Raw genomic sequence first — 115343 nt, 5'->3', positions numbered from 1 at the left:
CACCTGGTCGCGCAGGCTGAGCCGGGTGAGGTCCTGGTCGGTGGTGGTGTCGATGTCGGCCAGCAGCTCCGCGATGGTGGCGTAGTCGTTCTCGCCGACCCAGCCCTCGGGTCCGGACACGCGCGTGCGCGGTCGCGCCTTGCCGCGAGGCCGGGGCGGTCCGAGCAGCGAGCTGAGCCCGCCCGCACCCACGTCCAGGATCTCCTCCAGGTGCCCGACCGCGGCCAGCGAGTCGGGTCGCTCCGGTCGTCGTCGGCCGGACTGCCAGTAGCTCAGCGCGGCGATGCTGACCGCCACGCCCCGCCCCCGCAGCTTGTGCTGGATGCGTTCCAGGCTGAGCCCTTTGGCTCGGATGGCCGTGCGCAATGCGTTCGCGAAGGGGTCGGCCCCCGCGTCGATCCGTCGGGGATCGCGCACCCGCGAATCCGGTCCGACGACTGGCGTAGGCATCTTCGCTCCGTTCTCCCATGGACAAGGCGAGCGACGTTATCGTGCGAAATCGCCGGTGCGGTACAGCCGATCGGGTTTCCCGTCGTGAATTTAACCGAATCGGACGGCAAAATCCCGTCGGCTGTGGAATGTTTGAATTCTCATTAACAGCCGGGCTGTGAAGAGCCCGGTACCGCGTGATGGCGGCACCGCGCTCGGGCGTCCGGCCGCTTCCCGGTACCCGAACAGACCACAACGACCACCACCTGGGGTGACGCAGGGCACATCCGGTTGGTCCGGTGGGTTTTGTACCCCGTCTCGATCGGTGCCGGCAACCGTTCACCGCGAAGAACCGGAAACCGCCTATGCGCAAGCTCACGTTGACCTCCGGGGCGGGTGTTGGGCCGCGATGTCCTCGCTGGTGGCGGCGCTGCCGGCGGGGTCGGCGACCGCCGGTCCGGCGGCGAGCGCCCGGATGTCGCCCGCAAGGGATACATAGTTACCCTGGAGAACTTCTCCGCCAGGTGCCCGGACACGCCCGCTTCTCGTTTCGACAGCGGGGTCGACCGTATTTTCTCCACAGTGTTGAATGGCGCTTCAATCACGTTGTCGGCATCGCCCGCGCCGAGTCCGCCGTGATGCGGTCTCGGTCCGCGGATGAGCGTCGCGGGTTCCCCCGAACCGACACCCCGATGGACGCCCACGGCCCCGGCCCGGTTCGGCACACTGGCAACCCCCGCGCGTGATCCGCGCCGGGGTTCCTCCCCCTGCGAAGGACAGCCGTATGCGCAAGCTCTTACCGGGCCTGGCCGTGGCCGCGCTGACCACCACCCTGCTCGCCGCACCCGCCCACGCCGAGGGCGTCGTCCTGCACGCGGGCTCGCCCACCGCCGTGCCCGGCAGCTACGTCGTCAAGCTCAAGGACGGCGCCGTCCTCCCGGCCGTGGTCGACGGCCGGATCACCCGCACGTTCGCCGGGTTCGGCGGCTTCGCGGTCTCGTTGACCGCCAAGCAGGCCCGCCGGCTCGCCGCCGACCCGGCGGTGGCCTACGTCGAGCAGGACCAGGTCGTGCGCGCCCACACCACGCAGACCGGCGCGCCGTGGGGCCTGGACCGCATCGACCAGCGGTCCACCCCGCTGAGCACCACCTACGACTACACCTCCGTCGGCGCGGGCGTCACCGCGTACGTGATCGACACCGGCATCCGGGTCACGCACACCGAGTTCGCCGGGCGGGCAGTGCACGGCTGGGACGCCGTCGACAACGACTCCGTCGCCCAGGACGACAACGGCCACGGCACGCACGTCGCGGGCATCATCGCCGGCCGCACGTACGGCGTGGCCAAGGGCGTGCGGGTGGCGGGCGTCCGGGTGCTCAACGCCCAGGGCAGCGGCACCATCGCGGGCGTCATCGCGGGCGTGGACTGGGTGGCGCGGAACGCGCAGCGGCCCGCCGTGGCGAACTTCAGCCTCGGCGGCGGCGCGTCGGTCGCGCTGGACGACGCGGTCCGGCGGCTGATCGCCTCGGGCGTCTCCGCGTCCGTCACCGCCGGCGGCAGCAACAGCAACGTCGGCAACACCTCGCCCGCCCGGGTGGTCGAGGCGATCACGTCCGGCGCCACCGGCCAGGCCGACACCAGGGCGTCGTTCTCCAACTACGGGCCGGGCGTGGACCTGTACGCGCCGGGCGTCGGCATCACGTCGGCGTGGCACACGAGCGACACCGCCACCAACACGCTGAGCGGCACGTCCATGGCGACCGCGTTCGTCAGCGGCGTCGCCGTCCGGTACCTCCAGGGCAACGCCGCGGCCACGCCCGCCCAGGTGCACGCCGAGATCGTGCGCGAGGCGACGCCGCTGCCGTGGGGCGGCCGGCTCCTCTACTGGTCGCCCTCGCGGTAGCCGCCCACCCCTCCCCGCAAAGGAGCCCTGCCATGCGCAAGCTGTTGTCCGGCCTGGGCGTCGCCGCCCTCGCCGTCTCGATCCTGACCACCCCGGCCCACGCCGAGGCCGCCGTCCTGCACGCGGACTCGGCGTGGGCCGTGCCCGGCAGCTACGTCGTCAAGCTCAAGGACGACGCCGTCCTCCCGGCCGTGGTCGACGGCCGGGTCACCCGCGCGTTCCCGGCGTTCGGCGGCTTCGCGGTCTCGTTGACCGCGGAGCGGGCGCGCCGGCTCGCCGCCGACCCCGCGGTGGCCTACGTCGAGCAGGACCAGGTCGTGCGCCCGCACACCACCCAGTACAACCCGCCGTTCGGGCTGGACCGGCTCGACCAGCGGTCGCTGCCCCTCGACCGCGCGTACAGCTACACCTCGACCGGTGCGCGGACCAGGGCGTACGTGATCGACACCGGCCTGCGGACCACGCACACCGAGATCGCGGGCCGCACGTGCCCCGGTTATGACGCGGTCGACAACGACGCCGTGCCGCAGGACGACAACGGTCACGGCACGGCCATCGCGTCCCTCATCGCGGGTCGCACGAACGGGGTCGCGAAGCAGGCCCTGGTGTGCGGCGTGCGGGTGTTCGGCGGCAACGGCAGCGGCACGACCGCGACCGTCATCGCGGGCATCGACTGGGTGGCGCGCAACCACGTCAAGCCCGCTTCGGCGAACCTGAGCCTGGGCGGCGGCCCGTCGACCGCGGTGGACGACGCGGTGCGCCGGCTGATCGCCGCGGGCGTGACCGCGTCGGTGACGGCGGGTGGCAGCAACTCCAACGCGGCCAACTTCTCACCCGCCCGGGTGACGGAGGCGATCACGTCCGGTGCGTCGACCAACGCCGACACCCGCGCTTCGTTCTCGAACTACGGCGCGGTGGTCGACGTCTACGCCCACGGGGTGAGCATCACGGTGGCGTGGCACACCGGCGACACCGCCACGAACACGCTCAGCGGCACGTCGCTGTCCACGGCCTACGTCACCGGGGTGACGCTGAGGTTCCTGCAGCTGAACCCGACCGCCACCCCCGCGCAGGTGCACGCCGCGGTGGTCGCCGAGGCGACCCCGCTGACCTGGGGCCGCCTGCTGCACTGGCCGCCGGCCCGGTAGCCCGGTGACCGCCGGCCGGTGATCCGGTGGCCGGTTCGGCGACCTACTGGTCGGCCAGGTGGGCCGAGGGGGCGAGGACGCAGCGCATCACGACCTCGCCCCCGTCCACCTCGCCCGTGTCGGCGAACCCGAACGCCGCGTACAGCCCGCGGGCCACCGCGTTGCCCGGCACCACGCTCAGCACCAGCTCGCCCCGACCCTCCGCGCGCGCCACCTCCGCGATCGCTGCCAGCCCCTTGCGGCCCAGGCCGCGGCCCTGCGCCCGCCGGTCGATCATGAACCGGACGATGTGCAGCACCTCCGGCCGGTCCCGCTCCAGCAGGGTGAATCCCACCAGGTCCGCTCCGCTGAACAGCGCAAGCGGTTGCAACTTCGGGCGGTGGATCCAGGCGTCCGCGATCGACTTGAGGTTCGTCGCGACGAACGACCGCTGCTCCTCGTGCACCTCCAGGCCGGTGACGACCCGGTAGTTGTCCTCGGTGACCGGTTCCAAGCGCATGGCGGGACCGTAGCGCCGACCCGCCGCCCACGCTCCCGGATTATGGGAAGCCGCAGGTCAGGCGGATTGTTGACGGTGCTGGTTTAACTGGCAATTGTTCACACTTCCGGGTTAATGTCCGAGTTGCCTACCTTAGTGACTGTCAGCGAGGGCAAGGTGGCCCAACGTCACCCCCGAGCCCTGCAAAGCTCCTCGGGGTGGGTTGGGGTCACCGTTCGAAGAACGGAATCCGCATGCGACAGTCACGACAGGTCCGGTTCCTGGCCGGCGTCGGTGTGACGGCGCTCGCCGTCACCGCGACGTCCCTGTTGGCCGCCCCGGCGCAGGCCGCCGAGGGCGAGATCCGCGCCGCCGACGCGACCCACAAGGTCCGCGACCACTTCATCGTCAAGCTCAAGGACGGCGTGTCCGCGTCCGCCGAGGGCCTGGCGGGCCAGTACGGCGGCAAGGTCGACACCGTGTTCCGCAGCGCGATCAACGGCTTCACCGTGTCGCTGCCCGAGGCGGCGGCCAAGCGGCTCGCGGCCAACCCGGCCGTCGAGTACGTCGAGCAGGACCAGGTGTTCACCACCCAGGCGACCCAGACCAACCCGCCGTCGTGGGGCCTGGACCGCATCGACCAGCGCAACCTGCCGCTGGACCGGTCCTACAGCTACACCTCGACCGGCGCGGGCGTGAACGTCTACGTCATCGACACCGGCGTGCGGATCAGCCACAGCACGTTCGGCGGCCGGGCGCGCAACGGCTGGGACGCGGTCGACAACGACTCCGTCGCCCAGGACGGCAACGGCCACGGCACGCACGTCGCGGGCACCATCGCGGGCAGCCAGTACGGCGTCGCCAAGGGCGCGACGGTGTACGGCGTGCGCGTGCTGAACAACGCCGGCAGCGGCACCACCGCCGACGTGGTCGAGGGCATCGACTGGGTGACCAACAACCACGTCAAGCCGGCCGTGGCGAACATGAGCCTCGGCGGCGGCGTCTCCACCACCATCGACTCGGCGGTCAGCCGGTCGATCGCGGCGGGCGTCACCTACGCCATCGCGGCGGGCAACAGCAACACCAACGCCTCCAGCTTCTCCCCGGCCCGCGTGGCCGCGGCGATCACCGTCGGCGCCACCACCAACACCGACGCCCGCGCCAGCTACTCGAACTACGGCTCGGTGCTGGACATCTTCGCGCCGGGCTCGTCGATCACCTCGGCGTGGCACACCAGCGACTCGGCCACCAACACCATCAGTGGCACCTCGATGGCGACCCCGCACGTCGCCGGCGCGGCGGCCCGCTACCTGCAGGGCGCCCGCTCGGCGACCCCGGCCCAGGTGGCGAGCTACCTGGTCGGCCAGGCCACCACGAGCAAGGTGACCAGCCCGGGCACCGGTTCCCCGAACCGCCTGCTCTACCTGGCGCCCAGCGCCTGATCCCGCACCACGTGTTCCGGGGCCGTCCCTGACCAGGGGCGGCCCCGGCCGCGTCCCGGGGCTCCCACCTGCGGATCGCGGATTTCCCCGACGTTCGCCCGGCGCCGCCGCGCCCACCCCCGCTGCCGGGGCAAACCTGGTGGCGTCGACCACGGGGCCGTTGGCTAGCCTTGATGACCAGTCGTCAGTCGAGCTACCCCCCAAGGAGAGCAGTTCCCGTGATGCGCACGCACGAGGCCGGGAAGCTCCGCGCCGAGCACGCCGGGCAGTCCGTCACCCTGACCGGGTGGGTGGCCCGCAGGCGCGATCACGGTGGCGTGATCTTCATCGACTTCCGGGACGCCTCGGGGGTGGCGCAGGTCGTCTTCCGCGAGGGCGAGATGGCCGAGCGCGCGCACAAGCTGCGCTCGGAGTTCGTGGTCAAGGTCGTCGGCGACGTGACCCGCCGCCCCGAGGGCAGCGAGAACCCCGACCTGCCCACCGGCGACGTCGAGGTCTACGCCAGCGAGCTGGAAGTCCTCAACGAGGCCGCGCCGCTGCCGTTCCAGCTGGACGAGCACCTGGAGGTCGGCGAGGAGGCGCGGCTGCGCCACCGCTACCTCGACCTGCGCCGCAGCGGCCCGGCCAAGGCCATGCGGCTGCGCAGCGAGGCCAACCGGATCGCCCGCGACGTGCTGCACGCCGAGGACTTCGTCGAGGTCGAGACCCCCACGCTGACCCGCTCCACGCCCGAGGGCGCGCGCGACTTCCTGGTGCCCGCGCGGTTGCGCCCCGGCTCCTGGTACGCGCTGCCGCAGTCGCCGCAGCTGTTCAAGCAGCTGCTCATGGTCGGCGGCCTGGAGCGGTACTACCAGATCGCCCGCTGCTACCGGGACGAGGACTTCCGCGCCGACCGGCAGCCCGAGTTCACCCAGCTCGACATCGAGATGAGCTTCGTCGAGCAGGACGACGTGATCGCGCTCGGCGAGAAGATCGTCTCCGCGCTGTGGCAGGGGCTGGCCGACCACGAGATCGCCCGGCCGTTCCGCCGCATCTCCTACGCCGAGGCGATGGCCAAGTACGGCACCGACAAGCCGGACCTGCGCTTCGACCTCGAACTGACCGAGCTGACCGAGTACTTCAAGGACACCCCGTTCCGGGTGTTCCAGGCGGCGTACGTGGGCGCGGTCGTCATGCCCGGCGGCGCGTCCCAGCCCCGCCGCACGCTCGACGCGTGGCAGGAGTGGGCCAAGCAGCGCGGCGCCAAGGGCTTGGCGTACGTGCTGGTCCAGGAGGACGGCACGCTCGGCGGCCCGGTCGCCAAGAACCTGTCCGACGCCGAGCGCGACGGCCTGGCCAAGGCCGTCGGCGCGAACCCCGGCGACTGCGTGTTCTTCGGCGCGGGCGACCCGGACGGCGCGCGGGCGCTGCTCGGCGCGGCCCGGGTGGAGATCGCGCACCGGGTCGGCCTGGTCGACGAGAACGCCTGGTCGTTCGTCTGGGTGGTCGACTTCCCCATGTTCGAGGCGGTCGACAAGATCGGCGACGACGTCGCGGTCGGCAGCGGCAAGTGGACCGCGCTGCACCACGCGTTCACCTCGCCGACGCCGGAGTGGATCGACCGGTTCGAGGAGGACCCGGGCAACGCCCTGGCCTACGCCTACGACATCGTGTGCAACGGCAACGAGATCGGCGGCGGGTCGATCCGTATCCACCGCGCCGACGTGCAGCAGCGGGCGTTCCAGGTCATGGGCATCTCGCCCGAGGAGGCGCAGGAGAAGTTCGGCTTCCTGCTGGACGCGTTCAAGTACGGCGCGCCGCCGCACGGCGGCATCGCGTTCGGCTGGGACCGGATCGCCATGCTGCTCGGCGGGTACGACTCGATCCGCGAGGTCATCGCGTTCCCGAAGAGCGGCGGCGGCTACGACCCGCTGACCGCCGCGCCCGCGCCGATCACGCCGCAGCAGCGCAAGGAAGCCGGGGTGGACTTCAAGCCCGCCCCGGAGAAGCCGGCGCAGGAGAAGTCCGCCCCGGAGAAGTCGGCGCAGTAGACCGTGCTGCACCTGCGGGCCATCTGCCCGGTCGAGCGCACCGACGCGGTGCTGACCGCGCTGCGCGAGCACGCCGGCGTCACGCACGTCGTGCTGCTGCGCGGCGCGGCGATCGACCCCGCGGGTGACGTGGTCGAGGCCGACGTCGCCAGGGAGGCCACCGACGAGGTGGTGGCCTCCCTGTGCGACCTCGGCCTCGACCACGACGGCGGCGTCACGCTGGAGCAGATCGACACCGCCCTGTCCGACGCCGCCGACCGCGCCGAGGAGAACGCGCCCGGTGACGGCGCGGACGCCGTGGTGTGGGAGGAGCTGCTGGCCCGCACCGGCGAGGAGTCCCGGCTCAACGCCACCTTCCTGTCGTTCCTGGTGATCGCGTGCCTGCTCACGGCGGTCGCCGTGGTGACGGACTCGCCCGTCACGCTGGTCGGCGCGATGGTCGTCGGACCGGAGTTCGGGCCGCTGGCCGCGATCTCCGTCGGCCTGGTGCTGCGGCGCTGGGACCTGGTCCGCCGGGCGGCGCTGGCGCTGGTCGTCGGCTTCCCGGTGGCGGTGGTGCTCACCGCGGCCGGCGCCTGGGTCGGCTCGCGCACCGGGCTGTTCGACCCCGACCTGGCCCTGGCCGGGCACGAGCTCGACTTCGTCTTCCAGGTCGGGCCGTTCTCGTTGATCGTGGCGCTGCTCGCGGGGGCGGCCGGGATGCTGTCGATGACGTCGGCCAAGTCCGCGGCGCTCGTCGGGGTGTTCATCTCGGTCACCACGGTTCCCGCCGCGGGCTACGCCGCGGTCGCCGCCGTTCTCGGCCAGTGGGACATATGCCTCCAGTCGATTGCACAGCTGGCGGTGAACCTGGGCGGCGTGGTGGTGGCTGCGGCGCTGGTCCTGGCGCTGCGCAACCGCAGCGGCCAGGCCCGTGACCTGGGGCGACCCCTCGCCGGCGGTTGACCGGGCCGCGTTTTCCACAAAAGGTGGTAGCCGACGGCCCGTGAGCACTACCGTCACGGTGCCCGGACGGGTTCTGTCAGCCCGGTGGCCACCGGGAGTAGGGTCGGAGGTGATGAGTGTGGAGATCACCGCCGGCCCGCAGGACATCGACGACGCCGCCCCCTCCGAGCTGGACGACGCGGTGGCGGCGGCCGAGTCGGTGCTGAGCGGGAGGTTCGGCGCACCGGTCCGACTGGCCGACCCCGAAGACCTCGGGGGAGCGGGCCGGTCCGTGGTCGCGCGCGTCCGGGTGGCGCACACCCCGTTCTCGCTGCCGCGCACGCTGGTCCTCAAGCGCTACCCGTCACCGGTGGCCGACCGCGACCCGTTCGCGCACGAGGTGGTGAGCCACAAGCTGCTCACCGCGCTGCCGTCCGAGGAACGCCTCACCCCCGAGCTGGTCGCGCAGGACAACGCCAAGCGGCTGGTGGTGCTCGAAGACCTGGGCAAGGCGCCGCGGTTGGCGGACAAGCTGCTCGGCTCCGACGCGCGGGCCGCCGAGCGCGGGCTGCTGTCGTGGGCGCACGCCATGGGCCGGCTGCACGCGACGACCGCCGGGCGGGACGCGGACTTCGACGCGTTGATGCGCCGCCAGGGCAGCCAGTGCTGCGCCGACCCGATCGTGGTGGACGTGCACACGGCGCTGGCCGGGCTGCCCGAGCTGCTGGTTGAATCGTTGGAAGTCGACACGCCCGAGTCCGTGCGCACGTTCGCCGAGCAGGCCGTGCGCGGGTTCGTGACGTCCCGCCGGCGGGCGTTCAGCCCGTCCACGTCGTGCCCGGACAACCACCTGGTGACCAGCAAGGGCGTGCGGTTCCTCGACTTCGAGGGCGGGTGCGTGCGGGACATCGTGTTCGACGCGGCGTGCCTGCGGGTGCCGTTCCCGTCGTGCTGGTGCGCGTACGGGCTGCCCGCCGGGATGTCGGAGGCGATGGTCGCGGCGTGGCGGGCCGAGGTGTCGTCGGTGTGGCCGGACCTGGACGACGACGCGGTGTTCCTGCCCCGGTTGCTGGAGGCCCAGTTGCTGTGGGTGTGGCTGGGCACGTGGCGCGGCCTGCCCGGACTGGACTCGGCGCTGCCGTCCGGCCACCGCCCGCTCGACTCGCCCCCGCGCGTGGTGGTGCTGACGTCGCGGTGGGTGCGGCTGCGGTCCGACGCGCTGGCCGCGGGCGCCAAGCACATCGCCGCGCACGCCGAGGACGTGATCTCGGCGCTGGTGTCGCGCTACGGCGCACGGGCGGCCGAACTGCCGCTGTACCCGGCTTTCCGCTAGCCGACGGCCGCCTGACCGACGACCGGCTGACCGACAGCCGCCTGGTTGACGGCCGGCCGCCGCACCGGGCTTCCGCCCGCGCCCGATCGCGGACCGCCGTCGCACCCCCGGTTTCCCCCAGCGCTCGGTTCGTGGTTCCCGGTTCGTCCCCGGCCCGTCACGTCGCCGCGCGATGGTCTCCGGTGTGGCCAAGACGGTGCGCAGCCTGGTGGTCCTGGGCGACTCGACGACGGTCGGCGTGGGCGATCCCGTGCCCGGCGGCTGGCGCGGTGTCGGCGCGCTCCTCGCGGCCGCGTTCCCGGACGCGCGGTACCTGAACGCCTCGTTCACCGGCGCCCGGGTGTCGTCCGTGCGGCACGAGCAGCTGCCACGGGCGCTTGCCACGAGCCCGGACGCGGCCGTGGTGCTGGTCGGGATGAACGACACCCTGCGGTCCGACTTCGACGCCCGCCGCCTGCACGCCGACCTGGACGCGGTCGTGTCCGCGCTGGTGTCGGCCGGGTCGACCGTCGTCACCGTGCGGTTCCACGACCACAGCCGGGTGTTCCGGCTGCCCGGCCCGCTGCGGCGGGCGCTGCGGGCGCGGATCGGCGAGCTGAACGCGGTCATCGACGCCGTGGTGCGGCGGCACGGCGTCGAGTGCGTCGACCTCGACCTGCTGACCGGCGCCTACGAGGTGGACACCTGGGCGGTGGACCGGCTGCACCCGTCCGAGGTCGGGCACCGGCGGCTGGCGGCGGCGTTCGCGCGGCGGTTGGCGCAGGCGGGCTGCGAGGTGCCGGGCCGGGTGTCGCCGGTCTGCACGGGCGGGCTCGACGTGACGCCGCTGCACCACGTGGCGTGGTTGGTGGTGAAGGGCATCCCGTGGCTGTGGCGGCGCGGGCGTGACCTGGTGCCCTACGCCGCCACGATCGTGTACCGCTCCTGGACGGGCCACCCCGCGCCGACCGCTGCCGCGACCGGCCGTCAGCCGAGCTCGTAGACGGTCACCCCGCCGATCGTCACGGCCTCGTGGTTCGCCGCGACCCACTCGCCGATCTCGTCGCCACCGCGCATCCCGCCACCGCCCGTCCCACCGGTGACGAAGTAGCCGATCCGACCGTCCGCGACGTACTGCCGGAACTCGTCCAACGTCGGCGCGGGGTCGCCGCCGCTCCAGCCGCCGATGCCGATCACGGCCTTGCCGGAGTCCAGGGACAGCTCGGCCGCGCCCTGCGCGCTCACCGTCGCCGCCGCCCACGTCGACGTCGTGCCCCTGAGCAGGTCGACCAGTTCGTCCGACGTCGTCCCCACCCGGCCACCGCCCACGCCGCCCCCGCCCGCGTACGAGGCGGGCCCGGACATCGGGATCGAACCGGAGTGCGGGGTGGCGGCGGTGGCCACGCCGAACGCCGCCGTCGACAACACCGACGTGACCAGCGCAAGCGCGGCCACCCGGCGCACGCCCACCACGATCGCCGTCGCCACCAGCACGGTCAGCACCGCCACCGCCCAGCGCAGCGCGGGCAGCCACTCGCCGAACCGCTGGAGCAGCGCGAACCCCCAGAACCCGGCGGCGGCGACCACCGCCGCGAGCGCCACCCGCACCGGCAGGTGACCGCGACCCCGCCACAGCTCACGGCCCGCGATGGCGACGAGCGCGGCGACGCCCGGCGCGACAGCGACCGTGTAGTACGGGTGCGTGATGCCGCTCATGAAGCTGAACACGACCCCGTTGCCCAGCACCCAGAGACCCCACATGACCAGGGCCGCGCGGGTGCGGTCGGTGCGCGGCAGCCGTCGGGTGAACCACAGCCCGGCCACCAGCCCGACCAGCGCGGCGGGCAGCAGCCAGGAGACCTCGCCGCCCATGCTCGCCCCGAACAGCCGCCCGATGCCGGTCTCGCCGCCGAACCCGAGGTTGCCGCCACCCCCGCCGTCACCACCGCCGCCGCCGCCGAAGATCCGGCCGAGGCCGTTGTAGCCGATCGCCAGCTCCCACAGCGAGTCGTTCGCCGACCCGCCGATGTAGGGCCGCGACCCGGTCGGCCACAGCTCGACCAGCGCGACGAACCACCCGGCGGACACCGCCACCGCCAGCCCCGCGCCGAGCAGGTGCAGCAACCGCCTGCCGAGCGACGTCGGCGCGGCCAGCAGGTAGACCGCGGTGAACGCGGGCAGCACCAGGAACGCCTGGCCCATCTTGGCCAGGAAGGCGAACCCGATCGCCACGCCCGCCAGCGCCAGCCACCAGCCGGACGCCTTCTCCAACGCCCGCACGGTGCAGTACGCGCCCGCCACCATCAGCAGCACCAGCAGCGCGTCGGGCAGGTTGAACCGGAACACCAGCACGGCGACCGGCGTCACGGCGAGGGCCGCGCCGGCCATCAACCCGGCCACCGGGCCGGACGTGCGCTTCACCGTGGCGTGCAGCAGCCAGACGGCCAGCACCCCCTCGACGGCCTGCGGCGCGAGCGCGGTCCAGCTGGAGAACCCGAAGACCCGCGCGAACAACCCGCTCACCCACAGCGCGGCGGGCGGCTTGTCGACGGTGATCGCGCCACCGGCGTCGGACCCGCCGAACAGCCACGCGACCCAGCTCTGCGAGCCCGCCTGGGTGGCCGCCGCGTAGTAGCTGTTGCCCCAGCCGGACGCGGTGATGTCCCACAGGTAGAGCAACGCGGTCCCGGCCAGCAGCACGACGAGCGCGGGCGTGGTCCAGTTCCGGCCCGACCGCGGCGCGGTGTGCGCGGTCTCGGGCGCTGTCATGGTGATCATGGAAGGTGTCCCCGGGGTCGAGTCGGTCATCGGTTGGTGCGGGGCCGGAACACCCAGTTGCGCAGCAGCAGGAACCGCAGCACGGTGGCGAGCAGGTTGGCCCCGACGACGGCGGCCAGCTCGGCCGGACCGCCGGGCGCGGCGACCAGGTGCAGCAGGGCCAGCGAGCCGCTGGTCAGCCCGAGGCCGAGGCCGAACACGAGCAGCCCCTCGAACTGGTGCCGCCCGGCGCCGCGCCGACCGCGCACGCCGAACGTGAACCGGCGGTTGGCCGCGGTGTTGGCGACGGCGGTGACCAGCAGCGCCACCAGGTTCGCGCCCTGCGCGCCGAGGCCGTCGCGCAGCAGCACGAACAGCAGCAGGTAGGCGAGCGTGCTGACCGCGCCGACCGCGCCGAACCGGACCAGCTGCCGGAACAGCCCGGCGGGCACGCCCGGCGTCCGCGGCTCCAGCGGCTCCCTCCCCAGCTGGGCGCGCAGGTCGCCGATCGGGATGCGCCCGGTCACCAGGCCGCGCGCCACCCGGGCGACGCCCTTGAGGTCGGCCACGGCGGTCGGGACGAGGTCCACCCGGCTGTCCGGGTCGTCCACCCAGTCCACCGGCACCTCGTGGATGCGCGCGCCCGCCCGTTCGGCGAGCACCAGCAGCTCGGTGTCGAAGAACCAGCCGGTGTCCTCGACGTGCGGCAGCAGCCGCCGGGCGACGTCGGCGCGGATCGCCTTGAACCCGCACTGCGCGTCGGTGAACCGGGTCGACAGCGCGCCGCGCAGGATCAGGTTGTAGCAGCGGGAGACGAACTCGCGCTTGGGTCCGCGCACCACCCGCGCGCCGCGCGCCAGCCGGCTGCCGATCGCCAGGTCCGAGTGCCCGGAGGTCAACGACGCCACCAGCGGCGCGAGGGCGGCCAGGTCGGTGGACAGGTCGACGTCCATGTACGCCAGCACGGCGGCGTCCGACGCCGACCACACCTCCTTCAGCGCCCGACCGCGCCCCTTCTCGGCCAGGTGCACCGCGACGACGCCGGGCAGCTCGCGGGTCAGCGCGTCGGCGACGGCGCGCGTCCCGTCGGTGCTCGCGTTGTTCGCGATGGTGATCCGGAACGGGTGGGGGAACGTCCGCCTGAGGTCGGCGTGCAGCTCGCGCACGCAGGGCGCGAGGTCGCGCTCCTCGTTGTGCACCGGCACCACCACGTCGAGCACGGTGGTCGTCGTGAGCGTCGCGAAGGTCATGACGCCACCCTCGGGCGCGTCGCTGGGCGGTTCGTGTGTCATCGCTGTGCGTCCGCTGTGAGGTCGTGGACGGTGACGCCGTCGACCTCCGTCGCGCTGAACGCGTCGGCCACCCACTCGGCGATCCGCCGCGCCGCGTCGCTGCCGGTCTCGGCGCGCACCCCGGCTCCGCCGAGGAAGTAGTGGATCCGCCCGCCTCGGACCAGCTCCTGGAACTCCTCCAGCGTGGGCGCGGGATCGGTGCCGTTGAAGCCGCCGACGGCCATCACCGGCTCGCCGCTGCCGAGCTGGTACCCGGCCGCGTTGTTCGACCCGACGGTCGCCGCCGCCCAGGTGAAGCCCTCGCTGTCCCGCAGCAGCGCCACCAGTTCATCGCCCGGTGTTGGAGCGTTGAGCAGACCGCCCATGCCGCCACCGGCGTTCCGCGTGGCGCCGCCCGGTCCCACCAGGACCAGTCCGCCACCGGACCGGTCCTGCGCCGGACCGGCGCTGGGGATCGCGCCGGAGTGCGGTGTCGCGGCCGTGGCGACGGAGTAGGCTCCCGGTCCGAGCAGGGCGCCGACCACGGCGACCGGCACGACCACGGCGGCGGGCGCGGTCGACGCGAGGAACAGGCCCACCGCGCCGACCAGGCCGAGGACCAGCACGACCACCGCCAGCGGGGTGGACCAGTCCAGCAGCAGCAGGTAGCACTGGAGCGCGGTCACGGCCAGCGCGCCGGACAGCGCCGCCGCCGCGGCGGGCTCGTGCCGCTCGCGCCACAGGGCGACCGCGCCGATCCCGATCAACGCCCCGATCGCCGGGGCCAGCGCCACCGTGTAGTACGCGTGGATGATGCCGTTCATGAAGCTGAACACCGCGGCGGTGACGACCAGCCAGCCGCCCCACAGCGCGAGACCGGCCCGTTCCGCGGTCCGCCCGGCCCACCAGCCGGCGACCAGCAGCACCAGCGCGGTCGGCAGCAACCAGGCGATCTGACCGCCCATCTCGTCCCCGAGCAGCCTGCTCCACCCGGCCGTGCCCCAGCCGCCCCCGCCTCCGACGCTGCCGACCTCGTCACCGGTCAACCTGCCGAGCCCGTTGTAGCCCAGCGCCAGCTCCAGCACGCTGTCGGACTGCGAGCCGCCGACGTGGGGCCGCGAGCCGGCGGGCGTCAGCTCCACCGCCAGCACCCACCAGCCGCCGGCGACGACGACCGCGCCCAGCGCGACGGCCAGGTGCCGCGCCTTGCGCAGCAACGGCGCCCGCGCGAACACCAGGTACGTCAGCCCGAACGCGGGCAGCACCAGGAACGCTTGGAGCATTTTGGCCAGGAACGCGAAACCCACCGCCGCGCCGGCCAGCGCCAACCACCGCGCCGACGCCCCCTCGGTGGCCCGGACCACGCAGTACGCGCCCGCCACGAGCAGCAGCACCATCAGCGCGTCCGGGTTGTTGAACCGGAACATCAGCACCGCGACCGGCGTCAGCGCCAGCACCGCGCCCGCGATCAGGCCGGCGGCCTCACCGGCCGTCCGGCGCACGGTGGCGTGGAGGAGCCACACGCTCGCCACGCCCATGAGCGCCTGCGGTACCAGGATGCTCCAGGCGTTGACCCCGAACAGCCGGGCCGACAGCCCCGTCACCCAGGTCGCCGCCGGTGTCTTGTCGACCGTGATCGAGCCCGCCGGGTCGGTCGCGCCGAAGAACCACGCGTGCCAGCTCTCGGCGCCGGCCTGGGCGGCGGCGGAGTAGTAGGCGTTGGCCCACCCCGAGTCACCCAGGCGCCACAGGTAGAGCACCGCCGTCCCGGCCAACAGCACCAGCAGTGGTAGTCGCGCTCGCATGGGGTCGAGCCTGTCGGCGGACCCTGGGCGGCCCTTGTGCCCCGCCTGTGAGCCCGCTGTGCGCGATTGAACCCGCCGTGCGCGATCAGCGCGGCAGGCGGACGGTGAACGCGGTCCGGCCCGGCTCGCTGTCCAGCCGCACGGACCCGTGGTGCGAGGCCACGACGGCGGCCACGATCGACAGCCCGAGCCCGGTGCTCCCGGCCGCCCGCGACCGCGACGTGTCGCCCCGGCTGAACCGCTCGAACACCTCGCGCTGCGACTCGGGCGGGATGCCCGGACCGTCGTCGGTCACCGCCACCTCCACCGCCCGGTCCACAGTGGACAGCGACGTGGTGACGGTCGTGCCCGGCGGCGTGTGCGTGCGCGCGTTCGACAGCAGGTTCGCCAGCACCTGGTGCAGCTTGTGCGCGTCCCCGGTCACCTGGACCGCGTCCGGCGGCAGCGCCAGCCGCCACTCGTGGTCCGGCCCGGCGATCCGGGCGTCGCTGACGGTGTCGACCACCAGCCGCGACAGGTCGACCGGCTCGCGCGCCAGCGGCCGGCCCGCGTCCAGCCGGGCCAGCAGCAGCAGGTCCTCCACCAGCGACGTCATCCGCACCGCCTCGGACTCCACCCGCCGCATCGCGTGCCCGATCCGCGGCGGCACCTCGTCGGACGTGCGCCGGGTCAGCTCGGCGTAGCCGCGGATGGCGGCCAGCGGGGTGCGCAGCTCGTGGCTGGCGTCGGCGACGAACTGCCGGACCCGGGTCTCGCTGGCGTGCCTGGCCTCCAGGGCGCTGCCGACGTGCCCGAGCATCCGGTTCAGCGCCAGGCCGACCTGGCCCACCTCGGTGCCGGGGTCGGCGTACTCGTCGGGCACCCGCTCGGCCAGCGCCACCTCGCCCTGGTGCAGCGGCAGCTCGGCGACCCGGCTCGCGGTCGCGGCCACCCGCTCCAGCGGGCGCAGCGTGCGGCGCACGATCAGCGCGCCCGCCAGGCTCACCGCGATCACCCCGGCCAGGGCCACCCCGGCCAGCACCCACCCCATCCGCCACACCGTGCTGTTCACGTCGGCCAGCGGCATCCCGACGGTCACCACGGCCCCGCTCCGGGTGACCAGCGAGAGGACCCGGTGGTCGCCCAGCCCCTCCAGCGCCGCCGTGCGGGCGCGGGCGTCGGGCGGCACGCCCTCCATCTGCCTGGTGACGTCGACCGACAGCCCCTCCCGGTCGCCGAAGCCCACCGGCTGCCGCTGGGTGTCCACCACGCCGTCGCCGCGCCGGATCAGCGCCAGCGTCCCGGGCGGGAAGCCCGCGTCGCCCAGCGGGCCGGGCCGCGCCGCGTCGGGCAGGGTGTGCGGCGCCCGCTCCACGTCGCGGCCGATCGTGGCCGCCGCCTCCCACAGCTTCCCGTCCACCTGCTCGACCAGCGAGTCCCGCAGCGCGAACCCGGTCGTCACGCCGATGATGGCGCACACCACCGCCAGCAGCACGACCTGGGCCGCCACCAGCTTGGTCCGCAGCGGCCGGCTCCGGGCGCGCGACGCCCGCCGGTCAGGTCGACGGCTTGAGGACATACCCGGCGCCCCGCATCGTGTGGATCATCGGCGCCCGGCCCGCGTCGATCTTCTTGCGCAGGTAGGAGATGTACAGCTCGACGATGTTGGCCTGGCCGCCGAAGTCGTAGTTCCACACCCGGTCAAGGATCTGCGCCTTCGACAGCACCCGCCGGGGGTTGCGCATCAGGTACCGCAGCAGCTCGAACTCGGTCGCGGTGAGGTCGACCGGGGCGCCGCCTCGGCGCACCTCGCGCGTCTCCTCGTCCAGCACGAGGTCGCCGACCACCAGCTCGGCGCCCGCACGCGCCTCGGTCACGCCGGTGCGGCGCAGCAGGCCGCGCAGCCGCAGCACCACCTCTTCCAGGCTGAACGGCTTGGTCACGTAGTCGTCGCCGCCCGCGGTGAGCCCGGCGATCCGGTCCTCCACCGCGTCCTTCGCGGTCAGGAACAGCACGGGCAGCGCCGGCAGGTCGACGCGCAGCCGGCGCAGCACCTCCAGCCCGTCGAAGTCGGGCAGCATCACGTCCAGCACGACCACGTCCGGCTGGAACTCGCGCGCGGTGCGCACGGCGGACGTGCCGTCCAGCGCGGTGCGCACCTCCCACCGCTCCATCCGCAACGCCATGGACATCAGCTCGGCCAAGGTGGACTCGTCGTCGACCACCAGGACACGCACGGGACTGCCGTCCGGGCGGCGGAGCTCAGGGGAGGACCCCGAAGCGGACACTGGGCGCATGCTCCCATCGTGATCCCGGCCCTTGAGCCGGACCTGTGCCGATCCTGTGTACCACCTGTGAACGCCCGCCACCGCTCGTGGCGCACGCACAGCCGCCGCCCAAGGACCGCACAGCCCACGCACAGGCTCCACCGGGACGTTGGTCGCCATGACTACCGAAACCGAGCAGCAACCGACGTGGGGCGAGGAACCGCCGCCGCGGGCCGCCGCCGCGGGACCCGGCTGGAACGGCCGCAAGGCCCTCGCCGCGGTCGCCATCGCCGTGGGCATCGCCGCCGTCGGCGGCGGGGTCATCTACGCGGCGAGCAAACCCGAGGCGGCCCGGGGCGCGATGGGCGGACCCGGCGGCTACGGCGTGCGCGGCGGTCCCGGCGGCGGTCTCGTGATCATGGGTGGGCCGTTCGGCGACGCGCAGCACGGCGAGTTCCAGAACGGCGAGGTCACCGAGGTCGGCGACTCGTCCATCACGGTGAAGAGCACCGACGGGTTCAGCGGGACCTACCGGATCGACGACGACACGCGGGTGAACGGCGGCCAGGGCGACCTGGACGACATCGCCGTCGGCGACGTCGTCAGCGTCATCGCCTCCTCCGGGACCGGCGACGAGCCCACCGCGGACAGCATCACGGAGGGCGACGTGCAGCGCGGCGGACCCCCGCAGCGGGCGGGCGGCGGCCGGCAGGGGACCCCTCCGACCCGGTAGAACTACCGGTATGACCCGATTGGCGCTCTCGGCGCTGCTGGCGACCCTGGCCCTGCTCGGGGCGGCGGCCCCGGCGTCCGCCCACACCGAGCTGGTGTCGAGCGACCCGGCGAGCGGCGCGTCGCTGCCGCAGCGGCCGACGCAGCTCACGCTGACGTTCACCGAACCGGTGCCCGCCGAGAGCGCCACGGTCACCGTCCTGGCCCCCGACGGCAGCGCCTGGCCGCTGGGGGAGGTCACCGCCCGCGGCGCGACGCTGACCGTCGCGCTGCTGGAGACCGGCTCGCCCGCCGGGCAGTACCAGGTGGCCTGGCAGGTCGAGTCGCTGGACGGCGACTTCGTGGACGGCACGTACGCGTTCACCCTGACCGCGCCGCCCCGGCAGCAGGCGCCGGCCGTCACCACGCCCGGCGCGCCACCGGCCGTGACGTCGGCGGAGACCGCGACGGCCACCGCGACCACCACCCCGTCGGTGGCCACCATCACCGAGCCGACCACCGGGACTTCCACCCCGGCGGCCACGTCCTCCTCCTCTTCCGGCGACGACGGCGGCCTGCCGCTGTGGGTGTGGGTCCTGATCGCGGCCGTGGCGGCGCTGGCTGCCGTCACGGTCTTCGTCGGCCTGCGACGACGTGCGAAGGGCGACGACACCGCCGAAAAGGCAGCGGACTAGTCAACCGTCAATGGTTACGGTCTGCCGCATGACCGGATCTCCTCTGCACCGCCGCGCCCTGCTCGCGGGCGGCGCCGCGGGCGTGCTCGCCGTCGCCGGGTTCCACACGGTGGCGCGGGCCGCCCCGGAAGACCGGACTGGGGGACGGCGGTTCACGCTCACCGTCCTCGGCACCACCGACCTGCACGGCAACGTGTTCAACTGGGACTACTTCGCCGACCGCGAGTTCGACGACGCCGCGCACAACGACGTCGGCCTGGCGAAGCTGTCCACACTGGTCAAGGCCGTCCGGCAGGAACGAGGAGCGCACCGGACGCTGCTCATCGACGCGGGCGACACCATCCAGGGCACCCCGCTGGCGTACTACTACGCCAAGGTCGAGCCCATCGGCCGCCGCCGCGTGCACCCGATGGCCACCGCGATGAACGAGCTCGGCTACGACGCCGCCGCGCTCGGCAACCACGAGTTCAACTACGGCATCCCCCTGCTGCGCGCGTTCGAGAAGCAGCTGGACTTCCCGCTGCTCGCGGCGAACGCGGTCGACGCGGCCACCGGCGAGCCCGCGTTCCGCCCGTACGTGATCAAGACCGTGTGGCGGACCGGGGCCGCGCCGCTGCGGGTCGGCGTCCTCGGCCTGACCAACCCGGGCATCGCGATCTGGGACAAGGCGCACGTCGAGGGCCGGATGACGTTCCCCGGCGTGCTGGAGCAGGCCCGCGAGTGGGTGCCGAAGGTGCGCGAGGCGGGCGCGGACCTGGTCGTCGTGGCGGCGCACTCCGGCGCGGACCTGTCGTCGTCGCTGGGCGACCTGCTGCCGTTCCCGGAGAACTGCTCGGCCCTGGTCGCCGAGGAGGTGCCGGGCATCGACGCGATCCTGGTCGGCCACGCGCACACCGAGATCGCGCAGCGGTTCGTCACGAACAAGGCCACCGGCGCGCGGGTGCTGCTGACCGAGCCGCTGTTCTGGGGCAAGCGGCTCAGCCTGATGGAGTTCGACCTGGTCTGGACGCCGGGGCGGGGCTGGCGCAACGAGGCGTCCCGCTCGCAGGTGCTCGACACCACCACCGTGCCCGAGGACCCGGTCATCGTCCGCCGGCTGCGCGACGACCACGACAAGGTGGTCGCCTACGTCAACTCCAGGATCGGCACGTCGAAGGCGGCGATGTCGGCGGCGACCGCCCGCTACGAGGACACCGCCGTGCTCGACTTCGTCAACCGGGTGCAGGGCGAGGCGCTGAAGGCCGACCTGGGCGCGGCGCTGCCCGTGCTGTCGCTGGCGTCGCCGTTCAACAAGGCCGCCGCGATCCCGGCGGGCGACGTGTCGGTGCGGGACGTGGCCGGGCTCTACGTCTACGACAACACCCTGTTCGGCGTCCGCCTCACCGGGGCGCAGCTCAAGGACTACCTGGAGCGCTCGGCGGCGTACTACCAGGCGGTGACCACGCCGGGCCCGCACCGGCCGGACGCGCTGACCAACGCGGGCGGCACGCCCGACTACCTCTACGACGTGGCGGCCGGCCTGGACGCGCCGCTGACCTACGACGTCGACCTGGCCCGGCCGGTCGGGCAGCGGATCACCGGCCTGTCCTACGACGGCGCGCCGGTGGCGGCGGACCAGGCGTTCGCGGTGGCGGTCAACAACTACCGGCAGTCGGGCGGCGGCAACTTCCCGCACGTCGCCACCGCTCCGGTGCTGCACAACCGGCAGCTGGAGATCCGGCAGCTGATCATCGACTGGGTGCGGGAGCGGGGCGAGGTCGACCCGGCGGCGCTGCACCGGGTGGACTGGCGGCTGGTCGTCGGCGGCACCCCGGTGGTGGTCGGGTGAGCGCGGCGGACGGCGCCCTGCCGGACGTGCTCGGGCCGGGGCTGGAGGTGTTGTTCTGCGGCATCAACCCCGGTCTGATGTCGGCCGCCAAGGGGCAGCACTTCGCCCGGCCGGGCAACCGGTTCTGGCCGGCGCTGCACCTGTCCGGCTTCACGCCGCGGCTGCTGCGCCCCGACGAGCAGGACGAGCTGCCGGGCTACGGGCTGGGCATCACGAACCTGGTCGCCCGACCGACGGCGAAGGCCGACGAGCTGACCGCCGAGGAGCTGCGGGCGGGTGGCGCGCGGCTGACCGAGCTGGCCCGCGAGCACCGGCCGAAGGTGGTCGCGGTCGTCGGCGTGACGGCGTACCGGGCCGCGTTCGGGCGCAAGGGCGCGAAGGTCGGCCCGCAGGAGGAGCTGATCGCGTCGGCCCGGCTGTGGGTGCTGCCGAACCCGAGCGGGCTGAACGCGCACTACCGGCTGGCCGACCTGGCCGAGGTGTTCGGCCGGCTGCGGGCGGAGGTCGAGCGGGCGGGCTAGAGGGGGCGGGCTGGAGGGGTCGGTTCAGAGGGCGCGCAGGCCGGCCAGCACCCGTTCCAGCAGGGTGAGGTCCGGCCCGCCGGGAGCGGCGGCGTTGTCGTGCACCGCGACGACGCCCATGCCGATGAGGTCGCCGAGCAGCACCCGCACCACGCCGAGCGGCACCGCCAGCAGCGCGGACACCTCGGCCACCGACCGCGGGTCGGCGCACACCTCCACGATCGACCGCTGCTCGGCCGTGGTGTCGCGCATGGCCACCGCGATGCCGCGCTCCTCCAGCGAGACCAGCGTCTCCAGCCTCAGGTCGTACTCGGACGCCGTGCGGCCGCCGGTCCACGCGTAGGGGCGGACCAGGGGACCGGAGAACTCCTCGACGGCGGGCTCGGGCTCCCGGGCGGCCGGGATGGCCGGGATGGTCGGGGGCTCGGCCCGGAACGGCGCGGTCTCCGCCGGCGGGTCGTCGCGGACCTCCTCCAGGCTGCGGCGCAACGCCGCCGAGCCGAACCGGGCGCCCGTGGCGCCGACCTCGCCGCGCGACCGCCGCTTGCGCGCGGGCTCGGGCGGCGCCGGTTGCTCCCCGTCGAGGTGGCGGCGCAGTGCGGGGGAGCCGAAGCGGGCGCCGGTCGTGCCGACCTCACCGCGCGGGGACCGGCGGCGTCTGCGCTCGCCGCCGGTCGGCTCCGGGTCAGAGCTGCCTGTGCTCACCCTGTGGGAACCTAGACCGAACCCGGTCCGGATGATGTCCGGCGTGTTTCGACTCCGTGCAATCCTCGTTAACCGCCGCACATGCGCGGGCTCTGGGTGCCTGGAGGATGATGTGGCCATGCGCATCCGCGAGGTCGAGATCTCCGACGACATGATCAGGTTGGGCCAGTTCCTCAAGCTGGCGGGCCTGGCGGACAACGGCGCGCACGCCCGGGAACTGGTCGAGTCGGACGAGGTGACGGTGAACGGCAGGCTGGAGACGCGGCGCGGCGCCCAGCTGCACGACGGCGACGTGATCGCCGTCGGCGACGAGAAGGCACGCCTGGTCGCCGGCCGCTGACCCCACCGGCAGCCCACCGCCGGCCCTGCCGCAGTCGGGTCCGGCGAGTGGCGTCCACCACAGGTCGCTCCACCGCACCCGCGCGCTCCAGACGTCCGACCAGCCGATGTCTACCGGCACGACCGCCACCGCCCCCGTTCGCACCGGGGGAGTGGCGCTCGTCACTCCCGGTTGGCCGAACGTTCCCGGAAATACCGCGCGCCGGTCACCCGAAGCGCCCGGCCCGTTGCGCCGAATAGCTCTACCCGGTCTGTGGAAGGGTGATGGCAACCCGCCGCGGTGCGGTCTGCCGCCGACTCCTCCGGAGCACTTTCGAAGAAATTCGAAGCCGTAGTTCCGGCTGCCGCCGAAAACCCCCCTGTAACGCGGGACGCCCCGAACGCGATGGACGTGTCCGCGCGCCTGCGCGACGGTCTCCGGACCACTGTGGAGGCTCACTCCCGGTGCTGTGGCAAGCCTTTTCCGGACACCTCGGCGGTGACCCGAAGTCACCTCGCGAACCGTCTGGGTGTGCGCCGCCCGGTCCGCCGAGGAATGGTCGCCGACGAACTTGTAACGCATCCGGCCAGTGCGACGAATCACCATTTGGCTGGCCGAGGAATCGCCTGCCGCACCATTTGTCGTACACCACGCGGGTCCGTCGGGGATGCCCTGCGAACGTGCACGTCCGAACCGGCCCAACCCCCGGGGAGCACCACGATGAGCGAGCAGGTCCAGCCCACGCGACACAGACCGGTCGCGAGGATGGGCGCCAACCGCACGACCCACCCCACCGTCGGCAGCTGGGAACCCGCCTACCGCTACGGCGTCATCACGGCCGACGTCCTGTGCACGGTCGTGGTCGTCGCGCTGGCGGGCTTCTTCCTGTCCTCCCGCCACGCCTCGTTCGCGCCGCTGCCGCTGATCGCGCTGGAGGCCGTCACGGTCGCGGTGGTCATCGGGTCCCTGTTCCTCAACCGGGTCTGGAACCCCATGGTGCTCGGCCAGGGCGCGGAGGAGTTCCGCCGCCTCGGCCGCGGCCTGTTCAGCTCCGTCGTCGCGCTCGGCCTCGGCGCGCTCGCGGCGGGGCTGCCCGGCGCGCGCCTGTGGGTGTTCGTGGTCGGACCGGCCGTCGCGCTGGTCGCCCTCCCGGTCCGCTACCTGCTCCGCCGCCCGCTGCACCGCGCCCGCGGCGAGGGCCGCTGCCTGCTGCCGGTGCTCGCCGCCGGCAACGTCGACACCGTCACCGACCTGATCGGCCGGACCCGCCGCGCGCCCCACCTGGGCTGGCGCGTGGACGCCGTGTGCACCGTGGACGGTCGCGCCGAGATCGGCGTCGAGCTGGAAGGCGTCCCGGTCGTCGGCCGGTTCGGCGAACTGGCCGAGCAGGTCCGCCGCGGCGGCTACCGGATCGTCGCGGTCACCGCCGACGCCTACTGGACGCCGCGCCGGCTCCAGCAGCTCGCCTGGGACCTGGAGGGCACCGGCGCCGAGATGGTCGTCGCGCCCGCCCTGATGGACTTCGCCGGACCGCGGCTGCACGTCACCGGCGTGCTCGGGATGCCGCTGCTGCGGGTGAGCGAGCCGAAGTTCACCGGCCTCCGCCGGCTGGTCAAGGCGACCGTGGACAAGGTCGGCGCGGCGGCGCTGCTCGCGCTGCTGAGCCCGGTGCTGCTGGCCGTCGCGGTGGCGATCATGGTCGACACCAGGGGCCCGGTGCTCTACCGGCAGCGCCGCGTCGGCAAGGACGGCGCGCCGTTCACCATCGTCAAGTTCCGCACCATGGTCACCAACGCCGACGCGCTGCGCGCCAAGCTCCAGGCGGTGAACGAGGGCGCGGGCGTGCTGTTCAAGATGCGCCACGACCCGCGCGTCACCGCGGTGGGCCGGTTCCTGCGGCGCTACTCGATGGACGAGCTGCCCCAGCTGTTCAACGTGCTCACCGGCACCATGTCGCTGGTCGGCCCCCGGCCGCCGCTGCCGGAGGAGAGCGCCAAGTACGGCCCGGACATGCGCCGCCGGCTGCTGGTGAAGCCCGGTCTGACCGGCCTGTGGCAGGTCTCCGGCCGCAGCGACCTGTCCTGGGACGAGTCGGTGCGGCTCGACCTGCGCTACGTCGAGGAGTGGTCGCTCGCCCTCGACGCGTTGATCCTGTGGAAGACCTTCCGCGCCGTTTTCGGCGGTCAAGGGGCATATTGAGATGAGCAAGGACAACGACCAGCCGATCGGCACCGCCGTCATCGGCGCCGGCTACTGGGGCCCGAACCTGGTGCGCAACGCGCAGGCCACCCCCGGCCTGGAGCTGCGCTACCTGTGCGACCTGGACGTCGAGCGGGCCCGGCGGGTGCTCGGCGACTACTCCTCGGTCCGGGTCTCCGGCTCGCTGGACGACGTGCTCGCCGACCCGGCGGTCGACGCGGTCGCCATCGCCACCCCGGCGGCCACCCACCTGCCGGTCGCGCTGGCGGCGTTGCGGGCGGGCAAGCACGTGCTGGTGGAGAAGCCCCTGGCGGCGAACTACGCGGACGGGCTGGAACTGGTCCGCGAGGCCGAGGCCCGCGGGCTGACGCTGATGCTCGACCACACCTTCGCCTACACCCCCGCCGTGCAGCACCTGCGCGAGCTGGTCCGCGGCGGCGAGGTCGGGACCGTGCAGTACCTCGACTCGGTGCGGGTCAACCTCGGGCTGGTGCAGCCGGACGTGGACGTGTTCTGGGACCTGGCGCCGCACGACCTGTCCATCTTCGACGCGATCCTGCCCGACGGCGTGCGGGTGGCCAGGGTGTCCGCGCACGGCTCGGACCCGATCGGCGCGGGGCGCGCGTGCGTCGGCCACCTGACGCTGGAGCTGTCCGACGGCGTGCTGGCGCACGTGCACGTGAACTGGCTGTCGCCGACCAAGATCCGCACCATGATCGTCGGCGGCTCCCGCCGGATGGTGGTCTGGGACGACCTGAACACCGTGCAGCGCATCTCGGTGCACGACCGGGGCGCGGACCGCGTCGAGGACGACGAGGACCGCCGCCAGGCGATCGTCTCCTACCGGCGCGGCGCCACCGTCGCGCCCGCGCTGCCGGAGAAGGAGGCGCTGCGCGCGATGATGGCCGAGTTCGCCGCCTCGATCACCGAGAAGCGGGCGCCGCTGACCGACGGCTGGTCCGGCCTGCGCGTGCTGGCCACCCTCGAAGCGGCCTCCGCCAGCCTCGCCGCCGACGGCGCGTTCGTCGACGTGCCGCGGGTCGACGGACCCGGGCCGTTCGACGCCGCCTGAGCGGTGGCCGGACCGAGATGATCCCCGTGATGAGGCCGTGGCTCGGCGCGGAGGAGGCCGAGGCCGCCTCCGCCGCCGTGCTGGCCGGCCGGGTCGCGCAGGGGCCGGAGGTCGCCGCGTTCGAGGACGCCTTCGCCCGCCGGGTCGCCGCGCTGCACGCCGTCGCCACGTCCTCGTGCACGACCGCGCTGCACCTCGCGCTGCACCTGCTCGGCGTGCGGCCGGGCGACGAGGTCGTGGTGCCGTCGCTGTCGTTCATCGCCACCGCCAACGCGGTCCGCCAGTGCGGCGCGACGCCGGTGTTCGCCGACGTGGAGCCGGAGACCGGCAACCTGGCCGCGGCGACCGTCGAACCGGTGCTCACCGACCGGACCCGCGCGGTGGTCCCGGTGCACCAGGCCGGGGTGCCCGTCGACGTCGACCCGATCCGCGCGCTGTGCCGCCCGCTCGGCGTCGCGGTGGTGGAGGACGCCGCCTGCGCCGCCGGTTCCACCTACCGGGGCGTGCCGGTCGGCGCGGACGCCGAGGTGGCGGTGTGGTCGTTCCACCCGCGCAAGCCGATCACCACCGGCGAGGGCGGGATGCTCACCACGAACCGCGAGGAGTGGGCGGCGCGGGCCAGGCGGTTGCGCGAGCACGGCACGAGCGTCAGCGCGGCCGAGCGGCACAGCTGCGGCGGCTCGGTGGCCGAGAGCTACCTGGAGCCCGCGTTCAACTACCGGATGACCGACGTCCAGGCCGCCGTCGGCCTGGTCCAGCTGTCCAAACTGGACGCGATCGTGCGGCGGCGGCGCGAGCTGGCGGCCCGCTACCACGAGCTGCTGGCCGACGGGTGGGGCGCCGGCGTGCCGGGCTCGCGCGCGGTGCGCGACCCCGAGCACGGCACGACGAACTACCAGTCGTTCTGGGTGGTGCTGCCCGACGACGCGCCGGTGACGCGGGACGAGGTCCTGGTCCGGCTCGCCGAGCGAGGGGTGTCGGCGCGGCGCGGGATCATGGCCGCCCACCTCGAACCCGCCTACGCGGACCACCCGCGCGTCGACCTGCCGGTGACGGAGTCCTTCACCCGGCGGTCGCTGATCCTCCCGCTCTACCACGACATGACGACCGCGGAGCAGGACACCGTGGTCGACGAGCTGGGGGCGGCGCTGTGGGAGCTGCCGGCGTCGCTCTGAGTGATCAGCCGAGAACTGGTCACGTTGTGCTGTAACACCAGGTGCGGTTCCCCCGACCATCGGAGCAACAGGACTCCGCTGGGCGATGCAGTGCGCACCGGATCACCCGCAGTCACCACCGCTTTGCCCGAGAGGTGATAGACCCATGACCGCCGACCAGAAGCGGGCCAGACCCGTTCTCGCGGTAGCCCTGCTGCGCCTGGCGGTGGTGGTCGCCCTGGCGGCGTCCACCCTGACCGTCGTCGGTCTGCTGCGCGCCCCGGAGGCCACCGCCGCGCCGTGCGACGCCCCGGTGGTCAACAAGGTCGCCTGCGAGAACACCAAGCTGGGCACGCCCGACTGGCAGGTGGGCTACCGCGACGACAGCATCCTGGGCTACACCACCGACATCAGCGCCACCCCCGGCGGCCGGGTCGACTTCAAGATGCTGACCAGCGCGTCGTCCTACTACATCGACATCTACCGGCTCGGCTGGTACGGCGGCGTCGGCGCGCGCTTCCAGGAGCGGATCACCCGAAACACCGCGCAGAACCAGGACCCGTGCCTGCGCGGCACGGACGGCAGCGCGTTGATCGACTGCGGCAACTGGGCGGTGTCGCTGAGCTGGAACGTGCCGCAGACCGCTGTCTCGGGCCTCTACTACGCGCGCACGCACCGCAACGACACCGGCGCGGAGAACGAGATCGTCTTCGTCGTCCGCGACGACAGCAGCACCTCGAAGATCCTGTTCCAGACCTCCGACTCGACCTGGGTGGCCTACAACCGCTACGGCGGCAACAGCCTGTACTTCGGCGACGGCCCCGGTCAGGGCGGCCAGGCGTACAAGGTCAGCTACAACCGCCCATACACCGGCGGCGACGGCGACGACAACTTCATCTTCAACGCCGAGTACCCGATGCTGCGCTTCCTGGAGGCCAACGGGTACGACGTGAGCTACACCACGGACGCCGACTCGGCCCGGCGCGGCCACCTGATCAAGAACCACAAGGTGTTCATGGCCGTCGGCCACGACGAGTACTGGTCCGAGGAGCAGCGGGACAACGTCGAGGCCGCCCGGGACGCGGGCGTGCACATGGCGTTCCTCACCGGCAACGAGATCTTCTGGAAGCACCGGTGGGAGAAGAGCATCGACTCCTCCCAGACCGACTGGCGCACCATCGCCTGCTACAAGGAGACCAAGGGCACCCAGAACGACGGCCTGGCCGACTGGACCGGCACCTGGCGCGACCCCCGCTACCCCGACCAGGACGGCGGCAACCCGGAGAACGCGCTGCTGGGCAACATCTTCACGGTCAACGGGCGGCGCGACGACTCGCTCCAGGTCCCGGCCGCCTACGGCAGGATGCGGCTGTGGCGGCACACGTCGTTGCAGAACATGGCCGCGGGCTCGACCTACACCTTCCAGCCCGGCACGCTCGGCTACGAGTGGAACTCGGTCGAGGACAACGGCTTCCAGCCGGCGGGCGTGGCGCAGTTGTCCCGCACCACCGTGACCATGCCCGACGGCCCGTACGTGCTGCAGAACCACGGCGACCTCTACACCCCGGACACCAAGACCCACGCCATCACCTACTACCGGCACGCGAGCGGCGCGCTGGTGTTCGGCGCGGGCACGGTGCAGTGGGCCTGGGGGGTGGACGACGAGCACGCGTTCCTCACCAACACGCCGACCTCCGACGTGCGGATGAAGCAGGCCACGGTCAACTTCCTGGCCGACATGGGCGTGTCGGCGACCACGCTGCAGATCGGTCTGGTGCAGGCGACCGCGAGCACCGACGCCCAGCCGCCGACCGTCGCGTTCACCTCCGTGCCGCCGCTGTCCACGGTGGGCGCCGCCTACACGTTCTCCGGCACGGTGGCCGACGTCGGCGGCGGCCAGGTCGGCGGCGTCGAGGTGTCCACCGACGGCGGCAACCGCTGGCACCCCGCCGCGTGGCAGGCGGGCCAGGCGTCGTGGAGCTACACCTACACGCCGAGCCTGTCCGGCCCGGCGAGCCTGCGGGTGCGCGCCGTGGACGACTCGGTGAACCTGTCCACGCCCGTCGTGGCGACGCCCGGGGTGAACCCGCGCACCTGCCCGTGCGGCCTGTGGACCAACGCGGACACCCCCGACGTGCCCGACAGCGGTGACGCGTCGCCGCTGGAGCTCGGCGTGAAGTGGGTCGCGAACGGCGACGGCTACGTGCGCGGCGTCAAGTTCTACAAGGGCGCGGGCAACACCGGCACGCACACCGGCACGCTGTGGGACTCGGCCGGCAACCCGATGGCCACCGGCACGTTCACCAACGAGACGGCGGGCGGTTGGCAGACGCTGACGTTCCCGATGCCGGTGCAGGTGTCCGCGGGCACCACCTACGTCGCGTCGTACTTCGCGCCCAACGGCCACTACTCCTACGACCTGGAGTACTTCCTCCAGCAGCCCCGCTACCTCGAACCGCTCACCGGCCTGAAGAACGGCGCGAACGGGACGAACGGGCTGTTCCGGTTCGGCTCCACCGGCTTCCCGACCCAGTCCCACTGGGGCAGCAACTACTGGGTCGACGTGGTGTGGGCGCCGGACCCCGGCCCCGACCAGCGCGCGCCGCTCCAGGTGTCCACCACGCCGGTGGACGGCGAGGGCACGGTCGCGCTCACCCCCGCCGTCTCGGCCACCTACGACGAGGCCGTCGCGCCTGGCTCCGCCCAGTTCACCGTGACCGGGCCGACCGGCGCCGTGTCCGGCTCGCTGGCGCTGTCGAACGAGAACAGGACGGTCACCTTCACGCCGGGCCAGGCGCTCACCCCGAACACGGGGTACGCGGTGGCGCTGCGCGTCGCGGACGCGGCGGGCAACCAGACGCCGCAGTCGACGTGGTCGTTCACCACCGGCGCGAACCGGCCGGCGACGTGCCCGTGCACGGTCTGGGACGACTTCGCCCGACCGGCCGTGTACGCGGCGGGCGACACCACGCCGACCGAGGTCGGCACCAAGGTCCGCTTCAACGGCAAGGGCGAGGTGCTGGGCGTCCGGTTCTTCAAGGGACCGGGCAACACCGGCACGCACACCGGGTCGCTGTGGTCGTCCACCGGCCTGCTGCTGGCCACCGGCACGTTCACCAACGAGACCGCGAGCGGCTGGCAGAAGCTGACGTTCGCCTCGCCGGTCGTCGTGCAGGCGAACACCACCTACGTCGTGTCCTACCACGCGCCGAACGGCCGCTACGCCGTCACCGGCGGCTACTTCGCCGGGACGGGCAAGAACTACGCGGGCATCCGGGCGCTCGCCGACGGCGTCGACGGCGCCAACGGCGTGTACCGCTACGGCGCCGGGGGAGGGTTCCCCACCGCGTCGTACAACGCGACGAACTACTGGGTCGACGTCGTCTACCGCAACGGCCTCAACGGCGACACCACGCCGCCGACCATGACGAACCGCTCGCCCGCGCCGGACGCGACGAACGTCGTCGCCACCGCGCCGGTGACCGCGACGTTCAGCGAGCCGGTCGACCCGGCCAGCGCGCAGGTCTGGCTGACCGACCCGCGCGGCACGCAGCTGACCGGTTCGGTGTCGCTGTCCGGCGACCAGCGGACCGTCACCTGGACGCCGGCCGCCAAGCTCGTGCCGAACACCCGCTACACCGCGCACGTGCTGATCGCCGACGTCAACGGCAACCCGATGCCGGACCCGGTGGCGTGGTCGTTCACCACCGGCCCGGCGGTGATCTGCCCGTGCTCGCTGTTCAGCGCGGCGACCCTGCCGACCATCACCTCCAGCGACGACGTCGGCGCGTTCGAGCTGGGCGTGCGGTTCACCCCGACCGCGGGCGGGCGGATCACCGGCGTCAAGTTCTACAAGGGCGCGGGCAACACCGGCACGCACACCGGCACCCTGTGGTCGCCGAGCGGGCAGCAGCTGGCGACCGGCACGTTCACCGGCGAGACCGCGAGCGGTTGGCAGACGCTGACGTTCGCCGCGCCGGTCTTCGTGTCGGCGGGGCTGACCTACACCGCGTCGTACACGACGACCACCGGCCACTACGCGGTCGACTCCGGGTACTTCAGCGGCCACCCGGTGATCAGCGGGCCGTTGAGCGCGCCCGAGTCGGGCGACGGCGGCAACGGCGTCTTCCGGTCGGGCGCGGGCTACCCGACGAACTCCTACGCGGGCGGCAACTACTGGGTCGACGTCGTGTACCTGCCCAACGAGGACAACACCCCGCCGGCCGTCAACGGGCGCACCCCGCTCGACGGCGCCGGCGAGGTGTCCCGGACCTCGCCGCTGACCGCGGCGTTCGACGAGCCGGTCGACCTCAGCACGGCCCAGTTCACGCTCACCGACTCCGGCGGCGCGAAGGTCGTCGGGACGCTGGCGCTGTCGGCGAACCAGCAGCAGGTGACGTGGACACCGGCCGCGGCCCTGGGCGGCGGCATGACCTACACGGCGAGCCTGCGGGTGGCCGACGTCTACGGGAACCTGATGACCGCTCCGACGACGTGGTCGTTCACCACGACCACCGCCGGGAACTGCCCGTGCTCGCTGTTCAGCGCGGCGACCGTGCCGACGGTGGCGGCGTCCGACGACTCGGGCTCGTACGAGCTGGGCGTGCGGTTCGTGCCGTCGGTGAACGGGTCGGTGACCGGGGTCCGGTTCTACAAGGGCGCGGGCAACACGGGCACGCACACGGGCACCCTGTGGGACGCCTCCGGCAACCCGCTGGCCACCGGCACGTTCACCGGCGAGACCGCGACGGGCTGGCAGACCCTGACCTTCGCCAACCCGGTGCCGGTCACCGCCGGCACCTCCTACATCGCCTCCTACACCGCGCCGAACGGCCACTACTCGGTGGACACGGGCTACTTCACGGGCAACTCGGTGACCAGCCCACCGCTCAGCGCCCCGGCCACCGGCGAGGGCGTCGCCAACGGCGTCTACCGCTCGGGCCCGGGCTTCCCCGAATCCTCCTACGCCGGCAGCAACTACTGGGTCGACGTCACCTTCACCCCCTAACCCCACCCTCTTCGCCCCCACCCCCCAACCCCCACCCCCCACGGCGCCCCGTCCACCCCCCTGGACGGGGCGCCCCCTCATCCGAGAGTCCTACCTCCAGCCCGCGCGTGTCCTACGTTCACGACCACCGTGTCCTACGTTCGGAACACCCGAGTTCAACGCTCAGGACGAGCGACCTGCGGGTTTCAGGGACAGCGGGGTTTCAGGGACAGGGGGACTACGGGGACTGCCGGACTTGCCGGACTACGAAGGCTGAGCGGCCTTGCGGCGCTCGTCGTGGGCGATCCGCAGCAACGCCCCCGTCACGCCGATCATGATGAACACCAGCCCGGTGGCGACGCCGAACCCCAGCAGGTCGAACGTCGCCGACCCGATCCCGCTCGCCAGCACGCCCGCCAGCAGCGCGCTCGCCAGGCTCCGCACCTGCTCGTCCCGGCTGATCACCCGCACCCGGATCGCCGCGAACGCCGCCGCCAGGAACATCCCGATCAGCGCGAACAGCCCCAGGTACCCGTTCTCGATCAACGTCAGCAGGTACTGGTTGTCCAGGATGGTGTACTTCGTCGGCAGGTACGTGCCGAAACCGCGCCCCAGCAACGGGTTCAGGTCGATCTGCTCCGCCGCCGCCTCGTAGTCCGCCGTGCGCGCCTTCACGCTCGGGTCGTCCTCGATGTTGGCGAACATCCCGCGCAGCGTCCCGAACAGCCCCGGCACGACCAGGCTCGCCCCGAGGAAGAACCCGCCGCCGACCACCAGGGCGGTGATCCGCCGCTGCCGCGGCAGCGTGACGACCATGATCACCGCACCGACCGCCATGCCGATGATCGCCGTGCGCGACAACGACGTCAGCGCGCCCAGCGCCACCAGCGCCAGGCACGCCAGCCACCGGACGTGCGGCGTGCCGTCGTCCATCGCCTTGAACACGTAGTGCACGCCCAGCGGCACGGCCATCGCGCACACCAGGCCGAACTCGATCGGGTGGTTCGTGGTGCCGGTCGGCCGGCGGAAGATCGACCTGGCCTCCATCGCCGAGTACCCGTTGTCCTGCACGCGCAGCCCCGGCAGCGACACGTACGAGGCCAGGTCCACCCCCAGCCCGAACTGCACCAGGCCGACGAACGCCACCACCGCCGCGCACCCCAGCAGCAGCCGCAGCACGCCGTCCAGCCGCTCCTTGGTCCGCACGGCGTCGCAGACGAACACCGCCACCGCGATCACCGACGTGATCCGGATGATGCTGCTGTCCGCCACGGTCAGCTCGTCGGTGGGCAACCAGCGCCGGGTCGCCACGCCGTAGGTCGCCAGCTGCGACGCCAGGTACAGCGCCACGGCGGTGCGCACGACGTTGCGCCCCTTGCCCATGCCGACGTTGTCCACCATCTGCCCGGACACCCACAGCACGCCCAGCAGCAACGCCACCAGCAACGCGGGCGGCAGCGTCATCGGCACGAACGACAGCACCAGCCGGGCCGGGATGATCAGCAGCGCCAGCAGGAAGAAGCGCACCAGGGTGGCGCCGTCCGCGCGTCGGCGCACGGGCCGGTCCCGCACGGGCTGCTCGACCACGGTCAGGGTCTGTCCTCATTGGTCGGCCACGCCGGCCTGCCGGAGTTGCCGCGCGGGCCGGGCGCGGCGATCTTCACCGTCTGCTCGCTGGCCGTCGGCTGCGGGCGCCGGACCGGCGGGCCGGGTGGGCGGCGGGGCGCGCCGTTGACCGGCGGACCGGCCTGCGGAGGAGGGCCGGCGGGCTTGGCGACGGGGGCCGGCGGACCACCCTGAGGCGCCGGGGCCTGAGGAGCCGGGGCCGGAGCCGCCGGAGCCGGGGAAGCGGCGGCCTCGCCGTCACCCGCGCCCGAGCGCCCCTCACGCCGACGCCGCAGGTGGTTCAGGATGCTGTCGCCGCCGAACGTCGCCGCCGTCGTCAACAGCATCAGCAGCACGAACGCCGCGCCCGCGTACCGGACCTTCCCGCCGATCTGCGCCTCCGCCGCCGTCGGATTCACGATCACCTGCGAGGTGATGAACGTCGGCTCCGGCGCCTTCAGCTCGGTCTGCTGCTTGTCCAGCTCCTCGGTCGCGAACTCCATCACCTTGGTGACCATCTGCTCGGCGGCCTCCGGCGTGCTGCTGTCGGCGGTCACGAACAGGAACGGCCCGCTCATCCCGCCGCCCGCCGCGGTGAAGTTGTCCGTCGAGTCCTTGTCGATCCCCAGCGACTCCTTGCGGGTCTTCGGGTCGGCCAGGATCTGCGCCAGGATCTGCGCGGTGGTCGTCAGGCTGCCGTCGAACGCCAGCAGCGGGTTGACCTGGACCGCGTCCTCCGGCGACACCTTCTCCTTGAACGTCCCGCCCGCCGCGGGCGAGGTGAGCACCATGACCCCGGACGACTGGTAGCGCGTCGGGATGGACAGGAACACACCGGCGGCGACGGCGACCGCCGTGACCGCCGCGGGCAGGGCGATGTACCACCGCCTGCGCAGCGTTCGCACGGCGCCCCAGAAGTCCATCCGCTCCCCGATCCACGTTTACCCCGCGTGCGTGCGCGCAGGGTCTTGTTACTCTGAAATCGGCCGACTCGCGCCTAGTCGTTACAGGTGGTGATGGACTTGGGCTTCCGGCGCGTGGTGTTCGCCGTCGCGGCCATCGTACTGGTCGTCGGAGCCGCGGTGGTGTACGTGGCGTCGGTAGCGCGCGACCCATCACCCGTCCCGGTCGCTTCGGTCGACGGTGACCTGATGTTCGTGGAGCTGGCCGACGGCCGCGGCCGGGTCGAGCAGGTCCGGCTGGCCGATCCGGCGGCCCGCAGCGCGACCCCGCTGGAGTGCCAGCGGGTGTACCGGGCGGGCGGCACGACGGTGTGCCTGCGGCTGTCCGGCCCGGGTCCGACGTACGCCGCCGAGGTGTCCCGCGACGGCGCGGTGCTGAAGTCCGTGCCGCTGCCCGGCGTGCCGAGCCGGGCCAAGGTGTCGGCCTCCGGCCAGGTGGTCGGCTGGACGTCTTTCGTCACCGGCGACTCCTACTCGGTGCCCGGCGGGTTCTCCACCCGCACCGGCTTCCTGGACCTGCGCACCGGTGAAGCCGTGGAGTCCCTGGAGCACTTCACGGCGACCGTGGAGGGCCGGCCGCACACCGCGCAGGACGTGAACTACTGGGGCCTGACCGTGGCCGCCGACGACCGCACGTTCTACGCGACCCTGGCCTCGGGCGGGTACACCTGGCTGGTGAAGGGCGACCTGGTGGAGCGCCGGGTGGAGTCGCTGCGGCGCGACGCCGAGTGCCCGTCGCTCTCGCCGGACGGCACGAAGGTCGCCTACAAGAAGCGCATCGGCCGGCTGGGCCCGTGGGAGCTGGCCGTGCTGGACCTGGCGACCGGCGAGGAGCGCAGGCTGCCCGGCACGGCCGGCGTCGACGACCAGGCCACCTGGTTGGACGACGACCGGCTCGCGTTCGCCGCCGTGCCGAAGGACGCCCAGCTCGCGTCGATCCACGTGGTGCCCGCCGACGGTTCGGCCGCCGCTGCGCTCCTCATCCCCGACGCGTCCTCGCCGTCGCCCGTCTGAGCCGTTCAGACCGACAGCTCCCGCCTGAGCACCTTCTCCAGCTCGTGCCCGGCCGCGTCCCACGACCGGCCCGACACGCTGGCCGACCCGGCCCGGGCGACCGCGCCGAAGTCCGGCAGCGTCACCACGTCGGACAGCGCGCGGGCCAGGTCGTGCGGCGTCGCCGGGGCGTACCGGACGTGGTCGTTGTCCAGCACGACCCGGTTGTGCTCGGCGTCGTTGACGACCGGCACGCAGCCCGCGGCCAGCATCTCGTGCGGCACGAGCGAGACGTTCGTCATCGACAGCGTCAGGCCCGCGAAGCACCGGTTGTAGATCTCGTTCAGCCGGTCGGGGGTCACCAGTCCGTGGTCGACGTGCCGGGGACCGATCCTGCCGATCTTCTCGCCGTACGTGTGGATCACGACGTCGGGGTGCTTCTCGGCGAACACCTCCAGCGCCAGCAGCCCGACCTCGATCGCCCGCCGGGGCGCCAGCCGGCGCGCGTAGAACACGACGCCGTCGCGCCGCGCGCCCTCGCGCAGGTGGTAGCGGTCGGTGTCGCAGCCGAAGTCGAAGGAGTCGGCCGGCATGCCCGTGTCGGTCCGCAGCTTGTCGGCCAGGAACCGGCCGGCGGTGAAGCCGTGGAACCCCATCCGGTAGGTGTTCTCGGCCAGCGCGGACAGCCCGCCGACCGGGAAGAACCACGGCTCGTAGTCCTGCACGAGGTAGAACCGCCTGCCGGCGCACGGGTCGTTGAACGCCGGGTAGGCCGTCATCCACGCGGTGGCGAACACGGCGTGCGCGTCGGCCATGCCCTCGGTGACGTCGTGCACCGTGCCGCGGAAGCCGGGGTACGCCGCGCGGATCGCCTGCTCGTGGTCGGCCGCGCGGCTGCCGTACACGTCGTACAGGTACAGCCGGCAGGTGTGGCCGACCGACTGCAGGTGCTCGATCAGCCGGAACATCGTGGTGTGCCCGCCGGAGCCGGGCGCGGGCGGCGTGCTGACCCAGTTCACGGTGAGCCGCCCGTCGGCGGGCACGGGCGGCACGACGACCGGTCGCCGGACGCCGATGTCCGCCGCGCGCACGTCCGCCAGCCGCACCGGGAACACCTCGGCGTCCGCGCCGAACCGCCGCGCGGCCCGGCCGAGCGCACGGGCCGCGAGCCGGCTCACGCCCTCCTCGCGCACGATGCGCGAAACCTGGTGCGTCCGCCGCCGCACCTGCTGGACGACCTTCACGCGCTACCCCTTCGACGCAGCAGCCCCAGCACCTCGTGGCGCAGGGGGAACACCACGGCCGCGTACGCCAGCGACGCCAGCGCACCGCCCACCAGCAACCGCAGCAGGGCGCCGTCGACCAGCCACTGCACGGCCGACGCCACCAGGACCATCACGAGCCCGCCGAGCACCGGTCGCGCGACCGCGGCGCCCAGCGCCCGCGCGCGCAGCCCGTAGGGCCGGAACGCGATCAGGTACGCGGGCACGATCACCACGAGCACGACCACGCTCTGCGCCAGCGCGACACCCCGGATGCCGTCCAGGTGCGCGCCCAGCGCCAGCAGCGGGACCAGCGCGACCAACCACACCAGGTGGATGACCAGGATCGCCCGCGACCGACCGGCGCTGGCCAGGTAGTCGTAGCCCAGCTCCAGGGCCACCCGCAGCGCGCCCAGCAGCACCAGCAGGGCCAACGCCTGCGCGGCGGGCGCCCACCGCTCGCCGTAGACCGTGCGCACCAGCGGGTCGGCCAGCGCCGCCAGCAGCACGCACGCGGGCACGGTCACCAGCGCGAGCAGCCGCAGTGCCCGCGCGAACGTCCGCGAGAACAGCTCCGGATCGTCCCTGACCTGCGAGAACGCCGCCAGCGACACGCTGCGCACCGGCTGCGAGAACGCGCCGACCGGCCAGTTCGCCAGGTTGAACGCGAGCAGGTAGAAGCCGAGCGGCACGGTGCCCAGCACGCTGCCGACGATGATGTAGTCGACGTTGAGCACCCCGAACACCAGCAGGCTCGCGCCCGCCAGCGGCAGCCCGAACGCCAGCAGCCCCCGTGCCTGCGCCGGGTCGAAGCCGGGCCGGTAGCGCTGCTCGGTGTAGGCGAACATCACCACAGCGGCGACCACGTTGGTGGCGATCCGCGACCACGCCAGGCTCCACGCGCCGAAGCCGAGCAGCGCGAGCACCACCACGACGGCCGTGCCGACGACGAACGCCGACGTGTCCGCGACGAACTTGTGGTCCTGCCGGAACTCGCGCTGCAACAACGCGCCAGGCACCGCCGACGCGCCCGCGACGACCAGGGACAACGACATCAGCTGGATCACGCCGGTCGCCTGCGGCGTGTCCATCGCCTCGGCGAACCACGGCGCGCCGACCACGCAGACGACGGTCAGCAGGACGCCGGACGCGATCGACAGCGTCGTCACGGTCGGCGCCAGCTCGGCGACCGGCCGGTCGGTGCGCACCAGGGCGACGCTGACGCCCATCTCGCTGACGCTCAGGACGATGTTGAGCACCACCAGCGCGACCGCGAACACGCCGAACTGCTCGGGCGCGATGAGCCGGGCGAGCAGCACGCCCACGCCCACCTGGCTCAGCCGCTGCACCAGGCTGTTGACCGCGCTCCAGCGGATCGCCGAGGTGACCTTGCGCTCCAGCCCCGGCCGCGCCCCGGAGCCGGGCTCCACGTCGGCGGTCACTGGCCCCGCCACTTCCAGACCTGCTTGCCGACCAGGCCGGCGCCGCGCTTGGCCAGGTGGCTGCCGACGAACACCTGCGTCCGGCTGCACAGCCGCGCGCCCAGCGCCCGCCGCCGCCGCAGCGCCCGGTACTCGGGCAGCCGCTCGGTGGCGGGGAACACCTCCCGGGCGAAGGCCACCAGCTCGTCCACCGGGATCTCGGCCAGCTGGTCGCGGTCGTAGGCGCGCACCGCCCGCCACAGCGCGTCCTTGGCGATCGACCGGTTGGCCAGCGCCCGCAGCCGCGGCGGCAGGTCGGGGTGCTCGGCGAAGAACCGGTCGAACACCGCCTGCCGCTGCTCCAGGTCGGCGAACAGCGACGAGAACCGGGTCCGCATCATGCTCTGCTGGTGCACCCGGTAGTACGCGGCGGGCTTGCCGCGCACGTAGCCGATGTCGGACACCGCGGCGATCCGCATCCACATCTCCAGGTCGCCCGCGTGCGGCAGGTCCGGCCGGTAGCCGCCCACCCGCTGCTGCACGGACGTGCGCACCACGGCCTCGGGCGAGGACAGCACGTTCTGCCCGGTCCGGCAGCGCGCCTCGATCCAGTCCACACCGGACCACACGGTGTGCCCGGCCGGCGGTGCGACCACCGACGGCAGGTCGTCGTGGTCGGTGTAATAAACGACACGTCCGTAGACCATGCCGACGTCCGGGTTCGCCTCGAAGACCTCGGCGGCACGGGCCAGCGAGCCCGGCGCCAGCAGGTCGTCGGCGGACAGCAGCACGGTGTAGTCGGCCTTGGCCCACTCCAGCAGGCCCTCGTTGTAGGTGGCGATGTGCCCCTGGTTGACCTCGTGCCTGCGGCCCTCGACCCTCGGGTCCCGGGTCAGCTCGGCGACCACCTCGGGCGTCTCGTCGCTCGACGTGTCGTCGATGATCAGCACCCGCACGTCCACGCCGGGTTGGTCGAGCACGCTCTTGACGCACGCGCGCAGGAACCGTGCGTAGTTGTAGCAGGGGATGACGACGTCGACCGTCGGTAGCGGCGGGGGCTCTGTCACGAACTACTCATCGTGTCCGGCGGCCGATCGTTAACGGCGCGGCCCGGATCCCGATGTACGGGACATACGGGAAGGGGTTCCATGGACCACGTCGTGCTGACGCGATTCAACCTGCCGTCCGTCGGCGCGGAGAGCGTCGTGCGGGCGCGGGAGGGGTGGTTGACCGAACGCGTCGCGCTGTTCGAGCGGTACTGCCTGCCCTCGGTGGCGGCGCAGACCTCGGCGAACTTCCGGTGGCTCATCTACTTCGACCCGGAGAGCCCGCAGTGGCTCAAGGACCGCATCGAGGCGCACGGCGACGCCTACACGCCGGTCTTCCGCACCCAGGTCAGCCGCGAGGAGCTGGTCGAGGACATCGGCGCCCTCTTCCCGGTCCGGGGCGAGGCGCTGATCACCACCAACCTCGACAACGACGACGGCCTGGCGGCGGACTTCGTCGCGCGGCTGCAGGCCGACCGCCCGACCGGCCGCCGGACCGCCCTCTACCTGGCGAACGGCCTGGTCAAGAGCCCGACGGGGCTGTTCTTCCACCACGACCGGGACAACGCGTTCGCCTCGATGCGGGAGAGCTGGGACGCGCCGGTGACGTGCTGGGCCGACTGGCACAACCGGCTGCACCGGCACGCCGAGGTGGTGTCGCTGGGCGGCCCGCCCGCCTGGTTGCAGGTCGTGCACGGCGGGAACGTGAGCAACCGCACGCGCGGCAGGCTGGTCGCGCCCGCGCCCTACCGGCCGCTGTTCGGCGCGGCGCTGGACGACGTGCCCCAGCCCGCCGGCGGGGTGCTCGCCCGTGACCGGTTCGTGGGACATCCCTTGCGGTCGGCCCGGGACGGGGCCAGATACTTGGCCAAGACGACGGCGCTGCGGCTGCTCGGGCCGGGTGGCTTCGAGAAGGCGAAGCAGGTGCTGGCCGCGCGCGGGCGCGTCCGGACGCCCAGGTGAACAGGAGCGCGACCATGGCGCGTGCCGGTGCGTTGCTGGCGGTCCTCGCCCTGACGGCCTGCACGGCCGGGGCGGTGCCGCAGTCGGGGTCGGCGCCCGCGGCCGTCGTCGTGCCGTCGGTCGACTACTACAAGAAGTGGGCGAACGGCCCCAACCCCACCGGCGACCCGGCCGTGTTCCCGATCAACGTCTGGATGCAGGACCCGTCCGGGGTGGAGAACGGCGAGAAGCTGGGCCTGGCCTACCCGAAGATCGGCATCGACTTCGGGATCGGGCTCTGGGAGGACGAGTGGTGGTACCTCCGCCAGGAGGGCCTGCACGAGACCGACTGGCGGGTCTACGTGGACGGCACTCGCGTTGACACGGTGTTGGAGGACGTCCAGCACGCCCGCAACTACGTCGGCTACCTGATCGCCGACGAGCCGGACATGAACAAGGTCTACGGCGACGTGTTCAACCCGGACATGCAGCCCTCGGCGATCCTCAAGGCGTCCGACGCGGTGCGCGCCAAGGACCCGACGCGGCCGACGTACCTGAACTTCAGCCCGTGGATGGGCACGCCGACCGGCGAGATCGGTTACGGCTACGTCGAGAAGTCCTACGAAGAGGACATGCGGACGTACTGCTCGGCGGCGGACATCGCGTCGGCCGACTACTACGGCTGGACGCACCCGGACCGGGGTGACACGGTCGGCGCGTACAGCTACGGGCAGGTCATCGACACCATGCGCAAGTGGTGCGGCCCGGACAAGCCGCTGTACGGGTTCGTGGAGACCGGGCACCCGCACACGCACGGCGAGATCATCGACGCCGACCAGCTGGAGTCGGCCGTCTGGAACACCGTCCTGCACGGCGCGACCGGCATCAACTACTTCGCGCACAGCTTCTACACCGAGGGGCGCGGCGAGTACTCCAGCGTGCTGACCAGGCCGGAGATCACCGCCAGGGTCGTCGCCGTCAACGCCAGGCTGAAGTCGCTGGCGACGGTGCTGAACGCGCCGAACGCGCCGGGCGTGACGGCGCGCAGCGACAACGGCATCCCGGTCGCGGTGCTGCACAAGGCCATGCCGGACGCCCGCTGGGTGCTGGCGCAGACCGACGGCACCAAGCAGCACCCGCGCAGCCTGGCCGCGAAGGTCGAGATCACCGTGCCGGTGGCCTCGGGCACGGCGGTCGTGGTGGACGAGGACCGGACCGTGCCGATCGTGGACGGGAAGATCGTGGACGACTTCGGGCCCTACGGGGTGCACGTCTACCGCTTCTGAGCGGCCCGCGGGCTAACGGCCGGCCCGCGCGGCGCGATGGGCCAGTGCGGTAGTCGAACCCACGGAGGCCGATCGTGCTGCTGAGCCACATCCGGAAGGCGCCGGCGTTGTGCGGCGCGGTCGCGTTAGGGGCGGCGCTGGTGCTCGTGCCGTCGGGGACGGCGGTCGCCGAGCCCCTGCGCGTGCTCGGGTACGTCGCCAACAACGGCGGCGGGGTGTCCGTGCTGGACACCGCCACGAACGCGGTCACCACCACGCTCATCGACTCGACCGGCGACTCGCCCTACGGCGTCGGCGTCGCGTTCGACGGCACGCGCGGGTACGTGACGAACGTCCGCGACGACACGCTGACGGTCATCGACACGCCGACCAACACCGTGGACGCGGCGGTGCCGGTCGGCGACGGGCCCGCCGGTGTCGTGGTCTCGCCGTCCGGCGGGCACGTGTACGTGTCGAACTACGCGGCGGGCACGGTGTCGGTGGTGGACGCGGCGACGTTGACCACGACCGAGACCATCCCGGTCGGCGCGAACGCGGACGGCATCGCGATCAGCCCGGACGGCGCGCGGGTGTACGTGGCGCACGACGTGGTCGGCGCGGGCACCGTCTCGGTGGTGGACACCGCGACGAACACCGAGGTCGCGAACATCCCGACCGGCAGCACGCCGACCGCCGTGGCGGTGACGCCGGACGGCGCGAAGCTCGTGGTGGTCAACAAGTTCTCCAACAACGTGGCCGTGGTCGACACCGCGACCAACGCCGTGATCGGCGCCGTGCCGGTGAGCTTCATCCCGCACGGCGTGGCGATCTCGCCGGACGGCGAGCGCGCCTACGTCACCAACAGCGAGGGCCACAGCCTGTCCGTGGTGGACATCCCCGCGCTGGCGCCGGTCGCGCGGATCCCGGTCGGCAACCGGCCGATCAGCGTCGCGCTCACCCCGGACGGCGCGAAGGCGTACGTGACGAACTTCACCAGCGGCACGGTGTCCGTCGTGGACACGGCGTCGCTGGCGGTGGTCGACACCGTGCCGGTGGGCGTCGACCCGGTCGGCATCGCCATCCACGCCGTGCCGCCGGCGTCGACCGAGCTGGTCGCGGGCCACGCCCAGCTGCAGCTGCGCCTGCTCGGGTTCGCCGCGCGGAGCCTGGACGCCACGCTCACGGAGCGGCACACGGGCAAGCCGGTGGTGGGCAAGGCGGTCGAGTTCCGCACGATCAAGGGCCACCCCCTGTGCACCGCCACCACGAACTCGCTCGGCAAGGCGCAGTGCGACGCGAACGTGCCGCTGCTGGTGGGCCTGGCCACCCTGCTCCAGGGCTACACGGCGAGCTACGCGGGCGACACGGCGCACGGCCGTTCGGTGGCGCACGGCCGGAGCAGCCTCGGCCTGCTCTGACCACCGCCGGACGGCCCGTGCGCGGCCACACCGCACGGGCCGTCCGGCTCGGTCGTCAACGCGGGGGGAGCTCGCCGGGGGCGCCGCGGCCGTTGAGCCACCAGGCCACCGCGACCGCGACCACCAGCGACCCGATCGCCGCGGTCACCGCCGTGCCGAAGGCGGCGAACTGGAGCAGCAGGCCGAACGCCACCGACGACACCAGCCGCGCCAACGCCTGCCCCGTCTGCACCACCGCCAGCCCGGACGCCCGCAGCGACTCCGGCACGAGGGCGCTCACCCGCGCGGACAGCACGCCGTCCGTCGCGGCGTAGAACAAGCCGTGCAGCAGCAGCGCGGCCCCGACGCCGACGTACCCCGTCCCGGGCGCGAGCAGCAGCACGTACACCCCGAGCAGCACCACGTGCCCGCCCAGGAACACCGGCCACCGGCCGACCCGGTCGGCCAGCCGACCCACCGGCGCGGCGCCCACCAGGAACACCAGCGCCGTGCCCAGCGGCAGCAGCGGCAGCAGGTGCAGCGGCGCGTCGGTCGCCTTCTGCACCAGGATGAACACGAACGCGTCCGACAGCGTCGCCAGCCCCAGCACCGCCGCGCCCACGGCCAACCGCCGGTAGCCGGCCTCCCGCAGCAGCGCCAACCCCGCCTTCACCGACGGGCGCGGCCCGGCAGGCGCCGGCCCGCGGTTCTCCCGCACGAACGCCACCAGCACGATCAGCCCCACCGCCGCGAAGCACGCGCTGACCACGAACACCGGACCGGCGACCGTGCCGATGTTGTACAGCAGCAGGAACGTCACCAGCGGCCCGAGCAGCGCGCCCACCGTGTCCATGCCGCGGTGCACCCCGAACGCCGCGCCCAGCCGGTCCGGCGGCGTGGCCAGCGAGATCAGCGCGTCGCGCGGCGCGGTGCGCAGGCCCTTTCCCGCGCGGTCGGCCGCCATGGCCGCGCCGATGCCGAACGCCGACGCGCCGACCACCGGGAAGATGAGCTTGGTCACCGCCGACAGCCCGTAACCGACCGCGGCCACCGCCTTGTGCCGGCGCGTCCGGTCCGAGACGTGCCCGCCGACCAGTCGCAGCACCGCCGTCGCCCCGGTGTACAGCCCGTCCAGCACGCCGAACTGCGCGTAGCCCATGTTGAGCGTGAACAGCAGGTAGACCGGCATGAACGCGGTGACCATCTCGGCCGACACGTCGGTCAGCAGGCTCACCGCGCCCAGCGCGACCACCGTGCCGGGGACCTTGCCCCGGACCCGCTCGCCGGGCCGGACGGACGCTACGTACATGCCCCCGATATCGGTCACACGGGGTAACCGTTACCACTTACGGGTTACCTCGTAACGGGGACCACTCCGAACTCGATGACGCGGGTATGCCCGAGATCCCGTTGGCCCGCGTCCGCGTGGGCGCTGTCGACGTGCAAGCCGTCCGCGAGTCCGGCGTCGCCGACCACGTCACCCGGGCGTGGCGCCGGGGCGAGGGCGGTGCGATCGTCACGGCCAACGTGGACATCGTCCGCGCCGCGACCCGCGACCCCGGCCTCGCCGCGCTGATCGCCGAGTCCGAACTGGTCGTCGCCGACGGGATGCCGGTCGTCTGGGCGGGTCGGCTCGCGGGCGTCCCGGTCCCCGAACGGGTCACCGGCTCGTCGCTGGTGTTCACCCTCGCCGCCGCGGCGGCGCGCGAGGACCGCTCGGTCTACCTGCTCGGCGGCGACCCGGGCGTGCCGGAGAAGGCCGCCGGGGTGCTGTCCGACACCTACCCCGGCCTGCGGGTCGCGGGCACGGACTCGCCGCCGTTCGGGTTCGACGCCTCCGCCGACGCGACCGCCGAGACCGTGGCCAGGGTGGTGGAGGCCAAGCCGGACCTGGTCCTGGTCGGCCTCGGCTTCCCCAAGCAGGAGCGGCTGATCCGGCTGCTGCGCGCGGAACTGCCGCAGACCTGGTTCCTCGGCTGCGGCGCCGGCATCCCGATGGCCGCGGGCGAGTTCAAGCGCGCCTCCGGCGTGGTGCAGAAGCTGGGCGCCGAGTGGCTGCACCGCCTCGCGCTCGAACCGCGCCGACTGGCCAAGCGCTACCTGCGCGACGACCTGCCGTTCGCGTTCCGACTGCTCGGGGGCGCGCTGCGCACCCGGTTCCGCCGCCCGACCGCCGACGGCGTCGGCAACCAGACCGGGGAGTAGAAGTGCCGCTTGCCGTCGTCATCGTGACCTACCACAGCGCCGACGTGGTCGAGGACTGCCTCAAGTCCGTCGCCGTCGCGCTGCGGTCCATCCCGGACAGCCGGGTCGTGGTGGTGGACAACGCCTCCACCGACGACACGCTGGCGATCGTCGCCAGGGTGGCCCCGGACGCCCGGATCGTGGCCCGCCCGACCAACGACGGCTTCGCGGCGGGCGTCAACGCCGGGTTCGCCGCCGCCCCGGACTGCGACGTGCTGGTGCTCAACCCGGACGTCCGGCTCGACCCCGACGCTGTCTCGCTGCTGCGCGCCGCGCTGGCGCTGCCCGGCGCCGGTGTCGCGGTGCCCCGGCTGACCGGCGCCGACGGCGCGCCGCAGCCGTCGCTGCGGCGCGCGCCGAACCCGTTGCGGGCACTGGGCGAAGCGCTGCTCGGCGGCAACCGCGCGGGCCGGTTCGCCGCGCTCGGCGAACTGGTGGTCGACCCGCTGCGCTACGAGACGGCGGGCACGGCGGACTGGGCGACCGGCGCGGCGTGGCTGATCTCCCGCGAGGCGCGCGAAGCGGCCGGCGTGCTGGAGGAGCGGTACTTCCTGTACTCCGAGGAGACCGAGTACATGCTGCGCGTGGGTCGGCGCGGCCACGCCGTCCGCTACGAGCCGCGGGCGCGGGCCGTGCACATCGGCGGCGAGCAGTCGACGTCGGCGGTGCTGTGGTCGATGGCCACCACGAACCGGGTGCGGATGGTCCGCGAGCGCGGCGGCCGGGCGGCCGCGTTCGCCATGTGGTGGGCGGTGCTGCTGAACGAGCTGCTGCGCGCGCCGCGCGGGGCCAAGCACCGCCGGGCCGTCGGCGACCTGCTGCGCTGGCGGCGCTGGCCCGCCCGCCCCGGCGCGGACCGGGACGACGAGCCGGGCTGGGTGTGCTTCTCCGCCCAGGACTGGTGGTACCACAACCGGGCGCACTCGGACTTCCAGCTGATGCGGTCGATGGCCGCGCACCGCCGGGTGCTCGTGGTCAACAGCATCGGCATGCGGATGCCCACCCGCGGCAACAGCACGCACGTCGCCCGGCGCATCCTGCGCAAGCTGCGCAGCGTGGCGAAGTTCGTCCGCCGGCCGATGCCCGACTTCTACGTGATGTCGCCGCTGCCGCTGCCGTTCTACGGCTCGCCGCTGCTGCGCCGGGTCAACGCCGTGCTGGTCCGCGCCCAGGTCCGGCTGGTGGCGCTGTTCCTCGGGCTGCGCACCCCGGTGATCATGGTGACGATCCCGACCGCGTGGGACGTGGTCGCGCCGATGCGCCGGCGGAGCCTGGTGTTCAACCGCTCGGACCGGCACTCGGACTTCCCCGAGGCCGACCGCGCGTCCATCGAGGCGTTGGAGAACCGGCTGCTGGCCAACGCCGACCACGTCGTCTACGTCAGCCACGCCCTGATGGACGAGGAGCTGCCGCGCACCGGCGCGCGGGCCCACTTCCTCGACCACGGCGTGGACGTCGACCACTTCACCGCGCGGCCGGAGCACCGGTGGCCGGACGACGTCCGCTCGATCCCCGGCCCCCGGATCGGCTTCTTCGGCGCGCTGGACGACTTCGTGGTCGACTTCGACCTGCTCGAACGCGTCGCCGTCGAGCTGCCCGAGGCGTCCCTGGTGCTGATCGGCGACGCCACCCACCCGATGGAGCGCTTCGACAAGCACCCCAACGTGCACTGGCTGGGCTTCCGCCCCTACGACCTGATCCCGGCCTACGGCTCGGCGTTCGACGTGGCGATCATGCCCTGGCAGGACAACGACTGGATCAAGCGGTCCAACCCGATCAAGCTGAAGGAGTACCTGGCGCTGGGCCTCCCGGTGGTCAGCACCGACTTCGCCGAGCTGGCCGGCTACACCGACCGGGTCCGCGCGGCGACCAGCCACGCCGCCTTCGTCGACGCCGTCCGCGCCACCCTCGCCGACGGCCCCCTGCTGCCCGCCGGCGCCCTCCGCGCCTCTGTGGAACCCCACTCGTGGCAGGCCCGAACCCGGACGCTGCTGGCCCTGACCACCGCGCGCCGGTCCTGAGGAGCCCTCGAATCCGCGACCGCCGCCGAGGTTGCGTCGCTGTGGTCTGCGCCGCGAACCCCGCCGTCCGACCCGAGCGGGGTGGCCGGCCCAACTAGTGTGGGTGTCGTGCAGCCACTGCCCCCGAACGCCCCGTCGCGGATCGGCGACTACACGCTGCTCGCCGCCCTCGGTCGCGGCGCGATGGGCTCGGTCTACCTGGCCCGCTCCCGCGGCGGCCGGCCGATCGCGGTCAAGGTGGCGCGGCCGGAGCTGGCCGACAACCCGGAGTTCCGCGAGCGCTTCCGCCGCGAGGTGGAGATGGCCCGCGCGGTCGGCGGCTTCTGGACCGCCACCGTGGTCGACGCCGACCCGGACGCCGAGCGGCCGTGGATGGCCACCGAGTACATCCCCGGACCGAGCCTCCAGCAGGCCGTGCAGGACCACGGGCCGCTGCCCGAGCGCGCCGTGCGCCGCCTCGCGGGCGGGCTGTCCGAGGCGCTGGTCGCGATCCACGGCGCGGGCCTCGTGCACCGCGACCTCAAGCCGTCCAACGTGCTGCTGGCCGCCGACGGCCCGCGGGTCATCGACTTCGGCATCGCCCGCGCGCTGGAGCACTCGGCGCTGACCGAGGCGGGCATCGTGTTCGGCACCCCCGGCTACCTCTCGCCGGAGCAGGTCGTCGGTCAGCGGATCACCACCCAGAGCGACGTGTTCGCGCTCGGCTCGGTGCTGGTCTACGCCGCCACCGGCGGTGGTCCGTTCGGCGAGGGCGCGACGTCCGCGCTGGTCTACCGCGTGGTCCACCAGGAGCCGGACCTGTCCCGGGTCCCGCCGGGCCTGGTGCCGCTGATCGTGCCGCTCCTGGTCCGGGAACCGGCGAACCGGCCGACGCCCGGCCGGCTGCTGGAGCTGATCGGCCCGCCGTCCGCCGAGCCGTCCTGGCTGCCCGCGGGCGTGCGCACGATGGTCGAGCAGCGGCACACCGAGCTGAGCAAGCTGCCCGCCAAGCCGCCGACCAGGGTCATGGTGGACGACCCGCCGCCCAAGAAGTCGCCGACGCGCATCGCACCCGCACCCGCACCTGCGCCCACTCCCACACCCACGCCCGCGCCGGTGGCCGTCCGGGCCGACCCCCAGCGCAAGGACATCCGCCCGACCGGCGTCCGGTTCCGCAACTCCCGCGCCGTCGGCCTGGGCTGGGCCGGCGCGAACGTGCTCGCCGCCCTGGTCACCGGCCCGCTGGCCGATCAGCAGCTGGGCGCGCCCGGCGCGGTCCGGCTGGCCGCGTTCATCGCGTTCCTGGCGTTCGCGGTGGCCGCGGTCCGGCTGCTCATCGGGGTCGCCCGCCCGGTGCTCACCCTCGACGTCGGCCCGGACGGCATCACGCTGTCCAACGGCGCCGAGTCGAGCCGCCTGCCGTGGTACGCGATCGCCCGGGTCAAGGTCGAGGCGCACCACGCCCGCCCGTGGCTCGTGGTGTGGCTCGTCGGCGCGGCCAAGCCGCCGAAGACCCTGGGCCGCGGCAGCTTCACCCAGCACAAGGGCGGCCTGCGCGTCTACCCGATCTCGCACGAGCGCTACCGCAAGCGCCGCGACCGCGACGTGGTCGAGCTGCGCTCCGCCCTCGCCTGGTACGGCTCCGCCGCCTACGACCCGCGCTGAGCGGTCAGCGACCGCTGAACGTCGCCCGGCCCGGCCCGTCGGTCAGGAACGACTTCACCGCGCCGCGCAGGTCCTCGGTCTCGAACAGCCCGGCGGCGATCGTGGTGATGTGCGCGTTCGCCTCGGCCACGCCGCCGCTCTCGTAGTGCGCCAGCACCCGCTTGGTCGCCGCGTGCGCCACCGTCGGCCCGGCCGCCAGCGCGAGCGTGAACTCCAGCGCCGCGTCGTCGAAGCCCTCGTCCGGCAGCACCCGGTTCACCACGCCCCACCGCTCCAGGGTGGCCGCGTCGTAGCGCTCGCCGGTCATCACGAGCTCCTTGGCCCGGCCCACGCCCGCCCGCGCGGCCAGCCGCTGCGTGCCGCCCATGGTCGGGGTCAGCCCGACGACCTTCTCCACCAGGCCGAACGTCGCCCGCCGCGCCGCCAGCACGATGTCGCACGCGACCGCCACCTCGAACGCCCAGGTCAGGCACAGCCCGTGGGCGGCGAACACGGTCGGGAACGGCAGCGCGGCCAGCCGCTCGGGCAGCTCCAGCATCTGGTCGAACAGCGCCTTGGCCTGCGCGGGCGTCTTCTGCGCGGCGAACAGCCCCACGTCGACCCCGCCGCTGACCACCTTGCCCTCGAAGCGGACCAGCAGGGCCCGCGCCGGTCTGTCCTCCAGGTCCTCGACCGCCGCCTCCAGCAGGTCCTGCAGCTCGGCGGTGAAGAGGTTCAACGGGGGAGCGTCGACGGTGAGCACGGCCAACCCGACCGCGTCCCGCTCGAGGCGCACCTGTTGCTCAGCCACGGGCCGGGACTTTACACGCGTCCGGAATGGCGAAAACGGCGTGTCCGAATGGCCCAGTGCGGGTGAGAATCCGCCAATGAGTTCCTGGTCCGTTCAGCCCGAACGCCTTGACAGCCCGGTCGCGGCAGCCATCGTCCGCACCTACTTGGCCGACATCATCGGCCGCTACTACGGCCGGCCGGCCACCCGGGCGGAGATCGACCTGGCGATCGCCGAGGACCCGACCGACGACCTGGCCCGGTTCTTCGTCGGCCGGTGGGGCGGTGAGGTGCGAGGGTGCGTCGGCTTCCGGCTGGTCGCGCCCCGAACGGCCGAACTGAAGAGGGTGTTCGTCGCGCCGGCGGCCCGCGGCACCGGTGGGGGAGCGGCGCTGCTCGCGGCGGTGGAGGAGGCCGCTGTCTCACTTGGTGTTGCGGCCATTCGCCTCGACACCCGTACTGACCTGGTCGAAGCGCGGGCGCTGTACGCCAGGCACGGCTACCGTGAGGTGCCCGCGTTCAGCGACGACCGCTATGCGGAGCACTGGTTGGAAAAGCGGCTATAGGAGCCATCGGGTTCCCATATCACTGTTGTGATGTGTCTCACTTGACACTGAATAAACGTCACAGTTGAGTATGTGGCGAAAGTCGGCCGCGGAATGAAATGGGGATCAGTCCAGTGGCTTTCGCCGTTGAGTTGACATTTCGTGATGCGCGCCAGGTGCGGAGATCCATTCATCTCGCGCACCGGGAATATTGGCGTCCGCTGGCCGAGCAGGGCGTGCTCGTCGGGACCGGCCCCTGGGCCGACGGTTCCGGTGTGCTGCTCATCGTTCAGGTGCCCGATGACGCCGCGGCCCGGGACCTGGTGCGCGGTGACCCGTACGTGCGATCGCAGTCGATCGCGGAGGTGCGCATACGCCAGTGGCACGTGCTGCTGGGTGTGCCGGAAGGTGAGCGCGTGCCGGGCATCGTCCGGCCGCGCGACGGGCAGAGCGCCGAGGCGCGCTCGCGCGAGCCGTTGACGCCGCACGAGCACCGGATCGCGCTGATGATGTTGGAGGGGATGACGAACCGGCAGATCGCCGAGCACTTCTCGGTGTCGACCCGGGCCGTCGAGCTCCACATCACCCGCATCTACCGCAAGCTCGACATCGGCAGGCGGGCGCAGCTCGCCGCGGCGATGCCGTGGGGCCAGCGCTCGTACCTGTAAGCGCGCGTACCGGTCGTGACGTGGCGCCGAGGGGACCCCGGTCCCCTCGGCGCCTTCACGCCCGCAGGTCGGCCCGCGACGCCACGCCGAGCTTGCGCAGCACCCGCGCCACGTGCTGCTCGACCGTGCGCGGCGACAGGAACAGCACGTCGGCGATCTCCCGGTTCGTCCGGCCCCCGGCCAGCAGCCGCGCCACGTCCTGCTCGCGCGGCGACAACGCGTTGCCGTACCCGCGCCGCCCGCGCCGCGACGGCGTCACCACCCCCGCGCCGCGCACCAGGTGCCGGCACCGCGCCGCGTCCCGGCTCGCGCCCAGCGCGTCGAACCGCGCCGCGACCTCGCCCAGCGCCACCGCCGCGCCCTCGTCACCGCCGTCCAGCGCCACCAGCGCGATCCGCTCGGACAACGTCGCCGAGCAGTACCGCAACCCGAGGTCGTCGGCCGCCCGCCGGGCCTCCCGCAGCAGGGGCGCGGCGTCGTCCCGGTGGGCGTGCAGCGCGATCAGCGCCCGGCACACCCGCAGCCCCACGTGCGCCAGCGGCGCGTCCCGGTCCACCAGCCCCGCGTCGAACTCCTCCACCAGCTCTGCCGCGTCCTCGACCCGCCCGGCCGCGCAGAACGCGTCCACCGCGGCGGGCGCCAGCTCGCCCAGCCACGCCCACACCCCCTTGCGCCGGGCCAGCGCCAGCCCGCGATCGGCCTCGGCGCACGCCCGCGCCGGGTCGCCGCGCTCGAACCACAGCCTGGTCAGCGCGGCGAACCCGGCCAGCGCCACCGGCGTGATCGAGTTCTCCACCGACCGCACGCCGCTCTCCGCCAGGTGCCGCTCGGCCGCGTCCCAGTCGCCCCGCGCCACCGCCAGGCAGCCCAGCACCAGGCTGATCTCGGCCGCGACCGGCAGCATCTCGCGGTACTCCTCCAGCAGCCGCGTGCCGCGGTCGGCCAACGAGGCCCAGTCGCCGGTGTGCCAGTCCAGGTGGATGCGGGTGGACTGGCCGGTGCCCTCGGTGAACGGCACGCCCGCGCCGACGGTGAGCCGCAGCCCCCGGTCGAGGAAGTCGCGGGCCAGGTCGAAGTGGCCGACCAGGGCGAACGCGTCGGCCAGGTTGCAGTGCGCCCGCGCCAGGTGCCGCCGGACCTCCAGGTCGGTGGCGGTGTCGGGCAACCGGTCCAGCTCGGCCATCACGGTGTGGTCGCCGACGCACATCCGGGTGCCCAGCTGGTTGGCCAGCAGCGCGAACCGCACCTCCTCGTCCTCGCACGACGCGATGAACCCCTCCACCTCGCGCATCCAGCGCAGGTGCTCGGCCAGCGGCGTGGCCCCGACGAACGGCTGCGCCAGCACGGCCCGCGCGCGCATCGCCAGGTCCGGGCGCTCGGCCAGCTCGGCGATGGCGTGCTCGATGGCGCCCCGGCCGTGCTGCGGCCCGTCGAACTGGCGGATCAGCAGGAAGCCGAGGTTCAACCGCACCTCGCCGCGCGCGGCCGTGGACAGCCGGTGGTCGTTGAGCAGGCGTTCCAGCGTGGCCCGCGGGTCGTGCTGGTCGAGCCCGCCGCGGGCGACCCGGCCCAGCTTCACCGCGAGCCGGTCCACGTCGGCGGGCGTGAGGGACGCCTCGTCCAGCAGTCGCTGGTAGAGGTGCGTGGCGGTGGACGGGTCGCCGACCTCCAGCGCCCGGTCGGCGGCGGCCTCGCCGTGCCGCAGCCAGTCGGCGAGCCGCCCGGCGCGCCGGCTGTGCTCGGCCAGCTGCATGAACGGCCGCGGCGCGGCGTGGTCGAGGACGTCGAGCGCGCGCAGGTGCAGCCGTTGCCGCTCGGGGCCGGTGAGCGTGTCGTAGACGGCCTGCTGGGCCAGCGCGTGGCGGAAGCCGTAGCGCACGTCGGGGGTCTCGTGCAGCACGCCGCTGTGCAGCGCGTGGGTGAGCGCGGCCCTCGCCCGCTCGGGCGCGACCGCGCCGACCTCGGCCAGCAGCTGCTCGGTGGCCGGCACGCCGAGCACGGCCGCGGCCTGGGCGATGCGCCGCCCGGTGGCCGGCAACCGGGTCAGGCGCTCGGCCATCGCGTCCCGCAGCAGGGCCGGCGCCTCGACCTCGTCCAGCAGCCGCCAGTCCGGGTGCCGCAGCGCCCGCAGCACCTCCTCGACCACGAACGGGATGCCCGCCGTCCGCTCGTGCAGCCGGGCGGCGAACTCGGCGGGCACCGCGTCCACGTCCAGGATCGCGGCGGTGAGGTCGTGCACCTGGCCGACGTCCAGCGGACCCAGTTCGACCAGCGCCGACGCCACCCCGGCGGGCGGGCGGTAGGCGCTGCCCAGCGGCATGCCGCCGGGCGCGTCCTCGCGGCGGTAGGTGACCAGCGTGGTCAGGTTCGGCGGCGGGTCGGCCATCAGGAAGCGCAGCAGGTGCCGGCAGCCGTCGTCGGCCCAGTGCAGGTCCTCCACCACCAGCAGGACCGGCCCGAGCACGGACAGCAGCTCGCGCACCGCGCGGAACAGGTGGTGCCGCTCGTGCCGCGGGTCGTCCGGGCGTTCGGGCGGGTCGGGCAGGCGGTCGGCGATCTCGGGCAGCAACGGCCGCAACACCCCGGTCACGGGGGTCAGTGACACCCGATCCAGGTAAGCGCCGACGTTGCGCAACGCGTCCAGCACCGCGCCGTACGGGAACGGCTCGCGCAGCGGCTGGCAGAACCCGGTGAGCACGCGCAGCGGTCCCAGCTCGGGCCTGCCGAGCAGTTCGCGCACCAACCGGCTCTTGCCGACCCCGGACTCACCCGCCACCAGCACCACCGACGGCTGGGCCGCCACGGCGGCCAGCAACGCGGCCAGCTCCTCGCCCCGGCCCACCAGGACGGGGGAACTGGTTCGCGGTGGCGTCATGCGCACTCCAGGCAGTCCGGGAGATCGACCGGCCCCTGTATTAGAACCCGAATCGTTCGGTGAAAGTACCCCCGCGCGTTGGGGCTGTTCGGGTGGCGAAGGCGGCGGACGAGTGTGGAACTGCACCGAAAAAGGTTACCGACCGTGCGGTATGTCACAGGATTAGGCGATCCGGGTGACCTCTGCCAATACTCCTTACCGGTCGGTAACGTGAGCGTTTGGAGATCCGTTGATGCGCGAGTTCTTCGTCGGAACCGCCTTGCTCGCCGCGTTCGGCTTGGTCGCGGCCGGCTGCGGCGCGGAGGAGCGGGCGCCGGTCAGGACGGGCCCCGGCGTCACCGACGACACGATCTCGCTCGGCGTGCTGACCGACATGACCGGCCCGTTCTCGGCGACGTCGCTGATCCGGATCAAGGGCTACGAGCTGTTCCTGAGCGAGCTGAACGAGCGCGGCGGCATCTGCGGGCGCAAGGTCGAGCTGGAGCAGGCCGACCACGGCTACGACGTCGACCGGGCGCTGCAGGCGTACTTCGACCTGGAACCGCGGGTGCTCGGGTTCATGGACGTCACCGGCGCGCCGATGACCGAGGCCATCGAGCCGGACCTGATGCAGACCCGGGCCATCGCCGCGCCCGCGTCCTGGTCGGCGGCGCTGCTCGGCAACCCGCACATGATGGTCGTCGGCACCACGTACGACCTCGACGTGATCAACGGCCTGGACCACCTCAAGCGGTCCGGTGTGATCGGTGCGGGCGACACCATCGGGCACGTCCACGTCGACAGCGACTACGGCCTCAACGCCCTGGAGGGCAGCACGTTCGCCGCCGAGCAGTGGGGGATGCGGCTGGTCGCGAAGGCCGTGCCGGAGACCGCCGACGTGGCCGCGCAGGTGGGCGAGCTGAAGGCGGCGGGCGCGAAGGCGGTGTTCCTCAGCACGTCCCCGCAGCAGACAGCCATCGCCGTCGCCACCGCCGAGCGGCTGGGCTGGGACGTGCCGTTCCTGGTCAACGCGGTCGCGTACGACCCGCTGATCCTGGAGTCGCCCGCGGCGGCGGCCGTGGTGGAGCGGGTGCGGGTGGTGTCGCCGATCGCGCCGTTCGCCACCGACCTGCCGGGGCCGCGCGCGGTGGCCGAGGCGTTCAGCCGGAAGTACCCGGACCTGGAGCCGACCGGTTCGGTGGACCACGGCTACGTGATCGGGGTGGCGTTCGCGGCGGTGCTGGAGAAGGCGTGCGCCGAGCGCGACCTGACCCGTGACGGCGTGCTGCGGGCGTTCCAGGACACCAACGAGGTCGACACCGGCAGCCTGACCGGGAAGCTGCGGTTCTCCCTGGTCGGGCGACCGTCGGCGACGCAGTCCTACATCGCCGTGCCGGACCCGTCGACGCCCGGCGGGCTGGCCGTCGTCGCCAACCTGTTCGAGTCGGAGCTGGTCAAGCTCAAGGGCACCCGCGCCAGGTAGTTTCCGCTTCCCGGCGCGGGGAATCCGGTGCGCATGATCGAGGTGCGGTTGGCGATTCCCACGTCGGTGGAGCGAGTGTTCGCGGTGCTGGCGGACGGCTGGTCCTACGCGGGTTGGGTGGTGGGGGCGGCGCACATCCGCGAGGTCGACCCCGGCTGGCCGGGCAGCGGCACCCGGATCCACCACAGCGTCGGCGCGTGGCCGGTGGCGGTGCAGGACGTCACCACGGTCCTGAACGTCGACCCGCCGAACACGCTGGAGCTCGAAGCCCGCCTGTGGCCGTTGGGCGCCGCCCGCATCCGCTTCGACCTGGCCCCCACCCCCGAGGGCTGCGAGGTCACCATGCGCGAGGAAGCCACCAAGGGCCCGCTCGCCCTCCTCCCCGAAGCGGCCCAGACCCTCTTCCTCACCCCCCGCAACCGCGAAACCCTCCACCGCCTCGCCGCCCTCTCCACCCGCAAATAACCGCGAGTCGAACCTCCGCGTCCCGCGAGCGTTCGACTCGCGGGGGTCAGTAGAGGGAGCGGTGGAGGGAGCGGAGGAGGAGGCGGTAGGCGTCGCCGGTCAGGGCGTTGCGGGACAGGGCGGCACGGGCGGCGTTCGCGCCGGCGGCGCCGTGGACGCCACCGCCGGGGTGGGCGGAGGCCGAGGTCAGGTACAGCCGGTCGACGGGGGTGTCGGCGCGGGCCAGGCCGGGGACCGGGCGGAAGACCAGCTGCTGGTGGATGGCGGCGGTGCCCGAGTTGATCGAACCGCCGATCAGGCTGCGGTTGCCGGCCTCCAGGTCCGCCGGACCGTGCACGACGCGCGCCCGGATCAGGTCGCGGAACCCCGGCGCGTGCTGCTCGACCTGCTGCTCCACCCGGTCCGCGCGCCGCCGCACCCGGTCCGCCGACCAGCGCTCACCCCGGGGCACGTGCGTGTAGGCCCAAGCCGTCTCCGTCCCCGCCGGCGACCGGGTCGGGTCCGTCGTCGTCATCTGCCCCATGATCACGAACGGCGTGCGCGGCACCCGGCCGCAGGCGATCTCCGTGCTGGCCATGGCCAACCCGTTGAAGTCACCTCCCAAGTGGACGGTCCCCGCACCCCGGACCCCCTCCGCCGTCCACGGAACCGGCCCGTCCAACGCCCAGTCCACCTTGATCGTCGCGTCGTCCCACTCGAACGCCGCCAGGTCCGACACCAGCCGCGCGGGCAGGTGCTCCGGCCCCACCAGCCCGAGGTACAACGTCGGCGCGGGCACGTCCGCCAGCACCGCCTTCCGCGCCCGCACGAACCCGCCCGCCGCGTCACGGACCCCCAGCGCCCGCCCACCGGCCACCACGACCTGCGACACCGCCCGACCGCACTCCACCACACCGCCCAGCCGCCGCACCAACGCCCGCGTCAGCGCACCGGCCCCGCCCTCGGGCACCGGGTAGCCGACGTCCTGCCCCAGCATCGACAGCAGCCACCCGAACGCCGCCCCGCCCGCCTGGTCCGGCCCGAGGTCGGTGTGCATCGCGTTGCCCGCCAACAACATCGGCGCGCCCTCGCCCGCGAACCGCTCGTCCCCGAACGCCCGCACCGACTGCACGAACGACCGCGCGAACCGCAACGCCTCACCCGGCCCCAGCGCGCCCAACAACCCGGCGCCGGCCCGCACCGGCGGGAACGGCCGCATCAGCGCCTCGATCAACGGCCCCCGGATCCGCTCCCACCGCGCGTACTCCGCCCGCCAGGCGTCACCGTCACCCGCCCCGAACGACTCCACCGACGCCGCCGTCCGGTCGAGGTCCTGCGACAGCACGACCGCCCGGTCGTCCGGCAGCACGTGCGCCAGCACGTCCGGCGCCCGCCGCCACACCAGCCCGTGCCGCTCCAGGCCCAACCCGGTCATCACCGGCGACGCCGCGCCCAGCGGGTAGAACGCGCTGTACAGGTCGTGGTGGAACCCGGGCTCGGTCAGCTCCGCCGTCCGCACCGCGCCGCCGGGCTCGTCGGCGGCCTCCAGCACCAGCACGTCCCACCCGGCGTCGGCCAGCACGTTCGCCGCGACCAACCCGTTGGGGCCCGATCCGATGACCACCGCGTCCACGACATCGCTCAACGCACGTCTCCCTGGCTCTGATGCGCCGGCCGGCCGAAACCCGCTCGGCGCCACCGCTCCACCCGCAGGGGCGCGAGCGGCCCCCACGTCCCACGCCCTTCGGCGACCGCCGCCGCGAACGCGGCCAACGCCGCCCGGGGCTCGTGCTCCGGCTCCCACCCCAACGCGCGCAGCCGACCGCAGTCCATCAGCGCCGCCCGGTCCGCCAACCGCAACCAGCCGGGGTGCATCGGCTGGAGCCCGAGCCGCCACGTCGGCCAGGCCAGCGCCCGCAACGCCGCCAGCGGCACCGGCGCCCTGAACCCGCCGAGCACCGACGCCAGTTCGCGGGCGGGCAGCACCGGGTCGGCGGCGACGTTGAACGCGCCGACCGCGCGCCGCTCCAGGATCAGCCGGATCGCCCGCGCCACGTCCTGCGAGTGCACGACCTGCGCCCGCAGCCCCGGCCACAGCGGCACCGGCAGCCACGGCCGCCCGACCAGCGAGGCGGGCACGAACGGGCTCAGCACCCACCGGCCGATCTCACCGCCCGCGTCCGGCTGCACGACCGCGCACGGCCGCACCACCGCGATCCCGTCCCGACCGACCAGCAGCCGCTCCAGCTCGGCCTTCTGCAGGCTGTACGCGCTGCCGCTCACCCCGCCGCACGGCCACGACTCGTCCACCGGCCGGGCCGAGGGCGTGTAGGCCGCCACCGACGACGCCACCACGACGTGCCGCACACCCGCGCGTTCCGCCGCGCGCAGCACGTGTGCGCTGCCGGTGATGTTCGTGCGCCGCATGTCCGGCTCACCCGACGTGGGCTGGATGGCCCACGCCAGGTGCACCACCGCGTCCGCGCCCTCGAACGCCCGCGCGAGCACGTCCTCGGCGGCCGGCGCGCCGATGTCGCAGCTCACCCACCCGGTCGCGCCCGGCGGGACCCGCCGCGCGACACCGACCACGGTGTGGTCGGTGAGCACGCGGCGCAGGGCCGTCCCCACGTTGCCGCTGGCACCCGTGACGACGACCCTCATGGCCAGCCGGGTACCCCTATCGGCCGCCGCCAAGCCCCGCGCGGCGCAGCGCTTCGGCCATCGCGCCGTTCGCCGGCGGGCGCTCCTGCTGACGGCCACCGCCGCCACCGCCGCCGCGCTTGCCCTGACCACCGCCTTGACCGCCGCGCTGACCACCGCGCTGACCGTCCCGCGGCTGCTGCTCGCGCGGCGGCTTGCGGCCCGGCTCGTCCTCCAGCCGCAGCGTCAACCCGATCCGCTTGCGCGGGATGTCGACCTCCAGCACCTTCACCCGCACCACGTCACCGGACTTCACCACGTCCCGCGGGTCCTTGACGTAGGTGTTGGACAGCGCCGAGATGTGCACCAGGCCGTCCTGGTGCACGCCGACGTCCACGAACGCGCCGAACGCGGCCACGTTCGTCACCACGCCCTCCAGCACCATGCCCGGCTTGAGGTCGGCGATCTTCTCCACGCCCTCGGCGAACGTCGCCGTCTTGAACGCGGGTCGCGGGTCGCGCCCCGGCTTCTCCAGCTCGCGCAGGATGTCGGTGACGGTCGGCAGGCCGAACGTGTCGTCCACGAAGTCGTGCGGGCGCAGCGACTTGAGCACCGCCGTGTTGCCGATCAGCTGCTCCGCGCCCGCGCGCTCCTGCATCCGCCGCACCACCGGGTACGCCTCGGGGTGCACGGAGGACGCGTCCAGCGGGTCGTCGCCGTTCGGGATGCGCAGGAAGCCCGCGCACTGCTCGAACGCCTTCGGGCCGAGCCGCGCCACGTCCTTCAACGCCTTGCGCGAGCGGAACGGCCCGTTGCTGTCGCGGTGCAGCACGATGTTCTCGGCCAGGCCCGCGGTGATGCCGGAGACCCTGGTCAGCAGCGGCACCGACGCCGTGTTCAGGTCGACGCCGACCGCGTTCACGCAGTCCTCGACCACCGCGTCCAGCGAGCGGGACAGCTTCGCCTCGGCCAGGTCGTGCTGGTACTGGCCGACGCCGATCGACTTCGGGTCGATCTTGACCAGCTCGGCCAGCGGGTCCTGCAACCGGCGGGCGATGGACACCGCGCCGCGCAGCGACACGTCCATCCCGGGCAGCTCGGCGGACGCGAACGCCGACGCCGAGTACACCGACGCGCCCGCCTCCGACACCACCGCCTTGGTCAGCTTCAGCTCGGGGTGCCGCTTGAGCAGGTCGGCGGCGAGCTTGTCGGTCTCCCGCGACGCGGTGCCGTTGCCGATCGAGATCAGCTCGACGTCGTGCTTCTCCGCCAGCACCGCCAGCTTGGCGATCGACTCGTCCCACCGGTTCGCGGGCACGTGCGGGTAGATCACGTCGGTGTCGAGGACCTTGCCGGTCGCGTCGACCACGGCCACCTTCACGCCGGTCCGGAAGCCGGGGTCCAGGCCCATCGTGGCGCGGGTGCCCGCCGGCGCGGCCAGCAGCAGGTCGCGCAGGTTGGACGCGAACACCTTCACGGCCTCGTCCTCGGCGAACGCCCGCAGCCGCGACCGCAGGTCGATGCCGAGGTGCACCAGGATGCGGGTGCGCCACGCCCAGCGGACGGTGTCGCTGAGCCAGCGGTCCGCCGGGCGGCCCTGGTCGTCCACGCCGAAGCGGGACGCGATGCGCGCCTCGTAGCCGGTCGGCTCGTCCTCGTCGGCCGGGTCGAACTGGAGGTCCAGCACCTCTTCCTTCTCACCGCGCAGCAGCGCGAGGATGCGGTGCGAGGGCAGCTTGGTGAACGGCTCGGAGAAGTCGAAGTAGTCGGAGAACTTCGCGCCGTCCTCCTCCTTGCCCTCCCGGACCTTGGACGCCAGCAGGCCCTGGCCCCACATGCGCTCCCGCAGCTCGCCGATGAGGTCGCCGTCCTCGCCGAACCGCTCGACCAGGATCGCCCGCGCGCCCTGCAGCGCGGCGGCGACGTCCGCGACCTCCTCGGTCACGTACGCCGCCGCCACCTCCTGCGGGTTCCGGGTCGGGTCGGCCAGCAGGCCGTCGGCCAGCGGCTCCAGGCCCTGCTCGCGCGCGATCTGCGCCTTGGTCCGCCGCTTCGGCTTGTAGGGCAGGTAGAGGTCTTCCAGCCGGGCCTTGGAGTCGGCGGCCAGGATCGAGGCTTCCAGCGCCTCGTCCAGCTTGCCCTGCGACCGGATGGACTCGAGCACAGCCGCGCGCCGCTCCTCCAGCTCCCGGAGGTAGCCCAGCCGCTCCTCCAGCGTGCGCAGCTGGGCGTCGTCCAGCATGCCGGTCGCTTCCTTGCGGTAGCGGGCGATGAACGGAACGGTGGAACCACCGTCGAGCAGGTCGACGGCGGCGCTGACCTGCCCGGCCCGCACACCCAGCTCGTCGGCGATCCTCTGGTGAATGGCTGTGGTCACAGCGAGCCATTGTGCCCTGCCCGCCCGACCACGTCCGGGCACCCCGGCCCAGGCACGGCGCTCTAGCCGTGATCGGACGTCAAGACCTCGATGGAGTGGTACCGGCCGTCGTGGTAGAGCAGTGGCGGCGCGTCCTGGCGCAGGTCGGCCTCCAGCACGCGGGCGCGCACGAGGTGGTGGTCGCCGATCGGGATCAGCGCCTCGACCTCCGCCCGCAGCCACCCGGCGACGTGGTCCAGGACGGGCTCGCCGCCCGGCAGCCGCCGCCACCCGGTCGGCGCGGCGAACCGGTCCAGGCCGCTCGTGGCGAAGCGCCGGGCGAGGTCTTCCTGGTGCGCGCCCAGGAAGTTCACCACGACGCCGCGGGCCTCGCGCACGTGCGGCCAGCAGGAGGAGCCGGTGGAGATGCCGAACGAGACCAGCGGCGGTTCGGCGCACACCGACGTCAGGGAGGTGGCGGTGAACCCGGCGGAACGCCGTCGCGCCCATTCCGCCCTCGCGCGCTTCCCCGATCATCGCGTCACTGGTCGTCGCGTCACTCCCGGTCGGTGGCGGCGTCCGATGTGGACTCGATGCCGGCACCCGGCTCCGCTCCGGCCAAGGGGGCTCAGGATGTGGGAAGCCGCGGGAACCTCTTGCGGACCGGACCCGGCCCCCGCCCGGAATGAGTCCACCGGACGCGGGGGTGGCCGGCTGCGGCTCGTCACCCGGCACCGGGTCGGCTCTCGACCTCCACCCGGGGTGGTCCAGCGCGGTGAGCGCAGGTCCGGGTGGGCGCCGAGCGGGTGGCGGAGGTGGAGGACCCCCGGTCCGCGCGGGCGTCGAGCCGCGACATACTGACCGGTATGACCACACTCGACCACTGGGGCGGGACGAGCCGGCACGTCGACCTCGACGGCCCGGTGCACTACGTCGACTTCGGCGGCGACGGGCCTCCCGTGGTGCTCGTGCACGGTCTGGGCGGGTCGCACCTCAACTGGTGCCTGCTCGCGCCGCACCTGGTCGACCGGCACCGCGTGCTGGCCGTCGACCTGGCCGGGTTCGGGCTCACCCACCCGGAGGGGCGCGCCACGACGGTGCCCGCGAACGCCCGGCTGCTGGACCGGTTCCTGGCCGAGGTCGTCGGCGAGCCGGTGGTGCTCGTCGGCAACTCGATGGGCGGAATGGTCTCGATCCTGCACGCCGCCCGCCGCCCGGCGTCGGTGGACGCGCTGGTCCTGCTCGACCCGGCCCTGCCGCTGCCGCTCGGCGCCCGGCTGGACCCGCAGGTGGCGGCGTCGTTCGCGATGTACGCCGTGCCGGGGCTGGGGCAGTGGTTCCTGGCGAAGTCGCGGGCCGGGGTGTCGACGCGCAGGCAGGTCAAGCGGGTGCTCAACCTGGTGTGCGCCAACGCGAAGTCGGTGCCGGAGGAGATGGTCCTGGCGTCGATGTCGTTGCTGGAGCAGCGCGCCGAGGTGCCGGGGTTGGACGAGGCGTTCCTGGCGGCGGCCCGGTCGGTGGTGTGGACGGGCGCGACCAGCCGCCGGTACTACACGGCGATGAGCCGGGTGCGGGCGCCGGTGTACCTGATGGCGGGGGAGGCGGACCGCCTGGTGCCCCTGGCATCGGCCCGCGCGGCGGCCCGGCGCAACCCGTCGTGGCGGTTCGACGTGCTGGAGGGCGTCGGCCACGTGCCGCAGCTGGAGGTGCCCGAGCTGGTGGCCTCGAAGATCAAGGAGTGGCTGCCGCGCGGGTGAACTGCGCCCACGCGGTGCGGGGGAAGGACAGCACCGGGCCGGCGGGGTGCTTGGAGTCGCGGACGTCGATGGTCGGGGGTGCGAACCGGACCTCGACGCAGGCCGGGTTGTCGGCACTGCGGCTCGACTTGAACCAGCCGCTCCGGCCGGTGCGCTCCTTCACTCAAGCTCCCTGCGTATCTGCCCGATCAGGTCAAGCGATTCCGCTCGGCCGAGGGCGTAACCCAGGGCCTGGTCGTGAGCGAGACTGTACTCGCGCATCCGCATCGGTTGATCGATCAGATCGGTCGACGTGATGGTCTCCTGCCACACCACCTCGGGCAGTCGGCTGCTGGCGAAGCCGAAGATGTAGAAGCTCGAACCACCCAGCGCGTTGTAGTAGTCGGCGGTGAACGGGATGATCCGCACGTCCACCGTGTCCGGCAGTTGGTGGATCTTGTCCGCCAGGTGGCGGAGCTGCCCGACCATCACCTCGCGCCCGCCGACCCGCTGCCTCAGCGCGGACTCGGTGATCAGCGCGGTGAGCCGGAGCGGGTCGTCCTGGTCGTCAAGCCGCTCCTGCCGCTTCATCCGCACCTCGACCCGTCGGTTCGCCTCGGCGAGCCGGATGCTCGGACCGCCGCCGTGCATGACCGCCAGGGCGTACGCCTGGGTCTGCAGCAATCCGCTGATCAGACCGGCGTTGTAGGCGCGGATGCCCTCCGCGCCGTGCTCGAAGCCGAAGTAGCGCAACACATCGGCGCTGAACATGGCCGAGTAGGGGCTCCACCAGGCGCGCCTGCCCGCTGCCTCGCGGAGTTCCTGCAGTTCTTCCAGTTCCAGCTCATCGAAGTCGAGGACGGCGGCGAGTTCGGCCAGCTTGCGGGCATTGATCTTGACCCGGCCGGTCTCGACACCCGACACGAACGACTGCCCGGTGTGGATCGCCTTCGCCGCAGAGGCCGCCGTGATGTCCATGAGTTCACGCCGCTCTCGCAGCCGCAGCCCGAGTTCCCAGCCGGCGACAGTGGGCGATACCGATGCCATGGTGCTCCCGATCGAGTGATGTCTCTTGCTGATATCACCAGCAGCGGTCATCATAGTAGCAGCGAATGTTGGATGGGAGGCGGATATGGGGCGGGCGCAGGTTCACCTGTGGGCGCAGGTGCCGAGTGATGTGTGGATCAACTACGAGATCGAGCCGGGAGGGGGCGCGGTGGTGTTCAAGATCGGTCAGGACGTGGAGCTGTACGTCGATCCACAGGCGTTGACCAAGATCAGTGAGGCGGCGGCCGAGGCGGTCGAGTTGGCGGGTGCGGTGGCGGCCGATCGGCGAAGCGGGTCGCGGGGGTAGCGCAAGCATCGAGACTCGTCGGTACTGGCGGAATGAACCGGCAACCAACATCATGGTGATCCGGGGCACGCTCGATGCGGAGCGGGGGGAGCAACCATGTCGACACTGCCGGACGTCCCACCACTCCACTCGGCCCCGCCCTCGAACCTGGCTCCAGGTCCAGCGCTGCCTGCGGGCTCGGCGTCGACTCGAAGCCCTGCCGCAGCTCCCGCTCCCGATTCAGCCTCGGCACCGGCTCCGAGAACACCGCCGGACTCGGCCTCGCCCACCGATCCGACCACCACCGCGAACCTCACCGCTGCCGCCTCACCGGCCCGCGTGACAGGCGCCCCACCAGCTCTCGCGCCAGGCCGCCCGCCCGGCACTGCTCCGATCGCTGGCCCGCGCGTCGCGCGGGACCCGGTTTCTAGCGCTGCTAGCACTCCTGTCGACACTAGAAGTGCTAGCAGCTCCGGTGTCGATCACGTGCCGATCGCCGAACCCGCGAGCGTGCCGGACTCACCGACTGGGCCCGCGCCCGGCCTGCTCTGGTACCTCACCGAGCCGACCAGGGCCGCCCTGGGCATCGGGCAGTTCGCGGCCACCCGTTCCCTCCTGCGCGGCGCGCCCAGCGGTGACGGGCACACCGTCCTCGTGCTCCCCGGCCTCGGCGCGACCGACGCGGCGACCGCTCCGCTGCGCAAGTTCCTCACCGGCCTGGGCTACGACGTCCACGGTTGGGGCTTGGGGCTGAACATCGGACCTTCTGTCTCAGTCGTGCGGGGCATGCGGGAGTTGCTGCGGGAACTCGCCGTCGGCGGCAAGGTCAGCCTCGTCGGCTGGTCGCTGGGCGGCATCTTCGCCCGCGAACTGGCCCGCGACCACCCCGGCATGGTCCGCCAGGTCATCACCCTCGGCAGCCCGTACGCGATGACCGACCTCCGACAGACCCGGGTGAACCCGGTGTACCGCCTGCTGGCCAGGTTCTACGTCTCCGGCGCCGACATGCCGCCGCCCGAGCACACCCGGCCGCCGTTCCCGGTGCCGTCGACCTCGCTGTACTCGAAGTCGGACGGCATCGTGGCCTGGCAGACGTGCATCTCCACCCCCGGTGAGCGGTGGGAGAACGTCGCGGTCGCCTCCAGCCACCTCGCCTACGGCTACAACGCCGCCGTCCTCTGGGTGATCGCCGACCGCCTCGCCCAACGCCGCAACCGCTGGCGCCCGTTCACCCCGCCGCCGGGCCTGGCCCGCCTGTTCCCGCCCGCCGACCGGTCCACGACACCGGACGCGTGAGACCGGCGGGCCGGGCCGGCTGAGCCCGGAACCCGACCGGTGCGTGCCGCCGGACCGTCCTGCCGGCCGGTGGGAACCTCGGTCCCCGACACTCCTCAGTGGACCATTCCGCAGTGGACCGTTCCGCCTTGTCAACCACCTGACCGCAGTGGTCCAGCAGGTGGGCACGATTGTTCGTGCGCGGGCGAAGTGGCAGGTTTCGCCGCAGCCCGGCTCACCGGCCCGAGCGTCGCCCCCGAGCCACCACCCGGAAGGACCCTCGCCATGAGCGTGTCCGCACGACCGCGCCCACGTGCTCTCGACGAACCGGCGCCGCCGAAGGTCGTAGCCGCCCGCCACCCGTGGCGGTGGGTGGGCATCGTCGTCGTGCTGGTGCTCTCCGCCCAGTTCGTCAGCGGCCTGGTGACCAATCCCGGCTGGGACTGGGCCACGTTCTCCCGCTTCATCACCGCGGACTCGATCCTGAAAGCCGTGCTGGTGACCCTGGAGCTGACGCTCTACGGCACAGTCCTCGGCTTCGCGCTCGGCATCGTGCTCGCCCTGATGAGGTTGTCGCGGAGCAGGTTCCTGGAAGCGGTGAGCTGGACCTACGTCTGGGCTTTCCGCTCGATCCCGCTGATCGTGCAGCTCCTGTTCTGGTTCAACATCTCCTACCTCTACGAGGAACTGCGCTTCGGCATCCCGTTCGGCCCGACGTTCTTCGGCTTCCAGACCAAGGACCTGATCAGCCCCATGGGCGCGGCGGTGCTGGGTCTCGCCCTGCACCAGGCGGCGTACGCGGCGGAGATCGTGCGTTCCGGGGTCATCTCCGTGGACCACGGCCAGCTCGAAGCCGCCGCCGCGCTGGGCATCCCCAGGTCGCGCCAGCTGCGCAGGATCGTGCTGCCGCAGGCGATGCGCTCGATCCTGCCGAACGCCACCAATGAGGTCATCAGCCTCTTCAAGGGCACTTCGGTGGTATCGGTGGTGGCGATCGGCGAGCTCTTCTACCAGGTGCAGGTGATCTACGGCCGCAACGCGCGGGTGGTCGCGCTGCTCATGGTGGCCACCGCCTGGTACGTCGCGCTGACCACCTTGCTGTCGATCGTCCAGCACTACGTCGAGAAGCGCTACGCCAAGGGCACGACCAGGGGTGAGGACGGGTGGAAATGGGCGAGGTGATGGTGGACGTGCGCGGCGTCCACAAGAGTTTCGGCGACAACGAAGTGCTGCGGGGCGTCGACCTGCGGGTGGGGGTGGGTGAGGTGGTGGTCGTGCTCGGGCCGTCCGGCTCGGGCAAGTCGACGCTGCTGCGCACGATCAACCACCTGGAGAAGGCCGATCGCGGTCTGGTCGGCATCGACGGCGACCTGATCGGCTACCGCCGGCGCGGCGGCAAGCTGTACGAGCTGAAGGAGCGCGAAGTGCTCGGACAGCGCGCGGACGTCGGTTTCGTGTTCCAGAACTTCAACTTGTTCCCGCACCTCACGGTGTTGGAGAACATCGTGGAGGCGCCCGTCTCGACCCGGCGGAGGACCGCTGTCGAGGCTCGTGCCCAGGCACGCCGGCTGCTCGACCGGGTCGGGCTGTCCGACAAGGAGGGCGCGTACCCGAGGCGCCTGTCCGGCGGGCAGCAGCAACGCGTCGCCATCGCCCGTGCCCTCGCGCTCGAACCCAAGGTGCTGCTGTTCGACGAACCGACGTCCGCGCTGGACCCGGAGCTGGTGGGCGAGGTGCTGGACGTGATCAAGGACCTGGCGCGCGGCGGCACCACGATGATCGTGGTCACCCACGAGATCGGGTTCGCCCGGGACGTGGCCGACACCATGGTCTTCCTGGACGCCGGTGTCGTGGTCGAGCAGGGCCCGCCCGCGCAGGTGCTGGACGACCCGCGACACCCGCGCACTCGCGCGTTCCTGTCCAAAGTGCTCTGAGAGCTGTGAGGAGAAGTCGTTGTCCATCCTGAAGACCGCCGCCGCGGTCGCCGCCACCCTGTCCCTGGTCGCGTGCGGGAACACCGCCGACGGCGTGCCGACCGAGGACAGGGTGGTCGCGGCGGGCAAGACCGTCAACCTCGGCCCGGACCAGCAGCGCGTCACAGCACCCGAGGTGGACGACATCGCGGCCCGAGTGCCCGAGCGGGTCCGCGCCGACGGTGAGCTGGTCGTCGGCGGCTCGGTCGGCACCGCGCCGCCGCTGCGCTTCTTCGCCACCGACGACAAGACCCCGATCGGGGTCGAGACCGATCTCGCGGTGCTGGTCGCCGGCGTGCTGGGGCTGGAGGCCCGCCTGGAGAGCTCGTCGTGGGAGAACCTGTTCGTCGGCCTGGACAGCGGCGCGTACGAGGTGGGCATCTCCAACATCACGGTGACCGAGGAGCGCAAGGAGAAGTACGACTTCGCCACCTACCGGCTGGACACGCTCGCGTTCGAGGCGAAGAAGGGCGGGTCCTGGCGGGTGACCAAGCCGGAGGACGTGGCGGGGAAGGTCATCTCGGTGGGCTCGGGCACGAACCAGGAGAAGATCCTGGTCGAGTGGAGCCGCGCCAACGAGGCGCGCGGCCTGCCCGCCACGGACATCAAGTACTTCCAGAACACGTCGGACTACTACCTGGCGCTGGAGTCGGGCCGGATCGACGCCCACCTGGGCCCGAACCCGACCGCGGCCTACCACGCCGCCACCTCGGGCAGCACGGAGGTGATCGGCACGTTCTCCGGCGGTGGCGCGATCGCCGGCAAGATCGCGGTCACCTCGAAGAAGGGCGGCGGGCTGGCGGAACCCGTCGCCGAGGCGATCGACCACCTGATCGCGACCGGCAAGTACGCCGAGGTGCTGGACCGGTGGGGGCTCGCGGATGAAGCCGTGCCGCGCAGCGAGGTCAACCCGCCCGGTCTGCCGAGGTCCTGAGCGATCCCGCGAGGGGGACGACCTCGAACGGCGCCGGTGACGTCGGGGTGCTCGGGCCACGACCCGCCCGCTCGTCATCGGCGCCCTGATCGGCAACCCCGCCCGGCCTCCCGCACGTCGAGCGCGGCGCTCGCCCTCCGCGAGGCGGTCCGCCACGCCCTGACCGCGCGGGAGGTCGAAGTGGCGCCCGGCGGCCCCCTGGTGGACGCGGCGCGGCTCGCGCCCCCCGGTGTTCGAGCAGGGCGCCGGGGCGGTGCGGGAAGCGTGGAAACGCCTGTCGCCGGCCGACGTGCCGGTGGCGGCGCCGCCGCTGGTCCCCGTTCGGGCGTGCCGGTGACCGGGGCTCAAGCCACCGATTCGTCCGCGCTGTCGGCCGCGGCGGCGAGGAAGCGCAGGACTTCGCGCGCGACCTCGTCGTTCTGCCGGAAGCTCGGTGCGTTGGTGTTGGGACGGGCGAAGGCGGCATGCGCCTTCCGCGTCGTGTAGGGCCCCACGGCGAAGCGTCGCGCGTGCGGCGTGCCGTCGCCGCCGACCACCCGGCTATCGACCGGGTCGACCAGGACCAGTCCGTCCACATCGGTCACCTCGCCGGCCGCCGCCATCGACGCCAGCAGCGGGTCGGCGGTGTGCGCGAGGGTGTGGACGGGCAGCCGGGCCTCGATCAGGCCCGTCGCGCGGACCACGTGTGACGGGACGCTGGGGCTGCCGGCGAGGAAGACCCCGTCCTCGGTGCGGACCCAGGTGTCCGCACCGAGGAAGCGGACCACGCCCGCCCGGGACAGCGCCAGCAGCTCCTCCAGCCGATCCGGCGGCGGACCGCTCGCGATGGAGCTGAAGAAGCCGTGCCACCAGCCGTCCTCACCGCGCAGGCGACCGCTCGCGGCGAGGATTCCGAACTGGCCGTACACGCCCAGCATCGCGAGGAACGCGCCCAGGTCGGCGCTGAACGCCTGGTCCGAGCGGCGGGCGAGGTCGGCGGCGACGTGGGAGCGCAGGAAGTCCTGGAAATCCTCCGACGACCGGAACCCCAAGCCGTCGATGGGCCGGTCCAGCCGCTCGAAGTCGATGCGGTCCGCCACCGCGGGCACGGCCGCGCGTTCCAGCGCGCGCATGTCCTCGCTGTACCAGTCGAGTTCGGCGAACCGCGCCGAGAACGCCTCCCACGTCGCCCGGACCCGCGACGGGTGCCCGGTGAACAGCTCGCGGTAGTGCCCGAACGCGACCTCCTTGGCCATCAACGGCCACACGTTCCGCCGGAAGTCCAGGCCACCGGGGCGCGCCAGCAGCTCGGCCGCGACGAAGAACCGCGGGGGTTCCGGCGGTGCGCCGCGCAGCCGGTAGCCGGTCTTGGCGTGGTACGGCGTGCCGCGTCGCGAGCCGACGTGCAGCCGGGGCTCACGCCCCGACGGCAGGTAGCGCAACGCGCCGCCGCGACGGGCGAACCGCCCGCCACGCCCCTCGCCCAGCAGCACGGCGAGGTCGACGAACGCCAGGCCCATGCCCCGGACCACGACGTCCGCACCGGCCGGCACCGCGCTCAGGTCGACGTCGGCGGTGTGGGCCGGCGGCAGGTGCACCAGGCCGTGCGCGGCGGCGTGGTCGGCGAACTGCCGGTGCTCGGGCGCGACGGCGGTGTCCAGGTGCCCCAGCGCGAGCACGACCACGTCGGCCACCAGCGGCTCGGCCCGGCCGGCGAGCCAGACCCGTTGCCTGACCTGCGCCGAACCGGTGATCCGCACGACCCTCGTCGGGTGCGCCGTCACCGAGCTGCAGTCCGGCAACGACGACACCGCGACCTCGTGGAACCACTTCAGGTAGGCGCTCTGCACCCGCCTGCTGGGGAACGACGTGGACCTCATCGCCATCAGCTCGCTCCACACCGCGGGATCCGCGGTGGACGGGTCCGGCCCCGTCCACTCCGCCAGCGAAGGTCCGGGGCGAACCGGGCCCGCCATCTCCACCGACGGGTCGGTGAACACCGTGACGTCCTCGGCCATCGAGTTCATCCGCAGCAGCGGTGACTGCTCGTGCCGCCACACCCGGCCCGCGCCGGGCGCGAACGGGTCGACCAGGTGCACCTCCAGCGGCCCGTCGAACAGCTCCGGGGCGTTCGCGCCGAGGCGTTCCAGGATGCCCGATGCCCGAGGCCCGGCGCCCACCAGGACGATGGTGCTCATCGCGTGCGGCGGATTTCGACGCGTCGCACCGCCTGCGGCGGCACGACCCGGTGCGGCACGCGCCCGGTCCCGGCGGCTCCGGGCGACCGCGGCGGCGAGGTGGGGGTGGAAGCGCTCATCGGCTGCTCCGAAGAGGAAGAGGGATCACGGTGGGGTGCCGCGTCCCTCAACGCCGCGCGGTGATCGTAAGCGCGTCCCGACGAGGCGCGTCAAGGCATTCCGGTATCTGGACGGCGATCGGACCTCGTTGACGGTCGTTCCCGCCGCTGCTCAACTGGAGATCGTTCGCAGACTGGTTGATCCCGTTCCGTCGAAGCCCCGCGTCTCCCTCAACGCCGTGCGTCGACGTCCTCCCCTCCTGATGGAAGGTTTTGCCGTGCCTGTTGAGTTCCTGGGGATCGGCGGCACCAACGACGGTTCCGAGACGCACCCGCGCAGCGGCTCGTCGTTCGACAAGGACTACACGCTGCGGTTGGCCCGCGCGCACGAAGAGCACGGCTGGGACCGGGTCCTGTTCGCGTACGGCTCCGGTTCGCCCGAGCCCGCGCAGGTCGCCGCGTACGTCGCCACCAAGCTGGACAGGCTGCAGATCCTGCTGGCCCACCGGCCGAACGTGTCCTACCCGACGTTCGCCGCGAAGACGTTCGCCACGCTGGACCGGATCAGCGACGGTCGGCTGACGGTGCACTTCATCACCGGCGGCACGGACCACGAGCAGCGGCGCGAAGGCGACTACCTCACCAAGGACCAGCGGTACTCGCGCACCGAGGAGTACATCCGAATCGTCAAGCGGGCGTGGACGTCGCGCGAGCCGTTCGACCACGAGGGCGAGCACTACCGGTTCGCCGACTTCGTGAGCGACGTGTTCCCCGTGCAGCAGCCGCGGCCCCTGGTGTCGTTCGGCGGCTCGTCACCGGCCGCGTACCGGGCGGGTGGCGCCGAAGCGGACATCTTCTGCCTGTGGGGCGAACCGCTGGCGGACACGGCCGCGCAGATCGAGTCGGTGCGGCAGGCCGCGCGCGACGCCGGTCGCACCGACGTGCCGCGCATCCAGGTGGCCTTCCGGCCCATCCTCGGCGCGACCGAGGAACTGGCCTGGGAGAAGGCGCACCGCACGGTGGCCGCGATCCGGGAGCGCACCGGTGGCGCGAACCCCCTCACCCGCAGGCACCCCCTGAAGGACCCGGAGAACACCGGCTCGCAGCGGTTGCTGGAGATCGCCGAGCGAGGTGAGCGCTTCGACCGCGCGCTGTGGACGCCGACCGCCGCGGCCACCGGTGGCGCGGGCAACTCCAACGCGCTCGTCGGCACGCCCGAGACGGTGGCGCAGGCGTTGCTGGACTACTACGACCTGGGCGTCGACATCCTGTCCGCCCGCGGGTACGACATGGTCGACGACACGATCGAGTTCGGCAGGCACGTGATCCCGATCGTGCGCGAGGAGGTCGCCAAGCGCGATCGGGAACGCGTCGTCGAGGTCGTGCCGCCGCGTCGTGGGATCGCGGTGGGCGGATGACCGCGGACACGCTGACCGTCATCCGGGTGGGGTGGGACGACCCGGTCACGACGCCGTTGAAGGAGGAGTTGACGCGCGAGTACGTGTCCCGCTACGGCGAGGGGGCGCGGGCGGAGGTGGACCGGTTCGAGCCGGCCGCCTTCGCACCGCCGCACGGCACGCTCGTGCTGCTGGTCGAGGACGGCCGGGCGGTGGCCGGTGGCGCGTTCATGCGGCACGACGAGCGCACCGCCGAGCTGAAGCGGATCTGGACCCACTCGCGGCACCGCAGGCGGGGGCTCGGCCGCCGGGTGCTCGCCGAACTGGAGCACGACGCCGTCGCGTTCGGCTACCGGCGCCTCTACCTGACCACCGGCCCGCGGCAGCCGGAGGCCGCGGGCCTGTACCTGGCCGCGGGCTACCGGCCGCTGTTCGACCTGACCGCCGACCCGCTCACGATCGGACCACTGCCGTTCGAGAAGGACCTGAGGTAGCCCGTGTCCGCGCGGAGGCTGTTGATGCTGATCACGCTGCTCGCCCTGGTGGTGTCGGGGTGAGGCGGTCCGGCGGGTGCGATCGGGCTCGCCGCTCGCGTTCCACGCCGCGGTGAACGGAGTCGTCGCGAACGGCGCCTTCCGGAGCACGACGAGGCGCTTGCGCGGGCGGACCGGGGCACTTCGCCCGCCCCGGTCCGCCCCGCGTGCGGCACCCCGAAGGATCCTCGGCCGCTGACGATGGCGATCCGGTGAACGATCACCCGGATCGCTGCCGGAGTCGGCAACCTCTTCACCTCAAGGCCAGTGCGGCCCGTTGGCTCCCACGGGCATCCCTGACGGAGAGGTGGAGCATGTCCCCTGCACGCAAGATCGCCGCGTCCCTGATCGCGGCCGTCGCGCTCTCGACGCTCGCCACGACCCCCGCCCACGCGGCGACCGACGCGGAACTGGCGTTCCACTGGGCGCCGGTCCACTACCAGGACACCGACTCGTCCGACTACGACGCCGACTACCTGTCCGCTGTGGACTTCGACGGCGAGTGGAACACCCAGAACAACTGGGAGGCGCAGGACGATTCGCTCGCCCGCCTCACCGGCGCCGCGTACTACTCGGTGGTGGAGACCTCGACGCACTGGTTCCTGGTCTACAGCTTCTACCACCCGCGCGACTGGGAGGACTACCCCGATCCGTTCGCGTTGTTCACCCATGAGAATGACATGGAGGGCATGCTCGCCACGGTCCGCAAGGACGGTTCCCCGTTCGGCAAGCTCGAAGCGGTGGTGACGGTCGCGCACAGCGACTTCTACTCGTACGTGCCGGCCGGCAGCACGTTCACGGCGGGTCGGGAGGGCCTGGACGGCACGTTGCGGCTGGACGGCGTCCGGCCGACCACGCGCCAGGAGGCCAAGGGGCACGGCCTGTACGCGTGGAACGGCACGGAGTTCCCGGGCGGCGACGGCGTCGTGTACGTGCCGAGCGCGACCGGCGAGGTGCCGTCCGGCGGCAACGACCGGTCGGTCGGCTACCGGCTGGTGGACACCTTCGCCGCCGGCGGCTTGTGGGCGCAGCGCAACAGCTCCACGACGTTCGCGAGCTGGGGCACGTTCCGCGGTGACAACGGCAAGGACAACGCCGCCAACAGCGCCTGGGGCTGGGACGACGCCAACGACGGCAGCGACCTCCCGCGCGGCGTGCTGGCCACCGACCCGGCCTACCTGGTCTCCGCCTACTTCGCCAACCGCGGCGACTTCAGCCTCACCTACACCCGCAACGCCTACCGCTAACCCGCGAGTCGAACCCCCACGCCCCGCGTGTCCCACGTTCCCGACCCGCGTGTCCTACGTTCGCGCCCTGCGTGTCCTACGTTCAGGACCCCTGAGTTCAACGCTCAGAACGCCGACCGGCCGACCTGAGTGTTGAATTCGGGGGTCGCGAACGTAGGACACGCGGGACGTGGACGTAGGACACGCGGGGCTAAGGTGCGGGGGTGACGGTGCGGGTGGCGGGGGAGTCGGCGGCTCGGGAGTCGGTGGCGCGGGTGGTCACCGAGGTGTTGGCGCCCTGGGTGTTGGTGCTGGGGCTGCCGCTGCTGGTGGCGTGGGAGGCCACCGGGAGCATCGGCGAGGGCCTGCTGTGGGGGTTGGTCGTCGGGGTGACCGGGTCGGTCGTGCCCATGGCCGTGGTCGTGCGCGGCGCGCGGCGGGGGCGGTGGGAGGGGCACCACGTCACGAACCGCGAGGGGCGGCTGGTGCCGCTGCTGGTCGTCGCGGGCTCGCTCGGCGTCGGCATCGCCGCGCTGGTGCTCGGCGGCGCGCCGCGGGCCATGGTGGCGCTGGCCCTGGCGATGTTCCTCAGCCTGCTGCTGTGCCTGGTGGTGACGTTCGTCCTGCCGGTGAACGGCGCGCGCGGTTGGAAGGTCTCCTTCCACGCGGCGGTCGCGGCCGGTGCGGTGGCGATCCTGGCGATCACCTACGGCCCGTGGGTGCTGCTCGCCGCGCCGCTGGTGGCGTTGGTGGCCTGGTCGCGAGTCGTGCTCGGCGACCACACGAAGCCGCAGGTCATCATCGGCTCGGTGATGGGCGCGGTGGTCGGCGGGCTCGCGTTCCACCTGCTGGCGTGAGCGCCCTCACACCGGCCGCCGCGAACTGCGGGCTTACCCTGCGCTGATGACGCTGAGGCTCGACACCGCCGGTCCGGTGGCGACGTTGACCATCGACCGCCCGGCCAAGCGCAACGCCATGAGCTACGACATGTGGTCCGCCCTGCCCGGCCTCATGGCGGAGGTGGCGGACGACGACTCGGTGCGCGTCCTGGTCGTCCGGGGTGGCGAGCACTTCTCGGCGGGCGCGGACATCAGCGAGTTCTCCACCCTCCGCAGGGGCGCGGACGGCGCGGCCCGGTACAGCGAGGCCGTGCACGACGGCGAACGCGCCATCTCCACCCTCGGCAAGCCGACCATCGCCGCGATCACCGGCTTCTGCGTCGGCGGCGGCTGCGAGATCGCCCTGGCCTGCGACCTGCGGGTGGCCGCGGCGGACGCCCGGTTCGGCATCACGCCCGCCAAGCTCGGCATCGTCTACACCGCCACCTCCACCAAGCAGCTGGTCGACGTGGTCGGCCCGGCGTGGGCCAAGCAGATCCTGTTCAGCGGCGAGATCGTCGACGCGGCCACCGCGCTGAGGATCGGCCTGGTCAACGAGGTGCACCCGGCGGACGCGCTGGAGGCGCGGGTCGCGGAACTGGCGGGCACGATCGCCGCGCGGGCGCAGGTCAGCGTTCGCGGCGCGAAGCAGATCGTGAACCGGGTGGCGGACGGTCAGCACGGTGAGGATGACGTCGTGCGCGCGCTGTACGAGGAGGCGGTGCACAGCGCGGAGTACGCGGAGGGCGTGGCGGCGTTCCTGGAGAAGCGCGCGCCCCGGTTCTGACGCGCCCCGGTTCTGATGCGCCCGGTTCTGGTCGGACTGGTTCTGATCGGCTGAGCGCGGGTACTTCGAGCGCATGACCAACCCGCTCGAAGAGGACTCGAACGAGTCAGAACGCATCAACCCCGACCCGCCCCGCTCGCCGGGCACGCCGGAGCCGCCCGACCTCGACGTGGACCCGGAGCAGTTCCTCGAAGAAGGTGAGCGGCGTGGGGAGGGCGAGGAGGACGAGCCGCCCTCCTAGGCACTGGGGAAGCTGCCTCGAAGCCGGGAATTCCGGCGGAGCTGGTTGATCCAGCGGCGCTGGTTCCAATGCCGGTAGGGCCGGCCCCGGAGGGCCGGCCCGTGGCGCGTCAGTCGACGTACTTGTTCGTGTCACCGGGCCACTCGCCGGTGAGCTTGTCGTAGCCGGTCGCGCCACCCCGGTCGATCGCGGCCTTCACCAGGCCGAAGATCGCGCCCTGGATGGACGCCGCCAGCAGCACCTCGCCCCAGCTCCGGTCCTTCTGGGTCGGGGTCGGGGCTTCCTTGGTGCCGGTCATCAGCTTCCAGACCTGGCCGAACAACGCGCTCGCGGCCAGACCGCCGAGCACGCCGAACAGCATGCCGAGCGGGCGGTAGAGGAGCTTGTTCACGTTCACCGCCCCCTCCGCAGGAGCTTCCACAGCACCAGCACGGTCGCCACGACGGCGGCGGCAACGGCGGCCGGGTGCTTGCGCGCCTGCTGAACGCCCTGCTCGACGCGCTGCTGGACGGGCGGCGGGAGGGATTCGACGGCCTGGGTGGCGACCTCGCCCGCCTTCGCGCCGACCTCGCTCGCCTTCGTCCCGACCTGGCCCGCGACGGCGCCGGCCCTCGTCCCGACCTGCTCGGCGACCTCACCGGCCTTGGCGCCCACCTGGCCCGCGACCGCACTGGCCTTGCTGCCGACCTGCTCGGCGACCTCGGTGGCCTTGGCGCCCACCTGGGTGGCCACGGCGCCGGCCTTCTCGCCGATCGCGGCGGCCTTCTCGCCCACAGCGGCGCCTGCGGCGGCGCCCGCCTTGTTGACCTGCTCGCCCGCCTTCCCGGCGGCGTGGCCGACCTTGGCGGTCGTCTTGCCCGCGGCCGCCGACACCGCCGCGTTGGCCCGCGTAGCGGTCTCCTTCACCTGCTCCACCCCTTCGTGCGCCTTGTTCTTCACCCGTCCGGGCACGTCGGCCTTGTGCGCCAGCGCCTCCACGGTGTCGCCCAGCTCCCGCCGGGTCTGCTCGACATCGGCGCGCAGCTCGTCCGGGTCCTTCGGGACGTCCTTGCCGCTCATCGGTGTGCCCTCTCGCTCACGGTGGCGATGTCCTGCTTGACACCCGCAATGGCCTCTTCCGGCACGGGCGGCGTGCCGCGCTCGATCTGCTTGCGCCCGACCAGCGCCAGCACGCCCGCGACGGCGAGCACGGCCACCGCGACCACGAACGCCGCGATCCACGCCGGCATGGCGGTGGCCAGCAGCAGCACCAGGCCCGCGATCACCGTCATCAACCCGAACCAGGCCAGCACGCCCGCGCCGCCCAGCAGCCCGGCCCCCGTGCCCACGCGCTTGCCCTTCGTGCGCAGCTCGGCCGCGGCCAGTCGGATCTCGTCCCGCGCCAGCCTGCTGACCTGCTCGGACAGCCGGTGCACCAGCTCGGCGGTGGACGGCTCCCGATCGGTGACGCGGTGGTCGGCCGCCGGTGTGGCAGCGACGTGACTCATGGCCGTCTCCTCTCTCCAGCTCGTCCCCCGATTACCCACAAACGTGTGGGTGTACGCCCGTTTTTCAGGGGAAACCCGTCGCCCATGGCGCACGCACCGGAGGCACCGACCCAACTGCCCAAGCGGTCCTGGCTGGCCGTCCTCAAGCGGACGGTCAAGGAGTTCAACGACGACAACCTCACCGACTGGGCCGCCGCCCTCACCTACTACGCGGTGCTGTCGCTGTTCCCGGGCCTGCTGCTGCTGGTCTCGCTGCTCGGCCTGCTCGGGCCGAGCGCGACGCAATCCATTGTGGACAGCCTGGACATGCTGGGGCCCGGCGAGGCGAAGGACTTCATCGCGGGCGGCATCGAGAACCTGCAGAAGTCGCAGGCCAGCGGCCTGCTGGCGATCGTCGGCCTGGTGACCGCGCTGTGGTCGGCCTCGGGGTACGTCGGCGCGTTCATGCGCGCCTCGAACTCGATCTACGACGTCGAGGAGGGGCGCCCGTTCTGGAAGGTCATCCCGCTGCGGCTCGGCCTGACCGTCGGGGTGGTGGTGCTGCTGGCGATCACGGCGCTGGGCGTGACGCTCACCGGCGGGGTGGCGCAGTGGCTGGGCGACCTGCTCGGCCTCGGCTCGACGTTCGTCTCCGTGTGGGACATCGCCAAGTGGCCGGTGCTGTTCCTGCTGGCGAGCCTGGCGATCGGCCTGCTGTTCTGGGCCTCGCCGAACGTGCGGCAGCCGAGCTTCCTGTGGATCACGCCGGGCGGCCTGCTGACCGTGGTGGTGTGGGTCGCCGCGTCGCTGGGCTTCGCGTTCTACGTGGCGAACTTCGGCTCGTACAACAAGACCTACGGCTCGCTCGCCGGTGTGATCATCTTCCTGGTCTGGCTGTGGATCTCGAACCTGGCCCTGCTGCTCGGCGCGGAACTGGACGCGGAGCTGGAGCGGGGCCGGCGGATGGCCTCCGGGGAGTCCGCGGGGCAGGACCCGGTGGCCCCGCCCCGCGACACCTCGGCGATGGACTGACCCGCGGCCTCGCGGCCGGGCGGGTCAGCCCTTCTTCTCGGCGACCTGCTTGCGCACGTCCTCCATGTCGACCTTGCGGGCCTGCTCGATCAGGTCCTCCAGGGCGGCGGGCGGCAGAGCGCCGGGCTGCGCGTAGAGCACGACGCCGTCGCGCACGATCATCAGGGTCGGGATCGACCGGATCTCGAACGCCGCGGCGAGCTGCTGCTGCGCCTCGGTGTCGACCTTGCCGAACACGATGTCGGAGTGCTTCTCCGCGGCCTTCTCGTAGGTCGGGGCGAACTGGACGCAGGGCCCGCACCAGCCCGCCCAGAAGTCGACCAGGACCATCTCGGAGCCGCCGACAACCTCGTCGAAGTTCTCCGCGGTCAGCTCCACGGTGGCCATAGGTCCTCCTCGCTGTGGACATGGGGTTGACCCCCCGTGCCCCGATCAACGACTCCACCGCGCCGACAATTCCCTTCAACGAACTGTGGACGCCTTCAACAGAACGTTGTAGCTTTCGGTTCACCCGAAAGCAGGAGGTGTCCCGTGCGCAGGACCGCAGCCCTCGCCCTGTCCCTGTTCGCGCTGGTGGCGTGCGGTTCACCGGCCGAGGAGCCGGCGGCCGGGCCGACCGACGACCTGCCGTCGACGGCGGCCATCGTGGAGGCGGTCGAGAAGGACGACGCGCTGGCCGCGACCCTCCCGGCGGCCGTCGCCCAGGCGGGCAGGCTGCGCGTCGGCTCGAACATCCAGAACCCGCCGAACAACTTCTACGCCGCCGACGGCAAGACCCCGGTCGGTTCGGAGGTCGACCTGGTCAAGGCCGTCGGGGCCAAGCTCGGGCTGACCGTCGAGCACCAGGACATGGCGTTCGGCTCGCTGATCACGAGCCTGCAGGCGGGCCGGATCGACGTGACCATGGCGGCGATGAACGACACCCCGGAGCGGCAGCAGGCGATCGACTTCGTCGACTACTTCACCTCCGGCATCACGATCATGGTGCAGAAGGGCAACCCGGCGGGCGTCAGGAGCCCGGACGACCTGTGCGGCAAGTCCGTCGCGGTCAACCTGGGCTCCAGCCAGGAGACGTACGCGAAGGAGTTCAAGTGCCTCTCCGGCGACCCGATCGCGGTGACGGCCACCGACAGCGACACCCAGAACCAGAACCAGCTGCGCACCGGGCGGGTGACCGCGATCCTGAACGACCTGCCCACCGCGGTGTACGTGGCCAAGACGGCCGGTGACGGCGAGTTCTTCGAGGTGGTCGACCTGGCGCCGATCAACGGCGGCCCGTACGGCATCGGCGTCAACAAGGGCACGCCCGAGTTGACGGCGGCCGTGCAGAAGGCGTTGCAGGCGCTGGTGGACGACGGCACGTACGGGAAGATCCTCGAAGCCTGGGACGTCGAGCAGGGCGCGGTGGCGGAGGTGACCGTCAATGGCCGGTGAGCCCGCAACCGGCGAGCCCGCAACCGGTGCGACCCCGACCGGTGACGACCTCGTCGTGGTGCCGCTGAGGCACTGGGGGAGGTGGGTCGGAGGGGTGGTGATCCTCGCCGTGCTCGGCGCCCTCGGGTGGGCGCTGGCCGGGGCGAAGATCGACTACGCCGCCGTGCCGGGGTTCTTCACCCACGACATCATGCTGCGCGGCCTGGTCAACACGGTCGTGCTGGCGCTGGCGGCGCAGGCGGGCGCGATCGTGCTCGGCGTGCTGATCGCGCTGCTGCGCCGGTCGGCGAACCCGGTCGCCCGCTGGTTCGCCGCCGGCTACGTGTGGCTGTTCCGGGGGCTGCCGGTGCTGCTGCAGATCCTGCTGTGGTTCAACCTGGCCCTGGTCTTCGAGACCATCTCCATCCCGGGGCTGTTCGAGGCGAAGACGAACGTGCTGGTGACGGCGTTCGTGGCGGCCCTGCTCGGCCTGGGTCTCAACGAGAGCGCGTACATGGCCGAGATCGTGCGGGCCGGGCTGAACAGCGTCGACCACGGGCAGGTCGAGGCGGCCAAGGCGATCGGCATGACGCCCGCGACGACGTTGCGCCGGGTGGTGCTGCCGCAGGCCATGCGGGTGATCATCCCGCCGACCGGCAACAACTTCATCAACATGCTCAAGGGCACGTCCATGGCGTCGGTGATCGGCTTCCTGGAGCTGGTCCACGCGGCCAACAACATCGCCTCGCGCAACCTCCAGATCATGGAGACGCTGCTGGCCGCCGCGGCCTGGTACATGGTCGTGGTCAGCGTGGCGAGCGTCGGGCAGCACTTCCTGGAGCGGCACTACGGCAAGGGGGTGGCCCGATGAGCCTCGTGAGGGCTGTCGGGGTGCGGAAGTCGTTCGGGGCGACGGAGGTGCTGAAGGGCGTCGACCTGTCGGTGGACGCCGGGCAGGTGGTGTGCCTGCTCGGGCCGTCCGGTGCGGGCAAGTCGACGTTCCTGCGCTGCGTGAACCACCTGGAGACGATCGACGCCGGTCGGATCTGGGTCGGCGGCCGGCCCGTCGGGTTCGCCTCGCGCGGCGGCCGGCTGTTCGAGCTGCGCGAGCGCGAGGTGGCGCGGCAGCGGCGGGGCGTCGGGATGGTGTTCCAGCGGTTCAACCTGTTCCCGCACCGGACGGCGGTGGAGAACGTCGCGGAAGGACCCGTGCACGTGCTGCGGACGCCGAAGGCGAAGGCGCTGGGCGAGGCGCGGGAGCTGCTGGACCGGGTCGGGCTGGCGGACAAGGCCGACTCCTACCCGCACCAGCTGTCCGGCGGCCAGCAGCAGCGGGTGGCGATCGCGCGAGCGCTGGCGATGCGGCCCGAGCTGATGCTGTTCGACGAGCCCACGTCGGCGCTGGACCCGGAGCTGGTCGGCGAGGTGCTGGACGTGATGGTCGACCTCGCCCGCGACGGGATGACGATGATCGTGGTCACGCACGAGGTCGGGTTCGCCCGGCAGGTGGCCGACTCGGTGGTGTTCATGGTGGACGGCGCGGTGGTCGAGGCCGGGCCGCCGGGCCAGGTGCTGGACAATCCGCGTCAGCAACGCACGCAGCAGTTCCTCGCGAAGGTGCTCTAGGTGGTCATGCGCATCCCGTCGTCCTACCTCGTCCAGTTCCACGAGCCGGAGGGGTACCTGGACTTCGCCCGGTTCGGGCCGCCGTCGTTCGCCGTGGTGGACGCCTCCACGCGGCTCGTGGAGGCGTCGGCGTCGGCCGGTCCGTCCACGGTGGACGACCTGATGCGGCAGGAGCTGCGGGCCAAGGCGGCCGTCGCCCGGCTGTGCCGCGGCGACACCGACCACGTGGCGCTGCTGCCGAACACCAGCACCGGGCTGTTCCAGGCGGCGCTCGGGGTGACCGGCGAGGTGCTGGTGTCGTCGGGGGAGTTCCCGGCGAACACGTACCCGTGGGCGCGGTCGCCGCGGGTGGACGTGTCGTGGCTGCCGCCCGGTCCGGTGACGGCCGACGTCGTGCGGGCGGCGTTGACGCCGGGGACGGTGGCCGTGTCGGTGAGCGCGGTGGACTTCCGGACCGGGTACCGGGCCGACCTGGCGGCGTTGCGGGAGGTGGTCGGCGACCGGTTGCTGGTGGTGGACGGCATCCAGGGCTTCGGCGTGGTGGACGAGCCGTGGGAGGTCGCCGACGTGCTGGTGGTCGGCGGCCAGAAGTGGCTGCGGGCGGGGTGGTCGACCGGCTTCACGACCTTGTCCGACCGGGCGCTGGACCGGCTCGACCCGGTGCTGTCGGGGTGGACGGGGGCGGAGGACCCCGGGCTGTTCGACAACGGCATCCACCCGGTGGGGGAGGGGGCGGCGGGGTGGTCGATCACGAACCTCAGCCCGATCGCGTCGGGGGCGTTGGCGGCGGCGCTGGAGCTGCTGGAGGTGGCGGGGGTCGAGGCCGTCCAGGGGCGGGTCGCCGAGCGGGTGGACGAGTTGGCGGAGGTCGTGCGGTCGGTCGGCGGGGAGGTGGTCTCGGCGGTGGAGCGGCGCGCCGGGATCCTGGCGTTCACGTTGCCCGGTCACCCGTCGTCGGTGGTCGGCGCGGCGCTGGCGGAGGCGGGGGTGGCGGCGACGGTGCGGCCGGAGCACGTCCGGGTGTCACCGCACGCCTCCACCACGGCCGAGACCGTCGCCCGCTTCGCCGCCGCGCTCAGGGAGGTCCGCAAGCCCGCGGCGGTCGTGGTCGCGGAAGCGCCCGCGGTGACGTCCGAGGTGCTGACCGCCCTGGTCCCGACGGTGAACAGCCTGGCCGCGGCGCTGGGGCCGGGCACCGAGGTGGTCCTGCACGACCTCGGCGCGCTGCCGAACTCGATCATCGCCATCGCGGGCGACCTCACCGGCCGCAAGGTCGGCGGCCCGATGACCGACCTGCTGCTCGGCCTGGTCCGCCGCGGCACCACCCAGGACCTCGCGGGGTACGAGACCTACGCCCCGGACGGCCGGGTGATCCACTCGTCCACGGTGTTCCTGCGCGACGCCGAGGGCGTGGCGGTCGGCTGCCTGTGCGTGAACAGCGACCCCGGTCCGGACCGGCGGCCGGAGACGGCGGTGTCGGCCGTCGAAGCCTTCCCGGGTGACGTCGACACGCTGCAACGGCTCCTGGTCGAACGGGCGGTGACGGCGGTCGGGGTGCCGGTGGAGCTGATGAAGAAGGCGCACAAGTCGCAGGTGGTGCGGGTGCTGGACGAGGCCGGCCTGTTCCTGATCCGGGATTCGGTGGACTACCTGGCGGGCGTGCTCGGGGTGACGCGGTACACGATCTACAACTACCTGAACGAGATCAGGGGTTGAGGCGATCCCGTTCGGCGGACGGGCCCACCACCCGTGCGGGTCATCACGATCGACGCCGGTCCTGCGCCAGGCTGATGCCGGGAAGGGGGCCGGTTGGCGTCGTTGGGGGATGTGGCCGCTCAGGTGTCGCAGGCGTGCGACAAGGCGTCGATGCGCCGGGACGCGTTGGGAATCGCGCAAGACCTGGCCGAGGACGCACAGGCCCTCCTCGCCGCCGCATTGGCAGGCTCCGGCGACTCGGACGTAGATGGAGCCGTGACCGACTTCGGTGAAGTGGTCAAGGGCGTGGTGGACCTGTGGACGATCCTCGGATCGGGCATGGACCACGCACAGGCGGTTCTGGGCGCGGTGACGGGTGGAAGTCCACCCCCCGGTCGCTCTGCGAGCCGCACCACCTCCACGACAGCGGCCCTCGAACTGTCCGGACGAATCCGACGGTCTGCCTGTCGTTCCGCCGGAACACGTCGAACAGCTGCGGCGCGAACTACCGCCACCCGTGGTGCCCAACGCCGGGCAGAAGACGCACGGCCGCTGGATCGGCTCGGGCAGCGCCGCTCGGCCGATCACCAGCGGCCGGGACGGTGACGCCGACGACGCCGACGACCGACTGCGCACTATGGGGATGCCGCGAAAATCCGCCAAGACCGGAGACGTGGAGATCAAGCTGGCCGTGCGCATGGCTCGCGAAGGTATCCGACACGTCACCGTCGTGATGAACAACAAGCCGTGCGTCGGCCCGTTCGGCTGTGACACCCTCGTGCCGATCCTGCTCCCCGAAGGGGCCACACTCACCGTGCACGGGATCGACTCCGAAGGGCAGCGGTTCCGCAAGCGATACAGAGGAGGGGCCCGCCCGTGGTGGCGCTAGACGCGTGGTTCGACCAGAAGGCCGATGGGCCCACCACCGTTCACACCTCGGCTGAGTTGGATGCCGTGCTGGACATCGTGACGGGGTGGAACGCGCCCATCACCGTTCAACTCCTCGTCCACGGCGATCCCGGCCACGCGATCCTCGACGTGGGACTGGACGCCAGGACCGGTCGGGGGGTCCTCTACTACTCCGGGCCCGATGCCCCCGACGCCTGCATCAGCAAGGGCGTCGACACCGCCGAGGAACCGCCGCTCTACTACTTCACCGGGTCGGACACCGAATTCCCGGCGGATGCAGAAATCCCATTGGCCGAGGCACGCCGTGCTGCGCACGAATACCTGAGCACCGGGGGCGGGCGGCCGACGGGGATCGACTGGCAACCGAGCTGGCACTAGACGACCGGGCCGGGCCCGCCGTGTGGCGCCAGGCCCGGCCGGTACGTCAACCACCCGCCCCACAGGCAGCTCTGACCAGCATCAACGTCGAATCGACCCGCAGAGAGCGGTCGCGGTTCAGGTGAGTGGGAGCAGGGGCTGGCCGCCTTGGTGGATGGCGTTGTAGGCGATGGTGCAGGCGGTGTTGGCTTCGTGGTCGGTCAGGGTTCGGGTCGGGTGGCGCAGGACCAGGCGCAGCAGGACGTTCTTCTGGTCCGGTCGCGCGCCCAGCCGGGCCACGGCCGCTGCCGGCAGGTCGGACACCGGCGTCTCGCTGAGCACGGTGACCTCTTCGACGAGGTCGCCGACCGCGTCCCGCACTACGTCGTCGATCGTCTCCCCGTCGGCCCCCGCGTCGACCGCCACCGAGATGTCCCGGGTGATCGGCGGGTGCTTGGACACCGGTCGGTACGGCGCGAGGTCGAGCATCTGCGCGGCCACGCGCGGGTCGTCCGAGGACAGCAGGCGGATGTCCGGGATGCCCTTGCGCAGCATCAGGAGGCGGTCGAGGCCGACGCCCAGCGCCAGGCCGTGGACGTGGTCGGGGAGCCCCGCCCGGCGCAGCACGTGCCGGGCGGCCAGGCCGCACTCGGCGACCTCCAGCCAGTGGCCGTCCACCAGCACGTCCACCTGTCGGCCGTCGGTGGTGTACGGGTGCTCCGCGGGCGTGGTGCGGTAGGGCAGGCCGGGGACGGCGGCGGTGATCACCGCGTCGACCAGCTCGTCCAGGTCCGCCCGGTGGTGGGAGATCCGCCACACGTCGAGCTGGTGCGGCGTGCCCGAGTGCACCCGGTCGACGGCGTCGCGGCGGTGGACCACGCCCACGCACGCCAGCGTGACGTCGGTCCAGTCGTCCCGGGCGCCGAGCAGGCGCAACGCCGGCGGCACCATCGCCGTCGCGTGGCTGCGCAGCATGCGGTTCCCGCTGGTGTAGCGCGTGTAGCGGGCGTCGCGGGTGATGGCGTCCGGTGGGTAGCCCAGGGCGGTGTAGTTGTCGTCGACCGAGACCTCCGGGTGGTCGCGCAGCACGCGCGGCTCGCCGGGGAGGGCGTCGACGATCCGTTCTACCAGCAGTTGCACGGCGTGCGGCCCGTACGTGGGGTCGCTGAGGTCGCGAGACATCGCGGGTGGTCCCTTCGGGTAGTTGGAGCGGCTGGGGATCCCCCTGGCCGGTCCGTCACCGGGACACGTGAACTAGCGCACGTCGCTGGCCCCGGCGACCGGGTCTCCCGGCCGGGGGCGGCTGAATCGGCGCGTCACGTTTTCCACGATAGCGGGCGGGTGGCGCATGATGCACGCATGTTGTCGACCAAGGGCGAGGACTTCCGCGCGTTCTGGACCGAGCGCCACCTCTGCACGCTGACCACGGTCCGGGCGGACGGCACGCCGCACGTCGTGCCGGTCGGCGTCACGCTGGACGTGGAGGCGGGGATCGCGCGGGTGATCAGCTCGCGGGGTTCGCACAAGGTCCGCCAGGTCCTGGCGGCGGGGAGCGCGCCGGTCGCGGTCTGCCAGGTGGACGGGCGTCGTTGGTCGACTTTGGAGGGTCGGGCGGTGGTGCGGCAGGAGCCCGAGGCGGTGGCGGACGCGGTGCGGCGCTACGCGGAGCGCTACCGGACGCCTCGGCCGAACCCGGAGCGCGTGGTGATCGAGATCGCCGTCAGCCGGGTCCTGGGGACGGTGTGAGCGTCACGGTCATCGGCATCGGGGCCGACGGGTGGGCCGGCCTGCCGGCGGCGTCGCGGGACGCGGTCGGGGCGTGCGAGGTGCTGATGGGCAGCGCCCGGCAGCTCGACCTGGTCCCCGGCGGGTTCGAGCGGGTGGTGTGGCCGTCGCCGCTGGTGCCCGCCCTGCCGGGGCTGCTGGAGCGGTACGCGGGGCGTCGGGTGGGCGTGCTGGCCAGCGGCGACCCGATGTTCCACGGCATCGGGACGACGTTGGTCCGGCTGCTGGGCGCGCGGCGGGTCCGGGTGGTGCCGCACCCGTCGTCGGTGTCGCTGGCGTGCGCGCGGCTGGGGTGGGCGCTGGACGACGTCGAGGTGGTCAGCCTGGTGGGCAAGCCCGCCGCACTCCTCGTGCCGCACCTGCACCCCGGCCGGCGCGTGCTGGTGCTGGGCGGCGACCCGCGGGAGGTGGCCGCGCTGGCGCCGACCGCGCGGCTGACCGTGCTGGAGCAGCTGGGCGGGCCGGGGGAGAGGGTGCACCACTCGCTCGACGCCGATCCGCTGCACGTCCTCGCGGTGGAGTGCGGGGTGGAGGGGATGTCGCTCGTGCCGGGCCGCCCGGACGACTCCTACGAGCACGACGGCCAGCTGACCAAGCGCGAGGTGCGCGCCGTGACGTTGGCGCTGCTCGCCCCCCGCCCCGGTGAGCTGCTGTGGGACGTCGGCGCGGGCGCGGGCAGTATCGCGGTCGAGTGGTGCCGCGCGCACCCGGGCTGCCGGGCCGTCGCCGTCGAGCAGCACGCCGAGCGCGCGGCGCGCGTCACCCGCAACGCCACGGCGCTGGGCGTGCCGAACGTCCAAGTGGTCGTCGGGTCGTCGCCCGGGGCGCTGGACCTCGAAGCACCCGACGCGGTGTTCATCGGTGGCGGCCTCACCGCCGAAGGCGTGGTCGAGCGGTGCTGGGACGCGCTCAAGCCCGGTGGGCGGTTGGTGGCCAACGCGGTGACGCTGGAGTCCGAGGCCGTGCTGACCCGGTGGCACGGCGAGCTGGGCGGCGACCTGACCCGGTTGGAGGTCAGCCGGGCGACCGCCATCGGCGGCTTCACCGCCTGGCGACCGCAGCTGCCCGTGACCACGTGGGTCGTGACCAAGGAGAGCGCGTGACCGTCCACTTCATCGGCGCCGGGCCCGGCGCGGCCGACCTGCTGACCCTGCGGGCGGCCCGGATCATCGCCGGGTCGCCGGTCTGCCTGTACGCGGGCGCGCTGGTCCCGGTGGAGGTGCTGGAGCACTGCCCGGCCGACGCCCGGCTGGTGGACACCGCGGCCCTCGACCTGGACGAGATCACCGCCGAGCTGGCCGCCGCGCACGCCGCCGGGCGGGACGTGGCGCGGCTGCACTCGGGCGACCCGTCGGTGTTCAGCGCGATGGCCGAGCAGATGCGCAGGCTGGACGCGCTGGGCATCCCGTACGACGTGACGCCGGGCGTGCCCGCGTTCGCCGCCGCGGCGGCGTCGTTGAACCGCGAGCTGACCGTGCCCGGTGTCGGGCAGACCGTCATCCTGACCCGGACGGCCGCCCGCGCCACGCCCATGCCGCCGGGCGAGGACCTGGCGGAGCTGGGGCGGCCCGGCGCCACGATCGTGCTGCACCTGGCCGTGCAGCGGATCGTGGAGGTGGTGGCCGACCTGCTGCCGAACTACGGCGCGGACTGCCCGGTCGCGGTGGTCGCCCGCGCGAGCCGCGACGACGAGCTGGTCCTGCGCGGCACGTTGGCCGACATCGCCGACCAGGTGCGGGCCGCGGGGGTGCAGCGGACCGCGGTCATCGTCGTCGGTCGGGTGCTCACGGCCGAGGGCTTCCCGGACAGCCACCTGTACTCGACCACCCGCAGCCGGTCGTGACGGGTTCAGGCCCGGCCGACGACCGTGCCGCCGCGGTCGATCACGATCACGTCGACGGTAACCGGCGCGCCGCGCAGCACGTCGTCGGCCGTGGCCTTGGCCCGCGCGGCGACCAGGTCGCCCAGCGGCACGTCGGCGGCCTGGCACACCTGCAGCGCGCCGAGCGCCGTGTTCGCCCCGCGCACCGCCGAGGCCACCGCGGGGTCGTCCACCAGGGACGCCAGGAAGCCGAGGTCCACCTGCGAGCGCCCCGAGTGCAGGTCCAGGTGGCCGTCGGCGAGCTTGGACAGCTTGCCGATCCCGCCCGCGACGGTCAGCCGCGGCACGGGGTGGCGGCGCAGGTACTTCAGCACGGCGCCGGCGAAGTCGCCCATGTCCAGCAGCGCGTCCTCGGGCAGGCCGTGCAGGGCCGCCGCGACCTTCTCCGACGTGCTCCCGGTGCACCCGGCCACGTGCTCGTAGCCCTGAGCGCGGGCCACGTCGACGCCGCGCCGGATGCTGTCGATCCACGCCGAGCACGAGTACGGCACGACGATCCCGGTCGTGCCGAGGATGGACAGGCCGCCCAGGATGCCCAACCGGGGGTTCCAGGTCTTGCGGGCCAGCTCCTCGCCGTGCTCGACGGAGACGGTCACGACCACGTCGCCGGCGCCGCCGTGCTCGGCGGCGACCCGCTGGACGTGCTCGCGCATCATCTGCCGGGGCACGGGGTTGACGGCGGGTTCGCCCACCGCCAGCGGCAGGCCGGGCTTGGTCACCGTGCCCACGCCGGGGCCCGCCTCGAACACCACGCCGCTGCCCGGCTCGCCGTGCCGGACCGAGGCCCCGACCAGCGCGCCGTGCGTGACGTCCGGGTCGTCGCCCGCGTCCTTCACGACCGCCGCGAACGCCCGGTCGGCGTCCAGCGCTTCGCGGGCCAGGGCGAACGACGGGGTCTGGCCCTTCGGCAGGGTGATCCGCACCGGGTCGGGGAACTCGCCGGTGAGCAGCGCGGTGTACGCCGCCGTGGTGGCGGCGGTGGCGCAGGCGCCGGTCGTCCAGCCGAAGCGCAGGTTCGTGCTCACGACGTCAGGATGCAACAGCCGTGAGGACCGTGCTGGTGCTGGGTGGCACCGGGGAGGCCCGCGCGCTGGCGGCGGCGCTGACCGGGGTGCGGGTGGTCTCGTCGCTGGCGGGCCGGGTGGCCGACCCGAAGCTGCCCGAGGGCGAGGTCCGCGTCGGCGGCTTCGGCGGCGTGGAGGGGCTGGTGGCCTACCTGCGCGCGGAACGGGTGGGCGCCGTCGTGGACGCCACCCACCCGTTCGCCGACCGCATCACCGCGAACGCCCTCGCCGCCACGACCGCGACCGGCACGCCGTTCCTGGTGCTGCGCCGACCCGGCTGGCCGCCCGAGGACGGCTGGCGGTACGTGGACAGCGTCGCCGAGGCCGCCGCGCTGGTCGCGGGCCGCCGGGCGTTCATCACCACCGGGCGCCAGGAGCTGGCCGCGTTCACCGGCGGGGTCGCCCGCACCGTCGACCCGCCCGACCCGCCGAACCCGCGCGTGGAGCTCCTCCTCGACCGCGGACCGTACACAGTGGACGGCGAGCTGGCGCTCCTGCGCGAGCACCGGATCGAGGTGCTGGTCACCAAGGACAGCGGCGGGCCGATGACGGCGGCCAAGCTGACCGCCGCCCGTCACCTCGGCCTGCCGGTCGTGGTCGTGCGCCGGCCACCGCCACCCCGCGCGCCGCTGGTGGAGACGGTGGCCGAGGCCGTCGACTGGCTCACCCGGGGTAGCGGCGCGGGGTGAACACGGTGCCGCGCGCGCTGACCGTGGTCTGCGACGACCCGATCAGCAGCAGGCACCGCATGTCCACGGTGGACGCGTCCAGCTCGGCCAGCCGCACCACCCGCACGGACTCCTCCGGCCCGCCGACGTCGCGCCCGACGACCACCGGCGTGTCGGGGGACCGGTGTCGCAGCAGCACGTCCCGCGCCTTCTCCACCTGCCACGTGCGGCTGCGCGAGGCCGGGTTGTAGATCGCCAGCACCAGGTCGGCGCCCGCCGCCGCCGCCAACCGCCCCTCGATGACCTCCCACGGCTTGAGCCGGTCCGACAGCGACACCACGCAGTAGTCGTGCCCGAGCGGCGCGCCGACCCGGCTGGCCACCGCGTGCGCGGCGGTCAGCCCCGGCAGCACCCGCACCGGCACACCGGAGAACTGCTCCTCGGTCGCCACCTCCAGCACCGCGCTGGCCATCGCGAACACGCCGGGGTCGCCCGAGGACACCACCGCGACCCGCCGCCCGCGCTTGGCCAGGTCCAGCGCGAACGCCGCCCGCTCGGCCTCCACCTTGTTGTCCGAGGCGTGCCGCCGCTGCCGCGGGTCCACCGGCACCCGGTTCAGGTAGGTCACGTAGCCGACCAGGTCGTCGGCCGCCGCGAGGGCCCGCCGCGCCTCCGGCGTCAGCCACTCCGGACCGGCCGGGCCGAGCCCGACCACGACGACCTCGCCCCCGGTGGTCCCGCCCTCGGCGGTCCTGCGGGGAGCGGGGTCGCTCGGCAGCAGCGCCAGCGAGAAGTACGGCACGTCCTCGGCGTCCACCTCGGACAGCGGCGCGGTGCGCTGACCGCCGGTCGTCGCCCGCTCCACGTACCACGCCTCGTCCAGCCGGCCCGCCCGCGCCAACGCCTCGCGCACCCGCGGGAACGTCCGCCCCAGCTTCACGATCGCCACCGGGTCGCCGCCGCTCAGGTGCTCGACCAGGTCGTCGGTCGACAGCGTGCCCGGCAGCACGGTCAGCACCTCGTCCCGCTCCACCAGCGGCCGGCCGATCACCGCCGCGCCGGCGCTCACCGACGTCACGCCCGGCACCACCTCGGCCTCGTACCGGTGCGCCAACCGCTTGTGCAGGTGCATGTAGGAGCCGTAGAAGAACGGGTCGCCCGCTGCCAGCACGACCACCGTGCGACCGGCGTCCAGGTGCGCGGCCAACCGGGCCGCGCACTCCTCGTAGAACGCGTCGATCTCGCCCTGGTAGTCGTCGGAGTCCTCGGTGGTGACGGGGTAGACCAGCTGCTCCTCGACCTGCCCGGCGCGCAGGTAGGGCGCGGCGATCCGCCGTGCCACGCTGCGGCCGTGGCGGGCGCTGTGGAACACGACCACGTCCGCCTCGCCGATCAGCCGCGCCGCCTTGACGGTCACCAGCTCCGGGTCGCCCGGACCGACACCGACGCCGTACAGCTTGCCCGTCATTCGTCCTCGCTCGCGATCGCGTTGATCGCCGCCGCGGTCATGGCGCTGCCGCCCCGCCGCCCGCGCACGACCAGGTGCTCCAACCCCAGCGCGTTGGCCGCCAGGGCGTCCTTCGACTCGGCCGCGCCGATGAACCCGACCGGCACGCCCAGCACGGCCGCCGGTCGGGGCGCGCCCGCCGCCACCATGTCCAGCAGGTGGAACAACGCGGTCGGCGCGTTGCCGATGGCGACCACCGCGCCGTCCAGCCTGTCGCGCCACAGCTCCAGCGCGGCGGCGCTGCGCGTGTTGCCCATCTCCGCGGCCAGTCCCGGCACCCGCGGGTCGCTCAACGTGCAGACGACCTCGTTGTCGGCCGGCAGCCGACGCCGGGTCACGCCCGCCGCGACCATCTGCGCGTCGCACAGCACCGGCGCGCCCGCCAGCAGGGCGGCACGCGCGTCCCGCACCACGGCCGGCGAGAAGCCGACGTCCCCGACCAGGTCGACCATCCCGCAGGCGTGGATCATGCGCACCACCACCCTGGCCACGTCCTCGGGGAACCGCGCCAGGTCGGCCTCGGCGCGGATGGTGGCGAAGGAGCGGCGGTAGATCTCCGCGCCGTCCTTGACGTAGCTGGTCACCTGATCTCCTCGTACCCGTCGCCGGTCGCGACGAACTCCACCGCGCCACCCGCCGGCCGACCGCACCGCCGGGCGCAGCCCGACCAGTGCGCGCGACCCGGCGCGGTCCGGGTCTCGATCCACCGGGCCGCGTCGGCCCGGACGTCGGCCAGCGACTTCGCGCACCCCGGCCGGCCCGTGCAGGCGCTGACGCCGTGCCACGGCGAGTCCGGCGACGTGAACAAGCCGCCGGCACCGCTCCCGGACGGCAGCACCACGCTCCGCCACGGCGTGAGCCGGACCGGCACGCCGGCGAGCAGCCGCGCGTCCCACCGGCCCAGCGGAACGCCCGCCACGACGGCGGAACCGTGCGTCCCGGGTGCGACGGGCGTCACAGCCGGTTCGATCCGGGCGTCACCCGGAACGCCCAGCGCGGCCGTGATCTTCCGCACACCGCCGTCCACTTCGGACAGCCGCCAGGCGTCGCCGCGCAGTCGCTGGAACAGCTGAGCGGCGGTCACCACGGCCTCGACCGGGTCGGTGACGCGGAGCCCTGAATCGTGTCCCGCCAGGAACAACGCGTCACCGACGAGCCCGATGTCACCCGACAGGCCGCTGACCGCGTGACCCACCGTGACCAGGAAACGCCCTGGCAGGGCCGCCAACCCCGGTTCCGAGCACAGGGCCGCGTCGATCGAGCCGACCAGCGCCTGGTTGTCCTCCAGCGGCGCGGCGACGATGTTCCGCACCCGCTCGTGCGTCATCGAGGGCAGCAGGCCGACGTCGCGCAAGCGTGCGCCGAGTTCCGTTTCCGCACCCGGTGGCAAGCCCCTGATCTGCAGGTTCGCCCGCGAGGTCAGCTCCAGGGACCCGTCGCCCAGCTCCAGCGCGGCGGTCCGCAGCGCGTCCACCTGGACGGCGGTCAACGCGCCGCCGGGCACCCGCACGCGGGCCAGCCCGCCGTCGGCGGCCTGGTGCACGTCGATCGCTCCCGGGCAGGCGTCCGGGCGAACTCGGTCGGTGGGCATGGTCTGGATGCTAACTGCCGTTAGGGTGACCTCCGAACGGCGAAGCAGCAGGAGGAAGCCGGTGGAAATCCGGCGCGGTCCCGCCACTGTGACCGGGGGAGGCCCCGGGAGTCAGGAACTCCGCTCGCCGTAACCCACGACCGGGGCGAGGACCCCCGAGGGATGGAGCCCGCACGTGATCCTGCTGCTGTCGACCTCCGACACGGACCTGCTGTCCGCTCGCGCCAGCACTGCCGACTTCCGCCTGGCCAACCCCGCCCGCACCGCTGTGGACGACCTCCCGGCGCTGGTGGAGGGCGTCGACCTGGTGGTCGTGCGCATCCTCGGCGGTCGCCGGATGTGGGAGGAGGGGCTGGACTGGCTGCTCGCCTCCGGCCTGCCGGTCGTCGTGCTGGGCGGTGAGCAGAACCCGGACGCGCCGCTGATGGAGCTGTCCACCGTGCCCGGCGGCGTCTGCGCGGAGGCGCACGCCTACCTGGCGCACGGCGGCGCGGCCAACCTCGCCCAGCTGCACGACTTCCTGTCCGACACGGTGCTGCTCACCGGCCACGGCTTCGCGCCGCCCGAGCCGACGCCGACCTGGGGCCTGCTGGAGCGCGACGACGCGGGGGAGGGGCCGACCGTCGCGGTGCTGTACTACCGCGCCCACCACGTGGCCGGGAACACGGCGTTCGTGCACGCGCTGTGCGACGCGATCGTGGCCAAGGGCGGTCGCCCGCTGCCGGTCTACTGCGCCTCGCTGCGCGCGGCGGACCCGGGGCTGCTGGCCGAGCTGGGCAAGGCCGACGCCCTGGTGGTCACCGTGCTCGCGGCCGGCGGCACCAAGCCCGCCGCCGCGTCCGCCGGCGGTGACGACGACGCGTGGGACGTGGGCGCGCTGGCCGCGCTCGACGTGCCGATCCTGCAAGCCCTGTGCCTCACCGGCAGCCGGGCTTCGTGGGACGACAACGACGATGGTCTGTCCCCTTTGGACACCGCCACCCAGGTGGCGATCCCCGAGTTCGACGGCCGGATCATCACCGTGCCGTTCTCGTTCAAGGAGGTCGACGAGGACGGCCTCACCGTCTACGTCGCCGACGAGGAGCGGGCGGCGCGGGTCGCGGGCATCGCGGTCCGGCACGGCAGGCTCCGGCACATCCCGCCCGCCGAGCGCCGGATCGCCGTCATGCTCTCGGCGTACCCGACGAAGCACTCCCGGATCGGCAACGCGGTCGGGCTGGACACCCCGGCCAGCGTCGTGCGGCTGCTCGCCGCGATGGCCGAGCGCGGCTACGACATCGGTGACGAGCTGCCCGGCGTGGCCGACCTCGACGGCGACGCGCTGATCCACGCCCTGATCGCGGCCGGCGGCCAGGACGCCGACTGGCTGACCGAGGAGCAGGTGCGCGGCAACCCGGTCCGGCTCCCGGCGGCCCGCTACCGCAAGTGGTACGCCACCCTGCCGGAGGACACCCGGCAGGGAATGGAGCAGCACTGGGGCGCGGCGCCCGGCGACCTGTTCGTGGACCGGTCGGCGGACGCCGACGGCGAGATCGTGCTGGCCGCCCTGCGCTCCGGCAACGTCGTGGTGATGGTGCAGCCGCCGCGCGGCTTCGGCGAGAACCCGATCGCCATCTACCACGACCCCGACCTGCCGCCGAGCCACCACTACCTGGCCGCCTACCGGTGGCTGGAGGACGAGTTCGGCGCCGACGCCGTGGTGCACGTCGGCAAGCACGGCAACCTGGAGTGGCTGCCCGGCAAGACCGTCGGCATGTCGGCGGGCTGCGGCCCGGACGCGGCGCTCGGCGACCTGCCGCTGATCTACCCGTTCCTGGTCAACGACCCGGGCGAGGGCACCCAGGCGAAGCGGCGGGCGCACGCCACCCTGGTCGACCACCTGGTGCCGCCGATGGCCAGGGCCGACAGCTACGGCGACATCGCCCGGCTGGAGCAGCTGCTGGACGAGCACGGCAACATCGCCGCGATGGACCCGGCCAAGCTGCCGGCGATCCGGGCCCAGATCTGGACCCTCATCCAGGCCGCCAAGCTCGACCACGACCTGGGGCTGGACGACCGGCCGCACGACGCCGAGTTCGACGAGCTGATCCTGCACGTCGACGGCTGGCTGTGCGAGGTCAAGGACGTCCAGATCCGCGACGGCCTGCACGTGCTCGGCGCGGCGCCGACCGGGCCGACCCGGGTCAACCTGGTGCTGTCCATCCTGCAGGCCAAGCAGATGTGGGCGGGCCAGGTCGCCGCCCTGCCCGGCCTGCGCGAAGCGCTCGGCCTGGTCGAGACCGGCGGTGGCGGCAACCGGGCCGACACCGACCGGGTCGAGGAGCGGGCCCGCGAACTGGTCCAGGCCATGGAAGACGCCAATTGGGACGTGTCGGCCGCGCGCGGCGTGACCGACGACGAGGACGTGGCGCGAATCCTGGAGTTCGCCGCGGTCGAGGTCGTGCCGAGGCTGGCCCGCACCACGGACGAGCTGACCAACGTGCTGCACGCGCTGGACGGCGGCTACGTCCCGGCCGGTCCCAGCGGCTCGCCGCTGCGCGGCCTGGTCAACGTGCTGCCCACCGGCCGCAACTTCTACTCGGTCGACCCCAAGGCGGTGCCGTCCCGGCTGGCCTGGGAGACCGGGCAGGCCATGGCCGACTCGCTGCTGGAGCGCTACCGGGCCGAGACGGGGGAGTGGCCGCCGTCGGTCGGCCTGTCGGTCTGGGGCACCAGCGCCATGCGCACCGCCGGTGACGACATCGCCGAGGTGCTGGCCCTGATGGGCGTACGCCCTCAGTGGGACGACCAGTCGCGCCGGGTAACCGGTCTGGAACCGATCCCGCTGATCGAGTTGAACCGACCCCGAATCGACGTCACGGTCCGGATCAGCGGCTTCTTCCGGGACGCATTCCCGCACGTAGTGGCACTGCTCGATGACGCGGTGCGACTAGTGGCGAACCTCGACGAGTCGGACGACGACAACTACGTGCGGGCGCACGCCCGAGCCGATCTTGCGCGGCACAACGACCCGCGACGGGCGACAATGCGCATCTTCGGCAGCAAACCGGGCGCATACGGCGCCGGCCTGCTCCCGCTCATCGACAGCCGGAACTGGCGGGACGACGCCGATCTGGCCGAGGTGTACGCGGTGTGGGGCGGCTACGCGTACGGCCGTGAACTCGACGGCGTCGAAGCCCGACCGGCGATGGAGAGCGCCTACAAGCGCATCGCCGTGGCGGCGAAGAACATCGACACCCGGGAACACGACATCGCCGATTCCGACGACTACTTCCAGTACCACGGCGGCATGGTCGCGACCGTCCGCGCGCTGACCGGAAAAGCGCCCGCCGCTTATGTCGGCGACAGCACGCGGCCCGACGCGGTGCGCACCAGGACGTTGCACGAAGAGACGAACCGCATTTTCCGCGCCCGCGTCGTGAATCCGCGGTGGTTGGCCGCGATGCGCAAGCACGGGTACAAGGGCGCGTTCGAGCTCGCCGCCACCGTCGACTACCTGTTCGGCTACGACGCCACCACCGGCGTGGTCGCCGACTGGATGTACGAGCAGTTGGCGGCCAGCTACGTGCTCGACCCGGAGAACCGGGACTTCCTGACCCGGTCCAACCCGTGGGCGCTGCACGGCATCTCCGAACGCCTCCTGGAGGCGGCCGAGCGCGGTATGTGGGAACACCCGGAAGCGGAAACGCTCGAAGCCCTGCGGAAGACCTACCTCGAAACCGAAGGCGATCTGGAAGACGGCCGTTGATCCGGTAATAAGGGGTACCCCTATATTCGGGCGACCCCGGCACGCGGTGGCGGACCCCGCCGACAATGACGATCACTTCGCGGTCCTGAATGGACTCCCGGCGCGCGCCGGCGGGTCGACCTGATCGAGTCGACCCGTCCGCGCGCGCCACCCGGCCGGCCGACTCGTGCCACCCGACCGGACGACTCCGCGCGACACGGCGCGCGACTCGCGGTGGGGTGGTTGACGACTCGCGCGCACATCCGGTGCACACTGGTCGCGGATGAGTGGGTGACGCGACTCGTGAATTCTTCCGACCATCGGCCGGAGGGTGAACCGAGCGTGTCCGACTGGTCTACGAACAGTGCCTGAACGGACCACTGAACACACCGCTAGCAGAATCGGTCCAGCAAGGCAAATGTCGCAACGTCGGTAACAGCGCGGACACGAGAGCTTGACACAACTCCGTGGCGCGAACCACACTCCCCCAAAACCTGGGAGCGCTCCCAGAACGTTCACCGCCGATCAACTGAGGAGTTCTCGTGCGCTACCGTCGAGCAGGCTTGGCCAAAGTCCTGGCCTGCACCGCAGTGCTTGCCACAGTCGCCACGGCCTGTGGCTCGGGAGAGTCCGGCACGTCCGCCGACGGCAAGGTCGAGCTGACCATCGCGACCTTCAACGAGTTCGGCTACGAAGAACTCCTCAAGGAGTACGAGGCCGCCAACCCGAACGTCAAGGTCACGCAGCGCAAGACCGGCCAGGGCGCGCCGCACCACCAGAACCTGTTCACCAAGCTGGGCGCCGGGTCGGGCCTGGCCGACGTCGAGGCCGTCGAAGAGGGCTTCCTCAGCCAGGTCATGGCCAAGTCCGGCCAGTTCGAGAACCTGAAGGAGATCGGCCCGAGCGACGTCCGCGACGACCGCTGGCTGCAGTGGAAGGTCGACGCCGTCACCACCAAGGACGGCAAGCTCATCGGCTACGGCACCGACATCGGCCCGCTGGCCATGTGCTACCGGACCGACATGCTCACGGAAGCCGGCCTGCCGTCCGACCCCGAGGGCGTCAAGGCCCTGTTCGCCACCTGGGACGCGTACTTCGAGGCCGGTGACAAGTACGTCAAGGCGACGGGCAAGCCGTGGTTCGACTCGGCCGCCCAGATCTTCAACCCGATGCACAACCAGGCCCAGACCGGCTACTTCGACCGCGACGACAAGCTCGTGATCGAGACCAACGACGACAAGAAGATCTGGGACCAGGTCACCGCCGCGGTCGCGGGCGGCCAGTCGGCCAAGCTCGCCGCGTGGAGCCCGGAGTGGGAGACCGGCTTCAAGGAGTCGGCCTTCGCCACCAAGACCTGCCCGTCCTGGATGCTGGGCGTCATCGCCGGCAACGCCGGCCCCGACCACAAGGGCAAGTGGGCCGTCACCGCGGCCTTCCCCGGCGGCGGCGGCAACTGGGGCGGCTCGTACCTGACCGTCCCGAAGCAGGGCAAGAACAAGGCCGAGGCCGCCAAGCTGGCCGCGTGGCTGACCGCGCCGGAGCAGCAGATCAAGGCGTTCGAGGCCAAGGGCACCTTCCCCAGCCAGACCCAGGCCCTGATCTCCCCGGAGCTGCTGAACAGCACCAACGAGTACTTCGGCGGCGAGAAGGTCGGCCTGCTGTTCGCGGAGCAGGCGAACAAGGTCGCGGCGGCCCAGTACAAGGGCCCGAAGGACGGCGAGATCCAGGACAACGTGGTTTCCCCGGCACTGACCACGGTCGAGCAGGGCACGTCTCCTGAGGAAGCCTGGAAGACGGTCATCGAGGGAGCCAAGAAGGCTGCCAAGTAATGACGACCGAACTCACGGTCACGCGCGGGCGGGGCGCCGAGCCCCGCCCGCCGCGGCGCGACGACAACGATGACATCGGTTCGGGCAAGCTGAGCTGGCGCTACCGGCTCACCCGCCTGGACGTCAAGTACTCCCCCTACGTCTACATCGCCCCGTTCTTCATCCTGTTCGCGGTGGTGGGCCTGTTCCCGCTGCTGTACACCGCCTACATCTCCCTGTTCGACTGGGAGCTGGGCGCGGACGAGCAGCCGTTCGTCGGGATCGAGAACTACACGGAGCTGCTGGCCGACTCGCAGTTCTGGACCGCGATGGTCAACACGTTCAGCATCTTCGCGATCTCGACGATCCCCCAGGTGATCATCGCGGTGCTGCTGGCCGCGCTGCTGAACACCGCGCTGCGCGGGCGCACCGGCTGGCGGATGGGCGTGCTGCTGCCCTACGTCGCCAGCCTCGTCGCCCTGACCATCATCTTCGGCGACCTGTTCGGCGTGCAGTACGGCTCGGTGAACAACGTCCTGGAGCTGTTCGGCCTGGACCGGATCGACTGGCAGGCCGAGCGCTGGTGGAGCCACGTCGCCATCGCGACCATGGTCAACTGGCGCTGGACGGGCTACAACGCCCTGATCGTGCTGGCCGCCATGCAGGCCATCCCGCGCGACGTCTACGAGGCGGCCTGGGTCGACGGCGCGAGCAAGGTGCGCCAGTTCTTCAGCATCACGCTGCCGATGCTGCGACCCACCCTCATCTTCGTGATCGTCACCTCGACCATCGGCGGCCTCCAGATCTTCACCGAACCGCTGCTGTTCTCGCCGTCGGCGGGCGCCAACGGCGGTGCGAGCCACCAGTACCAGACGGTCGTGCTCTACATGTACCAGTCCGGCTTCCAGAGCCAGGACCTCGGCTACGCCTCGGCGATGGCCTGGATCCTGTTCATCGTCATCATCGCGATCGCGGGGATCAACTTCCTGCTCACCCGCAGGCTCGCGTCCAGTGGGGAGGCGTGATGGCCACCATCACCGATCGCCCGGCGCCGGTCGCCGGTGGGCCGAGGCCCGCCAAGCGGCGGGCCTCGAAGAGGATTTCGCTCTCCGAGCGCCGCCCGAGCTTCGTCGTCTACGGCATCCTGATCGCGTTCATCCTCGGGTCGGCCTTCCCGTTCTACTGGTCGTTCCTGGTGGCCAGCCACGACGACCAGAAGTTCACCGCCGACGCACCCCTGCTGCCCGGCGGCAACTTCTTCCACAACGCGGGCCGCGTGCTCGACACCATCCCGTTCTGGAAGGCGCTGGGCAACAGCATCATCGTCTCCGGCACGGTCACGCTGTCCGTGGTGATCCTGTCGACCCTGGCCGGGTTCGCCTTCGCCAAGCTGCGGTTCAAGGGCCGCGGCCCGCTCATGGTGTTCGTGGTCGCCACGCTCGCCGTGCCCACGCAGCTCGGCATCATCCCGCTCTACATGGCGATGGCCGAGTACGGCTGGTCCGGCACCCTCGGCGCGGTCATCGTGCCGAACCTGGTGACCGCGTTCGGCGTGTTCTGGATGCGCCAGTACATCGCCGACGCCGTGCCGGACGAGCTGATCGAGGCGGCCCGCATGGACGGCTGCAGCATGATCCGCACGTTCTGGCACGTGTGCCTGCCCGCGGTGCGCCCGGCGGCCGCCATGCTCGGCATCTTCACGTTCATGATGTCGTGGAACGACTTCCTCTGGCCGCTGATCGTGCTCAACGCGGACAACCCGACGATGCAGGTCGCCCTGGAGAAGTTGCAGAGCGGCTACTACGTCGACAACTCGCTCGTGCTCGCCGGGACCACCATGGCCACGGTCCCGATTCTGATCGTCTTCCTCGTACTCGGTCGGCAGATCGTCGCCGGGATCATGCAGGGTGCTGTGAAGGGGTAGCTGTGGAGTCGATTTCCTTTCCCGAGGGATTCGTGTGGGGCGCCGCGACCGCGGCGTTCCAGATCGAAGGCGCGACCACCGCGGACGGTCGCACCGCGTCCATCTGGGACACGTTCTGCAAGACGCCGGGCGCGGTCGTCGGCGGTGACACCGGTGACCCCGCCGCCGACCACTACAACCGCGTCGACGAAGACGTCCAGCTGATGGTCGACCTCGGCATTCAGGCCTACCGGTTCTCCACGGCGTGGCCGCGCATCCGCCCCGACGCGGGCCCGGTGAACCAGGCCGGCCTGGACTTCTACTCCCGGCTGGTCGACAAGCTGCTCGAGAACAACATCACCCCGTGGCTGACCCTCTACCACTGGGACCTCCCGCAGACCCTGGAGGACCAGGGCGGTTGGGCCAACCGCGACACCGCGTACCGCTTCGCGGAGTACGCCGAGTCGGTCGTCGGCGCCCTGGGCGACCGGGTGGACAGCTGGACCACGCTCAACGAGCCGTGGTGCTCGTCGCTGCTCAGCTACGCCGCCGGCGTGCACGCGCCCGGCCGCCAGGAGCCGGAGGCCGCCGTCGCGGCCGTGCACCACCTGCTGCTGGCCCACGGTCTGGCCACCGCGGCGATCCGGGAGCAGGCGCCGACCGCCAAGGTCGGCATCACGCTCAACATGTACCCGATCATCCCGGCGAACCCGGAGGACCCGGCCGACGTCGACGCCGCCCGCCGGCTCGACGGCCTGCAGAACCGGATCTTCCTCGACCCGCTGTTCAAGGGCGAGTACCCGGCCGACATCGTGGAGGACCTGGAGCCTTACGGCTTCTCGAAGCACATCCGCGAGAACGACCTGGAGATCATCTCCGCGCCGCTGGACCAGCTGGGCGTCAACTACTACGCCGAGCACTTCGTCAGCGGCACCCCGGAACAGGGGGAGCCGGAAGCACCGGTCCAGACCAACGGGCGTCGCCCGACCGGGTCACCCTGGGTCGGCGCGGAGCACGTCTCGTTCCCGAGCCGCGGCCTGCCGCGCACGGACATGGACTGGGAGGTGCAGCCGGACGGCCTGTTCAAGGTGCTCAAGCGGGTGCACGACGACTACCCCAGCATCCCGCTGTACGTGACCGAGAACGGCGCGGCCTACGTCGACTCCATCAACGACGACGGCTCCATCCACGACCCGGAGCGCCTTGGTTACATCGAGTCGCACCTCAGGGCGGCTCATGCGGCCATCGAGGCGGGTGTGGACCTGCGTGGTTACTTCGCGTGGTCGCTGATGGACAACTTCGAGTGGGCCGAGGGATACGCCAAGCGGTTCGGGATCGTGCATGTCGACTACGAGACCCAGGTGCGGACGCCTAAGATGAGTGCCATGTGGTACTCGCAGGTTGCCCGTGGCAACGCTCTCGCAGCGACGGTCGCTCCGTGACAGATGCCGTTGACCCCCCCAAGGCGCGACGACCCAACACCCGGCTCGAGGAGGTCGCCCGTGCAGCCGGGGTGTCGAAGTCGACCGTCTCCCGGGTGATCAACGGCGAGCCGTACGTCAGCTCCCGGGCGCGCGAGGCCGTGCACCAGGCCATCGGCAAGCTCGGGTACAGCCCCAACCAGGCGGCCCGCACGCTCGCCGGCAGCCGGGCGAACTGCATCGCCCTGGTCGTCTCCGAGCAGGGCAGCCGGGTGCTGGCCGACCCGTTCTTCGCCGGTGTGCTGCGCGGTGTGCACGCCGAGCTCGCGGGCAAGCGGGTCCAGCTCGTCCTCATGATGAGCAAGGAGGGCGACGAGCAGGACCTGGTCAACTACCTCTGCGGCGGCCACGTGGACGGGGTGCTGGTGATCAGCCTGCACGGCCAGGACCCGCTACCCCGCACGCTCGCCGACGCGGGCCTGCCGACCGTCGTCGGCGGCAGGCCCCTTGGCGCCGGTGGCGTGCCCTATGTGGACTCGGACAACTTCAACGGCGCCATGGAGGCGGCCCGCTACCTGGTCTCGCGGGGCCGCAAGCGGATCGCCACCATCGCCGGTCCGCGGGACATGGCGGTCGGCATGGACCGCCTGTCCGGCTGGAAGCGGGGGTTGAGCCAGGCCAGGCTCGACACCGACCTCGTGGCGTACGGCGACTTCACCCCGGAGAGCGGCGCGGTCGCCATGGCCGACCTGCTCAAGCGGGCGCCGGACCTGGACGCGGTGTTCGTCGGCGCGGACATCATGGCGCTGGGCGCGTTGCAGACCCTGCACGCGCACGGCAAGAAGGTGCCCGACGACGTGGCCGTGGTCGGGTTCGACGACCTGATGATCGCCTCCACCGCGGTGCCGCCGCTGACCACGATCCGGCAGGACGTGGAGCAGCTGGGGCGCACGATGACGTGGCGGCTGATGGCGGAGCTGGCCGGCGAGGAGAACCTGCCGCCGTTCCTGCTCCTGCCGACCGCGATGGTCTCCCGTTCGAGCGCCTGACGCCGGACTCGCGGAACCTGTCGGGACCCGGGCCGCGGCCTGGGTCCCGACTCGTTTCGAAGCGATTCGACGTTCCGTTCGACCGGTTCGATGATCACGCTGCGCACTTCACCCGGATAGCTCAGCGCTGACCCTTGCCGTCAACCGATCGGCCTGGCTACGGTCCAACCCTGCCCTATCTGGGAGCGCTCCCAGACAGGCGTCCCGAAGACCTGGGGGGAGGCGGACCACTCTCGCCCACCGCCTCCTCCCACCCGCGCAAAGGAGCGCAGCACGATGGCCCGACGCAGCACCCCCACGGCGGCAGCCGGCCGACCGGCCGCCTCCGGCGCGCGTCCGGGGGAGCGGCGATGAGGCGGCTCCTGGCGCTGACCACCGCGGCCGTCGCCGCCCTGGGCGTCGTGCTGGTGACGGCCGCGGCCAGCCCCGCTTCGCAGCCCACCGCCGCCGCCGCGGTGCCCACCCAGCCGCACAACTGGCGCAACGTCGAGATCGCCGGCGGCGGGTTCGTGCCGGGCATCGTGTTCAGCCCCGCCGAGAAGGACCTCGTCTACGCCCGCACCGACATCGGCGGCGCGTACCGGTGGGACCAGGCCACCGGCCGCTGGCTCCCGCTGCTGGACTGGGTCGGCTGGGACCGGTGGGGCTACAACGGCGTGGCGAGCATCGCCCCGGACCCGGGCAACGCCGACAAGGTCTACGCCGCCGTCGGCATGTACACCAACAGCTGGGACCCGAACAACGGCGCGATCCTGCGCTCGGCGGACCGCGGCCGGACCTGGCAGCGCACCGAGCTGCCGTTCAAGCTCGGCGGCAACATGCCCGGTCGCGGCATGGGGGAGAGGCTGTCGGTCGACCCCAACGACGGCCGGGTGCTGTACTTCGGCGCGCCCAGCGGCAAGGGCCTGTGGCGCAGCGCGGACAGCGGTATCACGTGGTCTCAGGTGGCGAGCTTCCCCAACCCGGGCGACTACGTCGCCGACCCGAACGACCCCAACGGCTACGGCAACGACGTCCAGGGCGTCGTCTGGGTGACCTACGACCCGCGGTCCTCGACGGCGGGCAGCCCCACGAAGACGATCTACGTCGGCGTCGCCGACAAGGAGAACACGGTCTACCGCAGCACGGACGCGGGCGCGACGTGGACCCGGCTGGCCGGTCAGCCCACCGGTTACATCGCGCACAAGGGCGTGCTGGACACCGAGGGCGGCTTCCTCTACCTGGCCACCAGCGACACCGGCGGCCCGTACGACGGCGGCAAGGGCGACGTCTGGAAGCACGACACCGCGACCGGCGCGTGGACCCGGATCAGCCCCGTCCCGTCCGACAGCGCCGACGACTACTTCGGCTACAGCGGCCTGACGATCGACCGGCAGGACCCGGGCACGCTGATGGTCGCCACCCAGATCTCCTGGTGGCCGGACATCATCATCTTCCGCAGCACGGACGGCGGCGCGACGTGGACGCGGGCCTGGGACTTCACCAGCTACCCGAACCGCAGTTTCCGGTACAAGATGGACATCAGCTCCTCGCCGTGGCTGAGCTGGGGCGCGAACCCGCAGCCGCCGGAGGTCACCCCGAAGCTGGGCTGGATGGTCGAGTCGCTGGAGATCGACCCGTTCGACTCCGACCGGATGATGTACGGCACCGGCGCGACCGTCTACGGCACGACGGACCTGACGAAGTGGGACGACGGCGGCCAGATCACGATCAGGCCGACCGCCGCGGGGCTGGAGGAGACCGCGGTGCTCGACCTGATCAGCCCGCCCGCGGGCGCGCCGCTGATCAGCGGTCTGGGCGACATCGGCGGGTTCCGGCACGACGACCTGGCCCGGGTGCCGGCGATGATGTTCCAGCAGCCGAACTTCACCTCGACCACCAGCCTGGACTTCGCCGAGGCGAACCCGTCCGTCGTGGTGCGGTCCGGCAACGTCGACGGCGCGGCGCACGTGGCGTTCTCCACCGACGGCGGCGGCAACTGGTTCGCGGGCGGCGAGCCGGCCGGCGTCACCGGTGGCGGCACGGTCGCGGCGGCGGCCGACGGCAGCCGGTTCGTGTGGAGCCCGGCCGGCGCGGCGGTGCACCACTCGGTCGGCTTCGGCAACTCGTGGGCCCCGTCGTCCGGCATCCCGGCGGGCGCCGTGGTCGAGTCCGACCGGGTGAACCCGCTCAAGTTCTACGGCCTGGCGGGCGGCACGGTCTACGTCAGCACGGACGGCGGCGCGACGTTCACCGCCGGCGCCACCGCCGACGCGACCAAGCTGCACGCGACACCGGGGCACGAGGGCCACGTCTGGCTGGTCGGCGAGGGCGGCCTGTTCCGCTCGACCGACTCGGGCCGGACGGCCGCCGCCCTGGCCGGGGTGACCTCCGGCGTCAACATCGGCTTCGGCAAGCCCGCGTTGGAGAAGACCTACCCCGCGCTGTACGCGGTGCTGACTGTCGAGGGCCGGACCGGCGTCTACCGGTCCGACGACGAGGCCGGGCGCTGGGTCCGCGTCAACGACGACGCCCACCAGTACGGGAACATGGGCGAGGCGATCACCGGCGACCCGCGCGTCTACGGCCGCGTCTACCTGGGCACGAACGGCCGGGGCATCCTCGTCGCCGAGCCGAGCGGCGACCCCGGCAACACGAGTTCCCACACGCACCCCACGGACACGTCGCCGACGGGCACGACCACGACGACGACCACCACGACCACCACTACGACGACGCGGACCACCGTCACCGACCAGCCGCCACCCGGCTGCTCGGTCCGGTACCGGGTCGTCAGCCAGTGGGGAGGTGGCTTCACCGGCTCGGTGAAGATCACCAACACGGGCGCCACGTCCCTCACGGGGTGGGGCCTGCGCTGGACGTTCCCGAACGGCCAGCAGATCACCAACAGCTGGAACGGCAAGGCGTCACAGACGGGCGCCGCCGTGACGGTGGACAACGAGGGCTGGAACAGGACCATCGGAGCGGGTGGCTCGGTGGACTTCGGGTTCCAGGCGAGCTGGCAGGGCAGCAACGTCGCGCCCACCGGCTTCTCGCTGAACGGCAGGACCTGTTCCGCTGCCTAGCGCAGCCCTCGTTTGGCCTGGCGGCGCAGCTGCATTATCCGGGCTGCGCCGACCAGGGCCACCACGATCGCCCCGGCGATCGCCGCGAACAGCAGCGCCACGCCCAGCGGCAGCGTGCCCTCCGCGCCGAAGAAGTGGATCGTGGCGCCGGCGAGGTTCTGCAGGATGAACACCAGCAGCACGATCAGCACCACGATCGAGGCCAGCACCGCGACCCACGTGCCGCTGATCCTGGTCGGCTTCAGCTTGGGCCGGTCCGCCTCGCCGACCGGCGGCAGCGGTTCGACCGCGTTCGGCCCGACGCCGCGCGGACCCGCCGGCGGCGCACCCACCGGCGGCGGACCGTCCGGGAACGGGGGAACGGGCAGCGCTTCGGTCCGGTCGTCGTCACGCGGCGTGGTCACGTCGGAATTATCCGCCTGCTCGGCGCGGGCCGCCAATCAACCGCACGGGCGGCGGTACTCCAGCGCGCCGACCGCGCCGACGTACTGCTGCCACTCCTCGCGCGTGATGTGCGTCCGCACGTCGTCGCACATGGCCCGCACCGCCCGGTCGAAGTCGAACTCCCAGGACCGCGTCGTGCCGTTGGACCTGTGGGTGACCACGTTGTCCCTGGTGTCGCCGAACGACACCCGGTAGACGCCCTCGGTCAGGCCGTTGATCCGACCCAGCTCGACCGGCGCGCCCCGGTCCGACACGTCCCACAGGGCCACCTTGTCCTGCGTGCCGACGGTGGCCAGCGCGGTGCCGTCGCTGCGGAACCCCAGGGTCTGGACCGGTCCCCGGTGCGCCTTCCCGGTCCACGTCTCCCGCGGCGCGGCCGGGTCGGACAGGTCGAGCAGCCGGACGTCGCCGTGCGCGCCGCCGATCGCGATGGCGCGGTGGTCGTTCGACAGGGCGACCGAGGTGACGTCCAGGTCGGTGTCGAGCTGGACCAGCGCCCTCGGCAGCGCGAGGTCGGCCAGGTCCCACAGCCGCACCACGCCCATGTCGTCGTGCGTCGCGACGACCTCGCCGTCCGCGCTGTGCGCCACGCCGGTGACCGGGCGCGAGTGGCCGGGCAGGCGCGACCGCTCGACCGGCCGGTCCGGGTCCGACCAGTCCCACACCACGACGTCGCGGGCGTTGGACACGGTGATCAGGTTGCGGGCGCGGGCCGGGTCGAACGCGATCACGTCCACCGGGAAGGGGAACGTGTGCACGACGTCGGCGGCCGCGTCGGTGACGTCCCAGACCTTGGCCACCTTGCCGACCAGGGTGGTGGCGAACGCCCGGCCGGCGTCGTCGGTCGCGATCGAGGTGACGGTCTCGTCGGCCGGCCCCAGCGCCCGGGTGTTCGGCTGCGGCACGCCGTCGGGGCTGAGCGCCTGGGCGGACGCGAACGCCGTCCGCTCCGCGGTGTTCTGCGCGCTCGTCGCGCGGGCGCTGAGCACGCCGTCGCGGGTCTCGTCGGTCGGGTTGAGGTAGTGCGCGGCGATGGTCAGCTGGTCGGCCAGCCGCGGCTCGCTGCTGCGCAGGCCCTGCGCCTGGTTGGCGACGTAGTAGGCGGCCGACGACCGCCAGCCCTCCGCGGCCTCGTTCTGCGCCTTGATCGCGAGCACCACGGCGGTGCCCGCGAACACCAGCAGCACCGCCAGCAGCGCCACGAGCTGGCGCAACCGGCGGGTGCGGCGGTGCGCGAGCAGCCGCTCCCGATCCCGGGCCGACCGGCTCTCGGCCAGGAAGTCGCGCTCCTGGGCGCTGGTGCGCACGCCGTCGCGCTGCGTCCACTCGATCGCGGTGTCCAGCCGCGTGCCCCGGTACAGCGCGTCCGGGTCGCGGCCGAGCGAGTCCCAGGTGGCCGCGGCCTCGGTGAGCCGGCGCATGGTGCGCAGCCCCTCGCGGTCCTCGGCGAGCCAGCCGCGCAGCCGCGGCCAGGACCGGATCAACGCCTCGTGCGCGATCTCGACGCTGTCGCGGTCCAGGGTGAGCAGCCGGGCGTGGGCCAGCCGGTCGAGCACCACGTCGACGTCCACGTCGTGGTCCAGCTCGGCCCGCGGCAGCCGCCGCTTGGTGTCCTCGGTGCCGTCGCCGAGCGCGGTGAGCCGCAGGAACACCTGCCGCGCCAGCACCCGCTGGTGGCGTTCGAGCGAGGTGTAGGTGCGCTCGGCGGTCTGCGCGATGGCGTGCTGGACGCCGCCCGCGGCCTCGTAGCCGGCCAGCGTCAGCGTGGTGCCGCGGCGGCGTCGCCAGGTCTCCAGCAGCGCGTGCGACATCAGCGGCAGCACACCGGGCTGGCCGGTGGCGTCCGCGATGAGCCGGGACACCAGCGCGGTCTCGACCGTGCACGACGCCTTCACGGCGGGCTGCATGATGACCTGGCGCAGCTCCTCGGGGCCCATCGGCCCGAGCAGCATCTGACCGTCGGTCAGCGCCCGCACCAGCGCCGGGTGCTGCGCGCAGTGCTCGTAGAAGTCGGCCCGGACGCCGACCACGACCTTGCAGCGGGCGGTCAGCAGCGCGTCGACGTAGGACGCGCGCTGGTCGGCGTCCGGCCACAGCGTGAAGACCTCTTCGAACTGGTCCACGATCAGCAGGTCGACGTCGAGGTCCGGCGCGCCGGTGTCGCTGGGCGTGGTGACCACGACCCGGCCGGTCAGCCGGGGCACCAGGCCCGCCCGCAGCAGTGACGACTTGCCCGCGCCGGACGCGCCGAACACGGCGACGAACCGGCGTTGCGCGATGCGGTGCTCCAGGTCGTCCAGCAGCTGGTCGCGGCCGAAGAACCACTCGGCGTCGGCGGTGCCGTAGGCGGCCAGGCCCGCGTACGGCGGGTGGCCCTCCTCCGGGCCGGGCTCGGCGGTGGGCAGCACCTCGGCGGCGACCTGCCGCCACCGGTCCTCCCACTCGGTCACGTCGCCCTCGCAGGCGCGCACGTACGCCAGCGTCACGGCGAGGGTGGGCAGCTTGCGCCCGCCGGCCGCGTCCGACAGCGTCGTCGCCGAGTAGTGGGCCCGCGCGCCCAGCTGCCGGTAGCTGTGCCCGCCCGCCCGGTCCCGCAGCGACCTGAGGTCCGCGGCGAACCTGAGCAGCGGGCTGTCGCCGACGTCCAACGGGCGCTCTCCACGCGGCACCGGTCCACCCCCTGGCAGTCTCAGCACGATTGTCCGCACCGACAACGTGGCGTCCAGGCTGTCAGACGAGCGCCTGCGGCGCGTCCGCTTCCAGCGGGCGCATTCGGGTGAAGAGGGGCCGTGTTCAGGGGTGTCGCGACTCTCCGTGGTCGAGTGCGTGCGGAGGGTCCCGGCGCAGGTCGTCGGCGGTGTCCGGGTGCACCTGACCGCCGGCCACCGGGCCTTACCCACCACTCGCTCCTGGCCGCCCTGAACGCAGAACTCGGGGTACCTGAGCGTTCGACTCGCGGCACCTGAACGTACGACTCGCGCGAGAGTCCTACGTTCAGGACGCGCGAGTCGAACGCTCACGTGCCGCGAGTCGAACGTTCGGGATGGGTGAGTTCAACGTTCAGGACAGGGCGGACGTCACGTAGGGGTCGGGGTCGGCGAGGATCGCGCGGACGGCGGTGGTGGCGGCGCCCCGGACGGCGGCCTCCGCGCCGAGCGACGAGGCGACCACTCGGACGGGTGACCACTCGGCGCTGACCACGCGGCGGTCCAGCTCGGCGTGCAGCGCCTCCCGCAGCCACGGCTCCAGCCGGGCGTAGGTGCCGCCGAGCACGACCGTCGGCAGGTCCAGCAGGTTCACCGCCCCGGACAGCGCCACGCCCAGCCACCGCGCCGCCGCGCGCACCGCCGTCGTCGCCGCCCGGTCACCCGCCGCCAACCGCGCCAGCAGCTCGTCCACCCCGGTCACGCCCGCCGCGCGCACGATCTCGTCCTGCCCGGCCAGCCGCTCCAAGCACCCGCGCGACCCGCACGCGCACCGCGGCCCGCGAGGGTCGACCGACAGGTGCCCGATCTCGCCGCCGAACCCGGACACGCCCTCGAACAGCGCACCGCCCACCACGATGCCCGCGCCGATGCCGATCTCGCCGGAGATGTGCAGGAAGTCCGCCGCGACGTCCCCGTGCCACAGCTCGGCCAGCGCGGCCAGGTTCGCCTCGTTGCCGACCAGCACCGGCACGTCCAGCGCCAGCCGCCTGGTCAGCTCGCCGCGCACGTCCACCTCGCGCCACCCCAGGTTCGGCGCGACCCGCAGCGACCCGCCCGCCACCTCCACCAGGCCCGGCACGGCCACGCCGACCCCGCCGATCGGCACGTCCTGCTTCGCCGCCGTCCGCACCGCCGCCGCCACCTTGGCCAGCACGCGGGCGGGCGATGAGGCACGGTTGTCACTGGGCCGGACCCACCGCGCCCGCACCTGCCCGGTCAGGTCGACCAGGCACGTGGCCAGGTAGTCGACCCCGATCTCCACGCCGAGCCCGTGCGGCCCGGTGGGCGACAGGTGCAGCGCCGTGCCGCGCCGGCCGGGACCGGACCTGGCCTGCGCCTCGCCCTCGGCGACGAGCCCGGCGCCGATCATCCGGTCGACCAGGCTCGACACGGTCGCCTTGGTCAGCCCGGTCCGGGCGGCCACGGCGGCGCGCGACGACCCGGCCGCCTCGGCGATGGCGTCGAGCACCAGGGCGGAGTTGTGCCGTCGCACGGTGTGCTGGCCCGCGGGCTGTGGTCTGGACACCACTGGATACTAGCGGCTGAGTGCGATAAGTTCAGGCATCAAACTTATTGGAGGTGCCCTCGTGGACAAGTTCAGCTTCGGCCTGTGGACGGTCGGCTGGCAGGGACGCGACCCGTTCGGCGACGCGACCCGCCCCGTGCTGGACGCGCCGCTGGCGGTGCGCAAGCTCTCGGAACTCGGTGCGTGGGGCATCACGTTCCACGACGACGACCTGTTCCCCTTCGGCGCGGACTCGGCCGAGGTCGGCAAGCGGGTCTCCGCGTTCCGCGCGGCGTTGGACGAGACCGGCATGGTCGTGCCCATGGTGACCACCAACCTGTTCACCCACCCGGTGTTCAAGGACGGCGGCTTCACCAGCAACGACCGCTCGGTGCGCCGGTTCGCGCTGCGCAAGGTGCTGCGCAACCTGGAGCTGGCGGCCGAGCTCGGCGCCGAGACCATCGTGATGTGGGGCGGCCGTGAAGGCTCCGAGGTCGACGCGGGCAAGCCCGTGCACGCCGCCCTCGACCGCTACCGCGAGGCCGTCGACACGGTCGCGCAGCACTCGGTCGACCAGGGCTACGGCTTCCGCTTCGCGCTGGAGCCCAAGCCGAACGAGCCCCGCGGCGACATCCTGCTGCCCACGATCGGCCACGCGCTGGCGTTTATCTCGACGCTGGAGCACCACGAGCTGGTCGGCGTGAACCCCGAGGTCGGCCACGAGCAGATGGCGGGCCTCAACTTCGTGCACGGCATCGGCCAGGCGCTGTGGCAGGGCAAGCTGTTCCACATCGACCTCAACGGCCAGAAGGGCCCGCGCTACGACCAGGACTTCGTGTTCGGCCAGGGCGACCTGCTGTCCGCGTTCTTCCTGGTCGACCTGCTGGAGCACGGCGGCTACGAGGGCCCGCGGCACTTCGACTACAAGCCGCTGCGCACCGAGGACCTGGACGGCGTGTGGGCCAGCGCCGCGGCCAACATGCGCACCTACCAGCTGCTGCGCGAGCGGGCGACGGCGTTCCGCGCCGACCCCGAGGTGCAGGAGGCGCTGAAGGCCAGCGGCGTGTACGAGCTGGCCGAGCCCACGCTCGACGAGGGCGAGTCGATCGCGGACTTCCTCAAGGGCGAGGACTTCGACCCGGACGCGGCCGCCGAGCGCGGCTTCGGGTTCGTGCGCCTGGCCCAGCTGGCGACCGAGCACCTGTTGGGCGCGCGCTGATGGCGCTCGTCGCGGGCGTCGACTCGTCCACCCAGTCCTGCAAGGTGGTGGTGCGCGACGCGGACACCGGCGCCCTTGTGCGGCAAGGGCGCGCGACGCACCCGACGGGCACCGAGGTGCACCCCGCCGCGTGGTGGGACGCCCTCCAGGCGGCCATCGCCGACGCGGGCGGCCTGGACGACGTGGCCGCCGTGTCGGTGGCCGCGCAGCAGCACGGCATGGTCGTGCTGGACGAGTCCGGCGAGGTGGTCCGGCCGGCGCTGCTGTGGAACGACACCCGTTCCGCGACGGCGGCGGCCGACCTCACCGCGGAGCTGGGCGGTCCGGACGAGTGGGCCGCGGCGATCGGCAGCGTCCCGGTCGCCTCGCTGACCGTGACCAAGCTCCGGTGGCTGGCGGACAACGAGCCCGAGTCGGTGGCCCGGGCGGCGGCCGTGTGCCTGCCGCACGACTGGCTGACCTGGAAGCTGGCCGGCGGCACGTCGCCGGCCGACCTCACCACCGACCGCAGCGACGCCAGCGGCACGGGTTACTGGTCGCCGTCCACAGAGGACTACCGACCGGACCTGCTGGAGCTGGCGCTGGGCAAGGTCGTCGCGCTGCCGCGGGTGCTCGGCCCGGCGGAACTGGTCGGCGGCCGGTTCGGCGCGGGCGCGGGCGACAACGCGGGCGCGGCCCTGGGCGTGCAGGCGCAGCCGGGTGACGTGGTGGTGTCGATCGGCACGTCCGGCACGGCGTTCGCGCGCTGGCCGAACCCCGTCGCCGACGGCACCGGCACCGTCAACGGGTTCGCCGACGCCGAGGGCGGCCACCTGCCGCTGGTGTGCACCCTCAACGCGTCACGGGTGCTCAGCGCGACGTCGTCGGTGCTCGGGGTGGACCTGGCCGACCTGTCGGACCTGGCCCTGAGGGCGCCCGCGGGCGCCGACGGGCTGGTGTTCGTGCCCTACCTGGAGGGGGAGCGGACGCCGAACAAGCCGGACTCCACCGGCGCGCTGCACGGCCTGCGGCTGGACACGATGACCCCGGCGCACCTGGCGCGCGCCGCGGTCGAGGGCCTGCTGTGCAGCCTCGCCGACGCGATCGACGCGTTGGTGGCGCTGGGCCTGCCGGTGTCCCGGGTGCTGCTGATCGGCGGCGGGGCGCGGATGCCCGCCGTGCAGCGGCTCGCGCCCGCGGTGTTCGGCTGCCCGGTCGTGGTGCCGTCGCCGAGCGAGTACGTGGCCGACGGCGCGGCCAGGCAGGCCGCGTGGGCGGTCGGCGGCGCGGACGCGCCGCCGCTGTGGTCGGAGCTGGCGTCGACCTCGGTCGAGGCCGACCCGACCCCGTGGGTGCGGGACCGCTACGCCGCCGCGCGTGAGCTGACCGTCGACCGCTGACCGTCACCACCTGCTGAAGGGGCGCCTCCGGCCGCGGAGGCGCCCCTTCTCCTGTTCGGCGTCTGCCAGGACTTCCCCGATGACGTGCCGCTGCTCGGCCGCCCGCGCCTCGTCGTCGGTCCCGGCCAGGGTGATGAGGGCCTTCCACAGCGCCCAGCCGCGGGCCCGCGCCCACGTCGCGCCGTCCAGCCCGAGCGCGTCGCGGAACGCCTCCCGGCTGTCGGCGTCGAACATCGTGTACGCGATCACCAGGTCGCAGGCCGGGTCGCCGACCCCGGACGTGCCGAAGTCGATCACCGCGGCCAGCTCCCCGCCGTCGACCAGCAGGTTCCCGTGCGCGATGTCGCCGTGGAACCACACCGGCGGCCCGGACCAGGCGGGCGCGCTCAGGGCGTCCTCCCACACGGCGGCGGCTCGTGCGGTGCCGATGCGGCCTTCGAGAGCGGCGAGGGCGCGCCGCGTCCCGTCGTCGTAGTGGGCGGGTGGCGCGCCCCGGTAGAAGCTGTGCGCGCCCGCCGCCGGGCCGCCCGTCGCGTCGACCCGCTGGAGGGCGAGGACGAAGGCGGCGATCGACCGGGCGAACGCGGTCAGGTCCCCGACGCGGCCCGGCGTCGCCGTGCGGCCGTCCAGCCAGCGGCGGACCGACCAGTGGAACGGGTAGCCCTCGGCCGGGACGCCCAGCGCCAGCGACACGGGCACCGGAACCGGCAGGCGGGGCGCGAGGACCGGCAGCCACCGGTGCTCCTTGGCCACGGCGGGCGCGTAGCCCTCGGCGGTCGGCAGCCGCACGGACAGGTGATCGCCCAGGCGGTAGGTGCGGTTGTCCCACCCGTCGACCTCGACCGGCGTCACCGGCAGGCCGCGCCACCGCGGGAACTGGCTCGCGACCAGGCGTCCGACCAGCGCGGCGTCGATGCCCGCGCGGCCGTCGGGGTGCGGCACGTCGACCATGGCCGCGAGCCTGGCGACCCCCGAGCGGTTGGTGCAACGCATTTTCGGGGGCTTCGGGGGTACTCCGGGGTTCTGCCGGATGTGGAGGTACCGATCATGAGGGCCGTCGTGCTCAACTGCTCGTTGAAGAAGTCGCCCGCGCCGTCGAACACGCAGTTGCTGGCCGACGTCGTGGTGAAGGCGCTGGAGCAGCGTGACGTCGAGGTGCGGACGTTCCGGGTGGTGGACCACGAGGTGCCGCCGGGGGTCGTCACCGACCTGGGGGAGGGCGACGAGTGGCCGCAGCTCCACGATGAGCTGCTGAACGCGGAGATCCTGGTCGTCGCCACGCCCACGTGGGTGGGGCACCCGTCGTCCATCGCGCAGCGGGTGATCGAGCGGATGGACGCGATGATCTCCGAGCAGGACTCCGAGGGCAGGCCGGTCGCGTACAACCGGGTGGCGGGCGTGGTGGTGACCGGCAACGAGGACGGCGCGCACCACGTGATCAGCGAGGTGTGCGGCGCGCTCGGGGACATCGGCTACACCATCCCCGGCCAGGCGTGGACGTACTGGAACATGGGCCCCGGGCCGGGCCCGGAGTACTCGGACACCGTGCACGGGCACCAGTGGTCCAAGAGCACGGGCGAGGCGATGGCGGCCAACCTCCACGCGGTGGCCACGGCGCTGGCCAAGTCCCCGATCCCCGCGCCGCCGTCAGGCGACTGACCGCGACTTCCGGCCGCCGGCCGAGCAGGCCCGGTCAGGCGTGGGACAGGGCGAAGGCGCTCAGGAAACCCGCCACCGTCACCAGGCCGACCAGCAGGTGCGCGTCGTCGAACGCCTCCGGGATCATCGTGTCCGCCACCATGGACAGGATCGCGCCGCCCGCGAACGCGGTGATCCCGGCGAGCCACTGGGGTGGGGCGTCGGCCAGCAGGCCGTAGCCCGCCATCGCGGCCAGGCCGCTGATCAGGGCGATCGCCGTCCACAGGCCGAACACGTACCGGCGCGACCGGCCGGCGCGGCGCATGCCCGCGGCGGACGAGAGGCCTTCCGGCACGTTGCTGATGAACACCGCCGCGACGGTCACCGCGCTGACCCCGCCGCCCGCCAGCAGGCTCGCGCCGATCACCACCGACTCGGGGATGCCGTCCAGCAGCGCGCCGACCGCGATCGCCGTGCCCGAACCGGTCTGCTCGGACTCCGACGGCTGCTGCCCGCCCGAGCGCTTCCGGTGCCGCGCGCCGCGCTTGGCCAGCGCCACGTTCGCCGCCGTGTAGACCAGCGCCCCGAGCGCGGCGCCCAGCGCCGTCGGCAGCAGTCCGCCCTGCTCGTGGGCCTCGTCGATCAGCTCGAACGACACCGCCGACATCAGCACGCCGCTGCCGAACCCCATCACCGCGGCCACCACACCGCGAGGCACCCGCAAGAGGTAGCCCACGAGCGCGCCCACCAGCAGCGCGGACCCCGCCAGCAAGCCCCAACCCGCCGCCTCGAACACCCGGCCTCCCCGTGTCGCACCCGTCCCGCGCGGGTACCCGACCGCCATGAGGATCGTCGTCACCGGCGGCACCGGCAATCTGGGCACCGCCCTGCTGCGCCGTCTCGCCGACGAACCGGGCACCACCGCGCACGGCATCTCCCGACGTCACCCCGCCGACGAACCGCCCTACGACGTCCCGTGGACACCGGTCGACATCAGCCGGGAAGGGGCGGAGGAACCGCTCGCCGAGGTCTTCCGCGGCGCGGACGCGGTCGTGCACCTGGCCTGGCTCATCCAGCCCGGCCACGACGAGCGCCTGCTCTACCGGACCAACGTCGTCGGCAGCGACCGCGTGTTCGCCGCCGCCGCGAAGGCGGGCGTCCCGCACCTGGTGCACATGTCGTCCGTCGGCGCCTACTCGCCCGCGGCGAAGGACCACACCGTGGACGAGAGCTGGCCGACCGACGGCCTGGTGAACTCCTACTACAGCCGGCACAAGGCCGCCGTCGAGCACCTGCTCGACCAGGTGGAGCGCGACCACCCGGAGCTGACCGTCACCCGCGTCCGCCCCGGCCTGGTGCTCCAGCCGGAGGCCGCCGCCGAGATCAAGCGCTACTTCCT

At 72.8% G+C, this 115343-nt stretch carries 97 protein-coding genes, 1 pseudogene and 1 riboswitch (2 of these 99 cut by a window edge); of the genes and pseudogenes, 61 read left to right on the top strand and 37 right to left on the bottom strand.

Annotation, left to right across the window (positions count from 1 at the left end; all coding sequences use genetic code 11):
- A protein-coding gene (locus AB0F89_RS33675) for a hypothetical protein (RefSeq protein ID WP_367129932.1) crosses the window boundary here: on the bottom strand, positions 1-417 show its 5' portion. It extends 513 nt beyond the left edge of the window; the window shows 417 of its 930 coding nt (coding positions 1-417); it begins with the start codon at positions 415-417; the stop codon falls past the left edge of the window.
- Between the two features lie 796 nt (positions 418-1213).
- Between AB0F89_RS33675 and AB0F89_RS33670 the strand changes: the two genes are divergently transcribed.
- On the top strand, positions 1214-2332 hold the full coding sequence (locus AB0F89_RS33670; RefSeq protein WP_367129930.1) for a S8 family peptidase: 1119 nt from the start codon (positions 1214-1216) through the stop codon (positions 2330-2332).
- Between the two features lie 32 nt (positions 2333-2364).
- On the top strand, positions 2365-3480 hold the full coding sequence (locus AB0F89_RS33665; RefSeq protein ID WP_367129928.1) for a S8 family peptidase: 1116 nt from the start codon (positions 2365-2367) through the stop codon (positions 3478-3480).
- Between the two features lie 43 nt (positions 3481-3523).
- Here AB0F89_RS33665 and AB0F89_RS33660 read toward each other — a convergent pair whose 3' ends face one another.
- Complete coding sequence (locus tag AB0F89_RS33660) at positions 3524-3979, bottom strand: GNAT family N-acetyltransferase (protein ID WP_367129926.1); 456 nt, start codon at positions 3977-3979, stop codon at positions 3524-3526.
- Between the two features lie 233 nt (positions 3980-4212).
- Here AB0F89_RS33660 and AB0F89_RS33655 point away from each other — a divergent pair, with 233 nt between their 5' ends.
- The 5 genes from AB0F89_RS33655 (at position 4213) to AB0F89_RS33635 (ending at position 10669) form a co-directional block, all read left to right on the top strand.
- Positions 4213-5400, top strand: coding sequence for a S8 family peptidase (locus AB0F89_RS33655; protein WP_367129924.1), 1188 nt, complete (start codon positions 4213-4215; stop codon positions 5398-5400).
- Between the two features lie 218 nt (positions 5401-5618).
- On the top strand, positions 5619-7430 hold the full coding sequence (gene aspS / locus AB0F89_RS33650; RefSeq protein ID WP_367129922.1) for an aspartate--tRNA ligase: 1812 nt from the start codon (positions 5619-5621) through the stop codon (positions 7428-7430).
- A gap of 3 nt (positions 7431-7433) precedes the next feature.
- On the top strand, positions 7434-8375 hold the full coding sequence (locus AB0F89_RS33645; protein WP_367129920.1) for a DUF389 domain-containing protein: 942 nt from the start codon (positions 7434-7436) through the stop codon (positions 8373-8375).
- 112 nt (positions 8376-8487) lie between these two features.
- Complete coding sequence (locus AB0F89_RS33640; protein WP_367129918.1) at positions 8488-9687, top strand: hypothetical protein; 1200 nt, start codon at positions 8488-8490, stop codon at positions 9685-9687.
- A gap of 184 nt (positions 9688-9871) precedes the next feature.
- The gene (locus AB0F89_RS33635; protein WP_367129916.1) at positions 9872-10669 is read left to right on the top strand and encodes an SGNH/GDSL hydrolase family protein; all 798 of its coding nucleotides are present in this window, start codon (positions 9872-9874) and stop codon (positions 10667-10669) included.
- On the opposite strand, the gene AB0F89_RS33630 is transcribed toward AB0F89_RS33635, so the two are convergent.
- From AB0F89_RS33630 to AB0F89_RS33610, 5 genes are all read right to left on the bottom strand, one after another.
- Positions 10654-12435, bottom strand: a complete 1782-nt coding sequence (locus AB0F89_RS33630) for a glycosyltransferase family 39 protein (protein WP_367129914.1) — start codon at positions 12433-12435, stop codon at positions 10654-10656. The two genes, AB0F89_RS33635 and AB0F89_RS33630, sit on opposite strands and share 16 nt — an antisense overlap.
- 35 nt (positions 12436-12470) lie before the next feature.
- On the bottom strand, positions 12471-13673 hold the full coding sequence (locus tag AB0F89_RS33625) for a glycosyltransferase (RefSeq protein WP_367129912.1): 1203 nt from the start codon (positions 13671-13673) through the stop codon (positions 12471-12473).
- Between the two features lie 38 nt (positions 13674-13711).
- Positions 13712-15499 (bottom strand): ArnT family glycosyltransferase, encoded by a 1788-nt coding sequence (locus AB0F89_RS33620; RefSeq protein WP_367129910.1) that lies wholly within the window; start codon positions 15497-15499, stop codon positions 13712-13714.
- 85 nt (positions 15500-15584) lie between these two features.
- Positions 15585-16988, bottom strand: coding sequence for a sensor histidine kinase (locus tag AB0F89_RS33615; protein WP_367129908.1), 1404 nt, complete (start codon positions 16986-16988; stop codon positions 15585-15587).
- A 46-nt stretch (positions 16989-17034) separates the two neighbouring features.
- Positions 17035-17775, bottom strand: coding sequence for a response regulator transcription factor (locus tag AB0F89_RS33610; protein ID WP_367129906.1), 741 nt, complete (start codon positions 17773-17775; stop codon positions 17035-17037).
- A gap of 148 nt (positions 17776-17923) precedes the next feature.
- Here AB0F89_RS33610 and AB0F89_RS33605 point away from each other — a divergent pair, with 148 nt between their 5' ends.
- The 4 genes from AB0F89_RS33605 to mug are packed head-to-tail and all read left to right on the top strand — an operon-like array spanning position 17924 to position 21500.
- Complete coding sequence (locus tag AB0F89_RS33605; protein WP_367129904.1) at positions 17924-18478, top strand: hypothetical protein; 555 nt, start codon at positions 17924-17926, stop codon at positions 18476-18478.
- Between the two features lie 10 nt (positions 18479-18488).
- Positions 18489-19151, top strand: a complete 663-nt coding sequence (locus AB0F89_RS33600; protein ID WP_367129902.1) for a copper resistance protein CopC — start codon at positions 18489-18491, stop codon at positions 19149-19151.
- Positions 19152-19179: 28 nt separating this feature from the next.
- On the top strand, positions 19180-20979 hold the full coding sequence (locus tag AB0F89_RS33595) for a bifunctional UDP-sugar hydrolase/5'-nucleotidase (RefSeq protein WP_367129900.1): 1800 nt from the start codon (positions 19180-19182) through the stop codon (positions 20977-20979).
- Entirely contained in the window at positions 20976-21500 is a 525-nt protein-coding gene (gene mug / locus AB0F89_RS33590) for a G/U mismatch-specific DNA glycosylase (protein WP_367129898.1), read from the top strand. Before AB0F89_RS33595 ends, mug begins: the two co-directional genes overlap by 4 nt.
- Positions 21501-21524: 24 nt before the next feature.
- Here mug and AB0F89_RS33585 read toward each other — a convergent pair whose 3' ends face one another.
- Positions 21525-22205: a DUF742 domain-containing protein gene (locus AB0F89_RS33585; protein ID WP_367129896.1), complete on the bottom strand. Its 681-nt coding sequence runs from the start codon at positions 22203-22205 to the stop codon at positions 21525-21527.
- A 118-nt stretch (positions 22206-22323) separates the two neighbouring features.
- Here AB0F89_RS33585 and AB0F89_RS33580 point away from each other — a divergent pair, with 118 nt between their 5' ends.
- The 5 genes from AB0F89_RS33580 (at position 22324) to AB0F89_RS33560 (ending at position 31957) form a co-directional block, all read left to right on the top strand.
- Positions 22324-22545 carry an RNA-binding S4 domain-containing protein gene (locus tag AB0F89_RS33580; RefSeq protein ID WP_367129894.1) on the top strand — a complete coding sequence of 74 codons (222 nt, stop codon included), beginning with the start codon at positions 22324-22326 and terminating at the stop codon, positions 22543-22545.
- A 744-nt stretch (positions 22546-23289) separates the two neighbouring features.
- On the top strand, positions 23290-24723 hold the full coding sequence (locus tag AB0F89_RS33575; protein ID WP_367139111.1) for a sugar transferase: 1434 nt from the start codon (positions 23290-23292) through the stop codon (positions 24721-24723).
- Position 24724: 1 nt separating this feature from the next.
- On the top strand, positions 24725-25795 hold the full coding sequence (locus AB0F89_RS33570; RefSeq protein WP_367129892.1) for a Gfo/Idh/MocA family protein: 1071 nt from the start codon (positions 24725-24727) through the stop codon (positions 25793-25795).
- A 29-nt stretch (positions 25796-25824) separates the two neighbouring features.
- Positions 25825-26970, top strand: a complete 1146-nt coding sequence (locus AB0F89_RS33565) for a DegT/DnrJ/EryC1/StrS family aminotransferase (RefSeq protein ID WP_367129890.1) — start codon at positions 25825-25827, stop codon at positions 26968-26970.
- Positions 26971-27115: 145 nt separating this feature from the next.
- Positions 27116-31957: a DUF4082 domain-containing protein gene (locus AB0F89_RS33560; protein ID WP_367129888.1), complete on the top strand. Its 4842-nt coding sequence runs from the start codon at positions 27116-27118 to the stop codon at positions 31955-31957.
- A 243-nt stretch (positions 31958-32200) separates the two neighbouring features.
- On the opposite strand, the gene AB0F89_RS33555 is transcribed toward AB0F89_RS33560, so the two are convergent.
- Together AB0F89_RS33555 and AB0F89_RS33550 are read right to left on the bottom strand one after the other, a co-directional pair.
- On the bottom strand, positions 32201-33523 hold the full coding sequence (locus tag AB0F89_RS33555; RefSeq protein ID WP_367129886.1) for an O-antigen ligase family protein: 1323 nt from the start codon (positions 33521-33523) through the stop codon (positions 32201-32203).
- Positions 33524-33525: 2 nt separating this feature from the next.
- Positions 33526-34464 (bottom strand): hypothetical protein, encoded by a 939-nt coding sequence (locus AB0F89_RS33550; RefSeq protein WP_367129884.1) that lies wholly within the window; start codon positions 34462-34464, stop codon positions 33526-33528.
- Positions 34465-34557: 93 nt separating this feature from the next.
- Between AB0F89_RS33550 and AB0F89_RS33545 the strand changes: the two genes are divergently transcribed.
- Entirely contained in the window at positions 34558-35517 is a 960-nt protein-coding gene (locus AB0F89_RS33545) for a TolB family protein (RefSeq protein ID WP_367129882.1), read from the top strand.
- A gap of 5 nt (positions 35518-35522) precedes the next feature.
- Here the strand turns inward: AB0F89_RS33545 and AB0F89_RS33540 are convergent, their stop codons facing one another.
- Genes AB0F89_RS33540 through AB0F89_RS33530 form a run of 3 tightly spaced genes read right to left on the bottom strand, consistent with a single transcriptional unit; the run spans position 35523 to position 39246 of the window.
- A complete protein-coding gene (locus AB0F89_RS33540; RefSeq protein ID WP_367129880.1) occupies positions 35523-36740 on the bottom strand; it encodes a glycosyltransferase family 1 protein in 1218 nt (405 codons plus the stop codon).
- A complete protein-coding gene (locus AB0F89_RS33535; protein WP_367129879.1) occupies positions 36737-38212 on the bottom strand; it encodes a lipopolysaccharide biosynthesis protein in 1476 nt (491 codons plus the stop codon). The genes AB0F89_RS33540 and AB0F89_RS33535 overlap by 4 nt, the downstream gene beginning before the upstream one ends.
- On the bottom strand, positions 38197-39246 hold the full coding sequence (locus AB0F89_RS33530; protein WP_367129877.1) for a glycosyltransferase: 1050 nt from the start codon (positions 39244-39246) through the stop codon (positions 38197-38199). Before AB0F89_RS33530 ends, AB0F89_RS33535 begins: the two co-directional genes overlap by 16 nt.
- 93 nt (positions 39247-39339) lie before the next feature.
- Between AB0F89_RS33530 and AB0F89_RS33525 the strand changes: the two genes are divergently transcribed.
- From AB0F89_RS33525 to AB0F89_RS33515, 3 genes are all read left to right on the top strand, one after another.
- A complete protein-coding gene (locus tag AB0F89_RS33525; RefSeq protein ID WP_367129875.1) occupies positions 39340-40188 on the top strand; it encodes a glycosyltransferase in 849 nt (282 codons plus the stop codon).
- A 14-nt stretch (positions 40189-40202) separates the two neighbouring features.
- Positions 40203-41453, top strand: a complete 1251-nt coding sequence (locus AB0F89_RS33520; RefSeq protein WP_367129873.1) for a hypothetical protein — start codon at positions 40203-40205, stop codon at positions 41451-41453.
- 74 nt (positions 41454-41527) lie between these two features.
- A complete protein-coding gene (locus tag AB0F89_RS33515; RefSeq protein ID WP_367129871.1) occupies positions 41528-42850 on the top strand; it encodes a cytochrome D1 domain-containing protein in 1323 nt (440 codons plus the stop codon).
- A 55-nt stretch (positions 42851-42905) separates the two neighbouring features.
- Here AB0F89_RS33515 and AB0F89_RS33510 read toward each other — a convergent pair whose 3' ends face one another.
- A complete protein-coding gene (locus AB0F89_RS33510; protein WP_367129869.1) occupies positions 42906-44138 on the bottom strand; it encodes an MFS transporter in 1233 nt (410 codons plus the stop codon).
- 86 nt (positions 44139-44224) lie between these two features.
- On the opposite strand from AB0F89_RS33510, the gene AB0F89_RS33505 reads away from it, so the two are divergent.
- The 3 genes from AB0F89_RS33505 (at position 44225) to AB0F89_RS33495 (ending at position 48738) form a co-directional block, all read left to right on the top strand.
- Entirely contained in the window at positions 44225-45034 is an 810-nt protein-coding gene (locus AB0F89_RS33505) for a WecB/TagA/CpsF family glycosyltransferase (protein ID WP_367129867.1), read from the top strand.
- A gap of 2 nt (positions 45035-45036) precedes the next feature.
- Positions 45037-47094 (top strand): glycosyltransferase, encoded by a 2058-nt coding sequence (locus AB0F89_RS33500; protein ID WP_367129865.1) that lies wholly within the window; start codon positions 45037-45039, stop codon positions 47092-47094.
- Positions 47095-47202: 108 nt separating this feature from the next.
- Entirely contained in the window at positions 47203-48738 is a 1536-nt protein-coding gene (locus tag AB0F89_RS33495) for a serine/threonine-protein kinase (protein WP_367129863.1), read from the top strand.
- Positions 48739-48742: 4 nt separating this feature from the next.
- Here AB0F89_RS33495 and AB0F89_RS33490 read toward each other — a convergent pair whose 3' ends face one another.
- Positions 48743-49528 carry an enoyl-CoA hydratase/isomerase family protein gene (locus tag AB0F89_RS33490; protein ID WP_367129861.1) on the bottom strand — a complete coding sequence of 262 codons (786 nt, stop codon included), beginning with the start codon at positions 49526-49528 and terminating at the stop codon, positions 48743-48745.
- A 76-nt stretch (positions 49529-49604) separates the two neighbouring features.
- On the opposite strand from AB0F89_RS33490, the gene AB0F89_RS33485 reads away from it, so the two are divergent.
- Together AB0F89_RS33485 and AB0F89_RS33480 are read left to right on the top strand one after the other, a co-directional pair.
- Complete coding sequence (locus AB0F89_RS33485) at positions 49605-50072, top strand: GNAT family N-acetyltransferase (RefSeq protein WP_367129859.1); 468 nt, start codon at positions 49605-49607, stop codon at positions 50070-50072.
- A gap of 113 nt (positions 50073-50185) precedes the next feature.
- A complete protein-coding gene (locus tag AB0F89_RS33480) occupies positions 50186-50719 on the top strand; it encodes a LuxR C-terminal-related transcriptional regulator (protein WP_236594835.1) in 534 nt (177 codons plus the stop codon).
- A 55-nt stretch (positions 50720-50774) separates the two neighbouring features.
- Here the strand turns inward: AB0F89_RS33480 and AB0F89_RS33475 are convergent, their stop codons facing one another.
- Positions 50775-53594: an AAA family ATPase gene (locus tag AB0F89_RS33475; RefSeq protein ID WP_367129857.1), complete on the bottom strand. Its 2820-nt coding sequence runs from the start codon at positions 53592-53594 to the stop codon at positions 50775-50777.
- Between the two features lie 232 nt (positions 53595-53826).
- Between AB0F89_RS33475 and AB0F89_RS33470 the strand changes: the two genes are divergently transcribed.
- Positions 53827-55056 carry an ABC transporter substrate-binding protein gene (locus AB0F89_RS33470; protein ID WP_367129855.1) on the top strand — a complete coding sequence of 410 codons (1230 nt, stop codon included), beginning with the start codon at positions 53827-53829 and terminating at the stop codon, positions 55054-55056.
- 33 nt (positions 55057-55089) lie between these two features.
- Entirely contained in the window at positions 55090-55521 is a 432-nt protein-coding gene (locus tag AB0F89_RS33465) for an SRPBCC family protein (RefSeq protein ID WP_367139109.1), read from the top strand.
- A gap of 46 nt (positions 55522-55567) precedes the next feature.
- Here AB0F89_RS33465 and AB0F89_RS33460 read toward each other — a convergent pair whose 3' ends face one another.
- The 4 genes and pseudogenes from AB0F89_RS33460 to AB0F89_RS33445 all read right to left on the bottom strand — a co-directional run.
- Positions 55568-57145, bottom strand: coding sequence for a phytoene desaturase family protein (locus AB0F89_RS33460; protein WP_367129853.1), 1578 nt, complete (start codon positions 57143-57145; stop codon positions 55568-55570).
- Positions 57142-58161, bottom strand: a complete 1020-nt coding sequence (locus tag AB0F89_RS33455) for an NAD-dependent epimerase/dehydratase family protein (protein ID WP_367129851.1) — start codon at positions 58159-58161, stop codon at positions 57142-57144. Before AB0F89_RS33455 ends, AB0F89_RS33460 begins: the two co-directional genes overlap by 4 nt.
- 16 nt (positions 58162-58177) lie before the next feature.
- The gene (locus AB0F89_RS33450) at positions 58178-60517 is read right to left on the bottom strand and encodes a Tex family protein (protein ID WP_367129849.1); all 2340 of its coding nucleotides are present in this window, start codon (positions 60515-60517) and stop codon (positions 58178-58180) included.
- A 62-nt stretch (positions 60518-60579) separates the two neighbouring features.
- Positions 60580-60984: pseudogene (locus AB0F89_RS33445) on the bottom strand (flavin reductase family protein); the annotation flags it as partial.
- A 378-nt stretch (positions 60985-61362) separates the two neighbouring features.
- Here AB0F89_RS33445 and AB0F89_RS33440 point away from each other — a divergent pair.
- Positions 61363-62253, top strand: a complete 891-nt coding sequence (locus AB0F89_RS33440; protein ID WP_367129847.1) for an alpha/beta fold hydrolase — start codon at positions 61363-61365, stop codon at positions 62251-62253.
- Here AB0F89_RS33440 and AB0F89_RS33435 read toward each other — a convergent pair.
- The gene (locus AB0F89_RS33435; RefSeq protein WP_367129845.1) at positions 62228-62416 is read right to left on the bottom strand and encodes a DUF397 domain-containing protein; all 189 of its coding nucleotides are present in this window, start codon (positions 62414-62416) and stop codon (positions 62228-62230) included. The genes AB0F89_RS33440 and AB0F89_RS33435 overlap by 26 nt on opposite strands.
- Positions 62413-63279 (bottom strand): helix-turn-helix domain-containing protein, encoded by an 867-nt coding sequence (locus tag AB0F89_RS33430; protein WP_367129843.1) that lies wholly within the window; start codon positions 63277-63279, stop codon positions 62413-62415. The genes AB0F89_RS33435 and AB0F89_RS33430 overlap by 4 nt, the downstream gene beginning before the upstream one ends.
- An 85-nt stretch (positions 63280-63364) precedes the next feature.
- Between AB0F89_RS33430 and AB0F89_RS33425 the strand changes: the two genes are divergently transcribed.
- From AB0F89_RS33425 to AB0F89_RS33405, 5 genes are all read left to right on the top strand, one after another.
- A complete protein-coding gene (locus AB0F89_RS33425; protein ID WP_367129841.1) occupies positions 63365-63586 on the top strand; it encodes a hypothetical protein in 222 nt (73 codons plus the stop codon).
- Positions 63587-64051: 465 nt separating this feature from the next.
- Positions 64052-64861 carry an esterase/lipase family protein gene (locus tag AB0F89_RS33420; RefSeq protein WP_367129839.1) on the top strand — a complete coding sequence of 270 codons (810 nt, stop codon included), beginning with the start codon at positions 64052-64054 and terminating at the stop codon, positions 64859-64861.
- A 264-nt stretch (positions 64862-65125) separates the two neighbouring features.
- Positions 65126-66022, top strand: coding sequence for an amino acid ABC transporter permease (locus AB0F89_RS33415; protein ID WP_367129837.1), 897 nt, complete (start codon positions 65126-65128; stop codon positions 66020-66022).
- The gene (locus AB0F89_RS33410) at positions 66010-66774 is read left to right on the top strand and encodes an amino acid ABC transporter ATP-binding protein (RefSeq protein ID WP_367129835.1); all 765 of its coding nucleotides are present in this window, start codon (positions 66010-66012) and stop codon (positions 66772-66774) included. Before AB0F89_RS33415 ends, AB0F89_RS33410 begins: the two co-directional genes overlap by 13 nt.
- Before the next feature lie 19 nt (positions 66775-66793).
- Positions 66794-67747 (top strand): ABC transporter substrate-binding protein, encoded by a 954-nt coding sequence (locus AB0F89_RS33405; protein WP_367129833.1) that lies wholly within the window; start codon positions 66794-66796, stop codon positions 67745-67747.
- A 344-nt stretch (positions 67748-68091) separates the two neighbouring features.
- On the opposite strand, the gene AB0F89_RS33400 is transcribed toward AB0F89_RS33405, so the two are convergent.
- Positions 68092-69924: an FAD/NAD(P)-binding protein gene (locus tag AB0F89_RS33400; protein WP_367129831.1), complete on the bottom strand. Its 1833-nt coding sequence runs from the start codon at positions 69922-69924 to the stop codon at positions 68092-68094.
- A gap of 376 nt (positions 69925-70300) precedes the next feature.
- On the opposite strand from AB0F89_RS33400, the gene AB0F89_RS33395 reads away from it, so the two are divergent.
- The 6 genes from AB0F89_RS33395 to AB0F89_RS33370 all read left to right on the top strand — a co-directional run bounded on the left by AB0F89_RS33395 (position 70301) and on the right by AB0F89_RS33370 (position 75084).
- Positions 70301-71440: an LLM class flavin-dependent oxidoreductase gene (locus AB0F89_RS33395; protein WP_367129829.1), complete on the top strand. Its 1140-nt coding sequence runs from the start codon at positions 70301-70303 to the stop codon at positions 71438-71440.
- Complete coding sequence (locus AB0F89_RS33390) at positions 71437-71913, top strand: GNAT family N-acetyltransferase (protein ID WP_367129828.1); 477 nt, start codon at positions 71437-71439, stop codon at positions 71911-71913. The genes AB0F89_RS33395 and AB0F89_RS33390 overlap by 4 nt, the downstream gene beginning before the upstream one ends.
- 353 nt (positions 71914-72266) lie before the next feature.
- Positions 72267-73199: a hypothetical protein gene (locus tag AB0F89_RS33385; protein ID WP_367129826.1), complete on the top strand. Its 933-nt coding sequence runs from the start codon at positions 72267-72269 to the stop codon at positions 73197-73199.
- A 203-nt stretch (positions 73200-73402) separates the two neighbouring features.
- Entirely contained in the window at positions 73403-74035 is a 633-nt protein-coding gene (locus tag AB0F89_RS33380) for a hypothetical protein (RefSeq protein WP_367129824.1), read from the top strand.
- Positions 74036-74081: 46 nt separating this feature from the next.
- On the top strand, positions 74082-74843 hold the full coding sequence (locus AB0F89_RS33375) for an enoyl-CoA hydratase/isomerase family protein (protein ID WP_367129822.1): 762 nt from the start codon (positions 74082-74084) through the stop codon (positions 74841-74843).
- A 73-nt stretch (positions 74844-74916) separates the two neighbouring features.
- Positions 74917-75084, top strand: coding sequence for a hypothetical protein (locus AB0F89_RS33370; RefSeq protein ID WP_367129820.1), 168 nt, complete (start codon positions 74917-74919; stop codon positions 75082-75084).
- Positions 75085-75193: 109 nt separating this feature from the next.
- On the opposite strand, the gene AB0F89_RS33365 is transcribed toward AB0F89_RS33370, so the two are convergent.
- The 3 genes from AB0F89_RS33365 to AB0F89_RS33355 are packed head-to-tail and all read right to left on the bottom strand — an operon-like array spanning position 75194 to position 76571.
- The gene (locus AB0F89_RS33365) at positions 75194-75475 is read right to left on the bottom strand and encodes a DUF4235 domain-containing protein (RefSeq protein WP_367139107.1); all 282 of its coding nucleotides are present in this window, start codon (positions 75473-75475) and stop codon (positions 75194-75196) included.
- 2 nt (positions 75476-75477) lie between these two features.
- Positions 75478-76143 (bottom strand): DUF3618 domain-containing protein, encoded by a 666-nt coding sequence (locus AB0F89_RS33360; protein ID WP_367129818.1) that lies wholly within the window; start codon positions 76141-76143, stop codon positions 75478-75480.
- On the bottom strand, positions 76140-76571 hold the full coding sequence (locus AB0F89_RS33355) for a phage holin family protein (protein ID WP_367129816.1): 432 nt from the start codon (positions 76569-76571) through the stop codon (positions 76140-76142). Before AB0F89_RS33355 ends, AB0F89_RS33360 begins: the two co-directional genes overlap by 4 nt.
- A gap of 84 nt (positions 76572-76655) precedes the next feature.
- On the opposite strand from AB0F89_RS33355, the gene AB0F89_RS33350 reads away from it, so the two are divergent.
- The gene (locus AB0F89_RS33350; protein ID WP_367129814.1) at positions 76656-77582 is read left to right on the top strand and encodes a YihY/virulence factor BrkB family protein; all 927 of its coding nucleotides are present in this window, start codon (positions 76656-76658) and stop codon (positions 77580-77582) included.
- 24 nt (positions 77583-77606) lie between these two features.
- On the opposite strand, the gene trxA is transcribed toward AB0F89_RS33350, so the two are convergent.
- Positions 77607-77969, bottom strand: a complete 363-nt coding sequence (gene trxA / locus AB0F89_RS33345) for a thioredoxin (RefSeq protein ID WP_367129812.1) — start codon at positions 77967-77969, stop codon at positions 77607-77609.
- 183 nt (positions 77970-78152) lie between these two features.
- Between trxA and AB0F89_RS33340 the strand changes: the two genes are divergently transcribed.
- From AB0F89_RS33340 to AB0F89_RS33315, 6 genes are all read left to right on the top strand, one after another.
- The gene (locus AB0F89_RS33340; RefSeq protein ID WP_367139105.1) at positions 78153-79016 is read left to right on the top strand and encodes an ABC transporter substrate-binding protein; all 864 of its coding nucleotides are present in this window, start codon (positions 78153-78155) and stop codon (positions 79014-79016) included.
- Positions 79006-79866 (top strand): amino acid ABC transporter permease, encoded by an 861-nt coding sequence (locus AB0F89_RS33335; RefSeq protein WP_367129810.1) that lies wholly within the window; start codon positions 79006-79008, stop codon positions 79864-79866. The genes AB0F89_RS33340 and AB0F89_RS33335 overlap by 11 nt, the downstream gene beginning before the upstream one ends.
- Complete coding sequence (locus AB0F89_RS33330; RefSeq protein WP_367129808.1) at positions 79863-80621, top strand: amino acid ABC transporter ATP-binding protein; 759 nt, start codon at positions 79863-79865, stop codon at positions 80619-80621. Before AB0F89_RS33335 ends, AB0F89_RS33330 begins: the two co-directional genes overlap by 4 nt.
- Before the next feature lie 6 nt (positions 80622-80627).
- Entirely contained in the window at positions 80628-82337 is a 1710-nt protein-coding gene (locus AB0F89_RS33325; protein ID WP_367139103.1) for an aminotransferase class V-fold PLP-dependent enzyme, read from the top strand.
- 355 nt (positions 82338-82692) lie between these two features.
- A complete protein-coding gene (locus AB0F89_RS33320; protein WP_367129806.1) occupies positions 82693-83205 on the top strand; it encodes a DddA-like double-stranded DNA deaminase toxin in 513 nt (170 codons plus the stop codon).
- Positions 83193-83603, top strand: coding sequence for an Imm1 family immunity protein (locus tag AB0F89_RS33315; RefSeq protein ID WP_367129804.1), 411 nt, complete (start codon positions 83193-83195; stop codon positions 83601-83603). The genes AB0F89_RS33320 and AB0F89_RS33315 overlap by 13 nt, the downstream gene beginning before the upstream one ends.
- A 117-nt stretch (positions 83604-83720) precedes the next feature.
- Here the strand turns inward: AB0F89_RS33315 and AB0F89_RS33310 are convergent, their stop codons facing one another.
- Entirely contained in the window at positions 83721-84764 is a 1044-nt protein-coding gene (locus AB0F89_RS33310; RefSeq protein ID WP_367129802.1) for a hypothetical protein, read from the bottom strand.
- 177 nt (positions 84765-84941) lie between these two features.
- Between AB0F89_RS33310 and AB0F89_RS33305 the strand changes: the two genes are divergently transcribed.
- From AB0F89_RS33305 to cobM, 3 genes are read left to right on the top strand one after another with little or no spacing between them, the layout of a single operon-like run.
- Complete coding sequence (locus AB0F89_RS33305) at positions 84942-85328, top strand: pyridoxamine 5'-phosphate oxidase family protein (RefSeq protein WP_367129800.1); 387 nt, start codon at positions 84942-84944, stop codon at positions 85326-85328.
- Complete coding sequence (gene cbiE, locus AB0F89_RS33300) at positions 85325-86470, top strand: precorrin-6y C5,15-methyltransferase (decarboxylating) subunit CbiE (protein ID WP_367129798.1); 1146 nt, start codon at positions 85325-85327, stop codon at positions 86468-86470. The genes AB0F89_RS33305 and cbiE overlap by 4 nt, the downstream gene beginning before the upstream one ends.
- A complete protein-coding gene (gene cobM, locus AB0F89_RS33295) occupies positions 86467-87210 on the top strand; it encodes a precorrin-4 C(11)-methyltransferase (protein WP_367129796.1) in 744 nt (247 codons plus the stop codon). The genes cbiE and cobM overlap by 4 nt, the downstream gene beginning before the upstream one ends.
- Positions 87211-87215: 5 nt before the next feature.
- Here the strand turns inward: cobM and AB0F89_RS33290 are convergent, their stop codons facing one another.
- Positions 87216-88274, bottom strand: a complete 1059-nt coding sequence (locus AB0F89_RS33290; RefSeq protein ID WP_367129794.1) for a cobalt-precorrin-5B (C(1))-methyltransferase — start codon at positions 88272-88274, stop codon at positions 87216-87218.
- Positions 88275-88294: 20 nt separating this feature from the next.
- Here AB0F89_RS33290 and AB0F89_RS33285 point away from each other — a divergent pair, with 20 nt between their 5' ends.
- A complete protein-coding gene (locus tag AB0F89_RS33285) occupies positions 88295-89002 on the top strand; it encodes a cobalt-precorrin-6A reductase (RefSeq protein ID WP_367129792.1) in 708 nt (235 codons plus the stop codon).
- On the opposite strand, the gene cobJ is transcribed toward AB0F89_RS33285, so the two are convergent.
- From cobJ to AB0F89_RS33270, 3 genes are read right to left on the bottom strand one after another with little or no spacing between them, the layout of a single operon-like run.
- Positions 88977-90449: a precorrin-3B C(17)-methyltransferase gene (cobJ, locus tag AB0F89_RS33280; protein WP_367129790.1), complete on the bottom strand. Its 1473-nt coding sequence runs from the start codon at positions 90447-90449 to the stop codon at positions 88977-88979. The two genes, AB0F89_RS33285 and cobJ, sit on opposite strands and share 26 nt — an antisense overlap.
- On the bottom strand, positions 90446-91072 hold the full coding sequence (locus AB0F89_RS33275) for a precorrin-8X methylmutase (protein ID WP_367129788.1): 627 nt from the start codon (positions 91070-91072) through the stop codon (positions 90446-90448). Before AB0F89_RS33275 ends, cobJ begins: the two co-directional genes overlap by 4 nt.
- Positions 91069-92079, bottom strand: coding sequence for a hypothetical protein (locus AB0F89_RS33270; protein WP_367129786.1), 1011 nt, complete (start codon positions 92077-92079; stop codon positions 91069-91071). Before AB0F89_RS33270 ends, AB0F89_RS33275 begins: the two co-directional genes overlap by 4 nt.
- Before the next feature lie 7 nt (positions 92080-92086).
- A riboswitch (cobalamin riboswitch) is annotated at positions 92087-92221 on the top strand.
- 33 nt (positions 92222-92254) lie between these two features.
- Here AB0F89_RS33270 and cobN point away from each other — a divergent pair.
- The 7 genes from cobN to AB0F89_RS33235 all read left to right on the top strand — a co-directional run bounded on the left by cobN (position 92255) and on the right by AB0F89_RS33235 (position 105052).
- Positions 92255-95827 carry a cobaltochelatase subunit CobN gene (cobN, locus tag AB0F89_RS33265; protein WP_367129784.1) on the top strand — a complete coding sequence of 1191 codons (3573 nt, stop codon included), beginning with the start codon at positions 92255-92257 and terminating at the stop codon, positions 95825-95827.
- 569 nt (positions 95828-96396) lie between these two features.
- A complete protein-coding gene (locus AB0F89_RS33260; RefSeq protein ID WP_367129783.1) occupies positions 96397-97635 on the top strand; it encodes an extracellular solute-binding protein in 1239 nt (412 codons plus the stop codon).
- Complete coding sequence (locus AB0F89_RS33255; RefSeq protein WP_367129781.1) at positions 97635-98639, top strand: carbohydrate ABC transporter permease; 1005 nt, start codon at positions 97635-97637, stop codon at positions 98637-98639. The genes AB0F89_RS33260 and AB0F89_RS33255 overlap by 1 nt, the downstream gene beginning before the upstream one ends.
- Complete coding sequence (locus tag AB0F89_RS33250; RefSeq protein ID WP_367129777.1) at positions 98639-99538, top strand: carbohydrate ABC transporter permease; 900 nt, start codon at positions 98639-98641, stop codon at positions 99536-99538. The genes AB0F89_RS33255 and AB0F89_RS33250 overlap by 1 nt, the downstream gene beginning before the upstream one ends.
- 11 nt (positions 99539-99549) lie before the next feature.
- Positions 99550-100959, top strand: coding sequence for a GH1 family beta-glucosidase (locus AB0F89_RS33245; RefSeq protein ID WP_367139101.1), 1410 nt, complete (start codon positions 99550-99552; stop codon positions 100957-100959).
- Complete coding sequence (locus tag AB0F89_RS33240; protein WP_367129775.1) at positions 100956-101987, top strand: LacI family DNA-binding transcriptional regulator; 1032 nt, start codon at positions 100956-100958, stop codon at positions 101985-101987. Before AB0F89_RS33245 ends, AB0F89_RS33240 begins: the two co-directional genes overlap by 4 nt.
- Positions 101988-102337: 350 nt before the next feature.
- Entirely contained in the window at positions 102338-105052 is a 2715-nt protein-coding gene (locus tag AB0F89_RS33235; RefSeq protein ID WP_367129773.1) for a cellulose binding domain-containing protein, read from the top strand.
- Here AB0F89_RS33235 and AB0F89_RS33230 read toward each other — a convergent pair.
- The 3 genes from AB0F89_RS33230 to AB0F89_RS33220 form a co-directional block, all read right to left on the bottom strand.
- Positions 105049-105330: a lipopolysaccharide assembly LapA domain-containing protein gene (locus tag AB0F89_RS33230; RefSeq protein ID WP_367139099.1), complete on the bottom strand. Its 282-nt coding sequence runs from the start codon at positions 105328-105330 to the stop codon at positions 105049-105051. The genes AB0F89_RS33235 and AB0F89_RS33230 overlap by 4 nt on opposite strands.
- Positions 105331-105492: 162 nt before the next feature.
- Positions 105493-108165: an XRE family transcriptional regulator gene (locus tag AB0F89_RS33225; RefSeq protein WP_367129771.1), complete on the bottom strand. Its 2673-nt coding sequence runs from the start codon at positions 108163-108165 to the stop codon at positions 105493-105495.
- Positions 108166-108556: 391 nt separating this feature from the next.
- Positions 108557-109729, bottom strand: coding sequence for an ROK family protein (locus AB0F89_RS33220; protein ID WP_367129769.1), 1173 nt, complete (start codon positions 109727-109729; stop codon positions 108557-108559).
- Positions 109730-109790: 61 nt separating this feature from the next.
- Here AB0F89_RS33220 and xylA point away from each other — a divergent pair, with 61 nt between their 5' ends.
- On the top strand, positions 109791-110927 hold the full coding sequence (gene xylA / locus AB0F89_RS33215) for a xylose isomerase (RefSeq protein WP_367129767.1): 1137 nt from the start codon (positions 109791-109793) through the stop codon (positions 110925-110927).
- Positions 110927-112306: a xylulokinase gene (locus AB0F89_RS33210; protein ID WP_367129765.1), complete on the top strand. Its 1380-nt coding sequence runs from the start codon at positions 110927-110929 to the stop codon at positions 112304-112306. Before xylA ends, AB0F89_RS33210 begins: the two co-directional genes overlap by 1 nt.
- A 3-nt stretch (positions 112307-112309) precedes the next feature.
- Here AB0F89_RS33210 and AB0F89_RS33205 read toward each other — a convergent pair whose 3' ends face one another.
- Positions 112310-113299 (bottom strand): aminoglycoside phosphotransferase family protein, encoded by a 990-nt coding sequence (locus AB0F89_RS33205; RefSeq protein ID WP_367129763.1) that lies wholly within the window; start codon positions 113297-113299, stop codon positions 112310-112312.
- Positions 113300-113353: 54 nt separating this feature from the next.
- On the opposite strand from AB0F89_RS33205, the gene AB0F89_RS33200 reads away from it, so the two are divergent.
- Positions 113354-113965 (top strand): flavodoxin family protein, encoded by a 612-nt coding sequence (locus AB0F89_RS33200; protein ID WP_367129761.1) that lies wholly within the window; start codon positions 113354-113356, stop codon positions 113963-113965.
- Between the two features lie 34 nt (positions 113966-113999).
- Here AB0F89_RS33200 and AB0F89_RS33195 read toward each other — a convergent pair whose 3' ends face one another.
- Complete coding sequence (locus AB0F89_RS33195; RefSeq protein ID WP_367139097.1) at positions 114000-114788, bottom strand: ZIP family metal transporter; 789 nt, start codon at positions 114786-114788, stop codon at positions 114000-114002.
- Between AB0F89_RS33195 and AB0F89_RS33190 the strand changes: the two genes are divergently transcribed.
- On the top strand, positions 114787-115343 hold the 5' portion of the coding sequence (locus AB0F89_RS33190; protein ID WP_367129759.1) for an NAD-dependent epimerase/dehydratase family protein. 448 nt of this gene lie beyond the right edge of the window; only the first 557 of its 1005 coding nucleotides appear in the window; its start codon is at positions 114787-114789; the stop codon falls past the right edge of the window. The genes AB0F89_RS33195 and AB0F89_RS33190 overlap by 2 nt on opposite strands.

The sequence above is a fragment of the Saccharothrix sp. HUAS TT1 genome (assembly GCF_040744945.1).
GTDB lineage: Bacteria > Actinomycetota > Actinomycetes > Mycobacteriales > Pseudonocardiaceae > Actinosynnema.
Note: the sequence above shows the minus strand (reverse complement) of the source record. Positions and strands in the feature narration are given on the sequence as shown.

Excerpts from the sequence above, each read along its gene's own strand:
- AB0F89_RS33670 (WP_367129930.1), top strand. The coding sequence starts at position 1,214 with ATGCGCAAGCTCTTACCGGGCCTGGCCGTGGCCGCGCTGACCACCACC.
- AB0F89_RS33640 (WP_367129918.1), top strand. The coding sequence starts at position 8,488 with ATGAGTGTGGAGATCACCGCCGGCCCGCAGGACATCGACGACGCCGCC.
- AB0F89_RS33475 (WP_367129857.1), bottom strand. The coding sequence starts at position 53,594 with ATGACGCCACCGCGAACCAGTTCCCCCGTCCTGGTGGGCCGGGGCGAG.
- AB0F89_RS33385 (WP_367129826.1), top strand. The coding sequence starts at position 72,267 with ATGTCCCCTGCACGCAAGATCGCCGCGTCCCTGATCGCGGCCGTCGCG.
- AB0F89_RS33600 (WP_367129902.1), top strand. The coding sequence starts at position 18,489 with ATGACCCGATTGGCGCTCTCGGCGCTGCTGGCGACCCTGGCCCTGCTC.
- AB0F89_RS33565 (WP_367129890.1), top strand. The coding sequence starts at position 25,825 with ATGAGGCCGTGGCTCGGCGCGGAGGAGGCCGAGGCCGCCTCCGCCGCC.
- AB0F89_RS33520 (WP_367129873.1), top strand. The coding sequence starts at position 40,203 with ATGGCGCGTGCCGGTGCGTTGCTGGCGGTCCTCGCCCTGACGGCCTGC.
- AB0F89_RS33660 (WP_367129926.1), bottom strand. The coding sequence starts at position 3,979 with ATGCGCTTGGAACCGGTCACCGAGGACAACTACCGGGTCGTCACCGGC.
- AB0F89_RS33425 (WP_367129841.1), top strand. The coding sequence starts at position 63,365 with ATGGGGCGGGCGCAGGTTCACCTGTGGGCGCAGGTGCCGAGTGATGTG.
- AB0F89_RS33310 (WP_367129802.1), bottom strand. The coding sequence starts at position 84,764 with ATGTCTCGCGACCTCAGCGACCCCACGTACGGGCCGCACGCCGTGCAA.
- AB0F89_RS33465 (WP_367139109.1), top strand. The coding sequence starts at position 55,090 with ATGATCGAGGTGCGGTTGGCGATTCCCACGTCGGTGGAGCGAGTGTTC.
- AB0F89_RS33545 (WP_367129882.1), top strand. The coding sequence starts at position 34,558 with ATGGACTTGGGCTTCCGGCGCGTGGTGTTCGCCGTCGCGGCCATCGTA.
- AB0F89_RS33250 (WP_367129777.1), top strand. The coding sequence starts at position 98,639 with ATGGCCACCATCACCGATCGCCCGGCGCCGGTCGCCGGTGGGCCGAGG.
- AB0F89_RS33375 (WP_367129822.1), top strand. The coding sequence starts at position 74,082 with ATGACGCTGAGGCTCGACACCGCCGGTCCGGTGGCGACGTTGACCATC.
- AB0F89_RS33605 (WP_367129904.1), top strand. The coding sequence starts at position 17,924 with ATGACTACCGAAACCGAGCAGCAACCGACGTGGGGCGAGGAACCGCCG.
- AB0F89_RS33355 (WP_367129816.1), bottom strand. The coding sequence starts at position 76,571 with ATGAGTCACGTCGCTGCCACACCGGCGGCCGACCACCGCGTCACCGAT.
- AB0F89_RS33330 (WP_367129808.1), top strand. The coding sequence starts at position 79,863 with ATGAGCCTCGTGAGGGCTGTCGGGGTGCGGAAGTCGTTCGGGGCGACG.
- AB0F89_RS33270 (WP_367129786.1), bottom strand. The coding sequence starts at position 92,079 with ATGCCCACCGACCGAGTTCGCCCGGACGCCTGCCCGGGAGCGATCGAC.
- AB0F89_RS33620 (WP_367129910.1), bottom strand. The coding sequence starts at position 15,499 with ATGCGAGCGCGACTACCACTGCTGGTGCTGTTGGCCGGGACGGCGGTG.
- trxA (WP_367129812.1), bottom strand. The coding sequence starts at position 77,969 with ATGGCCACCGTGGAGCTGACCGCGGAGAACTTCGACGAGGTTGTCGGC.
- AB0F89_RS33510 (WP_367129869.1), bottom strand. The coding sequence starts at position 44,138 with ATGTACGTAGCGTCCGTCCGGCCCGGCGAGCGGGTCCGGGGCAAGGTC.
- cobJ (WP_367129790.1), bottom strand. The coding sequence starts at position 90,449 with ATGACGGGCAAGCTGTACGGCGTCGGTGTCGGTCCGGGCGACCCGGAG.
- AB0F89_RS33205 (WP_367129763.1), bottom strand. The coding sequence starts at position 113,299 with ATGCGTTGCACCAACCGCTCGGGGGTCGCCAGGCTCGCGGCCATGGTC.
- AB0F89_RS33400 (WP_367129831.1), bottom strand. The coding sequence starts at position 69,924 with ATGAGCACCATCGTCCTGGTGGGCGCCGGGCCTCGGGCATCGGGCATC.
- AB0F89_RS33370 (WP_367129820.1), top strand. The coding sequence starts at position 74,917 with ATGACCAACCCGCTCGAAGAGGACTCGAACGAGTCAGAACGCATCAAC.
- AB0F89_RS33410 (WP_367129835.1), top strand. The coding sequence starts at position 66,010 with ATGGGCGAGGTGATGGTGGACGTGCGCGGCGTCCACAAGAGTTTCGGC.
- AB0F89_RS33455 (WP_367129851.1), bottom strand. The coding sequence starts at position 58,161 with ATGAGGGTCGTCGTCACGGGTGCCAGCGGCAACGTGGGGACGGCCCTG.
- AB0F89_RS33630 (WP_367129914.1), bottom strand. The coding sequence starts at position 12,435 with ATGACAGCGCCCGAGACCGCGCACACCGCGCCGCGGTCGGGCCGGAAC.
- AB0F89_RS33665 (WP_367129928.1), top strand. The coding sequence starts at position 2,365 with ATGCGCAAGCTGTTGTCCGGCCTGGGCGTCGCCGCCCTCGCCGTCTCG.
- AB0F89_RS33560 (WP_367129888.1), top strand. The coding sequence starts at position 27,116 with ATGACCGCCGACCAGAAGCGGGCCAGACCCGTTCTCGCGGTAGCCCTG.
- AB0F89_RS33570 (WP_367129892.1), top strand. The coding sequence starts at position 24,725 with ATGAGCAAGGACAACGACCAGCCGATCGGCACCGCCGTCATCGGCGCC.
- AB0F89_RS33415 (WP_367129837.1), top strand. The coding sequence starts at position 65,126 with ATGAGCGTGTCCGCACGACCGCGCCCACGTGCTCTCGACGAACCGGCG.
- AB0F89_RS33575 (WP_367139111.1), top strand. The coding sequence starts at position 23,290 with ATGGGCGCCAACCGCACGACCCACCCCACCGTCGGCAGCTGGGAACCC.
- AB0F89_RS33505 (WP_367129867.1), top strand. The coding sequence starts at position 44,225 with ATGCCCGAGATCCCGTTGGCCCGCGTCCGCGTGGGCGCTGTCGACGTG.
- AB0F89_RS33235 (WP_367129773.1), top strand. The coding sequence starts at position 102,338 with ATGAGGCGGCTCCTGGCGCTGACCACCGCGGCCGTCGCCGCCCTGGGC.
- AB0F89_RS33195 (WP_367139097.1), bottom strand. The coding sequence starts at position 114,788 with ATGGCGGTCGGGTACCCGCGCGGGACGGGTGCGACACGGGGAGGCCGG.
- AB0F89_RS33390 (WP_367129828.1), top strand. The coding sequence starts at position 71,437 with ATGACCGCGGACACGCTGACCGTCATCCGGGTGGGGTGGGACGACCCG.
- AB0F89_RS33440 (WP_367129847.1), top strand. The coding sequence starts at position 61,363 with ATGACCACACTCGACCACTGGGGCGGGACGAGCCGGCACGTCGACCTC.
- AB0F89_RS33485 (WP_367129859.1), top strand. The coding sequence starts at position 49,605 with ATGAGTTCCTGGTCCGTTCAGCCCGAACGCCTTGACAGCCCGGTCGCG.
- AB0F89_RS33360 (WP_367129818.1), bottom strand. The coding sequence starts at position 76,143 with ATGAGCGGCAAGGACGTCCCGAAGGACCCGGACGAGCTGCGCGCCGAT.
- AB0F89_RS33305 (WP_367129800.1), top strand. The coding sequence starts at position 84,942 with ATGTTGTCGACCAAGGGCGAGGACTTCCGCGCGTTCTGGACCGAGCGC.
- AB0F89_RS33610 (WP_367129906.1), bottom strand. The coding sequence starts at position 17,775 with ATGCGCCCAGTGTCCGCTTCGGGGTCCTCCCCTGAGCTCCGCCGCCCG.
- AB0F89_RS33335 (WP_367129810.1), top strand. The coding sequence starts at position 79,006 with ATGGCCGGTGAGCCCGCAACCGGCGAGCCCGCAACCGGTGCGACCCCG.
- AB0F89_RS33580 (WP_367129894.1), top strand. The coding sequence starts at position 22,324 with ATGCGCATCCGCGAGGTCGAGATCTCCGACGACATGATCAGGTTGGGC.
- AB0F89_RS33595 (WP_367129900.1), top strand. The coding sequence starts at position 19,180 with ATGACCGGATCTCCTCTGCACCGCCGCGCCCTGCTCGCGGGCGGCGCC.
- AB0F89_RS33470 (WP_367129855.1), top strand. The coding sequence starts at position 53,827 with ATGCGCGAGTTCTTCGTCGGAACCGCCTTGCTCGCCGCGTTCGGCTTG.
- AB0F89_RS33210 (WP_367129765.1), top strand. The coding sequence starts at position 110,927 with ATGGCGCTCGTCGCGGGCGTCGACTCGTCCACCCAGTCCTGCAAGGTG.
- AB0F89_RS33255 (WP_367129781.1), top strand. The coding sequence starts at position 97,635 with ATGACGACCGAACTCACGGTCACGCGCGGGCGGGGCGCCGAGCCCCGC.
- AB0F89_RS33350 (WP_367129814.1), top strand. The coding sequence starts at position 76,656 with ATGGCGCACGCACCGGAGGCACCGACCCAACTGCCCAAGCGGTCCTGG.
- AB0F89_RS33325 (WP_367139103.1), top strand. The coding sequence starts at position 80,628 with ATGCGCATCCCGTCGTCCTACCTCGTCCAGTTCCACGAGCCGGAGGGG.
- AB0F89_RS33550 (WP_367129884.1), bottom strand. The coding sequence starts at position 34,464 with ATGGACTTCTGGGGCGCCGTGCGAACGCTGCGCAGGCGGTGGTACATC.
- AB0F89_RS33200 (WP_367129761.1), top strand. The coding sequence starts at position 113,354 with ATGAGGGCCGTCGTGCTCAACTGCTCGTTGAAGAAGTCGCCCGCGCCG.
- AB0F89_RS33655 (WP_367129924.1), top strand. The coding sequence starts at position 4,213 with ATGCGACAGTCACGACAGGTCCGGTTCCTGGCCGGCGTCGGTGTGACG.
- AB0F89_RS33430 (WP_367129843.1), bottom strand. The coding sequence starts at position 63,279 with ATGGCATCGGTATCGCCCACTGTCGCCGGCTGGGAACTCGGGCTGCGG.
- AB0F89_RS33625 (WP_367129912.1), bottom strand. The coding sequence starts at position 13,673 with ATGACCTTCGCGACGCTCACGACGACCACCGTGCTCGACGTGGTGGTG.